This window comes from Facklamia sp. P13064 (assembly GCF_050409425.1).
Lineage (GTDB): Bacteria > Bacillota > Bacilli > Lactobacillales > Aerococcaceae > Facklamia.
The window spans coordinates 1-84,476 of sequence record NZ_JBNUPM010000009.1 but is presented as its reverse complement, the minus strand read 5'-3'; the positions used below and the strand labels follow the sequence as shown (position 1 = coordinate 84,476).

Annotated in this window: 80 protein-coding genes and 2 other annotated features; of the genes, 20 read left to right on the top strand and 60 right to left on the bottom strand. The window is 36.9% G+C overall.

Translation table 11 applies throughout. The annotated features are described in order from the left end of the window. On the bottom strand, positions 1-2,806 hold a 2,806-nt coding region (locus ACQV2S_RS05335; protein ID WP_428875003.1), incomplete at its 3' end, for an Ig-like domain-containing protein. Between the two features lie 230 nt (positions 2,807-3,036). Between ACQV2S_RS05335 and ACQV2S_RS05330 the strand changes: the two genes are divergently transcribed. Beyond that, positions 3,037-3,315 carry a hypothetical protein gene (locus ACQV2S_RS05330; protein WP_428875005.1) on the top strand — a complete coding sequence of 93 codons (279 nt, stop codon included), beginning with the start codon at positions 3,037-3,039 and terminating at the stop codon, positions 3,313-3,315. A gap of 49 nt (positions 3,316-3,364) precedes the next feature. On the opposite strand, the gene ACQV2S_RS05325 is transcribed toward ACQV2S_RS05330, so the two are convergent. Together ACQV2S_RS05325 and ACQV2S_RS05320 are read right to left on the bottom strand one after the other, a co-directional pair. Next, on the bottom strand, positions 3,365-4,864 hold the full coding sequence (locus tag ACQV2S_RS05325; protein WP_428875002.1) for a C69 family dipeptidase: 1,500 nt from the start codon (positions 4,862-4,864) through the stop codon (positions 3,365-3,367). 146 nt (positions 4,865-5,010) lie between these two features. Then, positions 5,011-6,222 (bottom strand): dicarboxylate/amino acid:cation symporter, encoded by a 1,212-nt coding sequence (locus tag ACQV2S_RS05320; RefSeq protein WP_428874403.1) that lies wholly within the window; start codon positions 6,220-6,222, stop codon positions 5,011-5,013. Positions 6,223-6,507: 285 nt separating this feature from the next. Between ACQV2S_RS05320 and ACQV2S_RS05315 the strand changes: the two genes are divergently transcribed. From ACQV2S_RS05315 to ACQV2S_RS05305, 3 genes are read left to right on the top strand one after another with little or no spacing between them, the layout of a single operon-like run. Then, positions 6,508-7,932 carry a Y-family DNA polymerase gene (locus ACQV2S_RS05315; RefSeq protein WP_428875001.1) on the top strand — a complete coding sequence of 475 codons (1,425 nt, stop codon included), beginning with the start codon at positions 6,508-6,510 and terminating at the stop codon, positions 7,930-7,932. Beyond that, on the top strand, positions 7,929-8,300 hold the full coding sequence (locus tag ACQV2S_RS05310; RefSeq protein ID WP_428874405.1) for a hypothetical protein: 372 nt from the start codon (positions 7,929-7,931) through the stop codon (positions 8,298-8,300). The genes ACQV2S_RS05315 and ACQV2S_RS05310 overlap by 4 nt, the downstream gene beginning before the upstream one ends. Next, positions 8,300-8,587, top strand: coding sequence for a DUF5960 family protein (locus ACQV2S_RS05305; protein ID WP_428875000.1), 288 nt, complete (start codon positions 8,300-8,302; stop codon positions 8,585-8,587). The genes ACQV2S_RS05310 and ACQV2S_RS05305 overlap by 1 nt, the downstream gene beginning before the upstream one ends. 215 nt (positions 8,588-8,802) lie before the next feature. Here the strand turns inward: ACQV2S_RS05305 and ACQV2S_RS05300 are convergent, their stop codons facing one another. Next, on the bottom strand, positions 8,803-8,970 hold the full coding sequence (locus ACQV2S_RS05300; protein ID WP_428874999.1) for a hypothetical protein: 168 nt from the start codon (positions 8,968-8,970) through the stop codon (positions 8,803-8,805). A 125-nt stretch (positions 8,971-9,095) separates the two neighbouring features. Continuing rightward, on the bottom strand, positions 9,096-9,995 hold the full coding sequence (locus ACQV2S_RS05295; protein WP_428874998.1) for a YitT family protein: 900 nt from the start codon (positions 9,993-9,995) through the stop codon (positions 9,096-9,098). Between the two features lie 377 nt (positions 9,996-10,372). Between ACQV2S_RS05295 and ACQV2S_RS05290 the strand changes: the two genes are divergently transcribed. Beyond that, positions 10,373-10,888: a hypothetical protein gene (locus ACQV2S_RS05290; RefSeq protein ID WP_428885120.1), complete on the top strand. Its 516-nt coding sequence runs from the start codon at positions 10,373-10,375 to the stop codon at positions 10,886-10,888. Positions 10,889-11,829: 941 nt separating this feature from the next. Here ACQV2S_RS05290 and ACQV2S_RS05285 read toward each other — a convergent pair. Next, a complete protein-coding gene (locus ACQV2S_RS05285; protein WP_428885119.1) occupies positions 11,830-12,480 on the bottom strand; it encodes a P-II family nitrogen regulator in 651 nt (216 codons plus the stop codon). Between the two features lie 10 nt (positions 12,481-12,490). Next, positions 12,491-13,960 (bottom strand): DUF1538 domain-containing protein, encoded by a 1,470-nt coding sequence (locus ACQV2S_RS05280; RefSeq protein ID WP_428874995.1) that lies wholly within the window; start codon positions 13,958-13,960, stop codon positions 12,491-12,493. 224 nt (positions 13,961-14,184) lie between these two features. Between ACQV2S_RS05280 and ACQV2S_RS05275 the strand changes: the two genes are divergently transcribed. From ACQV2S_RS05275 to ACQV2S_RS05255, 5 genes are all read left to right on the top strand, one after another. Next, positions 14,185-14,565 carry a GntR family transcriptional regulator gene (locus ACQV2S_RS05275; RefSeq protein ID WP_428874417.1) on the top strand — a complete coding sequence of 127 codons (381 nt, stop codon included), beginning with the start codon at positions 14,185-14,187 and terminating at the stop codon, positions 14,563-14,565. Continuing rightward, positions 14,558-15,238, top strand: a complete 681-nt coding sequence (locus ACQV2S_RS05270) for an ABC transporter ATP-binding protein (protein ID WP_428874418.1) — start codon at positions 14,558-14,560, stop codon at positions 15,236-15,238. The genes ACQV2S_RS05275 and ACQV2S_RS05270 overlap by 8 nt, the downstream gene beginning before the upstream one ends. Further along, entirely contained in the window at positions 15,239-15,994 is a 756-nt protein-coding gene (locus tag ACQV2S_RS05265) for a hypothetical protein (RefSeq protein ID WP_428882128.1), read from the top strand. It begins immediately after the preceding gene. Positions 15,995-16,007: 13 nt separating this feature from the next. Then, complete coding sequence (locus ACQV2S_RS05260; protein ID WP_428885118.1) at positions 16,008-17,213, top strand: hypothetical protein; 1,206 nt, start codon at positions 16,008-16,010, stop codon at positions 17,211-17,213. A gap of 338 nt (positions 17,214-17,551) precedes the next feature. After that, positions 17,552-17,707, top strand: a complete 156-nt coding sequence (locus ACQV2S_RS05255) for a hypothetical protein (RefSeq protein WP_428874421.1) — start codon at positions 17,552-17,554, stop codon at positions 17,705-17,707. Between the two features lie 106 nt (positions 17,708-17,813). Here the strand turns inward: ACQV2S_RS05255 and rpmA are convergent, their stop codons facing one another. The 20 genes from rpmA to ACQV2S_RS05155 form a co-directional block, all read right to left on the bottom strand. Continuing rightward, on the bottom strand, positions 17,814-18,104 hold the full coding sequence (rpmA, locus tag ACQV2S_RS05250; RefSeq protein ID WP_090290150.1) for a 50S ribosomal protein L27: 291 nt from the start codon (positions 18,102-18,104) through the stop codon (positions 17,814-17,816). Between the two features lie 12 nt (positions 18,105-18,116). Beyond that, the gene (locus ACQV2S_RS05245; protein ID WP_428874991.1) at positions 18,117-18,461 is read right to left on the bottom strand and encodes a ribosomal-processing cysteine protease Prp; all 345 of its coding nucleotides are present in this window, start codon (positions 18,459-18,461) and stop codon (positions 18,117-18,119) included. A gap of 2 nt (positions 18,462-18,463) precedes the next feature. After that, entirely contained in the window at positions 18,464-18,775 is a 312-nt protein-coding gene (rplU, locus tag ACQV2S_RS05240; protein ID WP_258436143.1) for a 50S ribosomal protein L21, read from the bottom strand. 36 nt (positions 18,776-18,811) lie between these two features. Beyond that, positions 18,812-18,882, bottom strand: a sequence feature (ribosomal protein L21 leader region). Positions 18,883-18,963: 81 nt separating this feature from the next. Beyond that, positions 18,964-20,868, bottom strand: coding sequence for a M13 family metallopeptidase (locus ACQV2S_RS05235; RefSeq protein WP_428885117.1), 1,905 nt, complete (start codon positions 20,866-20,868; stop codon positions 18,964-18,966). Positions 20,869-20,961: 93 nt separating this feature from the next. Continuing rightward, positions 20,962-21,525, bottom strand: a complete 564-nt coding sequence (gene mreD / locus ACQV2S_RS05230) for a rod shape-determining protein MreD (protein WP_428873893.1) — start codon at positions 21,523-21,525, stop codon at positions 20,962-20,964. Next, positions 21,518-22,366 (bottom strand): rod shape-determining protein MreC, encoded by an 849-nt coding sequence (mreC, locus tag ACQV2S_RS05225; protein WP_428874989.1) that lies wholly within the window; start codon positions 22,364-22,366, stop codon positions 21,518-21,520. Before mreC ends, mreD begins: the two co-directional genes overlap by 8 nt. 28 nt (positions 22,367-22,394) lie before the next feature. Further along, a complete protein-coding gene (locus tag ACQV2S_RS05220; RefSeq protein ID WP_428873891.1) occupies positions 22,395-23,417 on the bottom strand; it encodes a rod shape-determining protein in 1,023 nt (340 codons plus the stop codon). A 228-nt stretch (positions 23,418-23,645) separates the two neighbouring features. Then, positions 23,646-23,849: a cold-shock protein gene (locus ACQV2S_RS05215; protein WP_428873890.1), complete on the bottom strand. Its 204-nt coding sequence runs from the start codon at positions 23,847-23,849 to the stop codon at positions 23,646-23,648. Between the two features lie 175 nt (positions 23,850-24,024). Beyond that, positions 24,025-24,690 carry a RadC family protein gene (gene radC / locus ACQV2S_RS05210; protein ID WP_428873899.1) on the bottom strand — a complete coding sequence of 222 codons (666 nt, stop codon included), beginning with the start codon at positions 24,688-24,690 and terminating at the stop codon, positions 24,025-24,027. A 105-nt stretch (positions 24,691-24,795) separates the two neighbouring features. After that, a complete protein-coding gene (locus tag ACQV2S_RS05205; RefSeq protein ID WP_428885116.1) occupies positions 24,796-26,142 on the bottom strand; it encodes a bifunctional folylpolyglutamate synthase/dihydrofolate synthase in 1,347 nt (448 codons plus the stop codon). A gap of 24 nt (positions 26,143-26,166) precedes the next feature. Next, positions 26,167-28,812 carry a valine--tRNA ligase gene (locus tag ACQV2S_RS05200; RefSeq protein WP_428885115.1) on the bottom strand — a complete coding sequence of 882 codons (2,646 nt, stop codon included), beginning with the start codon at positions 28,810-28,812 and terminating at the stop codon, positions 26,167-26,169. 47 nt (positions 28,813-28,859) lie between these two features. Further along, positions 28,860-29,073, bottom strand: a binding site (T-box leader). 59 nt (positions 29,074-29,132) lie between these two features. Next, positions 29,133-29,888, bottom strand: coding sequence for an NAD-dependent protein deacylase (locus ACQV2S_RS05195; protein WP_428885114.1), 756 nt, complete (start codon positions 29,886-29,888; stop codon positions 29,133-29,135). Positions 29,889-29,976: 88 nt separating this feature from the next. Next, positions 29,977-30,357 (bottom strand): RidA family protein, encoded by a 381-nt coding sequence (locus tag ACQV2S_RS05190; protein WP_428873886.1) that lies wholly within the window; start codon positions 30,355-30,357, stop codon positions 29,977-29,979. Between the two features lie 39 nt (positions 30,358-30,396). Then, the gene (thiI, locus tag ACQV2S_RS05185; protein WP_428875004.1) at positions 30,397-31,596 is read right to left on the bottom strand and encodes a tRNA uracil 4-sulfurtransferase ThiI; all 1,200 of its coding nucleotides are present in this window, start codon (positions 31,594-31,596) and stop codon (positions 30,397-30,399) included. A 13-nt stretch (positions 31,597-31,609) separates the two neighbouring features. Further along, on the bottom strand, positions 31,610-32,767 hold the full coding sequence (locus tag ACQV2S_RS05180) for a cysteine desulfurase family protein (protein ID WP_428885113.1): 1,158 nt from the start codon (positions 32,765-32,767) through the stop codon (positions 31,610-31,612). A 95-nt stretch (positions 32,768-32,862) separates the two neighbouring features. Further along, positions 32,863-34,587: a septation ring formation regulator EzrA gene (locus tag ACQV2S_RS05175; RefSeq protein ID WP_428873884.1), complete on the bottom strand. Its 1,725-nt coding sequence runs from the start codon at positions 34,585-34,587 to the stop codon at positions 32,863-32,865. A gap of 188 nt (positions 34,588-34,775) precedes the next feature. Further along, entirely contained in the window at positions 34,776-35,384 is a 609-nt protein-coding gene (gene rpsD, locus ACQV2S_RS05170; RefSeq protein WP_428873883.1) for a 30S ribosomal protein S4, read from the bottom strand. Between the two features lie 200 nt (positions 35,385-35,584). After that, positions 35,585-36,280 carry a 5'-methylthioadenosine/adenosylhomocysteine nucleosidase gene (locus ACQV2S_RS05165; RefSeq protein WP_428885112.1) on the bottom strand — a complete coding sequence of 232 codons (696 nt, stop codon included), beginning with the start codon at positions 36,278-36,280 and terminating at the stop codon, positions 35,585-35,587. Positions 36,281-36,293: 13 nt separating this feature from the next. Continuing rightward, entirely contained in the window at positions 36,294-36,794 is a 501-nt protein-coding gene (locus tag ACQV2S_RS05160; RefSeq protein WP_428885111.1) for a hypothetical protein, read from the bottom strand. Positions 36,795-36,796: 2 nt separating this feature from the next. Next, entirely contained in the window at positions 36,797-37,378 is a 582-nt protein-coding gene (locus ACQV2S_RS05155) for an NUDIX hydrolase (protein ID WP_428876025.1), read from the bottom strand. A 172-nt stretch (positions 37,379-37,550) separates the two neighbouring features. On the opposite strand from ACQV2S_RS05155, the gene ACQV2S_RS05150 reads away from it, so the two are divergent. Further along, a complete protein-coding gene (locus tag ACQV2S_RS05150) occupies positions 37,551-38,678 on the top strand; it encodes a 5-bromo-4-chloroindolyl phosphate hydrolysis family protein (RefSeq protein WP_428885110.1) in 1,128 nt (375 codons plus the stop codon). Positions 38,679-38,682: 4 nt separating this feature from the next. Further along, entirely contained in the window at positions 38,683-39,960 is a 1,278-nt protein-coding gene (locus ACQV2S_RS05145; protein WP_428885109.1) for a toxic anion resistance protein, read from the top strand. A 211-nt stretch (positions 39,961-40,171) separates the two neighbouring features. On the opposite strand, the gene ileS is transcribed toward ACQV2S_RS05145, so the two are convergent. The 28 genes from ileS to ACQV2S_RS05005 all read right to left on the bottom strand — a co-directional run bounded on the left by ileS (position 40,172) and on the right by ACQV2S_RS05005 (position 69,714). Further along, positions 40,172-42,961 (bottom strand): isoleucine--tRNA ligase, encoded by a 2,790-nt coding sequence (ileS, locus tag ACQV2S_RS05140; protein WP_428876020.1) that lies wholly within the window; start codon positions 42,959-42,961, stop codon positions 40,172-40,174. A 269-nt stretch (positions 42,962-43,230) separates the two neighbouring features. Next, positions 43,231-44,031, bottom strand: a complete 801-nt coding sequence (locus tag ACQV2S_RS05135) for a DivIVA domain-containing protein (protein WP_428885108.1) — start codon at positions 44,029-44,031, stop codon at positions 43,231-43,233. A 25-nt stretch (positions 44,032-44,056) separates the two neighbouring features. Then, complete coding sequence (locus ACQV2S_RS05130; RefSeq protein ID WP_428874979.1) at positions 44,057-44,842, bottom strand: RNA-binding protein; 786 nt, start codon at positions 44,840-44,842, stop codon at positions 44,057-44,059. A 3-nt stretch (positions 44,843-44,845) separates the two neighbouring features. Further along, positions 44,846-45,118 (bottom strand): YggT family protein, encoded by a 273-nt coding sequence (locus ACQV2S_RS05125; protein WP_428885107.1) that lies wholly within the window; start codon positions 45,116-45,118, stop codon positions 44,846-44,848. A 66-nt stretch (positions 45,119-45,184) separates the two neighbouring features. Continuing rightward, positions 45,185-46,507, bottom strand: coding sequence for a cell division protein FtsZ (gene ftsZ / locus ACQV2S_RS05120; protein ID WP_428873873.1), 1,323 nt, complete (start codon positions 46,505-46,507; stop codon positions 45,185-45,187). Positions 46,508-46,537: 30 nt separating this feature from the next. Continuing rightward, complete coding sequence (gene ftsA, locus ACQV2S_RS05115) at positions 46,538-48,115, bottom strand: cell division protein FtsA (RefSeq protein WP_428885106.1); 1,578 nt, start codon at positions 48,113-48,115, stop codon at positions 46,538-46,540. A gap of 132 nt (positions 48,116-48,247) precedes the next feature. After that, a complete protein-coding gene (locus ACQV2S_RS05110) occupies positions 48,248-49,402 on the bottom strand; it encodes a cell division protein FtsQ/DivIB (RefSeq protein ID WP_428885105.1) in 1,155 nt (384 codons plus the stop codon). Between the two features lie 27 nt (positions 49,403-49,429). After that, positions 49,430-50,542, bottom strand: coding sequence for an undecaprenyldiphospho-muramoylpentapeptide beta-N-acetylglucosaminyltransferase (gene murG / locus ACQV2S_RS05105; protein WP_428873870.1), 1,113 nt, complete (start codon positions 50,540-50,542; stop codon positions 49,430-49,432). 11 nt (positions 50,543-50,553) lie between these two features. After that, positions 50,554-51,912 carry a UDP-N-acetylmuramoyl-L-alanine--D-glutamate ligase gene (murD, locus tag ACQV2S_RS05100; RefSeq protein ID WP_428885104.1) on the bottom strand — a complete coding sequence of 453 codons (1,359 nt, stop codon included), beginning with the start codon at positions 51,910-51,912 and terminating at the stop codon, positions 50,554-50,556. Positions 51,913-51,944: 32 nt separating this feature from the next. Further along, positions 51,945-52,904, bottom strand: coding sequence for a phospho-N-acetylmuramoyl-pentapeptide-transferase (gene mraY, locus ACQV2S_RS05095; RefSeq protein WP_428873868.1), 960 nt, complete (start codon positions 52,902-52,904; stop codon positions 51,945-51,947). After that, positions 52,892-54,400: a UDP-N-acetylmuramoyl-L-alanyl-D-glutamate--2,6-diaminopimelate ligase gene (locus ACQV2S_RS05090; protein WP_428885103.1), complete on the bottom strand. Its 1,509-nt coding sequence runs from the start codon at positions 54,398-54,400 to the stop codon at positions 52,892-52,894. The genes mraY and ACQV2S_RS05090 overlap by 13 nt, the downstream gene beginning before the upstream one ends. A gap of 15 nt (positions 54,401-54,415) precedes the next feature. Next, on the bottom strand, positions 54,416-56,113 hold the full coding sequence (locus ACQV2S_RS05085) for a peptidoglycan D,D-transpeptidase FtsI family protein (protein ID WP_428885102.1): 1,698 nt from the start codon (positions 56,111-56,113) through the stop codon (positions 54,416-54,418). Next, positions 56,106-56,549, bottom strand: coding sequence for a hypothetical protein (locus ACQV2S_RS05080; RefSeq protein ID WP_428885101.1), 444 nt, complete (start codon positions 56,547-56,549; stop codon positions 56,106-56,108). The genes ACQV2S_RS05085 and ACQV2S_RS05080 overlap by 8 nt, the downstream gene beginning before the upstream one ends. A gap of 20 nt (positions 56,550-56,569) precedes the next feature. After that, positions 56,570-57,514, bottom strand: coding sequence for a 16S rRNA (cytosine(1402)-N(4))-methyltransferase RsmH (gene rsmH / locus ACQV2S_RS05075; protein WP_428873864.1), 945 nt, complete (start codon positions 57,512-57,514; stop codon positions 56,570-56,572). A 17-nt stretch (positions 57,515-57,531) separates the two neighbouring features. Then, on the bottom strand, positions 57,532-57,957 hold the full coding sequence (mraZ, locus tag ACQV2S_RS05070; protein ID WP_428873897.1) for a division/cell wall cluster transcriptional repressor MraZ: 426 nt from the start codon (positions 57,955-57,957) through the stop codon (positions 57,532-57,534). 173 nt (positions 57,958-58,130) lie between these two features. Further along, complete coding sequence (locus ACQV2S_RS05065) at positions 58,131-58,511, bottom strand: hypothetical protein (RefSeq protein WP_428874972.1); 381 nt, start codon at positions 58,509-58,511, stop codon at positions 58,131-58,133. 40 nt (positions 58,512-58,551) lie between these two features. Then, positions 58,552-58,755: a DNA-directed RNA polymerase subunit beta gene (locus ACQV2S_RS05060; protein WP_428874971.1), complete on the bottom strand. Its 204-nt coding sequence runs from the start codon at positions 58,753-58,755 to the stop codon at positions 58,552-58,554. Between the two features lie 15 nt (positions 58,756-58,770). Further along, the gene (locus ACQV2S_RS05055; protein WP_428873861.1) at positions 58,771-59,835 is read right to left on the bottom strand and encodes a rod shape-determining protein; all 1,065 of its coding nucleotides are present in this window, start codon (positions 59,833-59,835) and stop codon (positions 58,771-58,773) included. Between the two features lie 25 nt (positions 59,836-59,860). Beyond that, on the bottom strand, positions 59,861-61,174 hold the full coding sequence (gene murA, locus ACQV2S_RS05050; protein WP_428873860.1) for a UDP-N-acetylglucosamine 1-carboxyvinyltransferase: 1,314 nt from the start codon (positions 61,172-61,174) through the stop codon (positions 59,861-59,863). Between the two features lie 62 nt (positions 61,175-61,236). Next, positions 61,237-61,404, bottom strand: coding sequence for a DUF1146 family protein (locus tag ACQV2S_RS05045; RefSeq protein ID WP_428873896.1), 168 nt, complete (start codon positions 61,402-61,404; stop codon positions 61,237-61,239). A gap of 221 nt (positions 61,405-61,625) precedes the next feature. After that, on the bottom strand, positions 61,626-62,861 hold the full coding sequence (locus tag ACQV2S_RS05040; RefSeq protein ID WP_428873859.1) for a hydroxymethylglutaryl-CoA synthase: 1,236 nt from the start codon (positions 62,859-62,861) through the stop codon (positions 61,626-61,628). Positions 62,862-62,902: 41 nt separating this feature from the next. Continuing rightward, the gene (locus ACQV2S_RS05035) at positions 62,903-64,144 is read right to left on the bottom strand and encodes a hydroxymethylglutaryl-CoA reductase, degradative (protein WP_428873858.1); all 1,242 of its coding nucleotides are present in this window, start codon (positions 64,142-64,144) and stop codon (positions 62,903-62,905) included. 60 nt (positions 64,145-64,204) lie between these two features. Continuing rightward, positions 64,205-64,843: a uracil phosphoribosyltransferase gene (upp, locus tag ACQV2S_RS05030; RefSeq protein WP_428873857.1), complete on the bottom strand. Its 639-nt coding sequence runs from the start codon at positions 64,841-64,843 to the stop codon at positions 64,205-64,207. Positions 64,844-64,869: 26 nt separating this feature from the next. Next, positions 64,870-66,096 (bottom strand): serine hydroxymethyltransferase, encoded by a 1,227-nt coding sequence (gene glyA / locus ACQV2S_RS05025; RefSeq protein ID WP_428873856.1) that lies wholly within the window; start codon positions 66,094-66,096, stop codon positions 64,870-64,872. A 47-nt stretch (positions 66,097-66,143) separates the two neighbouring features. Further along, positions 66,144-67,169 carry an L-threonylcarbamoyladenylate synthase gene (locus tag ACQV2S_RS05020; protein ID WP_428876003.1) on the bottom strand — a complete coding sequence of 342 codons (1,026 nt, stop codon included), beginning with the start codon at positions 67,167-67,169 and terminating at the stop codon, positions 66,144-66,146. Continuing rightward, positions 67,150-68,037: a peptide chain release factor N(5)-glutamine methyltransferase gene (gene prmC, locus ACQV2S_RS05015; protein WP_428885100.1), complete on the bottom strand. Its 888-nt coding sequence runs from the start codon at positions 68,035-68,037 to the stop codon at positions 67,150-67,152. The genes ACQV2S_RS05020 and prmC overlap by 20 nt, the downstream gene beginning before the upstream one ends. Then, entirely contained in the window at positions 68,021-69,100 is a 1,080-nt protein-coding gene (gene prfA, locus ACQV2S_RS05010; RefSeq protein ID WP_428882093.1) for a peptide chain release factor 1, read from the bottom strand. Before prfA ends, prmC begins: the two co-directional genes overlap by 17 nt. Positions 69,101-69,135: 35 nt before the next feature. Further along, positions 69,136-69,714 (bottom strand): thymidine kinase, encoded by a 579-nt coding sequence (locus ACQV2S_RS05005; RefSeq protein ID WP_428873852.1) that lies wholly within the window; start codon positions 69,712-69,714, stop codon positions 69,136-69,138. A gap of 195 nt (positions 69,715-69,909) precedes the next feature. Between ACQV2S_RS05005 and ACQV2S_RS05000 the strand changes: the two genes are divergently transcribed. The 4 genes from ACQV2S_RS05000 to ACQV2S_RS04985 all read left to right on the top strand — a co-directional run bounded on the left by ACQV2S_RS05000 (position 69,910) and on the right by ACQV2S_RS04985 (position 73,480). Further along, positions 69,910-71,250, top strand: a complete 1,341-nt coding sequence (locus ACQV2S_RS05000; protein ID WP_428873851.1) for a MurT ligase domain-containing protein — start codon at positions 69,910-69,912, stop codon at positions 71,248-71,250. Positions 71,251-71,263: 13 nt separating this feature from the next. Next, positions 71,264-71,932, top strand: a complete 669-nt coding sequence (locus ACQV2S_RS04995) for a type 1 glutamine amidotransferase (RefSeq protein WP_428875999.1) — start codon at positions 71,264-71,266, stop codon at positions 71,930-71,932. A gap of 100 nt (positions 71,933-72,032) precedes the next feature. After that, complete coding sequence (locus tag ACQV2S_RS04990) at positions 72,033-72,695, top strand: ABC transporter ATP-binding protein (protein WP_428874964.1); 663 nt, start codon at positions 72,033-72,035, stop codon at positions 72,693-72,695. After that, on the top strand, positions 72,695-73,480 hold the full coding sequence (locus ACQV2S_RS04985; RefSeq protein WP_428873848.1) for an ABC transporter permease: 786 nt from the start codon (positions 72,695-72,697) through the stop codon (positions 73,478-73,480). The genes ACQV2S_RS04990 and ACQV2S_RS04985 overlap by 1 nt, the downstream gene beginning before the upstream one ends. A gap of 41 nt (positions 73,481-73,521) precedes the next feature. Here ACQV2S_RS04985 and nagA read toward each other — a convergent pair whose 3' ends face one another. Continuing rightward, on the bottom strand, positions 73,522-74,676 hold the full coding sequence (gene nagA, locus ACQV2S_RS04980) for an N-acetylglucosamine-6-phosphate deacetylase (RefSeq protein ID WP_428873847.1): 1,155 nt from the start codon (positions 74,674-74,676) through the stop codon (positions 73,522-73,524). Positions 74,677-74,982: 306 nt separating this feature from the next. Here nagA and ACQV2S_RS04975 point away from each other — a divergent pair, with 306 nt between their 5' ends. Continuing rightward, entirely contained in the window at positions 74,983-75,486 is a 504-nt protein-coding gene (locus ACQV2S_RS04975) for an HAD hydrolase-like protein (protein WP_428882089.1), read from the top strand. Positions 75,487-75,537: 51 nt separating this feature from the next. On the opposite strand, the gene ACQV2S_RS04970 is transcribed toward ACQV2S_RS04975, so the two are convergent. From ACQV2S_RS04970 to glpK, 4 genes are all read right to left on the bottom strand, one after another. Beyond that, positions 75,538-76,683: a hypothetical protein gene (locus ACQV2S_RS04970; protein ID WP_428885099.1), complete on the bottom strand. Its 1,146-nt coding sequence runs from the start codon at positions 76,681-76,683 to the stop codon at positions 75,538-75,540. Between the two features lie 269 nt (positions 76,684-76,952). Then, positions 76,953-77,900 (bottom strand): L-threonine 3-dehydrogenase, encoded by a 948-nt coding sequence (locus tag ACQV2S_RS04965; protein WP_428873844.1) that lies wholly within the window; start codon positions 77,898-77,900, stop codon positions 76,953-76,955. A 9-nt stretch (positions 77,901-77,909) separates the two neighbouring features. Then, on the bottom strand, positions 77,910-79,097 hold the full coding sequence (locus ACQV2S_RS04960) for a glycine C-acetyltransferase (protein ID WP_428873843.1): 1,188 nt from the start codon (positions 79,095-79,097) through the stop codon (positions 77,910-77,912). A 127-nt stretch (positions 79,098-79,224) separates the two neighbouring features. Further along, positions 79,225-80,736 carry a glycerol kinase GlpK gene (glpK, locus tag ACQV2S_RS04955; protein WP_428873842.1) on the bottom strand — a complete coding sequence of 504 codons (1,512 nt, stop codon included), beginning with the start codon at positions 80,734-80,736 and terminating at the stop codon, positions 79,225-79,227. A gap of 151 nt (positions 80,737-80,887) precedes the next feature. Here glpK and ACQV2S_RS04950 point away from each other — a divergent pair, with 151 nt between their 5' ends. The 3 genes from ACQV2S_RS04950 (at position 80,888) to ACQV2S_RS04940 (ending at position 84,262) form a co-directional block, all read left to right on the top strand. Then, positions 80,888-82,021, top strand: a complete 1,134-nt coding sequence (locus tag ACQV2S_RS04950) for a PfkB family carbohydrate kinase (protein WP_428873841.1) — start codon at positions 80,888-80,890, stop codon at positions 82,019-82,021. Positions 82,022-82,075: 54 nt separating this feature from the next. Beyond that, a complete protein-coding gene (locus ACQV2S_RS04945) occupies positions 82,076-82,993 on the top strand; it encodes a pseudouridine-5'-phosphate glycosidase (RefSeq protein ID WP_428873895.1) in 918 nt (305 codons plus the stop codon). 153 nt (positions 82,994-83,146) lie between these two features. Beyond that, positions 83,147-84,262, top strand: coding sequence for a BMP family lipoprotein (locus ACQV2S_RS04940; RefSeq protein WP_428873840.1), 1,116 nt, complete (start codon positions 83,147-83,149; stop codon positions 84,260-84,262). Positions 84,263-84,476: the final 214 nt, after the last annotated feature.

Below are 84,476 nucleotides of genomic sequence, written 5' to 3'. Positions count from 1 at the left end.
TGGTAATCGTAATGGTATGAGTACCATCGCCATTATCTACGACTTCTGCAGTTGGTGATTTTCCATCTTGACCATTTTGACCATTTTGTCCATCAGATCCATCTGGTATAAAGATAGTTTTATCAGATTCATAGACATCAGTGTTTGGATTGTAAATTTTAATGGTAACATAATTACCATTCCGCCCATCTTCTTCACCCGGAGTAATTTCCACAATTGGTTGGGATGGTAAAAGTGGTTTTTCAGGATCAGCAGGTTTTTCAGGCCCTGGTATCACGATAGTCGTTCCATCATTATAATGAATCTCTACCCCACCGTCTTCTTTTTTAATTGTTTCAGTAATCGTTACGAAATTATATTGGAAAATGTCTGGTCTGGCTTCTTGGATCGTCTCACGTGAAACTTCTTGCCAATATTTTCCATTTATTTCTACAAAGTTTTCATAAAAACTTCCATCTGAGTGTGTTGGTATTTCCTCTGGGTTAACATGCTTATATAAAACACGATATCTACCAGATCGACCCTCTTGAACCTTTTTGATAGTTCCAGGAGCTAAGTCTTTATTATATTGGAACACAGAACCAAAACCTTCATCTTCAACTGTCATCTCATAAAGTTCATCTTTGACACTCGGATTAGGATCGGGTTCAGGCGTTGGAGTTTCGTCTTTTTGATACACATAGGTTATTTCAATTGTCTTCTCTGGTTTATAACTTCCTGTAGCAGGGCTACCATCCTCATTATATTTTGGATTGTTAATTAAATTTTTTATCTCAACAAGTTGATAGCCCTCTTTATCTTGTTTTTGCGTTCGATAAAACTCGTTCCATTTACCAGTTTGAGCCGACTTATCATCTTTTAAATCAATCACAATCGAACCGTCTGATTTTTTTGTTTGATAAATATGATGTTCTATGAATGATCCGGTTTCTTCTGTACTTTCACCTGTAGAGGATACACTTGTTTTGCCTATAAATGAACCACCCTGAGCAATAGGGTTGCCGCTTGGATTAGCGTCCTTATGAAGATAAGTGGTTACTCTTGGTTTTTCAAGTACATCAGAAGCACCTGGCGCATCCTCTACAAAAGTCATAGTGACTATGTAACGTTCATTTGCTAACATTGTTCCTAAATGGATACGGCTTTTATTGCCGTCATTCAAAATGTTACCTTTTTCTTTAGTTACCCTATAATTCTCACTATCGCCATTAAGGTCAGGGATTAGGCTATCGCGCATAATTTGAGAAGGATAGGCTGAATTATTTGATTTCTTAGGTTTCACTTTGTGAACTTCCAACGAATCAGGGTCAATATGGAATTTATCAGCTAAAAGTCGAATATCTGAATACCTTCCAACTTCTTCCCCACCATTGTTTAGATAAATAGTATATTTAAATAACTTCCGACCCTGTGAATCTTTCCCTAATTCACTAATTGCTTGAACTACTTTTCTATTCTTATTATTTCCATAATCCACAATTATATCTTGACTCTTGGTTTGATTTCCAATAGTTACTGTAACAGGATACGATTTCTTATCAACTACAGCTGTATCTCGATTGGCCACCAGTTGATCATTAAAAGATCCTTTTATATCCTTGTTATGATCCACATATTGAGTGAATATGTAACGAGTGGTATTGGATTCCGGATCATAAAATGCTTGTGCAATTAAATTGCCTTGACTATCTAGCAAATGAACACTATTTCGAGGTACATCTATGCCTCCAGGCAATACATAATCGCCGTAGTTAACATCAAAAAAATCGCCTGCTTTAATAGCATTGTCTAATTGGTACTTACCAGTAAACGCAATTTTCCCCTGTGAAGTCGGTTGCAATTCATTTGGGTTATCCCCACCAAGTATTTTAAATTGCAAATCACTAAATTGGATTAAATCCTTTACATCTCTTCCTGTGGCATTTTGGATAGCAAACATTTGAAAGCCAGAGTGTTTTTCAGCATAATCAATCCCAGCTTGAGTAATTTTCTCCATCAAAACTTCTGCGGACGCATTTTGAAGGGTCTCTTTATCAACGCCTGAAAGGATTCCTTCAATTTCTTCAGCACTGTATATCTCTGCTAATTGTTGACGGATCACCGCCTCGCGATCAATTTCACCATCAATTAATTGATGAAGTTCACTTAAGTGACCATCTGATTCTCCCAAACTTTTTTCTTCTGAATTAACGATGGAGTCTGACTCATTGACTACACTTTCTTCAATCACAGCGGCTTCTTCATCAATGATTAGCTCTTCCTCTAAAACTATTTCTTCTTCAGCAGATATAGATTCTTCAGTAGAACTCTCAGTTGTCTCTTCAACTAAGCTGCTGACTGTTTCTGGGGTAGAAGTTGAGACGCTCTCCTGCTCTACTGTTTTCTCATCAGTTGATGATTCCACACTCATTTCGGTACTGTTAGTCTCTGCTAACACTTCTTCACTATGAATCTCGTTAGAATCAACTGATTCTACAGTTTCTACAATTGCTGTTGATAAACTATGATCAACAGCCGATATTTCTGCATCATCAATTTTAATGACTGCAGGGGTTTCAACTTGTTTTTTTACCTCAACTGACTTACTTAGAGGTTGAATACCTTGGTCCTTATCATCATATCCTAATTCTTCAATTTGGGAAGTTTCCGTAGTGTTTTCTGCTGCTAAAACACTATTCGAACCCAAAAAGAACATACTTGAAATAGCAACGGATGCTAAGCCTGCACTATATTTTCTTAAACTATAGATTTTTTTCTTTCTAGCATTTTTCTTTTGTAACTCTGTAACGTTATTCTTTCCTAACATATTATTCCTCCTTAAAACATAAAATTAAATAATTTATGTAATCTTATCTTACTCCTAACATTTGATAAAGTCCATATCATTATACTTAATAAAAAATAATATCTCTAAAATATTGAACAACACCGAACTTTTTTAACTTAAGAGAAGAAAAAATCGTTGGATACTTTCCCAAAGTCTTATGTTGCGATTGGATAAATGATAAAGACGCGCCTCTCAAATAAGTAAAATACATTACTTTAAGCGCCCTAACTAGTCCAATCTATCAACCACTTCCAGTCGATAAATCATTTATGAATGTGCGAACGACTGACTTCGTTAAAAGACTCTTTCGTCCTAATTCTCAAACTGCTGAATTAACAAGAACAATGATTGAATCTGCTTATCAAACCAATGTGATTGCCGATCACTCAAAAACTAATAATCAGACCCTATTCACTCATACAGCTACCCTCTTCTTTTGCTGGCTTCTTAGGCAGACTTTATCAAACCAAAAGACCCCCAACCGTTAGACAAAAAGCTAACGGTTGGGGGTCGGTTCCTATTTGCTAGACATAAAACTTATTGATCAGATCGAGCATAGGCATTCTTCATGCCATTGGAAGCAATATCTAATACCTTTTTAAGCGTCTGATGTGTTTCTTCTTGTAACATAGCGACCAGTTTATGATTGGCTTGCTCGCATACTTGCTGACTTTGAGAGCTAGGGCTTGTTGCAAGTTTTTGATCATAGGCTTTAATGATTGCTAAAGCTTGATGGTCCACCTTGGACTGATAAGACTCTATCACTGTTTGCGTTTGATAATAATGTGCGTCCGCTAAAGCAGCAATCATTCTAGCAGACCAATACAGACTGTCCGTTGTGATTTGATCATCTGTCTGAGTGAGATAAGCCGGAAATTCACTCGCTTGAGGATATAGAGGAATCATGGCATTAAAGACATTTGATCCAAAGGCCATCCATTGAAGACTGCGGTTGTTTTCCGGCATATAAGGCCGAATTTGAGTTAGGCCTAAAAAATTATTGCGATTGATTCCAATTGTCCGGTAAGCGCCTCGCATTTCGCTTGAGCCCTTAGTAAGATATGGATCATACGGGGTTCCTTGGTAATGATTGGAAAGGATCTCTTTTATTTCTTGGACAGTAATTTTATGTTCAGGCACAAAGGACCATGGGATATCAAAGGATTGTGGTGTGTAATCTGCCTCTGAGCCTTCCCACTTATAAGTTGTTGGATTGAAAAAGCGTCCCATTACCCAAGCTCGTGGCGTATTATATACTAAATCTGCAGCAGTTCTTGAGCCAAAGGCCAAACGTGGCTGAAATGGACCATCTTTTGATAAATCTAAGTGATTCTCTTGAATAAACTCTTTTAAATCAGCTGAACACATATGCTCTTTTTGTTGACCGAATGCATCTTCTAAATCAAAGGAATCTATTCCAAATTGATTAGGCATCACTACATAGGAATCATCTGGTACCCGTTTAGCTAACCAATGATGACCCCCTATTGTTTCCAACCACCAAATTTCATCGACATCTTGAAAAGCAATCCCATTCATCTCGGAAGTGCCGTATTCTTCTAACAAACTTGCCAACCGCTTTACCCCTTCACGAGCAGACCGTATAAAAGGTAAGACGAGCGATACCATATCTTCTTCTGAGATACCTCCAGGAATTTCTGCTTGATAATTATCGCTCCCCTGCTCACCCCTAGCTTCTTGGTAGGTTACCAATGGATCAGCAGCTAACACTCGCGCATTGGAAGTGATCGTTTCGGTCGCAGTCATGGCAACATTTGCGGCATTGACCCCACACGCTCCCCAAACTCCCTGGTCTCCTACAGCATCAGGGGTCATACTATAAGCTAATGGGTCACTTGGCAACTCAATTTCTAAGTGAGCTAACACCGACCGATAGTGAGACGGATGTCCTTGACTATCGACTTTGACCATTTTTTTAACATTAAATTGTCCCGAAACAGAGTCTTCGTTTCGTGCGACAAGCGTTGACCCATCATAAGAGGCTTTTTTACCTACTAAAATTGTTGTACATCCCATATTAATCCCTCACTTTCATACTCCTATCTTATGCTTCTTACTTCTAAAAATAAAGTCTGAATAATGTATTTATTCTTAAGTATTAAAAAACTCCTCATTAGTTAGGTCGCTGGCTAACTAATGAAGAGCTTATTACAGTGCTATTTTTAGCTTTTAATCTTATCGGAATATATTTTATCAATAAAAACTGCTATGGCATTATCTCCTGAAACATTCGCTGCAGTACCAAAAGAGTCTTGAGTTAAATACAGCGAAATCATTAATTGTTGCATAGCATCTCCAACAATTCCTACCATTGGTAAGAATGGTACAGCTGACATAATAGCTCCTCCAGGTGCTCCTGGAGCTGCTACCATAGCAATACCTAACATGCAGATAAAGCCAAAAATTATACTAAAGCTGTGCGGAAGATCATACATTAATAATAAGGCTGTCGCACAGGAAGTAATAGTAATCATCGAACCTGCTAAATGAATAGTTGCACATAGAGGGACAACGAAATTACGAATTTCTTCAGATACACCATTATTTTCTGCACAATCTAAGTTCACCGGAATAGTTGCAGCAGATGACTGGGTCCCAACTGCCGTCATATAACCTGGAATTTGATTTTTAATGAGTCGTAATGGGTTTTTCCCAGCATAGCTTCCTGCACCAATGAATAATAAACTAACATAAAGTAAATGCATAATGATGACAATAACGAATACTTTCCAGAAGATAGATAGTACTGCAAATACCGATCCAGAATAAGACATATTTGCAAAATTTCCTAGAATATAAATTGGCAACAAGGGAATAATTACCGTTTCTAATACTTTAACTACCACTTCTTCAAACTCAACAGTCAATTGGTAAAGTACCTGTCCAGAATTTCGATTAGCCCGTAACCACGAAATAACAAGCCCCATCATAAAAGCCAGCACAACCGCTGTTGTAACTTCTAAAATAGGCGTTATCGGAACCGTAAAGAATGGAGTAGCTCCTTCTCCTGCTTCAGTAATCTTATTGACTAAATCACTGGTAATAAAACTAGGAAAAATACTTGTTGCCACAAAGTAAGCAAAAGTCCCCCCTATAAGGGTTGATCCATAAGCTGTTAAAGCTGTCATACCTAGTAATTTGCCTGCTCCTTCTGTAAGATCTGCAATTCCTTTAGTTACTAAACCAATAATCATTAAAGGAATAAAGAAACCTAAAAAGGCTGAAAACAGGCTAGATAAAGTAACTAAAATTCTAATAAACCATTCAGGAACAAATGGCAAACGCCCAATCAAAATACCCATTGCAATAGCTATCAGCAACCGACCGACTAAACCCGTTTTGATTTTAATTCTGTCATTTTTATTCTCTGACATTTTTTCCCCTCCATTTGGAATTTTTTAGCAAACTCGAGTTATTACTATGCTTATATTATACACGAAAAAAAGTTATATGAAAGCGTTTTTTAAATTATCTTATTTTTTTACTGTATTTTGGTGAATAGTAATAATTGTAGCTCTTTTTAAGAAATTTTATTTTAAAAACAGTAATAAAATGCTCTTTTTAAAATGTTTCCTATCTCATAAAATTCTTTAAATTATTTTCGCTATTGACACGAACATCCGTTCGTATTAAACTGTTGCTTACAGGAGGAATTTGTAATGACTATTATTGATTATAGCCGTGAACCTAAATCTGATATTGCTTTTATCGATATGAAATCCTTCTATGCGAGCGTAGAGTGTGTTGAGCGTGGCTTGCATCCTCTAAGAACAAGCCTTTGTGTCATGAGTCAAACAGACACTTCTCAAGGTCTGATTTTGGCTTCTTCTCCCATTTTTAAGCAAGTTTTTGGGCGTAGCAATGTGGGACGAACTTATGATTTACCCTTCTCTCTTCATAATCGACGATTCAACTATCGCAACGCTCGACGTAATGGCTTACGAACGGATCCTGCCTATGTTCGTTATATTGAATCTTGGGCCAAACGTTCATTATTTGTGCCACCCAGGATGGACCTTTATATTAAAAAGAATATCGACCTTTTAAAGCTGTTAACCCAGTATGCTTCTGAAGAAGATATTCTCCCCTATTCAATTGATGAAAGCTTTATTGATTTAACGCATGTTTTGAACTACTTTATTCCTGATCGTCAGGTGTCACGTCGAGACAAATTAGAAATGTTAGCTAGTAAAATTCAACTGGATATCTGGCGTAAAACAGGAATCGCTTCAACCATTGGTCTTTCTAATGCCAATCCTTTATTAGCTAAGCTCGCTTTAGATAACGAGGCTAAAAAGAAGCCGACCATGCGAGCAAATTGGTCCTATGAAGATGTTGCAAGCAAAGTATGGGCCATTCCAAATTTAACTGATTTTTGGGGGATTGGTAAGCGCACAGCCAAACGACTCAATCAGTTAGGGATTCATTCCATTTATGATCTAGCCCATGCTAATCCTGAACAATTAAAAAAGGAGTTCGGTGTAATTGGCTTGCAATTATTCTTTCATGCCAATGGGGTCGACGAAAGTAAAGTTAGTGAGCCTTATCGTCCGAAGTCTAAAGCTATCGGTAATTCGCAAATTTTACCACATGATTATACTCAGCAAGCAGATATTGAATTGCTTTTAAGTGAAATGGCAGAACAAGTGGCCATTCGTTTAAGACGGGCTGGCAAAAAAGCACAGCTGGTCTCTGTCTCTGTCGGTTATTCCAAAGCAGTTGACCTATCTCCTCTTCGAGCTCAAACCAAAATCGATCCTAGCCAGCAAACAAAAGTCTTAACAGCCACTGTGATTGAGCTCTTTCGCTCTAAATATAAAAACGGACCCGTTCGCCATATTGGTGTTCGTTATTCGGGCTTGGTAGAAGAAAACATCCATTACTTTTCGCTTTTTGAAGAGCCAAGACAAATATCAAAAGAAGAGCGCCTCGATAAAACAGTAGATGCTATTCGAAAACGTTTTGGCTACGTCTCTGTTTTAAAAGCTAGCGCCTTACTAGAAAGTTCTCGTTCCATTGCTCGAAGCAAGTTGATGGGTGGTCATGCAGCAGGCGGAGCAGGCGGATTGGATGGTTTAGAGTGAGTGTAGATCGGTCTTACTTATCATCTAAAGCTGCACGTCAATATCAAGATCGCAAAATGGCTAAATGGATGGGCTTTTTCTTATCAGAACATAGCTCTGCTCTGTCACACAGCTTTACTGACTCAAGCCCGGCCAGACTGTCTCCTAAGGAGAAATTTCTTCTACTCAGCCAAGCCTATGTTCAAAAACTCTCCATTAGCCTTATTTATCAAGGCAATCATCCAAATAAAGCCCACCAATCATTTACCGGCACTCTTAAAGAGCTAAATCTAGACCATTGTGCGATTGAAGACCCCCTTTCTAGAAACTATCTCCTTTTAGCTTTTGAACAAATTATCGATATTACACTTGCTGAGGAGGTGGAATAATGAAAACCAATGGCTACCACCATAATCAAACACAATTTGATTATTTCAGTGAAAATTATCAACGATTTCAAGAGGATTTCTATCGTTATTCTAAGCTGAAAGTTCCTCTTGCTTTTCTAGAGGATGAGTTATTACGAATGATGTCGGCATCAACCATTAATTATTTTCGTATCCCTCAAAAACACAGTCTCGACCAACGTACTCACACTTTTGTTTTCAAGGTGCGTACCGATAAGCGCAACCATTTAATTCGCATTTACCAATATCAGTATCATTATGTTGATTAAAGTTCTACCCTCAATCCCAGCCTATCAAGCTAGGATTTTAGTGCTATCCATCTTTCTATTCAAAAAGCCCACTCATTTGAGTGAGCTTTTTTCTAAGCTTGATTAGCAAACTGACTTTAATAGCCGTCTGCATAACACCCATTAGCTACTTAAAGCAAATCATGTTTCCTTTTTCACTAATATTACCACTCTTCATCAACAAGATAATATCGGCATTACAAATAGTCGATAAGCGGTAAGGCATTACGAAGGAGGTCCCCCTCCCTTACCTTATCCATACCTTCTTCATTTAATCTTTCTAAAAAACTATCGACTGAAGAACGTACTTCATCCAATGCTAAGATGGCTGGATTAAAGAGCACAGCTCGATCAATGGTATCCATTGCTTTTGAAGCAGGGAAATATTATTAGCTTCTTTATTTATTTCCTTATGTAGCAAGATAAAAACTCGATTAAAAAGGGGCTTCACCTTTCAATCGAGTTCGTTAGATCAGTTAATTACTAATGGTTAATGGTATCTATTTTTGTGTGGACTTTCATAGGAAAAGAAGGTGAATCCTTCGCCAATCACTTGTTGAACGTCTGAAATAGTGACGAAGGCTTTGGGATCAATTTGAGTCACTAATCTTTGTAATTGAACAACCTGATTACGATTCACTATTGCCAGTAAGACTTCCCTTTCTTGCTTAGAATAGTAACCATATGCCCTAAATACAGTGATACCTCGCACCATCTCTTTAATTACTATATCCGCAATTTCTTCTTTCTTAGAGGAGAATATCATCACGGACTTTCGACGGTTGACCCCATCTGTCACAAAGTTTACGGTCTGACTCGCAATAAACATCATCATGATTGTCACAATCGTCATATCTACACCAATGATGAAGCTTGAAGCTAAAATGACTAGCATATCACACATTAACAAACCAGCAGAGAAACTGATTCCTAGATACTGCTGCATAATCATAGCAACAATATCCGTTCCGGCAGTAGTCCCGTTGCCTCTAAGAACTAAACCAATACCTGCTCCCAATAGCACACCACCTGCTACAGCAGGGATAATAATATTTGTTGCAATATAAGGATCGGGTTGGATAAGGTTCAAACAAAAACTTAAACAAGTTGAAGCATAAATTGTATAAAGCAAGGTTCGCCTACTTAGGTATTTCCATCCAACCACTAATAAAATGGCATTAACGATGAAGTTGCTTGTACCGGTTGGTATTTTAAGTAAATAATAGGCCAACATAGAAACACCCGTTACACCACCATTACCAAAATGATTAGGAATGAGGAAATAATTAACCCCATAGGCATAAACAATGCAACCTAAAGTCATTATCAAAACAGAATAAAGAATCCCTTTCGGTGTTATTTCAAAATAGTCCATTACTTTTTTTACCATTGCCACCACTCCTTTACTATCAAGGATATTATACCCTTTTTTGACAAGAATGTAATCACTTTCAAGTAGGTTTTTAAAATCTTAGTAAATTATAATCAATCATTAATTTATTTTATTGTTTCAATAGTTATTGACAGCGCTGAGTTACCATTCCTAATAATTTGCAAAAGTAATGATGGTATATTTTTTCTCTTGTTAAGACTTTTATTTAAGTTAAAAACAATAAATTTTTATAAAACAAATTTAATTATTTATATTTTTTAAAAAAAGGATGTTATATCTGATTTTTTTGTATATACTATTAACAATAAATTTTTGAAAGATGGTTGGTGTTGATGTGTGCAAAGAATAAGTTGAGTGTGATAGCAGTAAGTTTAATGATAATAGTAAGTTCTCTCTTTAATTTTGATGTTAATGCCCATGCAAGTACTTCAATAAAGGAAACAGCTAATGTTAATGATAATGTTGTAATGGATTTTTATAAAGAAAATTCAGAGTATTTTGACACTTCGGAAAATGGTGATGAGACAGTTGTAACTATCACAGATGATAAACTTATAAAGTATTTTAATGATCTAGGAATAGATACTTCTAAATTTTCAAATGATAGTACTAGCATGTTAAGAAGACAAAGTAACGGGGTAACAAAGTTGGTATGGCATGGAAAAGCATCAAAAGGTAATGTGGATGTATATATAAGTGCGTCAACGTTTAGTATTCTAGGTGGAGCTGGTACGGGAGTTGCAACAAGATTTATACTTATGTTGTTACCACCACAATTTAAACTTGCAGCAGCGGCTATAGATGGAGCTATTGGTGCTATCGGTTTTTCTGACTATGCAAGAGTATTTGTTGTAAAAGGATTTCGTTATCAATACAATTATTTACAATAATCGTAACTTAAAAGGATCATTAGGTGAATTTTATGAAGAAACTAAGCAAAATAATAAATGAGTTACTTTTTGTAGGAGTATATATTTTGGTAAGCGTATTAATAACATTTTTCCAAGGGAAATTAACGATTTCATATTTTTTTGATAACTTATTGTATAGAATAATAGGATTTGTGTTTGTGTATTCATTATTTTATTTTGTAGATAAAAAACATAGGAAGGAAAATAATTATGAAAAAAAATAATTATATAAAATCAATATTAATTCTAACTATATTTTTAGGTCTATCAACTATATCTGTTTCTGCTGAGGAAAACGATCTAACAAAAGAGGATTATATAACTACATAATCTGTTTCTGTTGAAGATAATGATCTAACAAAAGAGGATTATATTACTACACAATCTGTTTCTGTTGAAGATAATGATCTAACAAAAGAGAATTATATTACTACACAATCTGTTTCTACTGAAGATACAGATGTAACAAAAGAGGATTATATATTCAGGTCGAAAGTTTGGCCTCCGCGTACTCTTTTTGTAGAAGTATGGAAAGTGGTACCAACTGACCCGGGTCCGGTCCCTAGATCCTATAAACAATGGTATGTAGAGTATAGGAACGGCATAAAATATGAAGGATATATATCATGGACAGGTGCTAAAAAATATATACTGTCGCTCCTGTTAAATTACAATTTTTATTTAGAGGTATCATAAGATTAGCAAAAATTTAGCAATACTAAAAAGCAAGATAAATTATTAATTTAATTCATCTTGCTTTTTTAATATTTATTTTTTCAAAAAATTACTTTTCGAATTGATACTATATTAAATAGCTTTATTTTCGGTGTTACGACAAACTTCTTTTGTCATTTTTTCCTTTTAATAAATGTATCATAAGCTAATCATTCGTCTTAATCCACTTTTTTAGTTTTACATAATTAGTTTATTTGTTGGAAAAGCCCGCTTACATCGTTGACATCGATAGTAAAAAGGATTCCCTTACCCGGTTGGTCAATATCCATGGCTTTAGAAACTTTTTCAATGATTTCAGGCACTTTTTGTGTCTCAACAATCATTAAGACAAGCTCTTTTTCCGGTTCAATTTGAACATTAAAAATCTTAGGAGCTTTCTTCGAACCTAGTCCTCGACCATGGAGGATAGTTGCTCCACCTGCTCCTTCTTCACGAGCAGTTTCCACTACTTCATCCCCTGAATCACGATCAACAATTGTAGCTACTAATTGATACTTACTCATTTCTTGACCTCCCTCATTAAATTCATGCATTAACTGGTGACTGCCATAGACACTACTTGTATTAATTGAAAAGAGAATGCCCTTTCCTTTTTTAGGTAATTCACACTTTTCGGTTAAGACTTGATGAATTTTTTCTTCATTCGCATGATCAACCAACATCAATAAGGCTTCACGCTTGGAATCATTCAAACCTAATAAATCTAAGAAAGGATTGGCAACTGTTCCTTCTGCTTGAAAGATCGTTCCACCGGTAGCTCCTGCCAGGCGTGCCTGCTCAAGGTAATAGGAGGCTGTACCCTTCTTAACAATTGCAAAAAATAAGACTGTCTGCATAAATTCCCTCCTATGCTATTTTTTCTTGTTTTAATTTCCACTTATAGATGATTCCGAGTAATAATATCATGACGATTGGCGCCATTGCAACCGTTGCGATGACACCAAAGCCATCCGTTACCACATCTGCCGTTGGAATCCGATCCGCTGCCCCTTGTGCAAAGGACAGGATGAAAGTTGCCGTCATTGGTCCGGAAGCTACGCCTCCCGCATCAAAAGCAATCCCTCCAAATAAATCATCTACAAAAAAGGATAAACAGATGGCTAAAAGAAAGCCAGGTAATAAATAATACCAGATTTGAATACTAGGCACTAGGATACGAACCAGTGACCCACTGACAGCTAGGCCTACTCCAATAGATAGAAAGACAAGTAAAAGTTTATTCTTAATAAAACCACCCGTTACCGCTTCAACTTGGTCTCCCAATACGTGAACGGCTGGCTCAGCCAAAACAATCACCAAGCCCATAATCAAACCAATTACGGGTAACCATGCCTGATAGTCACGCGCTAACATATTACCTAGAAAACGCCCCATATCCATAAAGCCTTGATTGACACCTATTAGAAAGAGAACCAGTCCAATCAAAGTGTAAGTAACCCCTTTGATAATCCGTTTGAGTTCACGCTTTTTGAGCTTAAATTGTTTCCAATTCATAATCGCAAACAAAATGGCTAAGGGAGCGAGGGCCATTAAAGACTCAAGCAAGGTGTGTCCAATAGCCAAAAAGAATGGGGCAATAATTCCCTCCGTATAACGATAAACTTCTGCTTGCCCTTGGAAACTTACTCCTGTAATAACTGATAATAAAATAACTGCTAAAATTGGCCCGACACTCATGGCGCCTACTAAACCAAAAGAATCTTCCTCAGCCATGTGCCCCCCTTTACGAGATGAAACAGCCGCTGACAATGCTAAGATAAAAGGTGTGGTTAAGGCACCTGTCGTGGCACCTGACGCATCGAAAGCAATGGCTATAAAATCATTAGAAACCAATAAGGCCATTAAGGCGATCAACCCATAAGCAATTAAGAAAAAATACTTAATCGAAAAGGAAGACAAAATCCGCACGATACCAAAAGCAATTAAGAAGCCGACACCAAGTGAGACCATTGCAACAATCACCGTTGAAGTAAGAGCTCCTCCCATCGCATCAGCCACCTGTTGGCCTAAAATAAGTAAATCAGGTTCTGCGACCGTGACCGAAAAACCAATTACAAAGGCTAGCCCTGTAATGGCCCAAATATTGGGAGCATCTGCTACACTTTTCCCCATCAAATCTCCTATAGGACTCATACCAACTTCCACACCAAATAAGAAGATCGTTAAACCTATAATTAAAAAGACAGCCCCTATTAAAAAACGAATCATCATATCTGCCGACACATTGACCATGGTCAATGAAATGATCACGACTATAAGTATAATAGGCAGTACAGAAGCTAACACTTCTTTTAATTTATCGACTAATAAATCCATAACATTCCTCCTTCATAAATATTATTTCTCCTTCATCATACCATAGCTTAGCTTGACTTTTGCTTAAATCTTTATCACCATTCATTCCGTTCATCTTTTACTTGCATTTTTACCTTCATACCTTGACTTAAAAGTGTATGGCTCGTATAATACACTTAAACAAGCTGTATTATGATTGTGGGACACATCTTGGAATATAATAAAGCTTTAATGGAGGTAAAATAATGAAACTTGCACCCAATCTACCCATCTATACCCAAATTATTACTTGGGTAAAAGATCAGATCATCACAGGCAAATATACGCCGGGTTATCAATTGCCCTCAAGAAGACAATTAGCAAAGGAATGGAAAGTCAATCCCAATACCGTTCAAAAGGCATTTAAAGAAATGGAGGACTTAGGTATGATTGTTACTCAAGCTCAAAGACCTAGCACCATAACAACTGACACGCAATTAATTTCTCAACTTAAATATGAATCCATTGATCAAGCCATCGAAAACCTAGTCGATGTTTTAATTCCCATGGATTTGCAATTAGAAGATATCATCCAACGCCTTACCCATAGCTATCAAATTAAAAAGGAGGCCATTAACCATGATTAAAATCGAAAACCTCAACAAGTCTTTCAGTAAGCATAAGGTCCTTAAAGACATCAATTTAGAAGTTAAACCAGGTGAAATCACTGGATTGATCGGCATTAATGGTACAGGAAAATCGACCCTCATTAACTGTATTGCCAGACTTTTGCCTTATCAAGGGGAAATTTATATTGATGAAATAAAATTGCGAGATGCTAAAGCTAGAATATGGCATGTTCCCGATTACCTCAACTTTCCCCCTTCGATGACGGTTAAAGCATGCAAAGAATTTATGTACAATCTCTATCCTGCTTGGAATCCTACTAGAGCACAAGATATCCAAGATTTTTTCCAATTAGAAGATAGTAAGCGCATTAAAGAGCTATCCAAGGGGAATCAAGCAAAACTTAATTTAATGTTAGGCTTATCTTTAGAGGCAGATTATCTTCTGTTAGATGAACCCTTTGCTGGCATCGATGTCTTTAGCCGGGAAGAAATTCTTGAACTCTTTGGTTCATTTATCCAAAAAGACTGTGGTGTCTTAGTAACCACTCATGAACTTTACGATGTCGAACACTTTATCGACCGAGCCGTTTTAATGAGTGAGGGCCAAATCAAACACTCTATCTATTTAGAAGATATGCGTGAAAATGAAGAACTATCCTTAGTTGAATGGTTAAGAAAGGAGTTAAATTAAATGAAAGAAATATTAAGTTTAACTTATTTTGAAATACAAAGACAGAAACTTTACTGGTTATCCATCGCTTTAATCTATCTCGTCCTATCCTTAATTTCTATTAATAATAATATACAAAGCAATTTTCAACAAAATATGGTTATTCAGCCAAGTATATTGCTGAATATCATAAATATCGCCTTTATTATCGGAGTTATTAGTACGGCCATTGCGACCCTTTTAGTCTGGTTAAAAGATTGGTTTAGCCAAGGTAAAATGATTTCTCGCTGGTTAGCTGGCCCTTTTAAACGATCCAGCCTCTACCATGCAAAATTTCTAAGCCTCGTCTTTTATTTTTTCCTGAATATTTTATTCGTTTATTTTACAGTATATGTTTTTCATTTTCTCTTACAAATGATCTTACAAGAGCGGTATTCAAATGATATGCCCCTCTATCTCGTTTTCAACTTTTCTTATTTCACCAATCTTTTCACCGAATCCATCTGGGTATCGCTTGTTAATATCTTAGCCTGGCTTGCCTTGATTCCAATCACCCTTCTATTTGTACTGCTTGAACGCGCCTATTCCTGGAAATGGTCTGTCCTCTACTTGCTCATCCTAGTAGCAGGAACATATCTTACTGGAAAACTCATAGCTTTTGGTATGCTACCTACTAATCTCGAGTTTCATGCGTTTTATCCACTCAGTTTTATCCTTGTAGGAAGTATCACTTACTGGATTGGCAGTCAATATGTCGCAAAAGATCTGCATATTTAAAGGAGGTAGAAAGATGAATTATTATAAACAAATGATTAAATACTTTGCAATCATTGGCATGGGGTTAATCTTATTAGTAGGAAGTCTCTATGGTCTTAACTCGCCGATTATTGGGAAATTAACCTCAATAAAAGGAGATGAAAAACTAACCAATCTACCTGAAGAGTATGTCCAACTAAGTAGTCAAAACAGTTTCTTCTCTCTGCCAGAAGAAATGTTCCAAAATAAAAGTGGAGATTTTCAGTTGAGTCGTTCAAATCTTAAATTCAAAAGCCTTGATTTTGAGGGAAATAAAGAATTAAAAGCATTAGCTAAAGAAGCCCCCAACTTTTTCAAAGGAATAGATTCACTAGAACAAATCTATCAAGGAGATAAGCACTATTTCTGGATTGAAAGTGATTTGTTTTCTAATGAAGAAAAACCCATCAAAGTTCACTTTTTAGACTTTACAAATAAAAAGGAGCTTATCAAAGATATTCCTACAATCAAAACTTCAATTAAGGACTCGGATAAAATCTATCTGCAAAATGTTCAAGTCCGACAAGTTGATGGTAAATATTATCTAATGTGTCTTTACAATATCGAATCGGGAAACAGCAATAGCGACAAATTTTCCTTTAAAAACAAAATTACAATTTACCAACTTGATGAAGTCAACAAAGAAAACCAATTTAAACTCATTAATGAAGAAGACTATACTGTATATAGTGATGAGGAAACTCTAGCTAAAGATGTTTGGTTCAATAGTCCATTCTTAAGTAGTAACCTCTCTCTTGATGCTCCCTTTATTCAAACTAGCTATAATCTTGAAAATGACGAGAATGGTCCCTTCTTTCTGTTTGATTTTAAAGACCAATCATGGCAAGAAACTAAAGTAACCATTCCAAGTTCAAATAGCTTCGAAATCCTGACTGCTGACTCTAACCATATTTATATCATCGAATATCAAAAAAATAAGCCTCACTTTGGTCGCTACTCAATAAAGGAAGATAATTATATCGGTGAGATTCCGATTGAACATTTTGAATCTTTGGAAGTTGGGCTAGGCATTCAAGTGATTGACTATAACAGTAAGGGGCCATCTCTTCTCTCCCTCAATGATTCTGGCAAGAAATATTATGGCTATTACGATTTAAACACCGGACAAAGCCAGTCACTCTTTAGAATCGATTTTCCTAAAGAGTATCAGAATTATTTAGATCTTTTAATTTGGAATTAAAGAATCATACGCACCCATATTGTACTTTAAAGGAGGCTGACTAATGTCACAGCCTCCTTTTATTTTAAAAAAGTTATGCCTTTAATTTTAAAAGAAAACCATTTCCTTTTTATTACTTAAAGTTACATTATAATTAGATATTTATTTATGCTTCTTAGCTATATTCCCCATCGAATAGCCACTTTAAATTACTGGAAATATTTTAGCCATCAACTATTTAAAGAGGAAGTGAAATGAAAGAGGCTTTTACGGCTGGTGAGCATGATGACCTCGGGTGACACAACTGCTTTGCGCAAGGGAAAAAGAAAGCAGAAAACTAGAGGAAGAAATTTCAAAATTTGAGAAAATACTTCAATCAAAAAAGAGCAATTAAACAGTCAACAGAAGATGAGTTAATAGCCGATAAAAGCAAAGAATCAGAAAGTATTATTTTAATTGATAAGACAGACTTTTATAATATAGCATTCAAAGAAATTGAAATAAACGACCAATGATGACTACGGCTTAACTGTCACTTCAACAAATCATTAGACAAACAAAAAAGCAGTCTTAGTTTAACTAGGACTGCTTTTAAGATGTTAGGCATTTTAAAAACTTCGATTAAGCTTCAACAGCTACTGGGTAAACTGAAACTTTCTTAGCTTTTTTACCCTTGCGTTCGAATTTAACGATTCCATCAATTTTTGCAAATAATGTATCATCGCCACCACGGCCAACATTTTCGCCTGGATGGATTTTTGTTCCACGTTGACGGTAGATAATTGATCCACCTGTTACTTCTTCACCGTCGCCAACTTTAGCGCCTAAACGCTTAGCAATGGAATCACGACCGTTCTGAGTAGAACCTCCACCTTTTTTAGTAGCGAATAGTTGTAAGTCTAATTTCAACATAGAGAGCACCTCCTATAGTATAGTTTGTTTAATCTGGATATATTCGGGATAAGCTTGTTCTGTCACTTCTAAAGCTAAAATTAAATGACGCATCAAAAGTTGCACATCATGTTTTAACTTCTTTTGTTCAATCGATGGTAGTACGAGCTTGAGATAACCACCTTCCATTTCATTAACAGTGGTTTCTACAGGCACTTGCAAGAGTTGGTAAAGAGAGTTTTCTACTGAAATAACTTGGCTAGATACTGCGGCACAGACAATATCTTGTCCATGTTCACCATAACCAGCATGTCCTGTCATTTCGATTGCTTTAACTTCTTGACCCTCTTTTGAAAGGCTGATTTGTACTTGAATCATGATTAAGCCTTAATCGCGTTAACAGTTAATTTAGTGTATGGTTGACGGTGTCCTTGCTTACGGTGAGAATCTTTACGACGTAAATATTTGAAAGTAACCACTTTCTTTTCGCGTCCTTGTTTCTCAACAGTCGCTTCTACACTTGCTCCAGCAACTAATGGTGAACCTACCTTTGTTTCACCTTCACCACCTACTAAAACGACTTCATCAAAAGTCACTTTATCGCCTTCAGCAACGTCTAGCTTCTCAACGAAGATTGTTTGTCCTTCTTCTACCTTAATTTGCTTGCCGCCTGTTTTTATAATTGCGTACATTCAAGCACCTCCTATTATTAGATTTTCGGTATAAATACCTACACTTAGACTCGCCAACTTGAGTGGCTAATGCACTTAAACTCAAGGATGAGCGGTTGCAGTTGTGGTGCTACACAAATACAACATTAGTAGGATATCAGAATTACTTTAGACTGTCAATAATTCTAAGGAAAGATATTTTTGGTAAATTACCAAATGCGAAGGCGCTCCTCTGGAGCTAGCCACATGCCGTCCCCTTCTGACGTTTCAAATGTTTCATGAAATTCATCAAGATTCTTCACTTGGACATTGGCGCGTAATTCTGCCGGTGCATGAACATCTACTTGAAGCAACATTAATTCATACTCTGGACGCGCTTTTTGACACCAAATACGGGCCCAATTGATAAAGAACTCCTTATAATCTGTTTCTCCTTCATTTTTTAAGGCATTTAATGCAGCTGTCAAACCACCTCCATCTGCAATGTTTTCAGAAACGGTTAACTTGCCATTTACTTTCCCTTGGCCAAACGGCATACCATCCCATTGATCAACCATCGCTTGAGCTTTTTGGTTAAAAGCTTCAAAGTCTTGCTCAGCCCACCAGTTATTCAAGTTACCATTTTCATCAATTTTAGCGCCATTATTATCGAAAGCATGCGAAATCTCATGAGCTATGACAGCTCCAATTCCTCCATAATTCGCCGCTCTTGATTGATCCAGACTATAGAAAGGAGCTTGTAAAATAGCGGCTGGGAAACAAATATTGTTTAAAGTGGGATTGTAATAGGCGTTCACTCTATCTGCTGGCATCAACCATTTATCTCGGTCCACCGCTTGCTTGTATTGTGAAAAATGATCTTTTTGATGAATCCTCTTTAACGATAAACAATTTTTAAAAAGAGAGCTCTCTGCATTCACTTTTAAGTCTTTATAATATTCTGGATAGTCGTTTGGAAAGCCTATTAGATAGTTAAATTTTTCTAACTTTCTAATTGCTAATTGAATGGTTTCATCACTTAACCATTGGTTCTTTTCCAATCTTTTTTTGTAAACTTCAATCATCGCTTTGACCATGCTCTCTATATCGCTACGAGCTTCGAATCCTAGATATTTTTTGCCATAATAGGTGCCTATCACTTGATCAAACAGATCCCTTACTAGGTAAAAATAAAATTTTTTCGCTTTCATCGGTTCAGGCGTTCCCGATAGAGCCAATGAAAACTCACTGCCTTTTAAACGAAAATCTTCACCTAACACTCCGGATAGGTCATTAATTGTGCTTACTATTATCCAAGATTTAAGAAGTTCAATATTATCCGACTGAACAATTTCATCTAGATGTTCAAAAAAAGAAGGTTGAGTAACAATAATTTTTTCTGGCACTTCTTTGATAATCTGCTTAATAAAAGAATCAATTGCAATTTCTTGACAATAATCTTTCACTTCAGCAATGGATCGTGCATTATAATTTTGGGTATAGTCCGCTAATTCTTCTTGCGTTTTCTGATAGCTAGCTAATTTACGATCAAATTCTATACAGTTTTTTACCCATTGTTGACTTTGGTCCTTATTATAACCAAGACTTATTAATAATTCTTCGCTTTGTTTTTGGTATATGTTCAAAAGAAATTGTCCTTTTTCATTTTCTTCATCGTAATAAGGAGTGTCTGGCAAAATTAACCTTGGGACATCCATATAAAGGCAATTTTGTTCCGCATTTTTCATGTCTGGTTCAACGGATAAGTTAATTAACGAAGGTAATTTATAGTTTAATAGTTCCACCATTTTAGCTGTAATAGCTTGATAATCTGCTTGTGAAAGGATACTATTTAAAAAGTCTTTAGCTTCTGCCAAATTGTCTTTCTCTTGATGTTCAAAATCAAGTGCTTTTTTATAAAGCTTGATAAACTCTAACATTAAAGGATCCGTAGTAGTTAGTTTCCCTTCAACTAACGCGTTGATATCCTTCAAACAAACTTCTTCAACTTTCTCGGCTAATGACATAAATCCACCTGTAGCTGGTTTGTCTGAAGGAATCACCGCTTCTTCTAGCCATTCCCCATTTACCGCTTGATATAAATCATCTTTTAATAAAGAGTGATTGATCGCCATAATAATTCCTCCTCTTTTGTTGTTTTATTCTCTTAATTATAACATTTTATTTCAAATGCATAAAAAAACCGGGAAATAGTTCCCGATCTTCTTTTAAAAGATAATATGATCATCATAACCTAACCAACGCACAAGCAACCGATTAGGAAGATACATGAAAAAGGTTAAGGCCATATTAAAGATTAGAGTTGGTCCTAAACGCATCACAACATAGTCTTCAAAAAGAAGCCTACTTAGTCCTACTTGTTGATAGAAAAGATAAACAACGAAATCAATAATAGTTATTGAAACGATAAATAACATCATATGGATAATAGCGTTGCGTGGAAAGTGACGCCTGATTGAAAGAATAAAATATGCGATGAGAAAATAAAGAATGGCGTATAGGCCTAAAATGGTTGAATTATAAGCATCTGCTATTAACCCTATAAAGAAAGCATAGATCATAATTGAAGTATTACGTAAATAAAAGGAAAAGGTTACAATAAAATAGAGCAGTAGATGTGAAACAATGATTTGTTCATTTCCTAAAAAGGCTGTGGGAAAGATAGAGGGCAGGGCTGAATCGATTACTAAGGCAAAGAGTAAGACAAGTGGAACAATACCCACAATGTTTCTTTCTCTTTGATAGCCAAATTTAGTCGAAAAATTATTCATCTTGCTGAGCTCCTTCACGTAAGATCACTGTTACAAATCGAATATCAGTCATCTCTCCAGCCGGTTTTACTCTTACCGTTTGGAATAATCCTTGGGCATCCATTTCTGTTTGGGTAACTTCTCCAACAAAGAGCGAGGATGGTATTACCCCCCCTAAACCAGAAGTAATGACCATATCTCCCGCTTTTACTTTAGCATCTGGCAAAACTTGAGTCATGATGAATTCTTTGTCCTTCGGGTCATAGTCACTGATCACACCAATTGCAGAAGATCCATCTTTATCCGTTTGAACACGAGCCGATACCATACCGTCTTTTGATTGGTTGCTAGTTAATAAAAGAACCTTAGAAGATGAAGGATATACCTCTATAATACGTCCAATCAGACCGTTTCCAGCCATAACAGCCATATTTTCTTCCATACCCTGTTTGGAGCCTAAATTGATAATAAGGGTTTCTGTCCATTGATCAGGATTTCTTGAAATAACAGTACCATGAATACTGGTGAATTTAGAAAGAGTTTCTGACAAGTCAAGTTCTTGTCGTAATTTTTCATTTTCAGTCTCCAAATCGGCAATACGCACTTGCATTTCATAAGATTTATCAATTTTTGATTTGAGTGCTTCATTTTCTTCAAAAGTATTGACTAAATCGTCCACAGAATTCACAAACTGAACCACCATGCTTACTGGTTCAGAAAATACTCTGCCGGTCCAGGAGATTGTTTCATTAACAGCTGTTTTGACCACATTATTCGTTCCATTGAAAAGAGAATAAGCGATTAAACTGCTAATGACAATCCCACCCAGAAGAATTCCAATTAACTTCTTATTATTAAGCATATTTTGCCTTCTTTCTACTAGTAAACAATTATCTTAAACTCCGCTCAATCGCTGATGATTGACGATCCAACTCATTAAACATACGTCCTGCACCCATAGCGACACAGTCGATGGGTAAATCGGCTCTTCGTACAGAAAGACCTAATTCTTTTTCAATTCGTTCTGGTAGATGTTTAAGTAAAGACCCGCCACCAGTCAAAATAATACCTGTTTCCATGATGTCTGCAGATAATTCAGGGGGGGTTAATTCTAACACCTGTTTTATTCCTAAAATAATTTGATGAATTACTACATCAATTGCTTTTGCAACTGTCTGAGTGGATACTTTGGCTTCATTGGGCACGCCGGTTATAACATCTCTACCTTTTACAATTAAATGATCATTTTCTTCTTTAGGATCATACAAGGCTTCCCCTATCACTATTTTTAAAGTCTCTGCCGTATAATTTCCTATAATTAAATTGTGTTCTTGGCGAACTTGAGATTGAATTTCTTCATTCATATTATTACTGGCTGCACTAAGCGTTAAGGAATCTACAATCTCGCCATATGATAAAGTGGCGATATCGGTAGTACCTCCACCGATATCCACAATCATTTTTCCTCTTGCTTCTTCAATTGCTAAATTCGCTCCTAGAGCTGCTACAAAAGCCTCCTCAACAATCATTGCTCGGTTGATTCCTAATGATTTGATTGCATCAATTAGTGCCTTTCTTTCTACTTTAGAAATTTGGCTTGGCGAACTAATGACAACTTCTGGTTTTGAGAAGGAATGACGTAAGGCTTGAGTAATAAAATGGCCCAACATCATTTTGGTCATTGAGAAGTTAGCGATAACGCCCTTACGAATGGGGTAAATCATTTCATAACGGTTTGACGTTCTTCCAACTAGTTTCGATGCTTCTTTTCCATAGGCAACAACTTCTCCTGATTCTTTGTCAATTGCTACTATAGAGGGTTGGCGCAATGCAATACCCTTTCGTGCAATGTAAATGATGGTTGTTGAAGTGCCTAAGTCAATTCCAATTTGCTGTTTGCCAAAAATCCCCATGCATTCATCCGCCTTTCAAATAATAGCAATAGCTTTGTAAATTATAGCAAAAAAAAAGTTTAAAAACTAGCGAACCCTTTCTTTGCTCAACTGAATTTTAAATTTTGGAAATTTCATTTGGTTTTTAAACAACTGCTTGAGCACGATTATAGCTATCAAAAAATACCGCAAGGTTATTTAGTTCCCTTACGGTATTTTTTGATTCGATAGATTAGATTGGTCGAAAGTCTAGGCTAATTTTTCAACATTAACTGCTTGAGGTCCACGAGCGCCTTCCTCAACTTCGAATTGAACTGCTTGTCCTTCTGCTAAAGTTTTGAAGCCTTCACCTTGGATGGCTGAGAAGTGTACAAATACGTCTGAGTCACCCTCACGTTCGATAAAGCCAAAACCTTTAGATTCGTTAAACCATTTTACTGTACCTTGTTCCATTTACAAATATCCTCCTCGTGCCTAAGCACCTGTATTAATTATATTCTTGCTCTTGGTACGAAGTGGAATTCCCAAACTATGATACCCCTTACAAAAACATATCTAAATTCTAACATAGCTGGCTATTCTATTTCAATAGTTTTCAAGTATTTTATCATTTAGCATTTAAAGATAACTAAATAAAACAATCACTCGCTTCACGCAAACTCAAATAGCGATCGTTTCCAATAATCAAATGATCCAAAAGTTCAATCCCCATCATCTCCCCACACGCTATCATTCGCTTGGTAAATAGCAAATCTGCCTGTGAAGGATCTGGATTACCAGAAGGATGGTTGTGAGCAATAATTAGCCTTGCAGTTGGATATTTTACCGCTTCTTTAAAAATTTCTCTTGGGCAAGCTACCGAACTATTGACCGAACCGATAAAGATGGTTTGTTTTTTGATAATTTCATTCTTACTATTTAGAAAAAGAGCGACTAAATGTTCTTGATGAAGGTCTCCCATCTCTTTAATCAACCATTGCCCTGCTTGAGAAGTTGAAGTTAGAACGCCCTGTTTTTTAAATTGGGCATCTTGCACTCTACTCCCAAACTCAATCGCTGCTTTTATCTCAACTGCTTTAGCAGGACCAATTCCTTTAATCGATTGGAGTTCACTAAGTGAGGCAATTTTTAAAGTGTTGAGTGGTTCAAAATGACTAAGCAAACGAATGGCTAAGTTTAAGACATTTTCTTTTTTGCTTCCTGTTCTAAGGAGAATAGCCAACAATTCATGATTGGATAAATTTTTAGCACCGTATTGTCTGAGACGTTCGCGCGGCTGGTCTTGCTGGGTCATTTGACGGATACAAGAGTTATTCGATGACAAAAGAATTCCCCCTTACTGCTAGTATCAATAAATACAAGAAGTAAGGAGGAAAAGTGCTCGCTATTATTCAATAAGTTAAATCATTTGGTGAGCTAAGAGATAGGCTCTAGCTTCTGAGACAAAGTATAGAGAGCCCGTTATTAATAAGAGGGCCTGCTTATTATTTTGATTATTTAATTGATAATCATTCATCCAACTTTTCCAATCATCAACGTAATGGGCTTTATGACGATTGACAATTGATTCGGCTTGTAAAACTTCTGCAAAATCTTTTTCTTTCATAGCTTCGAAATGGTGGAAGGAAGTCAAATAAACTTTTTCGGCATGAAAATTCAACAATAAAGGAACTTGTTCTGCTTGATTTTTCTTCTTTAAACCTCCATAAATAATGGTGATCTCGAAAGCAGAAAAATTCTCATCTACCACACTTTTCAGTGCGGTCAGCCCTTCCATATTATGCGCCCCATCTAAAAAGATGTATGGATTTTCAAAAATCTTTTCTAATCGACCAATCCATTTTGTCTTTTGCAAAGCCTCTCTCGCTTTGGGCCAATCAATCGTTTGCTTTTGGTGAGCCATCCATGAAATAAATACTTGCAAAGAAACGGCCGCATTTCTCACCTGATGATCTCCCACCATATTTATTTCAAAAGCTTCTTGTGGAATTGCTTGACTGTCAGTCCAAAATTGGAATTGAGTCTTAAAAGGGCTTAACTTGTTAATATTTTTGACACCGAAAGTTTGGTCATAAGAGCGGTGGACAGCTGTGCGAGCATTTGCCCATTTATCAATAATGCTTAGAGGACTTTTTTGAATAAGTCCTGTGACAACCTCTTTTTGCGGCTTGATGATGCCCGCTTTTTCAAGAGCAACGGACTCTAAGGTGTCTCCTAACATATCCGCGTGATCCATACCAATAGAAGTAACAACGGCAATCTCTCCGTCTAAAACATTGGTACAATCCGACATGCCTCCGATTCCTGCTTCAATCAAGCAAACATCCGGTTTTTTTTCTTGAAAATATAAGCACATCATAATAGTAAATAGTTCAAAATATATTAAACGACCATAAGGAGAGTAGGCTTCCATGTAATCATTTAATTCAACCAATTGATTGGTTAAACGAATGAGCGCTTCGTCACTAATTTGTTGACCATCAAAAGTAATTCTCTCATTAAACCGCTCAATATGTGGCGAGGTGAAAGATCCTACTTTATAGCCCTGGCTCGACAGTAAATCTCTTAAATAAGCTACCGTTGATCCCTTACCATTAGTCCCGGTGATATGGATAATTGGTAAACCTTTGTGAGGATTTCCCACGTATTCCAAAGCTTGATACATTTTAGTCATATCAGGTCTTGGGATAGGATTGATTTGGTTTAACAACCAATGAGTCGCCTCATCAACATTTGTAAACGTCATTTTGATTCCTCTTTTTCTAACTATTTAGATTAATGGTTTTAATTCTTCAATTCTTTCTTGCACTGCTTTTAACCTTTGTTCATATTCAGCTAATTTAGTGCGTTCACCTTCAACTACTTGAGCAGGTGCTTTAGCAACAAATCCTTCATTCGAAAGTTTCTTCACTAGACGTTCGACTTCTTTTTCTAACTTAGTGACTTCTTGCTCCAAGCGCTTAATCTCATCCTCTATTTTGACTAATCCAGCTAATGGGATGAAAATTTGTGCAAATGAAAGTGTCTGTGTAACCATTTCTCCTTCTATTTCAGGATTAGCAGCAATTTCTAAGTGGTCTGTGTGACAGAAACGATTAATGTATGCCCGGTTACTTTCTAAACTTTCTTCAATACCCTTATCTTGAACTTTAATGATCATTTTTAAAGCTTTAGATAATGGTGTGTTCATTTCATTTCTGATTTGACGCACCGCTGTAATGACTTCAATCAATTCCTGCATTTGTTTTTCAGCAATATCGTTTTTGTATTCTTCTTTAACGGTTGGATAAGCTGCTGTAACGATTGATGCAGCTTGTGGAGCAATTTGCTGCCAAATTTCTTCAGTTACAAAGGGCATAATTGGATGTAATAGACGTAAGAATTGGTCCAAGACATAAACAAGAACTGATTTAGTGGCAAAATGATCATGTTCTTGATCTTGCAACTGTTCTTTAGTCATTTCGATATACCAGTCACAGTAATCATCCCAAATGAAATGATATAAGACCCTACCTGCTTCTCCAAATTCAAAGCGTTCAAATAAACGGCTTACTTCTTCAATTGTTGTTTGTAAACGGGAAAGAATCCACTGATCGGCAAGTGTCAAATCTTGCTTGATTTCTAAATTTTCAATGGTTAAATCACCCACATTCATTAATACATAACGTGAAGCATTCCAGATTTTATTAATAAAGTTCCAAGCTGCTCCCATCTTTTCAGTGGAGTAACGAATATCTTGTCCGGGAGTCGACCCTGTGGCTAAGAACCAGCGAAGGGAATCCACCCCATATTCATCAATAACGTCCATTGGATCAATTCCATTGCCTAGCGATTTTGACATCTTACGCCCCTGGCTATCACGGATTAATCCATGAATTAAAACATTTTGGAAAGGTCGTTTACCCGTAAACTCTAAAGATTGGAAAATCATACGCGACACCCAGAAGAAAATAATATCATAACCGGTCACTAGGGTACTGGTTGGGAAGTAGCGACGATAATCGTGACCTTCTTCTGGCCAACCCATGGTTGAAAATGGCCACAAGGCAGATGAGAACCATGTATCTAAAACATCCGGATCTCTTAACCAATTTTCTTCATCACTGGGGGCTTGTTCGCCAACATAAACTTCACCTGTTTCTTTATGGTACCAGGCTGGAATTTGATGTCCCCACCAAAGTTGACGTGAGATCACCCAATCATGAACATTGTCCATCCAAGTTTGGAAAGTTTGATTAAAGCGTGGTGGGTAAAATTCAACTGCTTGATCGGTTGCTTGATTAGCCAAAGCTTGCTGGGCTAAAGGTTTCATCTTGACAAACCACTGAGTAGATAGATAAGGCTCTACGACCGCCCCAGAACGCTCAGAATGGCCCACTGAATGCGTATGTTCTTCAATCTTAACTAAGTAGCCTTGCTCTTTTAAATCTTTTACAATTTGCTTGCGTGCATCGAAGCGATCCATGCCTGCATATTTTCCACCTAATTCGTTAATAGTGCCATCTTTTTTCATCACATTCATTCGTGGTAGATGATGACGGTTACCGACTTCAAAGTCATTCGGGTCATGAGCTGGGGTAATCTTCACTACACCTGTACCAAATTCTCGATCCACATACTCATCTGCTACGACAGGAATTTCACGATTCATTAATGGTAAGAGTACTTTTTTACCGATCAAATGTTGATAACGCTCATCAGCAGGGTGTACAGCAATCGCTGTGTCGCCTAAAAGTGTTTCAGGACGGGTGGTGGCAATTTGAACCACTTCATCACTACCAACCATTGGATAATTAACATGATAAAAAGCACCTGGTACATCTTTATGGATCACTTCAATATCGGATAGAGCCGTTTGGGCTTTTGGATCCCAGTTAATAATATATTCTCCCCGATAGATAAGTCCTTTTTCATAAAGTTTAACAAAGACTTTATTAACTGCTTTGTTTAAACCGTCATCCAGCGTAAAACGTTCACGCGCATAATCGACTGAAATACCCATTTTCCCCCATTGCTGGCGGATAATGGTTGCATATTCTTCCTTCCAAGACCAAGTTTTTTCTAGGAATTTCTCCCGCCCTAAATCATGACGACTTAAGTTTTCATCTTCTGCTAAACGCTCTTCCACTTTAGCTTGAGTCGCAATTCCAGCATGGTCCATACCAGGTAACCATAAAGTATCATAGCCTTGCATTCTTTTAGAACGGATAATCATATCCTGCAAAGTCACATCCCAAGCGTGACCTAAATGTAATTTACCCGTTACGTTAGGGGGTGGAATTACAATTGAATATGGCTCTGCTTTAGAATCTCCTGAAGGCTTAAATACACCTTGTTCTATCCATTTTTGATATTTACCTGCTTCAACCGTCTGAGGTTGGTACTTACTTGGCATTTGCTTCGTATTTTCTACCATCGTTACACCTTCCTTAATTCATTTTCATAAAAAAAATCCTATGCTTTGCATAGGACGTCAATTACGTGGTACCACCTAAATTTAATCAAGTAAAAAAGTTACTTAATCACTCTTTCTTGTTAACGGAGCAGACTCCGTAAGACACTATTGTTGATTTCTCATGTCTTATGACTCCAAGCTACCTTCATTCATCGAGAAACTTTCAGCGCAAGGTTTCCTCTCTGGATGGTGATGAATTACTCTTCTCTTCTTAGTCAAATTAAAATTTAAGTTGGACTTATTTTATCATTCTTTACAGCTTTGAACAAGGCCTTCGCCATTTAATCATTATTTGCTAAATAATCTTTCACTAACTGAAAAACTGCCTCAATTTTATCTTCAAAAATCAAAGCATTGGGCTTGCTAATTAGAATTGGTGTCTGATTAATGATTACTTGAGAATCTCCTCTAAAATAATGAATAAATGAAGCGGCCGGATAAACATTTAAGGAAGTTCCTGCGATAATCATGAGGTCTGCTTGACTAATGGCTTGGATTGATTGATTAATGGTCTCTTCATTCAAGCTTTCTTCATATAACACCACGTCCGGCTTAATAATCGCTTGATCTTTAGGACAGCGTGGAATGCCCTGAGCATCTTTTTCTAATTGATCCAGAGCATAGTAGCTACCACATTGCGTACAAAAATTATTTAAAACAGACCCATGAAGTTCTAAGACTCGACTTGAACCAGCCTTTTGATGGAGGCCATCGATATTTTGGGTGACAACTGTCACTTCTTTTCCTTTGTTTTCTAATTCTTTTAGAAAAAAATGAGCCAAATTGGGTTGTATTTCTGGATAGACTAAATGCTCAAAATAGTATTCAAAAAAGATTTGAGGATGTTGTTTATAGAAGGAATGCGAGATTATTTCTTCCGCTGAGTATTTGTAATTGGTTTCTTGCATAAACAAACCATCTGCAGAACGAAAATCTGGAATACCAGATGCGGTTGAAACACCGGCTCCACCAAAAAAGACAATCTTGCGACTTTTCTGAATGATTTGAGCAAATTCTTTGATCTGATTTTCGATCATTATTTTCAATCTCCTTTAAATTTTAAAAAAGAACCGTCAACAACCACTTACATCAGTCGTTAGACAGCTCTTTTTAATATCTTATAAATTATAAACTAGCGATTACTTCAATTTCTACTAACACATTCTTAGGTAAGGTCTTAACAGCCACTGCTGAACGAGCTGGTTTGGATGTGAAATATTCAGCATAAATTTCATTAAAAACGGCGAAATCACCCATATCTGCCAAGAAACATGTGGTTTTTACAACATTTTCTGCAGAGTATCCTGCTGCATTTAGTAGAGCATCGATATTAGCAATTACTTGCTTTGTTTGATTTGTTATTTCTTTTGCTTCTATTTCACCTGAGGCTGGATTGATTGGGATTTGACCTGAACAGAAAAGTAGCTCTCCTACTTGTTTTGCTTGAGAGTATGGTCCAATTGCTGCTGGGGCTTTTTTTGTATTGATTGTTTTAATTTCTGTCATAATTACTCCTCTTTCTTAATGAATTCTTGCGACAACAACTTATAATAAATCATTGAAGGCTGTAGCCGCTTCGCTTTGATAACTAGCAGTGATTTCACTTGTCTTGATATTTTCCAAGGCTTCTTTCACTAGTTGGTCAATTGGTAAGAGCGCCTCATACTCTTTAACAGTATGAAGTCTAGGCTTAGTCCAAGGTGACTTTGGTGCAAAGACCGTACAGCAATCTTCATAGGGCTCATTAGAAATATCGTAAGTTCCAATGGTTTCAGCCATTGCTATTATATCATTTTTATCAACCGCAATTAAAGGTCTTAATATTAAAGAATGGGTCACTTCATTAATCACTTGCATCGATTGTAAAGTTTGTGAGGCAACTTGACCTAGCGACTCCCCATTAACAATTGCTCGGGCTTTATGCTCTTTTAACAAAGCATCCATTAGACGTAACATGATCCGACGCATAATAGTCATGGATAAATTGTCGGGAACATGTTCTCGAATCGCCAACTGAATATGAGCAAAAGGAACCTCGTGAAAAGTAATCGCAGTGGCGTACTGAGCGAGAACTGCTGTTAATCGTTTAGCTTTTTCAAGCGCTTGTAAAGAAGTATAAGGTGGACTGGCAAAATGAACCATTTCCAACTTCATTCCCCTTTTTATCATTTGATAACCAGCAATCGGTGAATCAAAACCACCCGAAAGCATTAATAAGCCTTTCCCACTTGAACCATAAGGTAAGCCACCCATACCTGGATAATTTTTTAAACTAAGATAGGCAATATCTTGATGGATGGATATGACCACTTTGTGTTTAGCTTTTCTCAGATCAACCGTTAATTCCGGATGGGCTTGCAGAATGATGCTCCCTATTTCTCTTTGAATGGCAATACTATCATGCTCAAAGTTCTTATCCGATCGCTTAGCAATTACTTTAAAGCTATCTCCCGGTTGAGCATTTAACTCAGCAAAAAGTTCAAGGGCTTTTTTTCCAATTTCTTGAAGATCCTTTTCAACAGGAAAAACAGGTTCAAACCTTTGAATTCCTGGAATTGTTTTAATGATTTCAATCAGTTCATCGTAAGCTGTTTCGTGCCAATAAAGATGCATGAAATCATGATGTGCATGAATTTTAATTTTCTCTAAATGTTTGGTTTTATAGCGTATATGCTCAGCAATTTTATTTTGAAACATTTTACGGTTACGCCCTTTTGTTGAGAGCTCCCCATAGTGAATTAACATCTCTTTCAATCTTTTAGGCTCCTTTCAAATCTTGCTTAAACTTTGTTGAAATCTCATGGATTGGTTTAATTAATTGATCTACTTCTGCTTGGCTGGTTGTCTGCGATAAAGAAATTCTTATTGAAGAATTAGCTAAATTGTTATCAATGCCCATCGCTTTAAGGGTATGATGGTCATTTTTCTTACGACTTGAGCAAGCAGAAGTTGTCGAAATCATGATATCAGCATTGGAAAATGCTTGAAGTAATACCTCGCCTGGCACACCTGGAAAGGCCGCACAGATAATATGTGGACTCACTTGCTCCTGACTACCACCAAAGACTTGCCAATTCATTTTTTTAAGTGCTTGAGTTATTTGAGTGCGATAATGATTTATGTGTTTGATACTTTCTGCTTGGTTTTCCCAAGCTAATCTTAAAGCTTTGGCCGTTGCTACAATCGCTGGTAGGTTTTCAGTAGAAGAGCGCATACCAAACTCTTGACCGCCTCCAAATAATAAAGGTGCTTTCGTAACACGTTGGCGAATGGCTAAGAGACCCACCCCTCTTACCGAGTGAAATTTATGGCTAGAAAGAGTTAATAAATCAATTCTACTATGATGCATAGCTTTCATCCTACAAGTTATGGCTTGAACAGCGTCAACATGCCAAAGGATTTGTGGATAGTTTTCTAATTTTTGTGCCAATGGTTCAACTGGTAAAAAAGATCCTACCTCATTATTGACTAACATAGTAGAAACAAGTAATACTTGATCACTCAGTAGATTTTCAAAGCTGTTTAAATCCAATTGACCATTATGATCCACCGGTGCTAGGATTACTTCAAAGCCTCTTGTTTTTAAGTGGTCAATTTGCGAGCGAATAGAAGGGTGCTCAATAGCTGATAGGATAATTTGTCGCCTATTAGGATGAAGCTTAGCGTGAGCTGATAATAGACTTTGAAGTGTCCAATTGTTAGATTCAGTCCCTGATGAGGTACAAAAGATTTCATTGCTTTTAAAAAGTAATAAGTCTGCAATTTGTTGGCGAGCATTATTCAACAGACTATTGGCCTCTTGACCTAATTTGTGGGCACTTGAAGGGTTAGCAAAATATTTTTGAGCTACTTGATTGTAGGTGTCTAAAACAGTAGCACGAGCTGGAGTGGTTGCGGCATGATCAAAATATAACATCTGTAATCCTTTCTTACTTCTATTTAGTAACGACAATTGACTCAAGAAAAAACCGAACAGATCCCAAAACCAAGGAATCTATTCGGACTTTACTTTTAATAAAATCGGATTTGTTTTTCTTGATGATACATCCTTCGAACTTGCGTCGGTGCATCTGGATCGACTTGACGAAGGACTTTTTCAATGGTTGCCAAAGCTTCACGGTAACGGAATTCTTGGTGGAAGTAGTATTGCGCTTCTTTAATTGCTTGGTCTACCTCTGGGTAATCGTAGCGAAAACGATTGGAATGTTGAATCATATATTCGGTGAGCATGGCTGAATCGATGGTTTCTTCAGTCATTGCCTCCAATTCATCTAAACCTTGTTCTAAATTACCTTCCATCTCATCAATTTGATTCATATCCACTCGGACACGATTGAGTTGTTGAGAGAGGTTCTCAATATGATCAGTTACCTTATAAAACAATTCATAATAGCTATCATGTAAGCCAGGCAAATGGTTTTTTTCTAACTTACGCTTCATATTTCTAAGGTCTAATTCATATAAATCAAGATTTGATTTAGCTTCTTTCTCTCGACTGGTTAAGCCAGCTATCGATTTTACTAACTGATTTTGTTCATCTGCTATTTCTTCAATAGAACGCTCGATTTTACGCATTTTGCTTTCTATTTGAGTAAATACGGCATGATTTTGTTCAATATCAACTTCCATATCTTTGAATTTTTGATACTCTAAGCGAATTCTTTCGGTTAAGTCATTGACTTGGTCTAATTCATTATTATGTAAGATGTAAGATTGAGAGATCCGATCGACTTCTATTCCTGCATAACGATTGTTTTCAGTTACTGCTTCAATTCGTCCCTTCAATTGATGAAGGTGACTATTCACATATTCTTTAGCCATAATTTCTGATTCTAACTGATCGTATAAGGAATTAATTTCACGCTCTGCTTTGTCCATTAAGGTTTTAGCGTCAGCTAAATCAGCATTTTTAATCTCGTTTTTGGCTTGGTTTAACTGCTCTTGAATTTTATCAATTTCTTCTAAAACATTAATATTATCAAAGTTAAAGCGACTAGCCACCATTTTTTCGTAGCCATCTCTAATATCTTCAAGTGAATCTTCATATTCACTTTGAATCTTATCGTACATACTTGGAATTTTTTGTAAGATTTCTTCAAATGACGATAAGTCAGCCTCTAAGTTATCTAGCATATCTTGAGCATCTAGATGATCACCGTTAGCAGTTAGTTCATTATATTTAGTGAAGTTCAACTCTAAATATTGAAGGTTTTTTTCAAGCGTTTCAATCGCTGGCCCATAATCAAAAGAATGATTCATGACACTTTTGCGAGCAGTTTGATAACGTTCAAGTAAGGCTTCATAACGTTCTTGATTTTCATCCTCTGTTGCCAATAACTCTGTTAATTCCTGGTGCAATTGATGAACTTGAATTTCTGTTTCATCAAGAATTTCACGTGCTTGATTTAGTGCGTTTTTTGCTCTCACTAGATTCATTTGTTCTACAAATTGTTCAGAACCTACCAAAGCGGCTTCTATTTCAGTAAATTGAAAGTTGGTAATGGTTTGCCAAGTAGCCACTAAACTTTCATATTTTCTTTTTGTTTGACCAGATAGATTCATATTCTTCAAAGTAAAGAGCTGGTCAGCAACAGAAATAGACATCATTTCATCTTTACGTTGTTCCAAATCTTTAATTTCTTTCTTTCTCTGTGTACGGAAATAATAAATTAATCCATAGATTAAGAGTATTGCTACAATGATCAAGAACAGGATGTCCGTGAATTTAATACTCATTCCTTTTCGCTCCTCTACTTATTTCTAATCCCCTGCCTATTGGCCTTTTGCATAAATAATCACCATACATTATAACATTTGAAGGCTTTCTTTTAAAGGCATTGTTCAATAAAAAACTTCCTTAGGCTCTAATGGAAAAAAATAAGATTGGGAAAGCTCCCAATCTTATGTAACAATCTCTTTAAGATTTAGCCTAATTTATTGTAGTATTCTACGACTAGGGCTTCATCAATTTCAGCATTTAATTCGCTACGTAATGGTAAACGAACTAAGCTACCTTCTAATTTATCTGCATCAAAGTTCACAAACTCTAAACGAGTAACTGTTGTTTCTAATGCTTCCTTGATGATAGCTAAATTACGTGAGCGTTCACGAACACTAATTACTTGTCCTGGTTCAACAATATATGACGGGATATCTACACGCTTGCCATCAACAGTAATATGGCCGTGGTTTACTAGTTGACGTGCTTGACGACGAGTAGTAGCTAAACCCAATCGATAAACTAAGTTATCTAAACGACGCTCTAACATAACCATGAAGTTTTCACCATGTTTACCTTCGGAGATTTTGCCAGCGCGATTAAATAAAGTGCGGAATTGACGTTCATTTAATCCATACATAAAGCGTAATTTTTGCTTTTCATTTTTTTGTAAAGCATATTCTGATAATTTTTTACGTTGATTACCGTGTTGTCCTGGTGGGAACGGACGTTTTGATAACTCCTTACCAGTTTCAGTTAATGAAATTCCTAAACGACGAGATTGTTTCCATGAGGGTCCTGTATAACGTGACATTAAAATTCCTCCATAAAATATGTATTGGAGTAAAATAAGTGGTTAGAAAATCGAATGCGTGCAGTTAGTTTTTCACCTTGTGCAGCCGTGGTTACTCATTAACGTTGACGTTACTAACTGTTGACGCGCTTTCTTTTTCTATGCTGCATTATTTTACACTCTTTTTATTATACCGATTAATAAAAGATTAGCAAGTTTTTTTAATCAATTTTACTCAGTAAATCGATTACCATCTCAGCTGATTTGCGTCCGGCCAATATAATAAATTCATCAAAACTTATTCCAGCTTCTTCATCTGCTTTATCGGAGATTGAACGAATGATAATAAATGGTGTTTTTAGAATATAAGCAGCTTGTGCGATAGCCGCTGATTCCATCTCAACTGCTTTTACGTTAGGAAAAACTTGACGAATATTGTTTACTTGTTGACTGTCACTAATGAATTGATCTCCTGAAGCAATCAGTCCTCTAATTGCGGTTTGTCCTTTCTCTTTAGCCAATCGATAGGCCAATTGACTGATATCTTCATCTGGTTGATATATTGTCGGCATGCCAGCCATTTGACCTTGGTCGTATCCAAAGACTAAAAGGTTTACATCGTGGTGGATTAAACCATCAGCAATCACCAAGTCACCCACTGATAAGTCTGGTGACAGACCTCCGGCACTTCCAGTGTTTATAATTAAATCCACCTCAAAATGATCAACCATTAAAACAGTTGAAAGGCTAGCATTAACTTTTCCAATTCCTGATTGAACTAGGACAACTTCTTTACCACTCAATCTTCCTTGATAAAACTCAAAGCCATAGTAATTATGAACTTCTAAATTTGATAGTTCATTTTTTAAGAGACGAATTTCTTCTTCCATTGCACCAATAATTCCAATTTTCTTCATCTAACCACCCCTCCTATGCCAAAAAAGCGATTAACAAAACTAAGACTAATAGAACACCTACTATGATAATGCCATTATTTAAAAAACGGTCAATTTTAGCTGAATATTTAGCTCTTTTTCTAATAGAACTATTATCTTCCCCCATTGATTGATGGTGATAATCCTCGAGTGAACTTGCTTGGTCTTTATCAACTGATTGCTCATTAAAAGCTTTGTATACTCCATCTCCTTCTGCATCCATCTCATTAGTCATGTCAAAGTCATTCTGACTATCAAATTGTGAAGTCACTTCCTCATAATAATTTGGATAAGGTTGTGAATCATCCATCGCTTCTGCCCGATTAACAAATTCGTGGTAGAGCTCACTATCTTCTGAATAGATCGACCGATCAAAGGAATCCACTTGATTGTTTGAAGAAGGCTGATGATTTAAACGATCATTTCCTTCTTGCTCATAATTTAAATAAGCTTGATAATCGTCGTGTTTTTTCTTTTTGCTTGAAAATAGTCCCATAACTAAACCTCCAAACTATTTAACCAAATGCTTAAAGCATATAAAGTTTTTAAATCAATGATTTCACCATTATTAATCATTTCCCTCACTTGTTGGGCCGTAAATAAGTAATGCGAAACTTCTTCATTTTCATCTTGATCTAGCTTTTCTTTTGCCTCTTCAATGGATTTAGCAAAGAAAAGGTATATGGCCTCATCAATATAACCCGGTGAAATATAAAATTTAGAATTAAATATCCACTCTGCTGAAGCGTAACCCGTTTCTTCATTTAACTCACGTTTGGCGGCTATAAGAGGCTCTTCGAGTTGACCTTCTACTTGATCGATAATTCCAGCTGGGATTTCGTAAATTTCATCAGCAATAGCCGGACGATACTGTTTAACCAGGACAACTTCATTATTTTTTGTTTCAGCTAATATACCCACTGCTGGCAGGTGATGAATCAACTCACGTTTTGCCGTTTGACCGTTGGGTAGACGTACTTCATTTTGATAGAGTTGTAAAATGGCCCCATCGTAGATTTGGTTAACAGATAGTGTTTCATTATTTTTGATAAATGAAATTGTCTCTGCCTTATCTTTCATAATTTTCACCTCTTAAAACTATTTCCTTAGCTATTAATTCCTACTCAGTTTAGCGACTACTATTCTTTCTTTCAAGTCTTTTCAATGGTTAAGTTTAAGAATAGGCCTCAAGTCCGATAAGACTTTTTTCTAGTTATGGTATTCTAAAATTAAGAAAAGGGAGGTTGCAATCATGTTAGCTTTAATCAATATAATTTTTATATTCTTATTAGCAGGCCCTCTGCTAAATATTGTTCGCAAATTCAATCTTTTTGTTAAAAAAGGAAATCATTTATCTGATATTTGGACGGTTACTTTGAAGAAAAATATCCTTGCCTTACTTACTTTAATTGTGATGGAGCATGTTTTAACATTCATTTTTTATAATAGCTACTATATAATGGCCCTCGTCTATTCCACTTTAGCTATTGTTGCCGGATGGCTTCTCTTAGCCTTTCTCTTTTACTTTATTCGTAAAATAAATTCTGCGGCATGGATTTGGTTTTTCTATTATGTTGGTCAAGTCCTCACCTTATTAGTGGGTCTGGCTATTGCTAGTAGTCAATCCCAATCTTATGGCTATATTGGTTTAGAGAGTTATTTTACTGCTTCTGCCATTAGCTTATATTATCTAAGCATTGCTATTCTATTTTGTTCAGCTGGGGTTGCTTTTTTAGCGCTTATAACAAAACCGAATACATTTAAAACCCACAGGAAGTCATTTTTCCATCCTACTCACAAAAAGCCTAGTCGCAACATGCTAGAGCATTATCAAGCAGCAGGCTTAAGTAAACAAGAAATTGAAGCTTTCAGAAGTCAAATGGCTGATTCGCGTAAACAGATTATTAATATTGAAGCCAACTTTCAAAAAACGGCTAAAATGCGCGCCATTGAAATCCGACACAATATCGTCAAAGTTTCAAAGAATTACTTTAAAGATATCGTTGAAGAGCCCAATCGTCGACTGGATGCTTCTGATTTCCTCATCAATTATCTTCCACAGTTAGACGATCTATTAGAAAAATATAATGAAATTAATTCACATGTGGCAAAAAATAAGCAAAGCTATTTAATTTTAGAAAAAAGTGCCCAAACAATCGATCAGTTGAGTCAAGAAATTGTTGAGGATTATTTGAAATTTCACTCCGAAACCTATCAAGAATTGGAAGATGGCTTGAAACTAGCCGACCGAATGTTACATAATGAATCTAATAATCAAACAAATCGATTCAGCCAAAATTCAAAAAAATCTAAAATGGATAATTTTGATATGGATGACCCTTTTGAAGAGCTTAAAGAACTAGATAATGAAGGAGAATAAAGCGATGAATGAACTAAACTCAAATAATCAGGATTTAACTCAAGCCACTTCTTTTGATGAAATTGATGATCTTCTGACGGATCCCTTTGACCAAGAAGAAGATCGGATTGAACCCATTCAATCTTTGCAAAGCGAATTATCAAAAGCTTCAATTCTTTCACAGAAAAAAGTTACCAATGAGAAAACAATTGACCGCTTGAGTAAAAATCGTCAAGCTCAAGCACGTAAACTCGCCCAGCAGATTGACGAGAAAAACCTTTCTGCTGTTATCACCTATGGGGCTAAAGCACAAAAGCGTTTGTCAGAATTCTCCCATTCAATGCTACATAATGTCCAACTTAAAGATACGGGTGAAGTCGGTGATGTTTTAACGGATTTAATGAGTACCTTACAACAGTCGAATCCTAAGGAGTTAACCAGTCGACCTAATCTTTTTCAAAAAGTTTTTGGCCAAGTCCGTACCTCCATCTCTGATACCCAAATGAAATATCAAAAAATCGGTAATCAATTAGACAAAGTCGTTATTCGTTTAGAAAGAGAAAAAAACGAATTACTCAATGACAATATGATGTTAGAAACACTCTATCAAAAGAACAAAGACTACTTTGAGGCTTTAAATGTCTATATTGCAGCGGGTGAAGTTAAAATTGAAGAATTACAATCCAAAACGATTCCTCAAGCTATTAAAAAAGCTCAAGAAAGCAATAGCCAAATGGATGTGCAGGAAGTCCATGACCTTAACCAATTTTTAGATCGTTTAGACAAACGCACCCATGATCTAAGACTTACCCGTCAAATGACTATCCAGCAAGCTCCACAAATTCGGATGATTCAAAATACTAACCAAGCCTTGGCTGAAAAAATTCAAGCCTCTGTTCATACCTCTATTCCTCTTTGGGAAAATCAAATTACCATTGCCCTTGCACTTTTGAGACAGCAAGACGCTGCCACTTCTCAAAGAATGGTCTCAGAAACAACCAATGATTTGTTACGTCGCAATTCCGCTATGCTGAAACAATCGGCCATTGATACAGCTAGAGAAACTGAAAGAGGTATTATCGATATCGAAACCTTACAAAAAACGCAGGCTGATTTGATCGAAACGATTGAAACAACATTACAAATTCAAGCTGAAGGACGACAGCAAAGACAAGCCGCTCAAATAGAATTAGAATCAATGGAAAGTCAACTGCAAGAACGGTTATTAGCTATTTCAAATGAACAAAAACAACAAGCTATGAATCCTAAAACGTCACAAGATAATTATTTTGATGATTTTTAATTTTTACTTTAAACACTCTTTAGGAGTATTAAAAGAAACTAGGTAAAAAGTCCTAAATACGACAAAAATCAGCCCATTATCTAGGAATTTCCCCAGCTTTTAGGGCTTGTTATTCACTATTTTTATTTATTAAACGACAAAAACAGTGGCGAATCTCATATCAATTCGCCACTGTTTTTTAGGGCTTTGGCCCTGTCTTTTTTTTATAAAGTTATTCCTTATTCTCAAAATATTCAGGATAGTCCGCTTTCACAATTTCATGGCAGCGATGACAAAGTTCTTCTGCTCCTTCAATTGTGCCGACTTCTGGTCTTACTGCACGACAACGATCACAAACATCTCCTTTTGCAAAATCAACTTTCACGGCATAATCTTCAAACGAATGTGCATCTTGTGGTGCTTGATTAATGGATTGAACGTTTAATTGTGATACAGTAAATAATTGTGCAGGCTGATCACTTAGTAAATCGAAGGCTTTTTGATCTTCTTCATTAATATATAGTGAAACGGCTGCCTCAAAGGATTTCTTAATTGCCTGTTCTGGCTGATTCTTAGCTTCTTCGAGAGCCTTGTTTACTCCTGTTTGTAATTTAAAAAAGACATCCCATTTAGCAACAATCTCTCTAGCTTGCTCAAGCTGTTCTGCCTTAGGCATTTCAGCTAATTGAATAAAACCATCTACCGCTGGTAAATCTTTCCATGCTTCTTCAGCTGTATGTACAATTAATGGTGTCAATAAAATTAACATATCATGAACTATTTGATAAATCACTGTTTGCATAGAACGACGCGCATGGCTATCTTTAGCTTCAATATATACAATATCTTTAGCCACATTTAAATAGAAAGCTGAAAGATCAGAAGAAATAAAGTTCATAGTGCGCTTATAAAGTTCTGGGAACCTATACTTGTCATAAGCTTCTAAGATATCCGCTTTAAACAAGTTAAAGTTAGCATTCATATATTGATCGAGATTGGTGAGTTCTTCCTTAGGAACGGCATTTTCAGCTGGATGATAATCATTCACAAGACCTAACATAAAACGAAGCGTGTTACGAATCTTACGATAGGATTCAGAGACTTGTTTGAGGATTTCATTAGAGACACGTACATCAGCTTCATAGTCCACAGAAGCGACCCACAAACGAATAATATCTGCTCCTAAATCATTCATTACTTCAACTGGATCAATAACATTTCCTAAAGACTTAGACATCTTTTGACCCTTACCGTCATTTACAAAACCTTGTGAAAGAACCGCCTTGTATGGTGGGAAACCATTGACAGCCACAGAGGTAGTGAACGATGAGTTAAACCAACCACGATATTGGTCAGAACCTTCAAGGTATAAATCAGCTGGGAAGTTTAAATCTTCTCGCGCTTGTAAAACGCCAGCATACGATGTACCCGAATCGAACCATACATCCATAATATCCATTTCTTTTGTAAATTGACCATTTGGCGAAGCAGGATGTTGGAAGCCTTCTGGTAAAAGGTCTTTTGCCTCCCACTCAAACCAAATGTTCGTTCCATGTTCTTCTACTAAATCGGCTACATGATTGACAATATCTAATTCTAAAATAGCTTCTCCGTTTTCTGCGTAGAAAATTGGTAAAGGCACTCCCCAAACACGTTGACGAGAAATTACCCAGTCGCCACGGTCACGAATCATATTATAAATACGACGTTTACCCGATGGATGGTGCCAAGTGACTGCATTTTCAACATTATCAAGCAGTTCTTCACGGAATTTATCAATCGAAGCAAACCATTGAGGCGTTGCACGGTAGATAACCGGCTTTTTAGTTCGCCAATCGTGCGGATAAGAGTGAACAAATTCTGAATAATGCAAGAGGCTACCATTTTCTTTTAAGGTCTTAACAATTTGCTTTTGACCTTTCAAATAAAAGACACCTTCCAAACCAGGCGCTTCTTTTGTAAAATGTCCTCTGCCATCTACTGGCGACAAAATATCCAAACCATACTCTAAACCAATCCAATAGTCATCTTCACCGTGACCAGGAGCCGTATGAACTAATCCCGTACCTGTTTCTAAAGTAACATGATCGCCTACCATTAGTAAGGATTCACGGTCATAGAATGGGTGTTGAGCAGTCAAACGGTCAAAATCTTGCCCCTTATAATGTGCTTCGACTGGATAATTTTCCCATTCAAGCGTCGATGCTACTACTTCTAATAAATCTTCAGCGACAATAAAGTGACGGTCGCCAACTGCGACTTGCACATAATTAGCCTGTCCTAAAACAGAAATCCCTAGGTTAGCAGGTAATGTCCATGGTGTAGTCGTCCAAATAATAAATTCTGCTTCTTGAGGAAGGATGCCACCACCGTCTTTCACTTTGAAAGCTACATAAATTGAAGGTGAGCTTACGTCTTGATATTCAACTTCAGCTTCAGCTAATGAAGATTCTGACGACCAGGACCAGTATACCGGCTTCGCACCTTTATAGATATAGCCTTTATCAGCCATTTGTCCAAAAATACGTAATTGCTGTGCTTCATATTTAGGTTGCAAAGTTAAGTATGGGTTTTCCCAATCTCCATTAACTCCCAAGCGCATAAAGCTTTCTTTTTGACCTTCAACTTGTTTTAAAGCATAGGCTTCGCAAAGTTTACGAAATTCTGCTGTTGAGTGTTCTTTACGATTCACACCTTCATTCTTCTGTAAGGCTGACTCAATTGGTAAACCATGAGTATCCCAACCAGGGACATATGGAGAATAATGGCCTGTCATTGAACGAAAACGTGTAATAAAGTCTTTTGAAACTTTATTGAAAGCATGTCCCATATGTACGCGACCATTGGCATATGGCGGACCATCGTGTAGAATCCATGGTTCTGAATCCATATTTTTTTCTAACATTTTGTGATAAACATCAGCTTCTTGCCATTCTTTTTGTAAGCTTACCTCTTTAACAGGAAGATTCGCTCGCATATCAAAGGATGTTTTTCCAAGGTGCAAAGTATCTTTTAATTTCATTAGTTTTCTCCTCTCTATAAAAAAAGCCCCTTCCTAAGAAGGGACGTCAAATACGCGGTACCACCCAATTTAATAGTTAAACTATTCACTCTTCATGATAACGCTTTTGAAGCGGATCTAGCTAGTCAACTTTGGCTCACTAGTCATTGAATAGAATGATAAAGAAAGATACAGGGACTCTTGAGCTTGCACCATCCTCAAGTCGCTAATGTATTATATCCATCTTCTTGTTTCTATCTCAGCTTTTACCAATAATTTTCTTAATTATATTAGTCTTCTGTTGGAAGGTCAATACGAATTGTTTCACCATGTAAGGCTTCATCAGATTTTTCTGCTTCATCAGAGTCTCTATCTGATGAATGATTTCGTTCAAAAGCCTCTAATTCTTCACGACTTAAAGGCATAGTTTTCATAGACTCAGAAGAATCTTCATCTTTTTCATCCACATGAATTTCCCTTAAGTCATTCAAATCAAAAACTTGCGTCATAGATAAATCTTCATTTTCTTCACTATCTATGGCTTCAAGCTTAGCATTTTGTTCTAAATCTTCCAGACGATTACTCGTTACTGATCTTTGTTCACGTGTCTGAGCAGGTGTTAAAGCTGTACCATCAAACAAATCTTCAAATGAAGTGTTATTTACAATGGATAATTGATTTTCAATTAAACGACGTAATTCTTGACGATATTTTTTCGTTACACTTCTCAACCTCTCTGCCTCTTCAAAAATTTCATTTGATTGCGCATTCGCTTCATCAATTACTCGTCCTGCTTCACTTTCAGCTTCATAGAGAATTAATTCTGCTTCCTTACGAGCATTTTGTTTTAGACGTTCTGCTGCTTCTTGTGCAATAATAATTGAAGAATTTAAAGATTCTTGTAATTGTGAAAAATAGTCAATTTTATCTTTAGCTTCTGCTAAATCACGCGTTAAATTGTGATTTTCTTCTAGTTTTTTCTCTAACTCTACGCGCACAATATCTAAAAAATCATTTACTTGTTCTGGATCATAGCCACGGAACTTATTATTAAATTCTTTTTCTAAAATATCATTTGGTGTAATTGTCATAAAGATCCTTCCTTTTTTATAAATTTTACGATACTTTTAACAAATCAATGGATAGTCTAAAATTATCTTTTTTCGTTTTACCATCTACTGACTGAATACGAAAGCGCCCAAAATGCCTGAGTGAAACAATATCAGAAATACCAACCAAAGTATCACTTCGATCTATCTCAGTAAAATTAATTTTAACTTGTCCTGCTTTAACTGCATCCTTGGCTCTTTGGCGCGAAATATTATATACCTTAGATATTAAACTATCTAATCTCAGAGAAGATACAATGACTGTTGCTTCTTCCCATTCATCAATCGATTGCAAAAGGTTCCCTCGTTTTATGGGATTCAAATGGACTCCTACATTGGCTATCTTTTTTACTTCATCCATTAAATAAGTTTGCATTTTTAAATCAACTACTAGCTGCCATGCCTGACTATCAGTGATAATATCTCCTATTCTTCCCCGCTCAATCCCTGTTGAGAGAATGGTTCCAAGTATTTTACCATGAGACAGTTCAGCAAATTTAATAGGGTAAGTAATTTCCAAGAATCCTAATTCTAAATCTGCTAAATCCAATAGATAGTAGTTAGGATAGATTAAGGCTCTCTTACGCTCACTATCTTCATATCCTCCATCTAAATGATAATTCATCTCATCACGGCCGTTAACAATATTTTTTAGAATAGTTGCTTCTCTCGGCGTTAAAAAAGATGTTAAGACGGGAGTATAAAGACGGTCAACTTGATCGATCCAATCATAAACTTGGTCTACAAAAGGAATTTCTTCCTTACGATAATGCTGATAAATAGACTCTTTCATTTACTAGCCTAAAATGGTAATAATCAGCCAAATGACGCCCTGCTCAATAAAAGTCAATGTGAAGAGAGCGATGATCACATTGATTGAAATAGGACCAATGGGTGGAATATAGCGATCAAAAATATCGAGATATGGACTTGCCAGACGATCAATCATTCGTCCAATCGAACTTTCTCTTGCTCCAGGTAACCAGGAGAGTAAGGCATAGAGTATCAAGACCCATTGATAGACACGAAAAATTGTAGACACAAATTGGATAATTGCATTTATATTCATAATACCTCCGACTTTATTGCTAAAAATTGGTGAAAAGAGGAAACACTGCTGCTTCCTCTAAGAAAATTAATGACGATTTCTTTTACGGAAGAAAGGAGGTGTTTCTAATTCGTCTTGCTCGTCAGATTCCGCTTGACGTACCTTACTTTCTGATTCCGATCTTTCAAAGGTTCTTTCAACCTTTTTTTCCTTAGGTTCAATATCTGCCACATCACGGGTAATTTGTTCGCGTTTAATATCCCAATCACTGAATAAATCACGTTCAGTCTCTTTTTGATTTGCTTGTTTTAAGTTGATTGAGCGGTCAGATGAATTCATCGATGGGGAACTTGATGCAGATGGGGTACTTTCGTTTGTCGAGAAAGTGTTGTTATGAGAGAAATTCGGACGGTTTTGACGCATTGCTTGTTGTTTATTGATGGTATTCTTTTCAGCATCAATTCCGGTAGCAATTACAGTAACAACCACCTCATCACCTAAGCTCTCATTAATTGAAGTACCAAAGATAATATTGACATCTTCGCTAGAAGCAGAAGAAATAATATCACTTGCATCTTGTGCTTCAAATAAGCTTAAGTCCGGTCCACCTGTTACATTCAGTAGAATTTGTTGAGCTCCATCAATTGAAACTTCTAATAATGGAGAAGAAATAGCTTTCTTAGTCGCTTCTGCTGTGCGGTTTTCCCCGGCAGCTGTACCAATTCCCATTAAAGCTGTTCCTTGATCCTTCATAACGGTTTTCACGTCTGCAAAGTCCAAGTTAATAAAACCAGGAGCGACAATCAAATCAGAAATCCCCTGAACACCTTGGCGTAAAACATTATCTGCTTCAGAGAAAGCCTCCATCATTGGTGTTTTTCGATCTACCACTTCTAGCAATCGATTGTTTGAGATGACTACTAAAGTGTCAACAGCTTCCTTGAGGTTTTGTAATCCTTCAGCAGCAAAGCGACCGCGTTTTGGACCTTCAAAAGTGAAAGGACGGGTTACGACTCCAACTGTCAAAGCACCTAATTCTTTTGCAATACGAGCGACAACAGGCGCAGCACCCGTTCCAGTTCCTCCACCCATTCCAGCAGTGACAAAAACAAGGTCTGACCCTTCAAGGACTTGTCGTAATTGCTCTTCTGATTCTTCAGCAGCTCTTAATCCTATTTCAGGAATCGAGCCAGCTCCTAAGCCTTTAGTAACTTTTGGACCTAATTGAATTTTAGTTTCTGCTTGAGAACTTTTTAAAGCCTGTGTGTCAGTGTTAGCGACGATGAATTCAACTCCTTGAACATCTTCGGAAATCATTCGGTTGACAGCATTGCCACCCGCTCCCCCTACACCAATAACTTTGATAACTGCTCCTTCAGGATTAACCGTTGGATCAAATGATAATTCCATTAATAAATTCCTCCTCTTGTGCTGTCTTAATTAGTCAAAAAACGTTTGAAAATATGCTCTTAATTTATTTACAAAACCACCTTCGTTAGTTGATGGGTTTTTAGTCGAAGCATCCATCCATTCTTCTTCAGAATATTGGTCATCTGATGGATAATTATTATAAGATTGCGCTTGGCTATCGTTGTAGGCATAATAATCTGAGTGACTGGAATTATTTGAAAAAGCTTGACCATTAGGATGGGGTTGCGATAATGAAGGACTTTTAGGTTTTTGTCGAGCTTGACTTTGATTACTAAATCCTCCTTGAAGCCCTCCTCGTTGTCCGCCGCCATTACGAGCTTGATAATATGAGTTATCTGACTCACCATAAGGACGACCTTGGCCCCCGTCATACGGATTGGAAATTAGTGGACCAGCATCCCTAGCTGCAGCGTGCTGAACCCTTTGTGCTCGGAAAGTTGCCTGAGCGATTTGATGCACTTCATCTAATTTTGACACATATTCAACCATCCCCATACTGGTCGTATAGACAGGGTTGCGCAGTCCCATTTGTTCTGGGATATATACACGAACTTGTGGCCCAAAGTACTTTTTGGCCAATTCTAATACGCCTGGTAAAGAAGAAGCGCCCCCAGTTAAGACAAAGCCTCCCGGTAAATCCAAAGCATCAACAGCTTCAAGATCCTCATGAATAGTTTCAAAAATTTGAACTAAGCGAGCTTCAATAATTTCAGATAAATAGCGCTCGTCTACACGAACAGGTTCTTTACGGCCGACTGTTTCAACCGGGAAATACTCTTCTGGTGAAGTTTGACTAGAAATGGCATAGCCGTATTCACGTTTTATGCGTTCAGCAGAATCTAGTGAAGTATTTAAAATAACCGATATGTCCTTAGTGACATAGTCTCCGCCTTCTTGATCTACAAAGGAATATTTCAATTGATTATCGTAAATAATTGAAGCTGAGGTTTGGCCGCCCCCCATATCAATAATCACTGTACCAAATTCTCGCTCATCTTGATTTAAAGCGGTGGTTGCAATTGCTTGCGGCTGAATAACAAACTCAGAAATTGAAAGACCTGCTTTTTCAACACACCGTCTAATATTATGAATAATGGTACGTGGCCCTGTCATTAACCGGGCATAAAGTTCTAAACGAACGCCAATCATTCCGCGAGGATCACGAATACCATTGAAACCATCAACAATGAACTCTTCTGGTAGAATGGCAATTACTTCTCGCTCAGGTGGAACAGAACGTACTTTTGCTGCCGAAATAACATTATCTACATCGCGCGAGGTTATTTCGCGGTTCTCACTTGCTACAGCTATCATGCCATGACAGTCATCAATAGCTAACTTGTTACTAGGCACCCCAACGACCACTTCATTAATTTTAACATTGGCTTTACGCTCTGCTTGCTCAATAGCTTTTTGAATCGAAAGAACTGTCTCATCGATATCGACAATAACTCCACGACTTAAGCCACGTGATTTTTCATTACCTACACCAATTATATTTACATGTCCGTTCATATACTCAGCAACAACAACTTTAATCGATGTTGTTCCGATATCTAAACTAACAATTATCTCTTGATTTCTCATCCAGGTGATGAACCCCCTTCATTTGCACAAAACATGAGTTTTTATCACATTATAGTACTTTTATATTAACACACCCATAAAGCCAATGAAATTAAAAGAAGTCCTTGTTATCAATTCGTAATCATACTTATCTTAATTATTATTAAGCTTGACTGAATTAGTTTCATTTGCCATAGGCGTAAAATAAGCTCCCACTTCAAGATCAATAATTCCTTTACGATTGTTGAGTTGTTCTAACATTTTAGGATAATAATTTATTTTTTCCACTACTGTTGAACTCACTGCTTTTATGAGATTACCATCCTTCATCTTGATTTCGATATATCCCTCTTTACCTGGTTTGGAAGAAGGTGTTATTTTCTCAACCCTTTCTAAAATGCTTGTGTCGAACTGATCTAAAGCAATAGCAAGTTGTTTAAGTGCTGTTTCTGAAAACTCCCCTTCAATTAGAGGAAGTTGAGCCATTTGTTCAGCAATTAATTGATTTTGAATAACAGCTTCATCTGAAGTATAACCTTTACTCATCAGCGCATAATTTTTACCATTGCTAGAGTAAATACCAACAATTTTTTGTTCTTTAACAATAATGTTTATTGCCTTCCAATCGTCGCGCTGAATACGAACATCCTCCAATAAAGGATTGTTAGTGAGTATATGGTCTTCAATTTCTTTGCGCCATTTTAAAATATCTTTTGCCTTATCCATCGAATGAATCTTAACTCCATTGAGAATTGACTCACTCTGAAGGATTTGATTGCCCGAAACACTTAGTGTATTAACATTATCATAAGGTAATATTTGCCATCCAGACCAAACCATTAAACTGTAAATAATTAAATAGAGAATAAAAATTTTTCTCTTTCCTTTAGGAAACCCTTTTAACAATACTTCTTTACTTGGTAATCTATCTAACCAATAACTAGGAGTGGGATTATGAGGGGTTATTCTTTGACCATCTTGTCTATTTTTAAAAACAAATGACTCTTGAGAATTAGCGTCTATACGATAATTTTGTGAAGACCTTACTCGATAATAAGGCTCATTCATCGAGCTATTGTAATAATCAAGCTGTTGACTATCTCGATAATCATTTAAGGAATATATATTGGATCGATTTAAACGCTCTTGATTAAACGAATGTTCAAAAGAAGTCGGAAGAATAGGTTTACCTTGAGAATCCAAACGATAATTCCCCATAGGGGCTGTTACTGGCTGATTATTTCTTTCTGAAATTGTCCTTTTATTCTGCCGATTCTGGTTCTTATCTGGTAACCGGTAATTAACCATCCCTATTCCTCCTCTCTTTTAAAATAGTTATACCATCTCGTTCATCATTTGAATGATTCGATCACTTGCATCCGTAATTCCCATGCTTTTAGCCGCCTGACCCATTACTTTTAAATCTTCAGGGGCCACCATTAATTGGCTAACTTCTTGATATAAAGACTGTCCACTAAGCTTTGACTCCTTTATCATAACAGCCGCCTTGTTATTTACTAAAGATAAGGCATTATGTTCTTGGTGATTATCTGTTACATAGGGACTAGGTATTAAAATACTTGGCAAGCCAAGAGCTGTTAACTCAGTTAAAGTTGTTGCTCCAGCTCGACAAACAACCAAATTAATAGCTTGAAAAACACTTGGCATATTATCGATATATGGAACGATTCGAACATTATTACTCTGATTAATTTCTTCAACCATCTCTTCATTCAGTTCTTGGAAGTGATTTTGTCCCGTTGCAATAATCACTTGATAATTAGCGCTTAACCATTTATCCAGCGACTCAATTCCTGCTTGATTAATAGCTGGTGCTCCACGAGAGCCTCCAAAAATTAAGACTGTCGGTTGATTATCTTTTAACTCAAATTGTTCAGACAAACAGTGAGGCATTGCCGGTGTCGATATCACTTCTTGCCCTCTAGGGTTTCCTGTTAAAACTACTTTATTTTGGTTTTTGCCAAATTGATGGCTCGCTTCTTCAAAACAAACAGCAATTTTATTAACAAAACGAGCTAAAAATTTATTCGTAATTCCTGCTACTGAATTTTGCTCATGAATAATAGTCGGAACTTTAAGCATACTGGCAGCTAATAAAACAGGTCCACACACATACCCACCTGTTCCAAGTACAATGTCCGGTTGGAAATCACGGATCATTTGCTTTGCCTTATGAGTAGAATGAAACATTTTAAAGATTAATTTTAAATTATCTATACTAATTGACCTTTTTAAACCTGTAATTTCGACTGCTTTAAAAGGTATTCCCGCTCGAGGAACAATTTTCGACTCCAATCCTCTTTGTGTTCCAATATAAAGCACTTCCACATCGGATCGTTCTTTCAATACTCGATACAAAGCTAATGCTGGATAAATGTGCCCTCCGGTTCCACCACCCGAAAGAACAATTCGTTTCACTTTATTCATTTCTTTCTCCTTTATTTTGATGCACTTTTAAAAGACTCGACCTGCTCGATAAACCGATCACCTCTAATTTCATAATTCTTAAATTGATCCCAAGAAGCACATGCTGGTGAAAACAAAACAATTTGTCCTTCTTTAGCATAAGCAAACGCTGCTTGACTCGCTTGGTCTAAATTTTCAAATAAATTGATTGTTTCGATTTTAGCTTGTCTAAAATCTTTTGCCATTTTTTCTCTCGATTCACCGTATAAAAAGGCTGCTTTCACTTTGTTTAAATAAGGTATTAAGTCCTGAAAATCATTTCCACGATCTAGACCCCCACCAATATAAATGATGTCTTGGTCAAAACTTTTAAGGGCTGTAATGGTTGCAGCCGTATTGGTTGCTTTGGAGTCATTATAAAATTCAATCCCCTTGATTGTACCCAGAGCTTGGATACGATGACGAATACCAGTAAAGTTTGCTAATTTTTCTTGAATAGCTGTATTATCTACCCCTTGAATTTTTGCAATAGCAATTGCGGCTAGCGCGTTTTCTAAATTATGCTGGCCAGGCAGATTAAACTGCTCGATTAAAGCGACTTCTTGACCTCGAAAATAAAAAGAATGATTTTTAATATAGGCACCCGCTTTTACTTGTTTGTGACGAGAAAACGGAACCTTTATCGCTGGAGAATGCTTCAACCATTCTTCAAGTTCAGCTTGATCGGCATTATAAATTAAATAATCTCTCTCGGTCATTTGCTGAATCAGTTTTAATTTTGCTGCAATATAGTCTTGCCTGGTTCCGTGGTAATCTAAATGTGCTGAATGAATATTGGTAAAAACCGCAATATGTGGATGAAATGAATGGATACCCATTAATTGGAAAGAAGATAGTTCCATTACGATTAAGTCCGTTTCATTTACTTCTTGAGCCACTTCAATTGACGGTACGCCCACGTTTCCTGCTAATTCAACTTTACCTTTCCATGAACCTTCTAGAAGATGGTGGGCTAAGCGAGTCGTGGTTGTTTTTCCATTAGAGCCTGTAATGCCGATAATAGGCGCTAGACTTTCACGATATGCTAGCTCAACATCCGTATAAATAGGTATCCCACGATGCTCAGCTTCTTGAATAAGCTCTAATGAATAAGGTATCCCAGGTGTCTTAACGATAAAGTCAATTCCTTCTAATATTTCGAGCGGGTGTCCCTTATCCACTACTCTAACTCCTGACTTTAATAGCAAATTAACCGACGGGTCCTGAGAAAGGTCCCCTCGGTCATTGAGCGTAATTTTTGCGTTTTCTTTTTGTAAGTAATTCACAACACTCTTGCCAGTTAGGGCATAACCCATAACTAGAATATGTTGGCCAGCGTATTTATTTGTCATTTGTTTTCACACTTTCTCGCTTATTATGCCTATTATAAAATGAAATAGAGTAAGCTAGCAAGTAATCCTACTGTCCAAAAAACAAGCACGACTAGCTCTTCAGACCAGCCAATCATTTCAAAGTGATGGTGAATGGGTGACATCTTAAAGATCCGCTTTCCTCTGGTCTTGAAAGAAGCAACTTGTAAGATAACAGATAAAGTTTCTATTACAAAAACCATGCCGATGATTAATAGGGACCATGGGTTGTTTAAAAGTATTGAAATAATTGCTAATCCTGCCCCTAAAGCTAGCGAACCCACATCCCCCATGAAAATTTGAGCAGGTTTGCGATTAAATATTAAAAAAGATAAAAGGCTTGCTGTAACAATTAAGCAAGCCATAGCAACGGATGCTTGCTCTAGGCGAATAGCCAACATAAAGTAGGCTCCATAGGCAATGATATTTAACCCTGTGGCTAAACCGTCTAATCCATCGGTTAAGTTAACAGCATTGGAAAAACCAGTAATCCAAAAGAAGGCAAAAGCTATTACAACTATTAAATAGTTAATTTCCAAAGAGAAAATAGGCAATACAAATCTTTTACCTAAAACATAACCCGCTAGAACGACGATACCAGAAAATAAAAGCTGTAATAGAAATTTTTGTTTAGCAGTTAGCCCTTCATTTTTACCGGTAAAAATAGATATAAAATCATCGGCAAACCCAATGCCACCAAAAAATAACCAAGTTAGCACAATCATCAAGAGATTGGCATCTAGTAGATTAAATAGCCAGCCAAACATCAAAGTAATCATTATAGATACTGCAATAAACACCGTTCCTCCCATAGTGGGAGTACCTGTTTTTACTTGGTGCCATGAAGGGCCTTCTTGCCGAATAGCTTGTCCCATTTTCTTATTTAAGAATAAACGGATAAAAAGGGGCACTAAAGCCAGGGTTAAGAGGCCTGAACTAATAAAAGCCATTAATAACTGCATCATCTTTTCCATTTGTTTTCTAACTCCTCTTCTACAATCGCAACCTCATCATAAGGTATATAATCATCACCAATTACTTGATAAGCCTCTCCTCCCTTACCAGCAAAAAGAAGTGTATCATTAGCTTCGGCATGATTTACTAAATGATGAATGGCTTTTTTTCGATCTTCAATTAAATCATAAGGAACTTCTTGATGATCTCTTACCATTTCAGAAACAATCTTTTTAATGGGTTCATTTCGAGGATTATCTGCCGTAAATACAATATGATCCGCCCACTTAAATAAAATATCGCCCAAATCAGGTCGAGCAGCCGAATCTCTATTACCTCCGGAATGCCCAAACATTACTCTTAATTTTCCGTTTGAGGTTTCTTTTAATTCACTTAAGACATTTTCTAAAGCATCTGGTGTATGTGCAAAATCAATCACCACTCGATAATCTTGACCCTTATCAATAACTTGCATTCTTCCAGTGATACCTTTTAATCTAGGTGTCAAATCAACTATTTGTTCAGCTGAATAGCCATAATAAACTACCAGACACAAAAAGGCTGCTAAATAATTCATAACATTATAAGCACCAATCATCGATAAAGCAACTGGATAAGTTCTAGCTTGATAGTGAAGCTTGAATTTTTGTATTGAAGCTTCTGTCGTCAGCTCATCCACATAAACTGTGGCCTGAGGATCTTTCATACTATAAGTAATTACAACCGCCCCAGTAGCTCGACTCATTACATCTGCATAAGGATCATCTTGATTAATAATCGCTAGTCTTGGTTTTTGATGGTGAAAACTCTGTCCCAATTGTGCAAAGAGCAAACTCTTAGCATAAGCATAATTGTCCATAGTTTTATGAAAATCCAAGTGTTCTCGAGTTAGGTTAGTAAAAATTGCACAGTCCACATCGGTATACCAAAGACGGCCTAAGGACAAAGCGTGAGAAGAGGCCTCAATTATGATATCACTGCAACCCTCCTCGACCATCGACTTATAATACTTTTGTAAACTAACTGCTTCTGGCGTTGTATTAATAGCCGGAAGCAGACGCTCGCCAATTTTGTAATGCAGGGTGCCTATCACACCTGTCTTATGATTCAATAATTCTAAAAATTGAGAAATCAAATGTGTGGTGGTCGTTTTTCCGTTAGTCCCAGTAACCGCTACTAGAGGAAGCTGGCTAGATGGTTGACCGAAAAATTGATGAGATAATATTGCTTGCGCTCGATAAGTTGAAGGGACTTTGACTAGCGTTATTTTTTTATTCAAAGCCTTTTCTATTTGTTTAGAAGAGAATTCTTCGGCTACTATCAGTGAAATGTTTTCTTTCATCAGCTGATCAATTACTGAATGGCCATCAAACCTTTCACCTTTTATAGCGATAAAGGCAGCATTTTCAGTGAGCTTTCGACTGTCATTGGTCAGATCGTATATTTCTTTATTAAGATCTAAATCACCTAAAAGTTCGTAGTTAATTAAAACTGATATTAGTTTATTTAATCGCATTTCATTTCCTTCTCTCTACTGCTTGATTAATATAGACTCTAACATTGGATGAAAAACTTCGGACAGCATCTGAGTTCCATAAATACCATAGTCATTTTGTGGCCTTTTAATAAATAAATATAACATGTATTTAGGTTCTTCAGCAGGAAAGAAACTGATGACTGAATAAAAATAGTCGTTTTGTCCCGTTAGATAGCCTGTTCCCTCTTCATTAGCAATTTGAGCCGTTCCGGTTTTTGCCGCCACTCTGACTATGTCAGATTTAAAAGGTCTTGAAGTCCCATTTTGATCCTCAACCGCTTTAGTCATCAAGTCAATAATATAGAAAGTTACTTCAGGTTCAATAACTTGCCCTAAGTTTTGTTTTTGATAGCTTTGTCCGCTTTTATCAATATGATCAATATATTGAATTTTCATCATTTGCCCTTTGTTAGCAACCGCACTATAAGCTTGTAAAAGTTGCATCGGTGTAGCTGAAAATGCTTGGCCAAAGCCAGACATTATTCGTGATGTAGGGTTAGTGAAATCGAGTGAACCCGGATTTTCATTCGCTAGTTTACTATTTGTGCTAACGCCAAAACCAAATTTTTTTAATTCTTCAGTCCAAACTTGGTCTCCCATACGATTCACTAATTCGACCATTGCCACATTTGAAGAGCGAATGAAGCCATCTTCAAATGAAATTTGTCCCCAACCGAATTGGTTATGGTCTCTTACTTCACGATCAAACACTTTTACCATACCCGATAAGAACGTTTCTCTCGGTTGATAAACACCCATTTCTTTTGCTTTAGCCATGGTCAAAATCTTAACAGTTGATCCTGGTTCGTTAGCTGTTTCAACTAACAAATTCTGCCAAAGAGAGTCGATTCCTTCTCTGGTATTTAGATTAAATGAAGGTCTTTGAGCTGAGGTTAACAATTTACCAGTTTCTAATTCAACCAAGTAAGCCCCCATTGACTCAGGTTGATATTTCTTAAAAATCTTATCTAGAATAGTCTCGGTCTGATTTTGGATACGACTATCTAAAGTTAAATAGATATCATTAGCCAATTGAAGGTCAGTTGAATTTTTGCTTGATTTCCCACTCGATAATATATCATCAAATGCCGCTTCAATACCCATGGCTCCAACTAAACTTGATTGAGAACCTTCTTGGTTACTTTCATTAACTTCTGCATAACCTATTAAGTGAGAGGCAAAGTAGTCATTGAAATAATAACGGCTCACCTGACTAGTGAAAAAGATTCCCGGTAAGTTTTCAGCTTCAATTGCTAATTTTGTCTGTGCTGATATGTTTTTAGAAGCTGAGCCAAACTCAACTTGATTGACATTGTCACTATTTAATTGCGTCCATATTTTTTCTTTCGGCATATCGATATATTTAGCAAGAATGGTCGCCGTATAATCAATGTCTTTAACCGTTTCACCTTCTGCCCAATCAGCATCTAGAACAGCGTACATAGAATAAGAAGTAGTATCCATTGCAATAGGCTGACCAAACTGATCATAAATTGTGCCTCTTTTTGCTTTAGCAATACTACTTCTATTGTCTACTTGCATTTCTAGTTTAGTTAAATTAACACCATTTACTTGTTTGAATAAAGCTATTTGTGCCATTCGACCAATCATTACTAAACCGATTAAAATTACAATGATAGCTAAAAAAAACAAATTCATCCCTTGATTATTATTCGCATTATTATTAGTCATTTTGATCGATATCCTTTACGCGATCCATTTCTGCTTTCATACCGTTGGCTTCTGCTACAAGCTCAATATTTTTATACTTTAAGTTTTCAGCCTTTTCGACCATTAACATTTCTGTTTCTTTGACAAGCTCAGCCTCTTCCAACTGGATCTCTTGAATCCTTTGGTTAACCTGGTTGACTTGCCAATGAATATAAAGACTCGCAAAGCAACAGCTAACCATTATAAAAATACCTAGCAATGCTAAGTTTCGATTCGTTATAATCGTTTGCCTTTTTGATCTCCTATCTTCATTATCAAACCAATCAGATTGATGGGAAAGTTCCCACTCTTCAATCTTTCGGACTGCTGAGCCATCAAACGTATTAGTAGATTGACCGACTAGCGATTGGGCTTGGTCTTTATTATAATAATTTCTTCTTTGATAACTTTCAGTCACAATCGCTATCCTCCTCAATACTACATACTAATTCTTTCAATAATTCTTAATTTTGCTGATCTTGAACGATTGTTATTCTTTAACTCTTCTTTTGAAGGTAGTATCGGTTTTCGATTAACTATTCGATAATCTGCTTGTTGATTACTTAAAACAGGTAAATTTCTAGGTGTTTCTGGTAAGGTGGATACTTGCTTAAACATTTGTTTAACCAATCGATCTTCTAAGGAATGGAAGGTAATAACTGCCATCCTGCCACCTACTTTTAACAGTTTTAACCCCTGTTCAATTGAACTTTCGACTGCGCCAAGCTCATCGTTAACAGCTATTCGAATGGCTTGAAAAGCTCGCTTAGCTGGATGTCCACCGGTCCGACGTGTCGCGGCAGGAATCGCTTCTTTAATAATCTCTGCTAATTGAGTAGTTGTTTCAATTGCTTGTTTTTTACGACTTTGTTCAATATTTCTTGCAATTCTTTTAGCAAATTTTTCTTCACCATACCGGAAGATAATACGCACCAAATCATTATAATCCCAAGTATTTACTACTTCATAAGCATCGAGCTCTTGCCTTTGGTCCATTCGCATATCTAGCCTTGCTTCTTGATGATAGGAGAACCCTCTTTCCGCAATATCTAATTGTGGTGAAGATACTCCCAAATCATAGTAAATCCCATCAATTAGGTGAATTGATTGCTCCGATAAGGCGACTTCTAAATCACGAAAATTTCTTTCAAAAAAAGTTATTTTTCCTTGGGATAATTGCTCTTTTAAAGTTACTTTAGCATTATTAATTGCCATAAGATCTTGGTCAAATGCCAATAATTTTCCACGGTCTGAAAGAAGGCTTAATAAGTATTGAGCATGTCCAGCGCCACCCAATGTACAATCAACATAAATTCCATTGGGATTCACTTCTAAACCATCAATTGTTTCCTTTAGTAAAACTGTTTCGTGCTCAAAGGACATATTGTCACCTCGTTATTTTAAAATCCAAAATCAATCATTTCTTCTGCAATATTTTCAAAATTTTCCTCAGCATCCTCTGCAAAATCTTCCCAAAGCTCACTGCTCCAAATCTCGATACGGTCTGATACGCCAATCACACGACATTCCTTATCAATCTTAGCGAACTCTATAAGATTTTTTGGTAAATTTATCCGTCCTTGCTTATCGATTTCTACTTCGGTGGCAGCCGAATAGAAAAAACGAGTAAACTTACGTGCGTCTTTTTTAGCTAGAGGTAATTGTTTTAATTTTTCTTCAATTGTTTCCCATGCATTCATGGGGTAGCCAAATAAACAGCCATCCAGACCTCTAGTTACTATAAAAGTCGAACCTAGTTCTGGACGAAACTTAGCAGGCATGATTAAGCGGCCTTTGGAATCGATATTATGTTGATATTCTCCCATTAACACGACTTGTTCACACTCCTCTCCTAAGTTAGATTAATTTTACCACATACTCCCACTTTTCACCACCTTATAGACAAAATTGAATAAAAAAACAGGTTTTGCTAGAAAGCAAAACCTGTTAAAGCTTGATATTATGATCATTTAAAGCTATTAAAAAAGTGGTGGGGTAATTAGAAAAAAATCGTCCACCATCTTAAAATAATCATTCCCACTAAATAAAAAACCAAGAAATAAAAAAGTAATTCACTTGCAGGCAAATAAAATTGCTTAAAATAGAAATGGTCGATTTCTTGTATATACTTATGTAATTGAACACCGATTGCAAAAGAAGAAAATAAAATAATAAATGGTAGCACATTAAAACCAAAAATTAGCCAGCCAAAACCGTAAATTAAAACCAATAAAGTGGGTAATAAACAAATGGCTAATGTTATAGGCCAATTTTTAAAATAGGTTAAATAAGGTCTCCCATATTTTTTAATTAAAAAAATCATAGTTAGAGGAATGATATAAAGCAATAACTCAAATACAGAAAAATCACTTGTCTGCAAAGTATCCCTTCTTTCCTCTAATGAATATTTCCTTTTAATATTATTCAATAAATGTCAATAAATGCAACCAGGTATCTTGATTAAATACTTCCCAATAATTTCCGTCTCCTAAAACAGCGTAACCGATAACTAAACCCATTCCAAAGACAATAATTAAAAGGATGATAAAGAAAAAAACTTTGAAGATCCCTTTCATAACTTGTTTAAATAGTGGATATTCTAAATATTTTAACTTCTCTGCCATTTATTCACCCCTAGTTTATTTCCAAATGGATTGCCACAATCTCATAAAGAAATTTGGCTTACTTGGTTTTTTATTATTTTTGTTTGGATCAATTAAACCGGATTCGACCCAATCCATCATTATACCAGTTCCTAATGCTACTGCATTCATGGGTTGGTCAGAAGGAATAGCTGAGACTTTTATCTGCTCAGTGATTAACAAATCTAGATCTTGGATCATCGCGCCCCCGCCTGTAATAACCAGTCCTTGATCATGGATATCTGCGATTATTTCTGGAGAAGCTTGTTCAATCACTCTGCGTATTGTTCTCACTATTTGATCTAATAAATCTTTTAATGCCCGATGTAAATCGTTAGAGTCAACATTAATCGCTTTTGGTAATCCTGTAACAAGATCGCGCCCCTTTAACTCTTGGTTATGAACATCTCTTCCATCCACCTTTTTAGCACAGGCAAGTTGCATTTTTATCCTCTCAGCTGATTGGATCCCAATGAGTAGTTGGTAATGGTCCTTAAAATACTGGATAATTGCTTCATCAAAGTCATCACCAGCTATCTTAATCGATTCTGCGTGAAGAATTTCACCTGAAGCAATAATTGCTATATCCGTCGTTCCTCCACCAATATCTACAATCATACTTCCTTTGGCTGATAAAACATCTAGGCCCGAACCGATAGCCGCTACCATCGGTTCAACTTCTACTCGAACCCTACCCGAAGTAACTTTTTGAACTGCCTCGAATAGTGAAAGTTGTTCTATTTCACTTACATTGGTTGGCGTTGAAATTAAAACATTTGCCTTTCTCAAGCCACGTCGAATGTGTGCGCGCTTGAAAAAGTGAAGAAGCATGGCTTCGGTTAAGTCATAGTCTGATACCACTCCACCTTTTAAAGGTTGTATAACTTCAAGAGACTTTGGCACTCTACCCCGCATTTCATAAGCTTCTCGTCCCACTGCCATTACTTCTTGAGTCGATTGATCTACAGCAATCACTGCGGGCTCATTTAAAATGATTCCTCGGCCTTTAAGATGGATTAATACATTGGTTGTTCCTAAATCAATACCTATATCTCTAGCCATTATACTCATCCTTTCTGGATGATAATTAAGCAAACACAGCTTTTACAGCTGGTTTATTTTGAATGGATGGAATTGGCTGGATATTAACACGTTCGATGTTTGCTCCTAAGCGAGCTAGCTTTTCATGGAAGAGGTAATAACCACGATCAAGATATTTCAACTCAGAAACCCTTGTCAATCCTTTAGCAGTAAGTCCTGCAATAATAAGAGCAGCTGCCGCACGAAGGTCTGTCGCTTTAACCTGGGCACCTGATAATTCTGCAGGTCCGTACATTACAACTGTTTGGCGTTCAATTTTGAAATCGGCGCTCATTCGACGCAATTCTTCAAAGTGCATGAATCGATTTTCAAAAACGGTTTCAGAAAGTGCTGAGTCTCCCTTAGCTAATAATTGAGCAATCGACATTTGTGCCTGCATATCCGTTGGAAAGCCTGGATAAGGCATGGTTTTAATGTCTGTGGGTTTCAAAACCTTGGGACCAATTACCCTTAGCGAAGAATCAAACACTTCAAAAACAACGCCCATTTCTTGCAACTTACTAATTAGCGGTTTGTTGTGATGAGCAATCGCTCCTTCAATCATGACATCTCCATTAGTCACAGCAGCCGCTACCATAAAAGTACCGGCTTCGATACGATCTGGCATAACTTCATAGTCCGTAGCCAAAAGTTCTGAAACACCTTCGATACGTATTGTCTCCGTTCCAGCACCTGAAACTTTAGCACCCATTTTATTTAAAAAGTTAGCTAAGTCAACAATCTCTGGTTCTCTAGCAACATTTTCAATCACTGTTTCGCCTTTAGCTAAAACAGCAGCCATCATAATATTTTCAGTGGCTCCCACCGAAGGGAAATCCAGGTAAATATTGGCTCCGATTAACTGGTCTGCTTTTGCTTCAACATATCCTGCTGCATTTTCAATAGTAGCTCCTAATGCTTCAAATCCTTTTAGGTGCAAATCAATGGGACGTGTACCGATTGCACAACCGCCTGGCATGGCCACACGCGCATGACCAAAACGTGCTAACATTGGTCCCATTACAACGATCGAAGCGCGCATTTTACTAACAAAGTCATAGTCCGCCATAGTTTTAACCCGACCTGTCGCATCGAGCGTCATCTGATTATTCGCTTGATTGAATTTAGTCTCTAGGTCAATATTCTTTAGCAATTCGTTCATTGTTAAAACGTCTGATAAAACAGGCACATTACTTAGTCGTGTAATTCCTTTCGACGCCAAAATAGAAGCTGCCAGAATTGGTAAAACTGCATTCTTAGCACCTTCAACCTTGACTGTACCCTCCAAACGGTTGCCACCTTGTACAATAATTTCTTCCATTTTAAATGAATCCCCTTTTGAAGACTATCGCTTTGGAGTAGGCGAGAGACTTATACACATGATTAGAGAAACGCTGACATCAATAGTAGACGTAAGGTTTCAATGATTGTTATAAAAAACGAACTTGTCAAATAGCCCAAGCCAATACTACATAAAATACATAGGTATCGGTCCATTGCTTGGTGTTGAGGCTGTAAAACACTCCTCCAATTAACTTTTGACAGAGCCATATAGGCTAGGATGACAAAGAAAATGCGAAAAAACAGTACTGCCATACCATTTATAATTGCATACATTTAAATCACCCTTTCATGTTCGTAATCATCATAGCATAAATAAGAAGTAAGTAAAATGACTATAAAGCAAAAATACTATCAAAAAGAAATAGGGCTTAACTTTTCACAATAAAAAAAGCTATCCTGCTAATCTTTGACAGTATGAAATCTATTTATTACTTTTTAAAGTCATTTTGATGACTAGCATTTTGTAGATAATAACGTCGATGGTTATCAATCTTAGCCAAATAAAACTCTCCTTCATGAACACTTGGATCAAATTCAATTATTTCGTCACTAGGCTCAATGGCTTCTAAGTATAGCTTTTCATATTCCTCAATGCTTAACTTTCGACGTTTCTGGAACATTGCTTCAATTTCATTCAAGAGTATAGCCTCTCTAAAACCTGGCTGTAATGCTCCAAAAAAACATTCAGCAACCGCACCTGAACCATAAGAAAATAGGGAAATCTTATCGCCTTTTTTAAGACTTTGATCATGAACTAAAAGTGAAATTAAGCCTAGATAAAGCGAGCCAGTATAAATGTTGCCAATATGTCTTGAATATTGAACAGCGTGATCGTAATGTTTATCAAAACGGTCTAAAGCCTTCAACTTCTGATCTACATCTTTGAGTGTATTTGTTGAATCATTTAAATACTGACGATAGTTTTTAATCGCCTTACGACCCATTTTGGTAAATGGTAAATGGAACAATTGTACTTGATAAGCATCCCAAAAATCCGGTTTACGCTTACCTACTTCTTCCATAATATTCAAAAAGGTCTGATTATATAGATTGGTAGAAAACTTACCGTCTACACGTGGATATATGTCGTATTGTGGTCGCCAAAAATCAAATTGATTGTCAGTATAAGCAATGCTTTCTTCTTCAATAGCTAAAATCGCTGGATCAGCAGTTATTAACATAGCCACTGCTCCTGCTCCTTGAGTCGCTTCTCCAGAAGACGCTAGACCATATCGAGCAATATCGGTTGTAACGACTAACACCTTTCTTTCGGGTCTTAAGCGCACATAGTCAACAGCCGCTTGTAAAGCTGCCGTTCCTGCATAACATGCCTCTTTGATTTCATAGGAGCGTGCAAAACGGTTAATCTTTAATGCTTGGTGCAAATATATTGAAGCTGCTTTAGAATAATCAAAAGACGATTCAGTAGCTACAATCACTTGGTCAATTAAGTCCCGATCTTCTTTTGAAATAATTGGTAACGCTGCATTAATGGCCAATGTAACAATATCTTGTTTGTAATCCGTGACAGCCATTTGACTTTGGCCGATTCCAATTGTAAATTTTGCTGGATCAATATCTCTTGCTTGAGCTAATTCCTCCATGTCTACATATTGGGGTGGTATATAAAAATGAATACGGTCGATTCCAACTTTTGTTTTCATTAATTCCCTCCTCAGTTTTTTCAATCATAATAGACATTATCTTACGAATTTCTCATTTTGTCTAGTAAATCCCTTGCAATCTGAGAGTTAAAGCTTTCTCTTACTTTTAACAATTTAACTAATAGGTCGATTTCATCGGCTTTGGCTCCCACTTGTATCGCTAAGCTACGAGCCTGCAATCCCATATGACCCTTTTGTATACCTTCGGATACGATGGCTTTTAAGGCTGCAAAGTTTTGGGCTAAACCGACAGAAGCAACAACTTGAGCTAACTCTAAAGCATTAGGATTTCCCATTAAATTTAAAGACCACTTTGCCATTGGATGAATGGATAAGGTCCCCCCCACCGTAGCGACTGGAAGAGGAATGTCCATATGTCCGCTCAATTCAGCCTTCTTAGAATCATAAAACCACTGACTTAAACCTCGATATTTTCCTTCTTTACATGCAAAGGCATGAACACTCGCTTCTACCGCACGCCAATCATTTCCTGTAGCAATCAAAACCGCATCCACTCCATTCATAATCCCTTTATTATGAGTTGTGGCACGGTAAGGATCCAATTGGGCATAGTCACTAGCCATAGCAATTTTTTGGGCAATAGGATGGGCTCTATCTAAATTTATATCTATACGCTCAATAGAAAGAGTCGCTTCCACCTTAACAAAATTTTGTGGATTGTAATTTGAAAGAATTGCCATTAAAACCTTGCCACCAATATCTTTTTTTATCTCAAAGGCTAATGCTTCCAAAACGGTATTTAAAGAGTTGGCTCCCATAGCTTCACAAGGGTCAAATAGTAGATAATAGGAATGGTAGAGCGTCTGATTGCTACGATAAGCCGAATACTCAATATCTAAAGGTCCCCCTCCTCTTTCTACCATCCGATAAGCTACTTTTTTAGCAAAGCTCAACCACCCCTCTTTATGCTTGTTAAGAGCTTGTTTCGCTTCAGCTTCTGTCCAATCAGTTAAAACAATTTGTCCTTTAATTGTTTTACGGTCTAAATGCGCTTTAATATTACCCAGATGTTTGGCGCCATTGGATGCCGCAGCTATTACCGATGGTTCTTCTGTTACCATCGGAACTATGTAGTCCTTTTCGTTCACTTGAATAGTCGGTAATATCCCCATTGGAAGGCCATAAGTGTAGAGATAGTTTTCAATCATCTGATTGGCTCTTTTTTCATCTAATATAGGAAAATCCATCTTATTTTCTAAATAAGGGGAAATATTTAAACGTCTTTCCTGTAATGATTGACGGTAAAATTTCTTAAGTGTCATTAAATGCTCCTCATAAAAAAACACAGGTAGAAAAATCTACCTGTGCAAGTAATTTAAAAATTATTTAGTCCCGAAGATACGGTCACCAGCATCACCAAGTCCTGGTAGAATATAGGAATTCTCATTTAAGCGCTCATCCAAGGCAGCTGTAAAGATATCAACAGTTGGAAAAGCTTCTTGCAAAGCCTTCACTCCTTCAGGAGCAGCCACTAAACATACAAATGTAATGTGCTGCTTATCAACGCCATATTTCTCAGTTAATTGTTTAAGAGCCGAAATGGCAGATCCTCCTGTAGCTAACATTGGATCGACTACAAATACTTGGCGATCTTTAATATCAAGAGGAAGCTTAGCAAAATATTCAACAATCTCTAATGTGTCATGCTCACGATACAAACCAATGTGACCCACACGAGCAGCGGGGACCAAAGATAAAATTCCGTCTACCATACCTAATCCTGCACGAAGAATTGGAACAATAGCCATTTTCTTACCAGCAATTTGTTTTTGCTTAGTAACAGCTAGTGGTGTTTCAATTTCAACTTCTTCAAGCGGTAGGTCGCGTGTGATTTCATAAGCCATCAACATAGCAATCTCATTGGTTACTTCACGAAACACTTTAGTTGAAGCGTTCTTATCGCGAATAATGGTTAGTTTATGTTGAATTAAGGGATGATCAACTACCGTAAATTTTGCCATTCTTTTTCCTCCTAATCTAAAGTATCTTAGTGATAAGCGTTAAGAGGCTTGTCAGCTACAATTGCTTCTGCTTGCTTACGTAGTTCAGCAAGTTCAGACTCTTCGGCTTTAAGAGCCTTAACAATAATTTCAGCAATTTCACGTGCTTGATCTTCTTTAATACCTCTTGAAGTAATTGCTGGTGTTCCCACACGGATACCTGATGTTTCAACAAATGAACGTTGGTCATTTGGAATAGAGTTCTTATTAACAGTGATTGCAACTTCTTCTAAACGGTTTTGTGCCCACTTACCAGAAACATCAAAGCTTGTTAAGTCTAATAACATTAAGTGGTTATCTGTACCACCTGAGATAACGCGTAAGCCACTCTCGTTAAATACTTCTGCCATAGCAGCAGCATTCTTAATAACTTGTTGTGCATACTCTTTAAATTCAGGTTGTAAAGCTTCACCAAAGGCAACTGCTTTAGCTGCAATAACGTGCTCTAAAGGTCCTCCTTGGATTCCTGGGAAGATAGCAGAGTTTAATTTCTTACCATATTCTTCTTTAGCAGTTAAGATCATGCCACCACGAGGACCTCTTAAAGTCTTGTGAGTAGTAGTTGTAACTACATCCGCGTAAGGAAGTGGATTTGGATGTAAACCAGCCGCTACTAAACCAGCGATATGCGCCATATCAACCATTAAAATAGCGCCAACTTCTTTAGCAATCTTTGCAAATCTTTCAAAGTCGATTGTACGTGAGTAAGCAGAAGCACCCGCAATAATCATTTTTGGCTTCTCTTCACGCGCAATTTTTTCTAAAGTGTCATAGTCTAGCTGTTCATTTTCATCAAGACCATAAGCTAACATATGATATGATTGACCAGAGAAGTTAACTGGTGAACCGTGAGTCAAGTGCCCACCTTGAGATAAGTCCATACCTAATACTTTATCTCCTGGTTCTAAGAAGGCACGGTAAACAGCTAAGTTAGCTGAAGAACCTGAGTGAGGTTGAACGTTAACATAAGTTGCGCCAAATAATTCTTTGGCACGATCAATTGCTAATTGTTCTAGGATGTCTACGTATTCACACCCACCATAATAACGACGTCCTGGATATCCTTCAGCATATTTATTGGTTAGGATTGACCCTTGAACCTTCATAACATCTTCAGATACAAAGTTTTCTGAAGCAATTAATTCGATACCATGCGTTTGACGTTGGCGTTCTTTTTCAATTACCTCAAAAACTTCTGCATTAATATTTGACATATATACACCCTCCAAAAAAATAGTTACAACATTTAGTTGTAGCTTAATTATAACATAAATGACGACGCTTTCGTAACCCTATTCATGAAAGCAAGTGTTTTCTCATCATTTTCTAATCCTTGAACATAAATTTTCTCTGCTGGACCTTTTTCTAGAGCCCTAAGTCCAGAAAATAAATGTTGTGAAGCGCTCTGCCAGTCATTCGGTTGACCCAATGAATAACTATCGACAACCTGGGGCCGTTCTTTCAAACCATCAATAATAGCATTATCAGCCAAAATGCCTATCTTCATCGATTCTTTATTGACTAATTCAACCCATTCTTCTATTTTTCTCGGAAATGCTATCAGGTAAACCGGTTGTTTGGGACTATAATGACGATATTTGACTCCTGGGGAAGCTACATTTAAGTTAGCCAATTGCATTTTTTCAGAAACAATCTGAACAGGACAGGCTGTTTTAGCTTGAATCTGACTAGGCGTGATATGGCCTGGTCGTAAAACATCCACTCTATCCTCATGGGGATAGACAACTGTCGACTCAATACCCACCTCCGTTAAAGCTTGGCCATTATTTAGAATTCCAGCAATTACACCTCTAAAATCATGTAGTACATGCGCCAAGCTCGTCGGACTTGGTTTGCCAGATAGATTTGCTGACGGACCTACTAGTGGGGTTCCCACTAAGTCAATTAATTCTAAGGTGAGAGACTGATTAGGCATCCGAATAGCTACGCTTTGCTTACCGCCAGTCACGTTATCAGCTACTTTGCCTTTTTTAAGTGGAAAAATAATCGTTAAAGGTCCCGGCCAGAAACTATCCATCAATGATTGAGCGATGGGGGAGATTTCATTCACTAGTTCTTCAACTTGATCTTGATTGGCAACATGCACGATTAAGGGGTTGTCATTAGGACGGCCCTTTGCTTTAAAGACTTTTGCCACAGCTACTGGATTTGTGGCAATAGCCCCTAATCCATAAACCGTTTCGGTTGGAAAAGCGATTAATTCCCCCTTTTTTAGTAGTTCTGCTGCTTGAGGCAAGCTTTGCTTATCAAAAATTAGAGTCTTCATTTAAATCCTCCTCTCGCATCAAAGATACATATCGATCTTTACCCGCAAAATCACGTCCAATTTGAATAAAAGCCGCTGGAAAAGCGTCTTGCAATATCGTCTTAACAGCCAATCCTTGGGCAAAACCTATTTCCAAAAAAACACCGGCTCTTGGTTTTAAGTGTGAAGGTAATTGCTTAGCTAAAGCTTTATAAATGGCTAAACCTTCATCTTCCGCAAACAAGGCGGATTGTGGTTCATATTTTTTTACAGAAGCATCCATTAAATCCAAGTCACTTTGAGCAATATATGGTGGATTAGAAACGAATACATCAAATTGAATATCTGGCTTAAAGGCTTGCATCAAGTCTGAATGGACAAATTGAATATTCACTTGATGGTCATTAGCATTTTTCGTAGCTAGTTGAAGGGTTGCTTGTGAGAAATCACTAGCATATACTTCCCAAGTTGGTAAAGCTTTCTTTAATTCAATAGCAATTATGCCTGAACCGGTTCCTAAATCGATTACTTTGCCTGGAGGCAGCTGACGCATATAAGCCAGCGCTTTTTCAACTAAACCAGCCGTTTCTTCTCGTGGGATCAAGCAAGCCGGACTTACCTGATATTTGTGGTCCATAAAATAAGTGTAGCCGCTAATATACTGTATCGGTTCATCATTTACTATCCGGTGGAGAGCAGAATCAAATTGGCTGGCTAGACCTTGTGAAATCGGTTGATTTAAAAACTTGACGGTCTGACTTAAATCCCAATCAAACAACTGCATCCAATAATAGCGCGCCAAATTTGCATCGTGGCCGTGTTGATTCAAAAAAAATGAAGCCTTTTGGAGGGCTTCATTTAAAGTTAGTTCTTTATGCTCCTTGACCATTGAGCTCCTCCAACTTTTGCGTTTGGTCATATACAACAAGGGCATCAATGATTTCATCGATATTGCCCTGCATAATAGAATCGAGTTGCTGAATGGTTAAGCCAATCCGATGGTCGGTCACACGGTTTTGTGGATAATTATATGTGCGAATTCGTTCAGATCGGTCTCCAGTACCTACTGCCAACTTTCTTTCAGAATCAAAAGCTTCTTGCTTTTCAGACTGCAGAATATCGTAAACACGTGTTCTTAATACTTTCATGGCTTTTTCTCTATTTTTTAATTGTGATCGCTCATCTTGCATAGCTACCACAACTCCTGTTGGGATATGGGTCATTCGAACAGCTGAAGCTGTCTTGTTAACGTGCTGTCCACCAGCACCAGAAGCATGATAAATATCCACACGGATATCATTTTCATCTAAATCAAAATCGATTTCCTCTTGTTCAGGCATTACCACTACTGTAGCAGTGGATGTATGAACCCGACCTTGCGATTCGGTTTCTGGTACACGTTGCACTCTATGTGCACCGTTTTCGAATTTTAGTTTGGAGTAGACTTTTTCGCCTGTAATCATTAAGGTTACTTCTTTGTATCCTCCAATGCCTGTAATATTGGCTGACATTAGTTCGACTTTCCAGCCCTGGGCTTCAGCAAACTTTGAGTACATGGTTAAAAGATCCCCTGCAAATAGTTGTGCTTCATCCCCACCGGCTGCTCCTCGAATTTCCATGATAATGTTTTTGCCATCATTAGGATCTTCTGGCAACATCATCAATTTAATTTCTTCTTCTAATTGATCTTTTTCTTCCTTCAAATCAGAAAGTTCTAACTTGGCTAATTCTGCCATATCAGGGTCTAAATCGCCCGCTAACATTTCTTCTGTATCTGATAGTTCTTCATTGACTTGTTTATAACGACGAATTTTAGCTACCTTGGGTCTTAAATCGGATTCCTCAATCGATAACTTTCTTAATCGATCTGAATCAGATATAATTTCTGGATCACTCATCATTTCGATTACTTCCTCAAAACGGAAGATTAATTGATCTAATTGTTCAAACATGACATTCTCCTCAATCTACTTATTAAAGTCTTTTTTTAAATTTTTCCAGGGTTTTTATAACATTTACGACAAACAGGTAAATAAGCTTCATTGCCCCCTATTTGAATTTGGTCTCCTTCATAAACTGGTTGACCATCAAGAAACCTTAAATTCATAGTGGCTTTTTTATGACAGAACCAACAAATTGTTTTAATTTCTTCGATTTTATCAGCATAAAGGAGCAAATATTTTGACCCTTCAAATAGTTCATTGGTAAAATCATTTTTCAAACCAAAGGCCATGACCGGAATATTTAACTCATCGACAACCTTAGCTAATTCAATGATATGGTGTTTCTTTAAGAATTGTGCCTCATCAACCAAGACACAAAAAAGGCGGTCTTTTTGGTGAGAAGCCTTAATCTTTTCATAAAAGTTATCCTCATCAGAAATCGGAATAGCTTGTCGATTGAAACCTGTTCGTGAAGAAACAATCCCTACCCCGTCACGGTTATCTATTGCTGAAGTATAGATTTGCACAGCTTTGTTTTGTTCTTCATAGTTATGAGCAACTTTAATAATTTCTATTGATTTACCTGAATTCATTGCTCCATATTTAAAATAAAACTTAGCCATTACCATGCTCCTCTTGTCTGTAGTTTAATTCAACCTATTCATAATAGGTTATTTTTATTTAGAAAGTCAATCCTTCACACACTATTCTATTCTATCACATCCTACCACTTGTCAAAAGAGATTCTTTCTTCCAAATTTACTTGAGGACTGATAGAATAATATTACTTGTATATTATGAAAAGTTGAGGTGGTAGCATGCCATTACGTAGCCAAATCGCTCGTATTATTGGAAAGACAAGCCGTTATTTATTAACTAAATTCACTCAAGGAGGGTCCTCCTTACCTGGAAAAATTGCCCTTACTATAGAACCCGATATCTTAAAAGAATTAGCCAACAATTATCAAGTTGTGGTTGTTACTGGCACAAACGGAAAAACGCTAACAACCTCTTTAATTGTTGAAATTTTAAAAGAAGTAGAGCCCTTAGTCATTACCAATCCCTCTGGATCAAATATGCATCAAGGAATAGTAACTACGTTTTTACAAGCCCCTCGCTTAAAAGATGGCCAAAAAGGAATAGCCATTTTAGAAGTCGATGAAGGCTCTTTAAGCCATGTGGTTAAAGCCATCCAACCGGAGTATTTTGTTTTTACAAATATTTTCCGCGACCAGTTGGATCGTTTTGGTGAGCTTCATACTATTTTTGATTTATTAAAAAATGCTGCTAAAAGTGTGCCTACAGCCAAAATTATTGCCAACGGCGATCTACCAATGTTTAATTCATTAGAAATAGAAAATGAGAAAATTTTCTTTGGTTTTGATCATCAAAAGGATGAACGGATTGTTCCGCATCATAATACCGATGGTTTACTTTGCCCAATATGCGATCATATCCTAACCTATAAAATGATTACTTATGCTAATTTAGGTAAATATTATTGCGAACATTGTGGTTTTAAACGTCCCAAATTAACTTATACCGTCGATCAAATTAATGAGCTGGCGCTTACCCACTCCCAATTTTCGATTAATGGCCAGTCCTTCACTTTACCAGTTGCTGGTAAGTATAATATTTATAATGCTTTAGCCGCTTATTCATTGACTAGAGAGTTAGGGTTAGATGATAGTGAGATTCGACAAGCTTTTGAAAAAGCTAAGAAAGTATTTGGTCGACAAGAAAGTATTCAAATAAAAGACAAAAAGGTTCTACTTAATTTGGTGAAAAATCCGGTTGGTTTAGATCAAGTACTAGAACTGATTACTTTTGATCATCAACCCTTCACTTTAGTCAATATTCTAAATAATCAATATGCTGATGGGACAGATGTTTCATGGATTTGGGACGGTAATTATGAACGATTAAAGACCATGCCAGTCGCTGAAGTCATCACCGCTGGTGATAAAGTAGATGATTTGACCAAGCGAATTATTGTTGCGGGAATTGATGAAAATCAAATTAAAAAAGCTCACTCAATAGAAGAAATTTTCCAGCTGATTGAGCAAGCCAACACAGAAAACATTCATGTTTTAGCAACTTATACTGCCATGCTTCAATTAAGAGAAGAACTAAAAAAGCAGGGCTATCTAAATCATTGAGAGGAAGAAGTGAATGAAAACTTTTAGAATTTGTCACTTATATGGTAATTTACTTAATACATATGGTGATAATGGAAATTTACTGATGCTTCAATACCATGCCCAAAAAAGAGGGATGGATGTATTAACTGAAGTGGTAACAATTGATGACCCTTTTGATCCTACTGCCTATGATTTAGTCTTTTTTGGTGGTGGACAAGATTACGAGCAAAAGGTAATTGCTAAACAGATCCAATCCATCCGACCTGGTTTGCAAGAATTCATTGAAAAAGATGGTGTCGTTCTAGCAATTTGTGGTGGTTATCAACTCTTAGGTCATTATTATGTTAATGCTAAAGGAGAAAAATTACCGGGACTTGGTATTCTTGACCATTTTACTGAAAGGCAAATTAACCACCGCTTTACCGGTGATACCAAAATCTATTCTGACTATTTTAAGCGCGAACTCATCGGGTTCGAGAACCACAATGGTGTGACTCATTTAGGAAAAAATCAAAAAGCTTTCGGAAAAGTCATTCAAGGATATGGGAATAATGGTAAAGACCAAACTGAAGGGACCCATTACCGCAATACTTTTGGCAGTTATTTTCACGGTCCCTTATTAGTTAAAAACGATTGGTTGACTGATGAGTTAATTGATTTAGCTCTTTCTAATCAACAGACTCCTAAAGTTGAAGCCTAAGGCAATTAAAGCCAAAGGCTTCAACTTTTTTCTAGTTAGCTTTAATAAGAGTCACCCTCATGTTAAAATAAATGATAATGATTCTAAAAAGGAGTATATTATGTCAAATATTCTTGCAGTCAAAGATCTTACTATTCAAAGTTCAAAGAAAACAATTATTTCTGACTTGTCTTTTAAGATTGAAAAAGGGGATTTTGTTTCTATCAATGGCCCTTCTGGATCAGGAAAATCAACCCTCTTAAAAGAAATTGTTTACTTAAATGCCCCTAACCTAAGCCGATCAGGGTCTATTTTTTTTGAAGAGAAAGAAATTGACCAGTATCCACCCATTGAACTGAGACAAAAAATTTCCTACTGCTTCCAAACAGCTCAATTGTTTGGTCGAGATGTATGGGATAATTTGTCCTTCCCTTATGAAATTCGCGATTTACCCGCTGATAAAGATCGTATTGTTCAATTATTGCAAGAAGTAGAACTTTCAAGCGATTATTTAAGCAAAGAAATTAATAGTTTATCTGGAGGAGAAAAACAACGGGTTGCTCTTATTCGAAATTTAATTTTTCCGCCGGAAATTTTATTATTAGATGAAATTACCTCTGCTCTTGATCAAAGAACCAGAGAAATACTATGGCGTTGGCTACTCAACTATATTGATAAAGAAGGAATTACTACTCTTTTAATTAGTCATTTAGACAAGGACCACCAGCTTGCTAATCGCGAAGTTTATATATCGAAAAATATCGATGAAAGCGAGGAAGAATAATGACTCAGAATCTTCAAGTTAGTCCGCTTACTTTAGCCCTTTCTTTTTCCCTTGTTTTAATAACCTTTTATATTTCATATAAAGAACAACTGGACCTTTGGAAAGATTTATTGATTGCCATAGTAAGAGTTATTTTACAATTATTAATTGTAGGCTATGTCTTAGAACAAGTCTTCTCTATCGATAACGCTTTGCTTACTGTAGCCATGGTTGCGGTTATTATTTTCAATGCCGCTTGGAATGCTTCTAAGCACGGTAAAGGAATAAATAAAGCCTTCGCCATTTCTTTATCAGCAATCGGAATTGGATCACTCACTAGTTTAGCAATATTAGTCTTATCTGGTTCTCTAAAATTTACCCCTTCCCAAGTGGTTCCAATCACAGGGATGATTTCTGGGACGGCCATGACGGCTCTCGGTTTAACCTATAGAAATTTGAAACAGCTTTTTGAAGATCATAGACAGGCATTTCTAGAAATGCTAGCCTTAGGAGCAAGTCCACAGCAAGCTAGCACGCATATTAAAAAACTGGCCGTTAAATCTGGTATTCAGCCAACCATCGATAGCGTGAAAACTACAGGAGTTGTCACCTTGCCGGGTATGATGTCGGGTTTAATTTTTGCCGGTGTCGATCCAACCAAGGCAATTATGTATCAAATGATGATCTCCTTTACTTTATTAGGTACCACTTCACTGGTCTCAGCAACTTCCGCTCATTTAGCTATTCGTACTTTTTTCAATGATCGCTATCAATTAACCTTCATGCCAGAAAATGATAAAAAATAAAGTAAAATAAAATCCCCAAGAGGGGTTTCTTGGGGATTATTCTATACTCGATATCTTAATTGGCCATCTAAGTAGGTTGCTTGTAAGTCAGCATTTTGATTAAGAACAATAAAATCAGCTGCTATATCTTTTCTTATTGAGCCACATTCAGCTTGAATTCCGACAGAACGCGCTGGATTTAGACTCGCCATCCGAATTGCTTGGTCGACTGTTGCTAGTTCCCATTTAATCATGTTTTGAACGCCTTGTATCAGTTCTAGAATAGAGCCCGCGAGGCTTCCTCCTTCAACTAATCGCGCTGTTCCTTCGCTTACCATTACATCAAACTCACCTAAACGGGAGATGCCTTCTCCCATGCCACCGGCTCGCATACAATCAGTAATTAAAACTGTCTCTTCTAGTCCTCTAGCTTTAAGTGCAATTTCAATAGCAGCTGGGTGAACATGGTGGCCGTCGGCTATGATTTCAGCAAAAACATCTTTCAAGCTAAGTGCCGCGCCAACCATACCAGGATTGCGATGGTGCAAACCTGACATACCATTGTATAAATGAATAAAAATATCAGCACCTGCCTCTACTGCAGCTTTTGCTTGATCATAACTAGCATCTGAATGGGCAAGAGCAGTATGGACTCCTTGGGCTTTGGCATATTCAATAAATGGAATGACTCCTTGACGTTCTGGTGCAATTGCAATTTTATTGACTAAACCCCCTGACAATTTTATCCATTCACTTAATGCATCAATCGAGGGATCACTCATGTATTTGGGATTTTGTGCCCCTTTATATTTTTCTGTAAAGAAAGGTCCTTCTAAAAAGATTCCTCGGACTTTAGCTCCCTGACAGGTTTGATAATTTGTTTTGATCATCGAACATACTGCATTTAAACGCTCAATCGAATCGGTTAAAGTTGTTGGCAAAAAGGAGGTCACTCCGCAAGTCAATAATTGGTCAGAAATATGGCGCAGACCTTCAGGATCATTATCCATGATATCGTAACCTTGATAGCCGTGGATATGTGTATCCACTAAACCAGGAGCAATTATCAGATTCTCATAATCTTTTATTCGCTCAACATTTGCTGGCAAATCACTCACAATTTCGCCAAACTTACCCTCATCTGTTACTTCAAGAAAGGCTTCCTCAACTACTGAACTATCTAATATAATTTGCTTTGCTTTATAGTATTTACTCATACCATCACTCCTCTTACTACATATTATACTTGTTTTTGAAAATTATAGAATAATTTTGCTAATAACTATGCTGTGATGAGATAGATAAGTTTATATAGGAGTTTAAAATTGATTAAAGCAATAGGTTTTGACTTAGATGATACACTCTATGATCGAAGTGCCATTTATCAGTAGGTATATGAAGCCTTTCAATCAGACAACCCTTATAACATCCCCTTTGATTCTTTTAATCCTGTCTACCAGCATTATTCGAAAAATCTTTACCAATCCTTTATTGCCGATAACTGTAGTAAACTTCATTATCAATTGCAGCGGACTATTGATGCTTTTAGCACTTTCGAGCATGAAATTCACTTAGATCCAGCTCATAGTTTTCTTGATCTATACAAGGATTGCAAAAAATATCTAACGCTTCGTCCAAATTTTCATGAATGCTTGCTCCACCTTAAAGAAAGTTCTGTAGAACTCTTTATACTGACTAAAGGAGCCAATGCTGGTCAAAGGAGTAAAATTGAAGTGCTCGGCTTAAGGCAATACTTTGATGAGGATCAAAATTTCATATCGGAAAACTTGGCTTATTCGAAAGCTGATGTTGAAATTTTCAATAAAATTACTAACTCACTTGCTTGCGCAAAAGATGAAATTATTTATAGTGGAGTTGATTGGACCAATGACATCGAAGGATCTTTAAATAGTGGTTGGCAAGCTATTTACTTTAATGTCCATAACAAACCTGGTAGGAATAATCATCCCTATCTTAAAGCAATCCAATTTGAAAAGGACCTTTGTAATTTACTATCCAATCTTTAAAAAAAATCCGAGCAAATTGCTCGGACTTTTTTTACGTCTATTCATATAAAATTATTGTTCAGAAGTTGTTTCTTCATTTTCTTCTGTTGTATCTGAATCTTCATTTTCATCAGATTCTTCTGTAGTTGTTTCTTCATGTCCTTCAGATTCCTCTGTAGTTGTTTCTTCATGTCCTTCAGATTCCTCTGTAGTTGTTTCTTCGTTAGAAGGAGCATCTTGACCACCATTGTTTGACTCTTGGGGACTAGTTACTGCATTCCCTTCACTATCTACCGCTTCTTCAACTTCACTGCCTTCAACTTTTAGAACTTCTAAAGTTGTAGCATCTAAAGTAATGGTCATCATTTTTCCTTCGGTTGGTTCTTCAGTGTTTTCATAAACAAATACGGCCACTTCAGTGACATCTGTTTCTTCATTAACTGAATAAACAAATTCTAATGCTTCACCCATGCCAGCTTCTTCTTCAGCGGCTTCTTTAATTTCGTCAAAACCAGCAAGATCTTCAAAATCAATAGTAGCTAAAGGCTCATCAGACATTTCCTCTTCAGTATCAGATTCGCTTTCTTCATTGTCTGACATCATATCATCCATTGCATCTTCTGCATCTGACATCATATCATCCATTGCATCTTCTGCATCTGACATCATGTCATCCATAGTATCTTCAGCTTCAGACATCCTATCTTCAACTTCGTTTTCGTCTTCAGGGATTTCTTCTTTCGTACGAGCATCATAAGAAACAGTTACATCTTCCATTGCTTCTTCATCTGTACCTTCAATCGTAATTTCAAATGGATCTACCTCATCCATTTCGTCTTCAGTCATTTCTTCATCTGACATTTCATCTTGGGTCATTTCTTCTTCAGTTTCGTCATCAGCCATTCCCATTTCTGACTCGACTTTGACAGATAGATCATCTTCTTCATCTTCTTCTAAAGGTTGGATGATAATACGATTAATTCCAACTTCTGGATAATCTTCTTGATACTTTTTAACGATTTCTTCCAAAGCTTTCTGCATTGGACTTACTTCTTCTTCATCTTCTTCAACTGTTGTTTCTTCCATAGAATCTTCAATCATTGAGTCCACAGTTGTTTCACTATCTTCTTGAGCAAAGATAGATACAGTTGGAGCTATAGCTCCTAAGGTGATAGCGCTCATTGAAATTAAAACTAATTTTTTAAAAGATTTTTTCATTATAAAATCGCTCCTTTGTTCTTCTAGTATGTCTTCATCATACATCCTATATTCTATTTATGCTAGTAATTTGCTTAGAAATAATGATGATTTTTTTAAGAATATTATTCCCATCCCTATTGTAGATGCTTTTATATCAGTGTTTGTCGGAGTTTACTTTTTAATCCACAAACGAACACTCTTCTAATTTTGTTCACAATTTATTCATAATTATTATTTATGAATGAAAAATAGCGTTGGCAAACAAACCAACGCTATTAAGTCAAAAATTATTGTTTAGCTTTTAATTTCTCAAGCATATCCACTGTCATCTTATCTAAATCATACTCTGCTTTAAAGTTCCATTCTTCTTTAGCAGCTGAAATATCCATTTCATCTGGCCAAGATTTCGCAATGCGCTCTAAAGTTGGATTCACATCGTAAGTCATTTCGAAGTCTGGCATGACTTTACGGATTGATGCCGCAATTTCTTCAGGCTCGAATGACATACCTGAAATATTGAAAGCATTGCGATGAACCAATTTATCAGCATCAGCTTCCATTAAATCAATGATTGCTTGAATAGCATCTGGCATGTACATCATGTCCATTTTTACACCTTGAGGAATATTGCAGACATATTTACCATACTTAATCGCATCATAATAGATTTGCACTGCGTAGTCAGTTGTTCCACCTCCTGGAGGTGTTACGTAAGATATTAAACCAGGGAAACGTACGCCACGAGTATCCACACCAAAGCGAGTATAGTAATAATCACACAGTAACTCACCTGCTACCTTAGTAATTCCATACATTGTTGTTGGGCGTTGAATAGTATCTTGAGGAGTACCAACTTTTGGTGTGTCTGGACCAAACGCACCAATAGATGAAGGTGTAAAAAATTGAAGCTCTAATGAACGAGCAACTTCTAATCCATTTACTAAACCTTGCATGTTAATATCCCATGCTAATAAATGCTTTTCTTCTGCAACAGCTGATAATAAAGCAGCCATATGAATTAATGTGTCTACTTCGTGATTTTTAGCAATAGCCATAAATGCGTCCATATCCATTACATCTAAAATAGCGAAGTTAGGATGATTACAGACTTCATTTCCCTCTACTACACGGATATCTGTAGGTACGACATTTTCTTCACCATACATATCATTTAACTTAACAACTAATTCCGAACCGATTTGGCCTAATGCACCAGTAATTAAGATTTTTTTCATGATTCCCTCCTAGATTACGCCTAATTCTTTACCAACTTTTTCGTAGATGGTAATTGCTTGGTCTAACATCTCTTTAGTATGTGCAGCTGTTGGCATATTTCTCACACGACCAGTTCCGAGTGGTACTGTAGGAAAGACAATTGATTTAGCATAGACTCCTTCTTCTCTTAACCGTTTAGAGAAGGCTTGAGCTAATTTTTCTTCACCTAAAATAACTGGTGTAATTGGTGTTTCCGAGTTGCCAATATCAAAGCCTAATGCTTTTAATTCAGCTTTAAGATAGTTACCATTCTCCCATAGGCGATCGTGTAATTCTGATGATTCCATTAAGATATTAATCGATTCAGTAGCAGCTGCAGCATCCCCCGGTGTTAATGAAGTTGAGAATAGGAATGGACGTCCAGCTACTTTTAACCAGTCGATTAATTCTTGTGAACCCGCAACATATCCACCTACTACACCAAGAGCTTTTGAAAGGGTTCCAATTTGTAAGTCAATCTTATCCGATAGACCGAAATGCTTAACTGTACCCGCACCTTTACCCATTACTCCTGAGCCGTGCGCATCATCAACATAAGTAATTAAGTTGAATTCTTCTGCAATTTCAACAATTTCTGGAATATTAGCTACGTCGCCATCCATTGAGAAAACACCGTCTGTAATGTACATTACTTTTTTGTATAAGCCTGATTCTGTTGCCTCTTTAGCTTTTGCACGTAAATCATCCATGTCTTGATGTTTCACTGGAATGATTTTAGCACGTGATAAACGGCAGCCGTCAATGATTGAAGCGTGGTTTAATGCATCTGAAAGAATAGCGTCTTCTTTGTTCATGATGGCAGAAATAGCAGCCATATTACAATTGAAGCCTGATTGAAAAGCTATTGCAGCTTCTGTTTTCTTAAATTCTGCAATTTTCTTTTCTAGAATATTGTGGACATCCATCGTACCATTAATAGTACGAACCGCACCTGCTCCCACTCCATACTTATCAATAGTTTTTTTAGCTACCTCTTTTAAACGTTCGGAAGTTGCTAAACCAAGATAGTTGTTTGATGATAAATTAATGAGCTCTTGTCCGTTAATTTCAATGATTGGGCCGTTTGCAGAAGATAAGGCTTCGATTTCATTATAGAGATTCTTTTCTTTCTTTTCTGCAATTGCTGCTGATAAAAATTCATGTAAGCTTTGTACCACTTATAGTTCCCCCTTAATACTTTTACTATATTATAAAACGCTTCCAGGTTTAAAGCAAATACAATCGCAATTATGATTAAATCCTTATTGATTTCTCATTATTTTCTTATTCTAAAGCTAAATTAAACTAGTTCCGCTTGTTACTAAAATGTCGCGTCGACTGAACAGCCCTTCTCCAACCTTCATATAAATCTTCACTGCGATTTATTGACATTTTCGGTTTAAAAGTTATAGCGGGTTTAACTAAGCTTTGGATTTCTTCAATAGACTGCCAATAGTCTACTGCTAAGCCTGCTAGAAAAGCAGCCCCCAATGCCGTGGACTCAAGATTGGATAAGCGTGTTACTGCCGTATTTAAAATATCTGCTTGAAACTGCATCAAGTAATTATTTTTACAAGCGCCTCCATCGACTTTTAATTCTGGAATGACGACCCCCATTTCATCCTTTATTACATCAATGATGTCGCGCACTTGATAAGCTAAAGATTGCAAGGTCGCTTTAACGAAGTCAGCTTTATCAGTGCCACGAGTTAAGCCAAACACAGCTCCTCTAGCCTGAGAATCCCAATAAGGAGCTCCTAATCCCGTGAAAGCTGGCACCACATATACTTCATCTTCGTTTTTTGAATGTTGGGCGAGTTCCTCAGATTCAGAAGATTCTTCAATCATCCTTAATCCATCTCGTAACCATTGAATAGCTGAACCCGCTACGAATATAGAGCCCTCAATACAGTATACTGGAGATTGGTTAGGAAATTTATAAGCGATAGAAGTAGATAGCGCATGCTTAGACAGCTTTAGCTCATTCCCAATGTTCATCAATATAAAGGCACCTGTTCCATAAGTTGATTTAACTTGCCCTTTATCAAAGGCGAGTTGACCAATCAATGCTGCTTGTTGATCTCCAGCCATACCAGCTAATGGTATTTCGTGACCGTAAAAATGATAGGTGGCTGTTTTTCCGTATATTTCAGAATTTGATACCACTTGGGGTAATAGTTGAGCAGGTATATTGAATATGTCTAAAAGCTCTCGATCCCATTCCAGAGTTTCAATATTAAATAAAAGGGTACGCGAAGCATTAGAATAGTCCGTAATATGGTGTCTGCCACCTGACAATTTCCACATCAACCAAGAATCTATTGTGCCAAAGGCTAAGTCGCCAGCTTCTGCTCTTATTTGAGAAGTTGGAAGATGGTCTAAAATCCAACGAATTTTACTCGCTGAAAAATAAGGGTCAAGCGGTAAGCCTGTCTTTTTCTTAATAATATCTTCATAGCCACTCTTTTTAAGCGCTTGGCATATTTCGCTTGATTGCCGCGATTGCCAGACAATCGCGTGATAGATAGGCTCTCCGCTTTCACGGTCCCAAATGACTGTCGTCTCTCTTTGATTAGTGACTCCAATTGCTACTATCTGCTTAGGTTGAATATTACCATTAATCAAAGCTTGAGAAATGACGGACTGAACGGATTGCCAAATCTCATTAGCATCTTGTTCTACCCAACCAGATTGAGGAAAAAATTGTTGAAATTCTTTTTGAGCACTGGCTATAAATTCACCTTGATGGTTCACTATGACTGCTCTAGTAGATGTCGTTCCTTGATCGATTGCCATTATATATCGGTCGTTTAACAAAATAAAGCCCCTCTCTTTAATCGCTTAATTGAGTGATTGTATTATAGTTCTTGTCAATATACTTCTCAAGTTTCGTTTAATTAAGACTTGTATTCTATTAATTTAAAGGTATAATTAAGACAAGAATCTTAAATAAGGACAATTGTTGTCAGTGGGAGGTATTATCATCAGACTCAACTCAAATGAAAAGCGTGTTTTGGATTTAATTAAGCAAGACCCTTTTCTTACTCAAACTAAACTTGCTGAAATTTTGAGTATTAATCGATCTACTCTAGCTAATATTGTGTCATCACTTACGCAAAAGCGCTACCTGCAAGGTAGAGCCTATATTGTCAATGAACCAGCTGATATTTTTTGTATCGGAGCTATGAATATTGACCGTATCTTTCAGTTAAAAACACCTTTACTCAAATCCACCTCTAATCCTGTTAACTCAACAGTGACTGTTGGAGGAGTTGCACGAAATGTAGCAGAAAACCTCGGAAGGATGGAACTCTCAGTGAGTTTACTATCTTTAGCAGGTATCGATGCTGATTTTGAAGAAATTAAGGCTATTACTCAGCCCTTTGTGAATTTAGACCATGTGAAATCCTTAGAAAATCACAATACGTCCTCCTACACAGCCATTCTCGATGAAACAGGTCAAATGGAAGTAGCCTTTGCTGATATGGAAATCTGTGATCAAATGAATGCTGAATGGATTACTAGTTTCCATTTACAAATTGAAAATTGTCAATTCATTGCTATGGATCTTAATCTCACTCAATCTGCCGTTGAACAAGTGATGAATATAGCGAAAAAACAGCAAATACCTCTGGTGGTTATTCCAGTTTCCGGACCGAAAATGAACCATCTGCCAGAGAATTTAAAAGGAATTACATGGCTAATTGTCAATCAGGATGAATCTGAAGAATACTTTAATCACAAAGTTAAGACGGAAGATGATTTTATATATCTCGCTGAGCTATGGATTGATCGAGGAGTGGAAAATGTCATTATCACTCGTGGTACTAAACCATTGCTATACTCGAATCAAAAGAAAGAGTTTCTATATTTTCAACCTCCTAATAACCCTCGATTAGTTGATGTGACAGGGGCTGGCGATTCTTTTGTAGCGGGATTAATATACGGGCTCAAAAAAGAATATGCTCCAAGTGAAGCCATTCATTATGGTATTACTAACTCTTATTACACTGTACAATCCCCTTCCACAGTTAGAAAAAATCTTAATGCGAAACTGTTTGAAGAAGAACGTCAATTGATTGGAAATTGTCAAATATTTTAAAGAAAGAGGAATATAACTATGAATCAACCATATAATAAAGAAACAGCTAACGCTATGAATCATCCCCTATTATCCATCTCTAAAGAGGTTCAAGCAGCAATCATTCAACAAAAACCGATTGTAGCCTTAGAATCAACTATCGTTTCACACGGAATGCCTTATCCACAAAATGTTAAAATGGCACAAGAAACGGAACAAATTATTCGTGACCACGGAGCTGTTCCAGCAACCATAGCCATCATGAACGGGCAGTTTAAAATTGGCTTAGAAGAAGAAGACTTGGAAATCTTAGCTACAGCAAAAGATGTGGTCAAAGTATCCAGACGAGACTTAGCCGAAGTAATTGCCAATAAGCAATTAGGAGCCACTACCGTGGCTACAACCATGATTGGCGCTCATCTAGCCGGGATTAAAGTGTTTGTAACCGGTGGAATTGGTGGGGTTCATCGTGGATATACTGAACACATGGATGTATCTGCTGACCTTGAAGAGTTAGCCCAAACTCCTGTTACCGTGGTATGTGCGGGAGCTAAAGCTATTTTAGACTTACCAAGAACCTTGGAATACTTAGAAACTAAAGGGGTTCCGGTTACTGGTTATCAAACCGATTACCTGCCAGCCTTTTATTCTTCAACCTCACCTTACCGCTTGACTAGTAGGGCAGATTCTGCAGAAGAAATTGCCCAGCGAATGGTAGCCGCTGATCAACTAGATTTACAAGCTGGTTTATTGATTGCAAACCCAATCCCTAAAGAATACGAAATCCCTAACGATGAAATCAATGCTATCATTGATCAAGCTTTAATTGAAGAAAAAGAAGCTGGCGTTCATGGTAAGGAATCCACCCCCTTCTTATTAGCAAAAATTGTTGAATTGACTGAAGGACGCTCATTAGAAACTAATATCCAATTGGTTTATAATAATGCAAAATTAGGTGCAGAAATTGCGGTTCAATACCAATTGAAAAACTAATGTGTCTTCCAAAAGTATTTTTAGCCTCTAGTTTGGGTTATTCCTGAATTGGAGGCTTTTATATGTGATCATGAGTGATTAACTTAGAAAGCAAACGCTTGCTTTATCGACCTTATAAAGGTATATTATAGTTAAAACAAATGGAGGTATTCTATGAAAAAATTATTAACACTATCGGCAGCTGCCTTAACACTAGGTGCAGCTACATTACCTTTAGCAACTGTTGTTGCTCAAGAACAAATTTCACCAGTAATCATTACTGACGTTGGTGGAGTGGACGATAAATCATTCAACCAATCTGCTTGGGAAGGTTTACAAGCTTACGGTGAAGAAAATGAATTAGAAGAAGGCCCTGGTGGCTACTTCTATCTTGAATCTAAGTCAGATTCAGATTATGTAACAAACATCAATGCAGCTATCCAAGGTGGATCAAACCTTATTTTTGGTATTGGTTATAAGTTACAACCGGCTATTGATGAAGCAGCTGAACAAAACCCAGATGGACATTTTGTTATCGTAGACTCTGTTGTTGAAAAAGACAACGTAGCTTCTATTACCTTTAAAGACAACGAAGCAGCTTTCTTAGCAGGTGTTGCTGCAGCTATGACTACTAAGACAGACCACATCGGTTTTATCGGTGGAGTTGAGTCTGAAGTAATTGACCGTTTCGAAGCTGGTTTTGTAGCTGGTGCTAAAACAGTTAACCCTGATATCGAAATATCAATCGAGTATGCTGGTCACTTTGCAGATGCTCCTAAAGGAAAGCAACTAGCAGCTTCAATCTACTCTAGTGGCGCAGACATCATTTATCATGCTGCTGGTGGAACTGGCCAAGGTGTATTCTCAGAAGCTAAAGACCGTGTATCAAACGATCCTTCTCAAGAATTATACGTAATTGGTGTAGACTTAGACCAAGACGCTGAAGGCTTAATTGAAATTGACGGTGAAGAGCGTCACTTAACATTAACATCTACATTGAAACAAGTTGGTGAATCAGTGAAAGCATTTGCTGAAAAAACACAAGCTGAAGGTTTTGAAGGTGGCGTTCAAACTTTAGGTTTAGCTGATGGTGGTGTAGACCTTACAACTGAATTCTTAACTGACGAAGTTAAGAAAGCTGTTGAAGACTACAAACAACAAATCATCAATGGCGAAATCGTTGTCCCTGAAAAACCAGGTGAAGAGATGACCTCTAATGAAGATGCTGATGCAGAAAAAGCTGAAGACGAAACAGAAGAAGAAACTGCTGAAGAAACTGAAGCAGAATAATAATTTAAAATTAATTACAAAAAAGAGCAAGCTTGATTTATCTCAAGCTTGCTCTTTTTTCTATTTAGAACTACTTAACGTATATAATAGAAAGTCTTTTGATTGGATTAATTATATTCGACTATTACTTCTAGGAACAATTAGGATAATGTTTTTTCATGTTAGACGATAATACATATGTGACATAAAACAAATAAAAAATAGGGAGCTTCTG

What these genes read in the sequence shown, in the direction of transcription:
- ACQV2S_RS05325 (WP_428875002.1), bottom strand. Translation starts at nt 4,864, where the DNA reads ATGGGATGTACAACAATTTTAGTAGGTAAAAAAGCCTCTTATGATGGG.
- ACQV2S_RS05320 (WP_428874403.1), bottom strand. Translation starts at nt 6,222, where the DNA reads ATGTCAGAGAATAAAAATGACAGAATTAAAATCAAAACGGGTTTAGTC.
- ACQV2S_RS05315 (WP_428875001.1), top strand. Translation starts at nt 6,508, where the DNA reads ATGACTATTATTGATTATAGCCGTGAACCTAAATCTGATATTGCTTTT.
- ACQV2S_RS05305 (WP_428875000.1), top strand. Translation starts at nt 8,300, where the DNA reads ATGAAAACCAATGGCTACCACCATAATCAAACACAATTTGATTATTTC.
- ACQV2S_RS05300 (WP_428874999.1), bottom strand. Translation starts at nt 8,970, where the DNA reads ATGGATACCATTGATCGAGCTGTGCTCTTTAATCCAGCCATCTTAGCA.
- ACQV2S_RS05295 (WP_428874998.1), bottom strand. Translation starts at nt 9,995, where the DNA reads ATGGTAAAAAAAGTAATGGACTATTTTGAAATAACACCGAAAGGGATT.
- ACQV2S_RS05290 (WP_428885120.1), top strand. Translation starts at nt 10,373, where the DNA reads ATGATAATAGTAAGTTCTCTCTTTAATTTTGATGTTAATGCCCATGCA.
- ACQV2S_RS05285 (WP_428885119.1), bottom strand. Translation starts at nt 12,480, where the DNA reads ATGCAGACAGTCTTATTTTTTGCAATTGTTAAGAAGGGTACAGCCTCC.
- ACQV2S_RS05280 (WP_428874995.1), bottom strand. Translation starts at nt 13,960, where the DNA reads ATGGATTTATTAGTCGATAAATTAAAAGAAGTGTTAGCTTCTGTACTG.
- ACQV2S_RS05275 (WP_428874417.1), top strand. Translation starts at nt 14,185, where the DNA reads ATGAAACTTGCACCCAATCTACCCATCTATACCCAAATTATTACTTGG.
- ACQV2S_RS05270 (WP_428874418.1), top strand. Translation starts at nt 14,558, where the DNA reads ATGATTAAAATCGAAAACCTCAACAAGTCTTTCAGTAAGCATAAGGTC.
- ACQV2S_RS05265 (WP_428882128.1), top strand. Translation starts at nt 15,239, where the DNA reads ATGAAAGAAATATTAAGTTTAACTTATTTTGAAATACAAAGACAGAAA.
- ACQV2S_RS05260 (WP_428885118.1), top strand. Translation starts at nt 16,008, where the DNA reads ATGAATTATTATAAACAAATGATTAAATACTTTGCAATCATTGGCATG.
- rpmA (WP_090290150.1), bottom strand. Translation starts at nt 18,104, where the DNA reads ATGTTGAAATTAGACTTACAACTATTCGCTACTAAAAAAGGTGGAGGT.
- ACQV2S_RS05245 (WP_428874991.1), bottom strand. Translation starts at nt 18,461, where the DNA reads ATGATTCAAGTACAAATCAGCCTTTCAAAAGAGGGTCAAGAAGTTAAA.
- rplU (WP_258436143.1), bottom strand. Translation starts at nt 18,775, where the DNA reads ATGTACGCAATTATAAAAACAGGCGGCAAGCAAATTAAGGTAGAAGAA.
- ACQV2S_RS05235 (WP_428885117.1), bottom strand. Translation starts at nt 20,868, where the DNA reads ATGGCGATCAATCACTCTTTATTAAAAGATGATTTATATCAAGCGGTA.
- mreD (WP_428873893.1), bottom strand. Translation starts at nt 21,525, where the DNA reads ATGAATAATTTTTCGACTAAATTTGGCTATCAAAGAGAAAGAAACATT.
- mreC (WP_428874989.1), bottom strand. Translation starts at nt 22,366, where the DNA reads ATGCTTAATAATAAGAAGTTAATTGGAATTCTTCTGGGTGGGATTGTC.
- ACQV2S_RS05220 (WP_428873891.1), bottom strand. Translation starts at nt 23,417, where the DNA reads ATGGGGATTTTTGGCAAACAGCAAATTGGAATTGACTTAGGCACTTCA.
- ACQV2S_RS05215 (WP_428873890.1), bottom strand. Translation starts at nt 23,849, where the DNA reads ATGGAACAAGGTACAGTAAAATGGTTTAACGAATCTAAAGGTTTTGGC.
- radC (WP_428873899.1), bottom strand. Translation starts at nt 24,690, where the DNA reads ATGACCCAGCAAGACCAGCCGCGCGAACGTCTCAGACAATACGGTGCT.
- ACQV2S_RS05205 (WP_428885116.1), bottom strand. Translation starts at nt 26,142, where the DNA reads ATGACGTTTACAAATGTTGATGAGGCGACTCATTGGTTGTTAAACCAA.
- ACQV2S_RS05200 (WP_428885115.1), bottom strand. Translation starts at nt 28,812, where the DNA reads ATGGTAGAAAATACGAAGCAAATGCCAAGTAAGTACCAACCTCAGACG.
- ACQV2S_RS05195 (WP_428885114.1), bottom strand. Translation starts at nt 29,888, where the DNA reads ATGATCGAAAATCAGATCAAAGAATTTGCTCAAATCATTCAGAAAAGT.
- ACQV2S_RS05190 (WP_428873886.1), bottom strand. Translation starts at nt 30,357, where the DNA reads ATGACAGAAATTAAAACAATCAATACAAAAAAAGCCCCAGCAGCAATT.
- thiI (WP_428875004.1), bottom strand. Translation starts at nt 31,596, where the DNA reads ATGTTAATTCACTATGGGGAGCTCTCAACAAAAGGGCGTAACCGTAAA.
- ACQV2S_RS05180 (WP_428885113.1), bottom strand. Translation starts at nt 32,767, where the DNA reads ATGTTATATTTTGATCATGCCGCAACCACTCCAGCTCGTGCTACTGTT.
- ACQV2S_RS05175 (WP_428873884.1), bottom strand. Translation starts at nt 34,587, where the DNA reads ATGAGTATTAAATTCACGGACATCCTGTTCTTGATCATTGTAGCAATA.
- rpsD (WP_428873883.1), bottom strand. Translation starts at nt 35,384, where the DNA reads ATGTCACGTTATACAGGACCCTCATGGAAACAATCTCGTCGTTTAGGA.
- ACQV2S_RS05165 (WP_428885112.1), bottom strand. Translation starts at nt 36,280, where the DNA reads ATGAAGAAAATTGGAATTATTGGTGCAATGGAAGAAGAAATTCGTCTC.
- ACQV2S_RS05160 (WP_428885111.1), bottom strand. Translation starts at nt 36,794, where the DNA reads ATGGGACTATTTTCAAGCAAAAAGAAAAAACACGACGATTATCAAGCT.
- ACQV2S_RS05155 (WP_428876025.1), bottom strand. Translation starts at nt 37,378, where the DNA reads ATGAAAGATAAGGCAGAGACAATTTCATTTATCAAAAATAATGAAACA.
- ACQV2S_RS05150 (WP_428885110.1), top strand. Translation starts at nt 37,551, where the DNA reads ATGTTAGCTTTAATCAATATAATTTTTATATTCTTATTAGCAGGCCCT.
- ACQV2S_RS05145 (WP_428885109.1), top strand. Translation starts at nt 38,683, where the DNA reads ATGAATGAACTAAACTCAAATAATCAGGATTTAACTCAAGCCACTTCT.
- ileS (WP_428876020.1), bottom strand. Translation starts at nt 42,961, where the DNA reads ATGAAATTAAAAGATACTTTGCACCTTGGAAAAACATCCTTTGATATG.
- ACQV2S_RS05135 (WP_428885108.1), bottom strand. Translation starts at nt 44,031, where the DNA reads ATGACAATTACACCAAATGATATTTTAGAAAAAGAATTTAATAATAAG.
- ACQV2S_RS05130 (WP_428874979.1), bottom strand. Translation starts at nt 44,842, where the DNA reads ATGAAAGAGTCTATTTATCAGCATTATCGTAAGGAAGAAATTCCTTTT.
- ACQV2S_RS05125 (WP_428885107.1), bottom strand. Translation starts at nt 45,118, where the DNA reads ATGAATATAAATGCAATTATCCAATTTGTGTCTACAATTTTTCGTGTC.
- ftsZ (WP_428873873.1), bottom strand. Translation starts at nt 46,507, where the DNA reads ATGGAATTATCATTTGATCCAACGGTTAATCCTGAAGGAGCAGTTATC.
- ftsA (WP_428885106.1), bottom strand. Translation starts at nt 48,115, where the DNA reads ATGAGAAATCAAGAGATAATTGTTAGTTTAGATATCGGAACAACATCG.
- ACQV2S_RS05110 (WP_428885105.1), bottom strand. Translation starts at nt 49,402, where the DNA reads ATGGTTAATTACCGGTTACCAGATAAGAACCAGAATCGGCAGAATAAA.
- murG (WP_428873870.1), bottom strand. Translation starts at nt 50,542, where the DNA reads ATGAATAAAGTGAAACGAATTGTTCTTTCGGGTGGTGGAACCGGAGGG.
- murD (WP_428885104.1), bottom strand. Translation starts at nt 51,912, where the DNA reads ATGACAAATAAATACGCTGGCCAACATATTCTAGTTATGGGTTATGCC.
- mraY (WP_428873868.1), bottom strand. Translation starts at nt 52,904, where the DNA reads ATGGAAAAGATGATGCAGTTATTAATGGCTTTTATTAGTTCAGGCCTC.
- ACQV2S_RS05090 (WP_428885103.1), bottom strand. Translation starts at nt 54,400, where the DNA reads ATGCGATTAAATAAACTAATATCAGTTTTAATTAACTACGAACTTTTA.
- ACQV2S_RS05085 (WP_428885102.1), bottom strand. Translation starts at nt 56,113, where the DNA reads ATGACTAATAATAATGCGAATAATAATCAAGGGATGAATTTGTTTTTT.
- rsmH (WP_428873864.1), bottom strand. Translation starts at nt 57,514, where the DNA reads ATGTCCTTTGAGCACGAAACAGTTTTACTAAAGGAAACAATTGATGGT.
- mraZ (WP_428873897.1), bottom strand. Translation starts at nt 57,957, where the DNA reads ATGGGAGAATATCAACATAATATCGATTCCAAAGGCCGCTTAATCATG.
- ACQV2S_RS05060 (WP_428874971.1), bottom strand. Translation starts at nt 58,755, where the DNA reads ATGGCAGAGAAGTTAAAATATTTAGAATATCCACTATTTAAACAAGTT.
- ACQV2S_RS05055 (WP_428873861.1), bottom strand. Translation starts at nt 59,835, where the DNA reads ATGGCTAGAGATATAGGTATTGATTTAGGAACAACCAATGTATTAATC.
- murA (WP_428873860.1), bottom strand. Translation starts at nt 61,174, where the DNA reads ATGGAAGAAATTATTGTACAAGGTGGCAACCGTTTGGAGGGTACAGTC.
- ACQV2S_RS05045 (WP_428873896.1), bottom strand. Translation starts at nt 61,404, where the DNA reads ATGGCTCTGTCAAAAGTTAATTGGAGGAGTGTTTTACAGCCTCAACAC.
- ACQV2S_RS05040 (WP_428873859.1), bottom strand. Translation starts at nt 62,861, where the DNA reads ATGAAAACAAAAGTTGGAATCGACCGTATTCATTTTTATATACCACCC.
- ACQV2S_RS05035 (WP_428873858.1), bottom strand. Translation starts at nt 64,144, where the DNA reads ATGACACTTAAGAAATTTTACCGTCAATCATTACAGGAAAGACGTTTA.
- upp (WP_428873857.1), bottom strand. Translation starts at nt 64,843, where the DNA reads ATGGCAAAATTTACGGTAGTTGATCATCCCTTAATTCAACATAAACTA.
- glyA (WP_428873856.1), bottom strand. Translation starts at nt 66,096, where the DNA reads ATGTCAAATATTAATGCAGAAGTTTTTGAGGTAATTGAAAAAGAACGC.
- ACQV2S_RS05020 (WP_428876003.1), bottom strand. Translation starts at nt 67,169, where the DNA reads ATGAAGACTCTAATTTTTGATAAGCAAAGCTTGCCTCAAGCAGCAGAA.
- prmC (WP_428885100.1), bottom strand. Translation starts at nt 68,037, where the DNA reads ATGGTCAAGGAGCATAAAGAACTAACTTTAAATGAAGCCCTCCAAAAG.
- prfA (WP_428882093.1), bottom strand. Translation starts at nt 69,100, where the DNA reads ATGTTTGAACAATTAGATCAATTAATCTTCCGTTTTGAGGAAGTAATC.
- ACQV2S_RS05005 (WP_428873852.1), bottom strand. Translation starts at nt 69,714, where the DNA reads ATGGCTAAGTTTTATTTTAAATATGGAGCAATGAATTCAGGTAAATCA.
- ACQV2S_RS05000 (WP_428873851.1), top strand. Translation starts at nt 69,910, where the DNA reads ATGCCATTACGTAGCCAAATCGCTCGTATTATTGGAAAGACAAGCCGT.
- ACQV2S_RS04995 (WP_428875999.1), top strand. Translation starts at nt 71,264, where the DNA reads ATGAAAACTTTTAGAATTTGTCACTTATATGGTAATTTACTTAATACA.
- ACQV2S_RS04990 (WP_428874964.1), top strand. Translation starts at nt 72,033, where the DNA reads ATGTCAAATATTCTTGCAGTCAAAGATCTTACTATTCAAAGTTCAAAG.
- ACQV2S_RS04985 (WP_428873848.1), top strand. Translation starts at nt 72,695, where the DNA reads ATGACTCAGAATCTTCAAGTTAGTCCGCTTACTTTAGCCCTTTCTTTT.
- nagA (WP_428873847.1), bottom strand. Translation starts at nt 74,676, where the DNA reads ATGAGTAAATACTATAAAGCAAAGCAAATTATATTAGATAGTTCAGTA.
- ACQV2S_RS04970 (WP_428885099.1), bottom strand. Translation starts at nt 76,683, where the DNA reads ATGAAAAAATCTTTTAAAAAATTAGTTTTAATTTCAATGAGCGCTATC.
- ACQV2S_RS04965 (WP_428873844.1), bottom strand. Translation starts at nt 77,900, where the DNA reads ATGAAAAAAATCTTAATTACTGGTGCATTAGGCCAAATCGGTTCGGAA.
- ACQV2S_RS04945 (WP_428873895.1), top strand. Translation starts at nt 82,076, where the DNA reads ATGAATCATCCCCTATTATCCATCTCTAAAGAGGTTCAAGCAGCAATC.
- ACQV2S_RS04940 (WP_428873840.1), top strand. Translation starts at nt 83,147, where the DNA reads ATGAAAAAATTATTAACACTATCGGCAGCTGCCTTAACACTAGGTGCA.